This window comes from Streptomyces sp. NPDC093149 (assembly GCF_044754145.1).
Lineage (GTDB): Bacteria > Actinomycetota > Actinomycetes > Streptomycetales > Streptomycetaceae > Streptomyces.
Genome location: NZ_JBIVON010000005.1, coordinates 1 through 112,044, shown reverse-complemented (window position 1 = coordinate 112,044; position 112,044 = coordinate 1). Strand labels below are relative to the sequence as shown.

The window sequence follows — 112,044 nt, the reverse complement described above, 5'->3', positions numbered from 1 at the left end:
GAACGTCGGTCCCGGGCGCAGCACGATGCCGCTGAGCAGGTCCTTCCACGGCAGCCGCGGGCCTGCGGGCTGCGCGGGGGCCTGGCCGGCGCGGTAGGTGTTGGAGTCGCCGTACGGGTCCTCACCGATGCTGAACGCCTGGGTGTGGCCGGGGGAGTTGGCATACGGGTCGCCCTGCTGGGGGGACCCGTGGGGGTGGTGGGGCTGTTGGTACGGGTCGCCGAAGTACTCCGGCTCCCCGTGGCCGCCACCGTGGTAGCCGTTGCCGTTCCCGTAGCCGCCGTTGTGGCCGCCGTGGCGCCCACCGTTGTCGTACGGGGGCGGGGCGGCGTTGCCTCCCGTCGGCGGCCAGGGCTGCTGCCCGTACGGCGGCGGTGCCTGTGTGCCGTACGGCTGCTGCCGCGGTTGCTGTTGCCCTTGCTGCGAGGTGCGGTTGTCCCGGCCGCGTCCGATCCTGAATCCAGCCACGTCATCGAACGTACCTGGTCCGAGTGGGCGCGGTGAGAGGGCCTGGGGAACCTGCCCGCCATTGCGGCCGAGCTGTGACATCCCCTAGGGGAACCCCGGGGGGTTGCCCCACGTGCGACGCGGCACGCAAGGCAGAAGCGGCCGGTCCTGCCCCCGAGGCAGGTCCGGCCGCTTCTGTCGCACGACAGCCCGAGCTACTTCACCGGCTCCGGCTCCGGTGCGTCCGCCGACTCCGTCTCGCCGGCCGGGTCGGCCGGAGTCTTCACGGAGTCCAGCAGCAGCTGCGACACGTCGACCACCTGGACCGACTCCTTCGCCTTGCCGTCGTTCTTCTTGCCGTTGACCGAGTCGGTCAGCATGACCAGGCAGAACGGGCAGGCGGTGGAGACGATGTCGGGGTTCAGGGACAGGGCCTCGTCGACGCGCTCGTTGTTGATGCGCTTGCCGATCCGCTCCTCCATCCACATTCGGGCGCCACCGGCACCGCAGCAGAAGCCGCGCTCCTTGTGGCGGTGCATCTCCTCGTTCCTGAGGCCCGGGACCTTCGCGATGATCTCGCGCGGCGGGGTGTAGATCTTGTTGTGACGGCCCAGGTAGCACGGGTCGTGGTACGTGATCAGGCCCTCGACCGGGGTCACCGGGATCAGCCTGCCCTCGTCGATGAGGTGCTGGAGCAGCTGGGTGTGGTGGATGACCTCGTACTCGCCGCCGAGCTGCGGGTACTCGTTGGCGATGGTGTTGAAGCAGTGCGGGCAGGTCGCGACGATCTTCTTGAGCGACTTCGCCTTCTTCGTCGAGTCGTCCACGCCCCCGTCCTCGTCGAGGGACTCGCCGAACGCCATGTTCAGCATGGCCACGTTCTCCTGGCCGAGCTGCTGGAACAGCGGCTCGTTGCCCAGGCGGCGGGCCGAGTCACCGGTGCACTTCTCGTCGCCGCCCATGATCGCGAACTTGACGCCCGCGATGTGGAGGAGCTCCGCGAAGGCCTTCGTGGTCTTCTTGGCCCGGTCCTCGAGCGCGCCCGCGCAGCCGACCCAGTACAGATAGTCGACCTCGGACAGGTCCTCGACGTCCTTGCCGACGATCGGCACCTCGAAGTCGACCTCCTTGGTCCACTCGACGCGCTGCTTCTTGGCCAGCCCCCAGGGGTTGCCCTTCTTCTCCAGGTTCTTGAGCATGGTGCCCGCCTCGGACGGGAACGCGGACTCGATCATCACCTGGTAGCGGCGCATGTCGACGATGTGGTCGATGTGCTCGATGTCGACCGGGCACTGCTCCACACACGCACCGCAGGTGGTGCAGGACCACAGCACGTCCGGGTCGATGACGCCGTTCTCCTCGACCGTGCCGATCAGCGGGCGCTCGGCCTCGGCCAGGGCGGCGGCCGGTACGTCCTTCAGCTGCTCCTCGGACGCCTTCTCGTTGCCCTCCATGTCCTTGCCGCCGCCGGCCAGCAGATACGGGGCCTTGGCGTGCGCGTGGTCGCGCAGCGACATGATCAGGAGCTTCGGGGAGAGCGGCTTGCCCGTGTTCCAGGCCGGGCACTGCGACTGGCAGCGACCGCACTCCGTGCACGTGGAGAAGTCGAGGATGCCCTTCCAGGAGAACTGCTCGACCTGGGAGACACCGAAGACGTCGTCCTCGCCCGGGTCCTCGAAGTCGATCTCCTTGCCGCCGGAGGTCATGGGCTGGAGCGCGCCGAGCGCGACCGCGCCGTCCGCGTTCCGCTTGAACCAGATGTTCGGGAAGCCGAGGAAGCGGTGCCAGGCGACACCCATGTTGGTGTTGAGCGAGACGGTGATCATCCAGATCAGCGAGGTGCCGATCTTGATCATCGCGACGAAGTAGATGAGGTTCTGCAGCGTGCCGAGCGCGAGGCCCTTGAAGGCGAGGACCAGCGGGTACGAGATGAAGTACGCGGCCTCGTAGCTCCCGACGTGGTGGATCGCGCCCTCGAGGCCGCGCAGGGTCAGGATCGCCAGGCCGATGATGAGGATGACGTACTCGACGAAGTACGCCTGCCACGCCTTGGAACCCGTGAAGCGGGACTTGCGGCCGGCCCGGGAGGGCAGGTTCAGCAGCCGGATGGCGATCAGCACGAGGATGCCGACCGTCGTCATCAGGCCGATGAACTCGGTGTACATCTCGAACGGCAGCCAGTTGCCGATGATCGGCAGGACCCAGTCGGCCTTGAAGAGCTGCCCATACGCCTGCAGCAGCGTCGGCGGCAGCGTCAGGAAGCCGATGGCGACGAACCAGTGCGCGAAGCCGACGATCCCCCACCGGTTCATCCGGGTGTGGCCGAGGAACTCCTTGACCAGGGTGATCGTGCGCTGCTTCGGGTTGTCGGTGCGGCTGCCCGCCGGGACCGGCTGTCCGAGCGTGACGAACCGGTAGATCTGCGCGACGGCTCGGGCGATGAGCGCAACGCCGACCACAGTCAGCACCAGCGACACGATGATCGCGGCGAGTTGCATTTGGGGGCTCCTCGGGCCTGCGAGGGTGGGATCCAGCGTCTGCGGACACTGGGACTACTAAGCAGTAACTTAATCAGTCTGTGCTGACACTATCCACTTATTCCGCCGCGCTGTAGCCGGACCGGCGGTGATCTGTGTCGCTCAGGTGTGCCTTGCCGCGTCGGGTGAGTCCGCGGACCGCCCGGTGCAGCGGAGTGTGTACGGCTCTCGCCAGGATGGCGAGGTCGAGTCCCACCCAGTGGTGCTCGGCGTAGTGCTGGTCGAGCAGGGCGGGTTCGTCCCACGGCATGCCGGAGCGGGAGCGTACCTGCGCGAGGCCGGTGAGGCCCGGTCTCAGTTCCTGCCGCCAGTCTCTCGCGGCGGGGACGGTGGCGGTTCCCGGGGGCTTCGTGGTGGCGGTGGCGGTGGCGGTGGCGGTGGCTGTGGGGTCGGAGGGGTCGGCGGAGTCGGCGGCCTCGGGGGGTCCGGCCGTCCCGGCTCGGGCCTCGTCCGGCGTCAGGGGTTCCGGGCCGACCAGTGACAGCTCCCCCCTTACGACGTGCGGCAGCCGGGAGAGCAGGTCCAGCCGCAGCCGGCGGGTGCGCAGCGAGCGCAGTACGAAGAGGTGACCGCCCAGGCCGATCCGGGTCGAGCGGGTCAGGACGCCGCCGGGAGGACGTCGTGCGGCGAGGGTGAGGGCGCCCGCGGCGAGCAGGGGGGCGGCGAGGGTCAGCAGGATCGAGCCGAGGGTCAGATCCAGTACGCGCTTGGCCGACGGCCACTCCCACTGTCGCACGCGCGTACGGGCCGACGAGAGGGCCGACAGGAGGCCCGGCGGGAGAACCGGCGTGCCCGCCGAGGTGCAGGCGGTCGCGTGGGCCCGCAGGTACGCCGACATGCGGCCCGGCCCGCGGTCGGACAGGTCGCCCGGCAGGCGTGCCGCGGCGCGCGCCGGGACGCGGCCCATGGAACGGTCCATCGGCCGGCCCTGTCTCTGTCTCTGCATCGTTCGCACCTGCCTGAGGTGGGGTGGATCGACTGCCGGTTTTGTGTGGCTCACGGCAATTTGTGACAGAACGATCCCACGACGCGATGATGGGGGCGGGTTGCCCGGCCCGCGAGGGGTCGGTGTCGTCCGGGATCATCTGCCGCGCGTCAGGTGCATGCACGATAGTTGAGTCGGCCCGACTCAAGTCTGTTGACACTGGGACCGGCGTCATGCATCCTTGAGTCAGTTCCACTCAAGTAGTCAAGCTGGAGGAATTGAAATGGCACGTGCGGTCGGCATCGACCTGGGCACGACTAACTCCGTCGTCAGCGTTCTCGAAGGCGGCGAGCCCACCGTCATCACCAACGCAGAGGGCGCCAGGACCACGCCGTCCGTCGTCGCCTTCGCGAAGAACGGCGAGGTGCTGGTCGGCGAGGTCGCCAAGCGCCAGGCGGTGACCAACGTCGACAGGACCATCCGCTCCGTCAAGCGCCACATGGGCACTGACTGGAAGATCGACCTGGACGGCAAGAGCTTCAACCCGCAGCAGATGAGCGCCTTCATCCTGCAGAAGCTGAAGCGGGACGCCGAGTCCTACCTGGGCGAGAAGGTGACCGACGCGGTCATCACCGTTCCCGCGTACTTCAACGACTCCGAGCGTCAGGCGACGAAGGAGGCCGGCGAGATCGCGGGCCTGAACGTCCTGCGTATCGTCAACGAGCCGACCGCCGCCGCGCTGGCGTACGGGCTCGACAAGGACGACCAGACGATCCTCGTCTTCGACCTCGGCGGTGGCACCTTCGACGTGTCGCTGCTGGAGATCGGCGACGGCGTCGTCGAGGTGAAGGCCACCAACGGTGACAACCACCTCGGTGGTGACGACTGGGACCAGCGCGTCGTCGACTACCTGGTGAAGCAGTTCGCCAACGGCCACGGCGTGGACCTGTCCAAGGACAAGATGGCTCTCCAGCGTCTGCGCGAGGCCGCGGAGAAGGCGAAGATCGAGCTCTCGTCCTCGACCGAGACCACGATCAACCTGCCCTACATCACGGCGTCCGCCGAGGGCCCGCTGCACCTGGATGAGAAGCTCACGCGCTCGCAGTTCCAGCAGCTGACCGCCGACCTGCTGGAGCGGTGCAAGACCCCGTTCCACAACGTCGTCAAGGACGCGGGCATCCAGCTCTCCGAGATCGACCACGTCGTGCTCGTCGGTGGTTCGACCCGCATGCCGGCCGTCGCCGAGCTCGTCAAGGAGCTGACCGGTGGCCAGGAGGCCAACAAGGGTGTGAACCCGGACGAGGTCGTCGCCATCGGTGCCTCGCTCCAGGCCGGTGTCCTCAAGGGCGAGGTCAAGGACGTCCTGCTGCTCGACGTCACCCCGCTGTCCCTCGGTATCGAGACCAAGGGCGGCATCATGACGAAGCTCATCGAGCGCAACACCACGATCCCGACCAAGCGCTCCGAGATCTTCACGACGGCCGAGGACAACCAGCCGTCCGTGCAGATCCAGGTCTACCAGGGCGAGCGCGAGATCGCGGCGTACAACAAGAAGCTCGGCATGTTCGAGCTGACCGGCCTGCCGCCCGCCCCGCGCGGTGTCCCGCAGATCGAGGTCGCCTTCGACATCGACGCGAACGGCATCATGCACGTCGCCGCCAAGGACCTCGGCACCGGCAAGGAGCAGAAGATGACCGTCACCGGCGGCTCCTCGCTGCCGAAGGACGAGGTCAACCGGATGCGCGAAGAGGCCGAGAAGTACGCCGAGGAGGACCACGCCCGCCGCGAGGCCGCCGAGTCGCGCAACCAGGGCGAGCAGCTCGTCTACCAGACGGAGAAGTTCCTCAAGGACAACGAGGACAAGGTCCCCGGTGACGTGAAGACGGAGGTGGAGACCGCGCTCACCGAGCTGAAGGAGAAGCTCAAGGGCGACGACACCGCCGAGATCCGCACGGCCACCGAGAAGGTCGCGGCCGTCTCCCAGAAGCTGGGCCAGGCGATGTACGCCAACGCCCAGGCCGAGGGCGGCCCGCAGGGCGACCAGCAGCCGGGCGCCCAGCAGGCCAAGGCCGACGACGATGTCGTCGACGCCGAGATCGTGGACGACGAGAAGGACGCGAAGGGCGGTGCGGTGTGACCGAGGAGACTCCGGGCTTCGAGGAGAAGCCCGACGTCCCCTCCGGCGCCACCCCCGGCGGAGCCGAGCCGAAGGACGCCGCTTCCTCTCCGGAGGAGGAGGCGTCCCCGGACGGGGACGCAGCACAGACAGCCGGCCTGACGGCCCAGCTGGACCAGGTCCGCACCGCGCTCAGTGAGCGCACGGGCGACCTCCAGCGGCTCCAGGCTGAGTACCAGAACTACCGCCGCCGTGTCGAGCGGGACCGGGCCACGGTCAAGGAGATCGCCGTAGCGGGTCTCCTGTCCGAGCTCCTGCCCGTGCTCGACGACGTCGGCCGGGCCCGCGATCACGGCGAGCTCGTGGGCGGGTTCAAGTCGGTGGCCGAATCCCTGGAGACGGTCGTCGCCAAGCTGGGCCTGCAGCAGTTCGGCAAGGAGGGCGAGCCCTTCGACCCGACGATCCATGAAGCCCTGATGCACTCGTACGCGCCGGATGTCACCGAGACGACCTGCGTGGCGATCCTGCAGCCGGGGTATCGGATCGGCGAACGCACCATCCGCCCCGCGCGGGTGGCGGTGGCCGAACCCCAGCCGGGTGCGGCAGCCAAGGAAGAGAAGGCAACCGACGAGGAGAGCGGTGGCACCGAGGAGGTCTGACATCCCGTCTGACCACCTCGCGGCCCACCGCCCGGCCATGCGACCGCCCACCGGGCCGGTCGCATGGCCGATCGTCCGGAAGGAGGGACGTCGATGAGCACGAAGGACTTCGTCGAGAAGGACTACTACAAGGTCCTCGGCGTCCCCAAGGACGCCACCGACGCCGAGATCAAGAAGGCGTACCGGAAGCTCGCCCGCGAGTTCCACCCGGACGCCAACAAGGGCGACGACAAGGCGGAGGAGCGCTTCAAGGAGATCTCCGAGGCGAACGACATCCTCGGTGACACCAAGAAGCGCAAGGAGTACGACGAGGCGCGCGCCCTCTTCGGCAACGGCGGCTTCAGGGCCGGACCCGGAGGCGCCGGCGGCAACTTCAACTTCGACCTGGGCGACCTCTTCGGAGGGACCCAGGGCGGGGGCTCGGGAGGCGGCGCCGGTGGCTTCGGCGGCGGCGGTCTGGGCGATGTCTTCGGCGGCCTGTTCAACCGGGGCGGCACGGGGACGCGGGTGCAGCCGCGCCGCGGCCAGGACATCGAGTCCGAGGTGACGCTCAGCTTCACCGAGGCGGTCGACGGGGCCACGGTCCCGTTGCGGATGTCCAGCCAGGCGCCCTGCAAGGCGTGCTCCGGCACCGGTGACAAGAACGGCACCCCCAGGGTCTGCCCGACCTGTCTCGGTACCGGCCAGGTGTCGCGCGGCACCGGCGGCGGTTTCTCGCTCACCGATCCCTGTGTGGACTGCAAGGGCCGGGGCCTCATCGCCCAGGACCCCTGCGACGTCTGCAAGGGCAGCGGACGGGCGAAGTCTTCCCGGACCATGCAGGTCAGGATTCCGGCGGGCGTCTCGGACGGCCAGCGGATCCGGCTGCGCGGAAAGGGCGGTCCGGGCGAGCGCGGTGGACCGGCCGGCGATCTGTACGTCGTGGTCCATGTCGACGCCCACCCGGTCTTCGGCCGCAAGGGCGACAACCTCACGGTCACCGTGCCCGTCGACTTCACGGAGGCGGCGCTCGGCGGCGAGGTGAAGGTGCCCACGCTCGGCGGTCCGCCGGTCACTCTGAAACTGCCGGCCGGCACCCCCAACGGGCGCACGATGCGCGCCCGCGGCAAGGGCGCCGTACGCAAGGACGGCACCAGGGGCGACCTGCTGGTCACTGTCGAGGTGACGGTGCCCAGGGACCTCAGCACCGAGGCCAGGGACGCACTGGAGGCCTACCGCAAGGCGACCGCGGGCCACGACCCGCGGGCGGAGCTGTTCCAGGCAGCGAAGGGAGCTTGAGGTGGACGGCCGACGACGCAATCCGTACGAACTGACCGATGAATCACCGGTGTACGTGATCTCGATCGCGGCCCAGCTCTCGGGCCTCCATCCGCAGACACTGCGCCAGTACGACCGTCTCGGTCTGGTCTCCCCCGACCGCACGGCCGGGCGTGGCAGGCGCTACTCGGCCCGGGACATCGAGCTGTTGCGCACCGTGCAGCAGCTGTCGCAGGACGAGGGCATCAACCTCGCCGGCATCAAGCGCATCATCGAACTGGAGAACCAGGTCGCGGCCCTCCAGCAGCGCGTCGCCGAACTCTCGGCGGCCGTGGACGGGGCGGCGGTGGCCATGCAGCAGCGCGAGGCCCAGGTGCACGCCTCCTACCGCCGTGACCTGGTGCCGTATCAGGACGTGCAGCAGACCAGCGCGTTGGTGGTCTGGCGGCCGAAGCGGCCGAAGGACTGAGCGGGTTCGACGCGCCCGCACGACGGGCGAGGCCCGCCACCCGGTGGAGAACGGGTGGCGGGCCTCGCCCGTGTCCGCGGGCGGCCGCACACCGCGTACGTGGTCCTGGACCGGGGGGACGACACCCGTCCGTCGGCGTGAACGGCCGCTGCGACCGGGCACCGTCACCGGACCGGTGTTCCGTGGTTCCCCTCCCGGTCGGGCCCACCAGTGAGAAGGCACGTTTGTGCGGCCCCCGGGGCGCGGCCGCCCGCGTGCCGGGCACGGCTGCCCCGACGCGCGGAGGGCGTCAGAGTGCGTCGCGACCGGTGTCCTGGTCCAGGATTCCCGACTGCGCGATGAGGTAACCGAGTTGGGTGCGGCTGCCGCTGCCGAGTGCGGCATTCAGTTTGGCGATGTGCGCGCGGCAGGTGCGTACGTTCATCCCGAGGCGACGGGCGATGGAGTCGTCGACGTTTCCCTCGACGAGGAGCTGGGCGATGGAGCGCTGGACTCCGCTGATGCCCTTGGGCGCCTGTTCGTACTTGATCTCTTCGAGGAGTGGCTGCGCGCGGGTCCACAACTGCTCGAACACCTTCACCAGATACTCGACCAGTCCGGGGTGGCGCAGTTCCAGGGCGACTTGGCGGTCGTCCTGAGCCGGGATGAAGGCGACCGTCCGGTCGAAGATGATGAGGCGCTCTATGAGTTCTTCGAGGGTCCTGATCTCGACCTTGCCTTCGGCCAGACGTTCCGCGTAGGCAAGGGTTCCAGGGCTGTGCCGGGCCGTGTGCTGGTAGAGCGTGCGGATGCTGACACCGCGGTCCACCACCGAGAGGCCTCGCTCCAGGGCCTCGCTGAGGCGGTCCTCGCTCCGCCCGCCCCCGGGCTGGACGGTGAGGACTTCGGTGCGGCACTCGGCAGTGGCGAGATCCAGTGCCGCGTTGATCCGGTTGACCCCCTCCAGCACCGTGATGGCGTGGGTCGTCGTCGGGTCCTGGGCGCTGATGTCCATGAACGGTTCGAAGGCTTCGGCCAGTTCGACGGAGTGCCGTCGGCGTTCCTGGATCTCGCGCTCTATGGGGTGAAGGCGCTGCGCCAGGGCGGCGGACGGCGGGACCGGACGGAGCCAGTCGGAGTCGTCGGGGTCCGGGTGCAGGAGAGTGAAGTCCATCAGGCAGGGCGCGGAGTCCACTTCGCTGCGAGCGATGCGACCGGAGCGAAGTGCGCTGGCATAGAGGTGTTTTCCGGCGTCGCACAGTTCGGTGATCGCATGAGGATGTGCCTGTTTTGTGTCTCTTGTGGTCATACCTTCACCCCCCAGGTTCCTGAACATGCAAGAACATGATGCATTGACTCGGTGGTGTTAGCGCGCCCAGGTGAGACATCGTCTTAGGTGCGGGGGAGAAGAATCCACAAGTGAGGACGAAGCTGACTATGTATAAGCGAGTGCTTCGCTCGGTGCTTGCCGCCTCGTTCGTCGCGGCTTTGGGCCTTGGAGCAGTGGGTGCCGGCGACATTGCGTGGAACGCCGAGGCGGCAGCCGTGCCGGGTGACATCGCGTGGAGCGTCCAGGCGGCGCCCGCGCCGGGTGACATCGCCTGGGGCGCACCGGCCTCCGTGTCGGGTGACATCGCCTGGGGCACGCCGGCCTCTGCGCCGGACGACATCGCCTGGATCGCCCCGGGTGACATCGCGTGGAACGTCGAGGCGGCGGCCGCGCCCGGTGACATCGCCTGGTCCGAACCGACTCAATCGGGCGCATGACCATCCCGCCGGACGACCGAACCTTCCGGCGCGAGATGGCCACGGCCTACCGATCAGGCTGGCATTTCATCGATCTCGTCACGGCCATCCCCCGCTGTGGCGACTCGCTGATGGTCACTCTGTTCGGCGACCCCATCGTTGTCGCACGTGAAGAAGACGACGAAGTACGCGCCTACCGGTGCCTCCGCAAGCCGCGGGGAGCCCCGCAGCCCGTCCGCTGCGCGATCCGGTACGACATGATCTTCGTCAACCTCGACCGGCGGGACCACCAGCTGTTCGAGCCAGAGACCATCTCCGCCACCCCCCGCAGTGCCTGAGCGATCCCCCGTCGTTACACGTCGCTCAGTCACTCCCCCACACAACGGCGCCATCGTGACCTGAACACGGTGGCGCCGTTGTGCTGCCCGGAGCCCGGAGCCCGGAGCCCGGAGCCCGGAGCCGTGTGCTGCCGGGGGCTCTCGCGGCCTCCCTCACGCCCTGCCGAGCGCCCGGTCCAGGGCGATCTCTATGACGACGCGGTCCGGGTTGGGCGACGGCGTGCGCCCGTAGCGTTCCGCGTAGCGGCGTACCGCGTCGGCGACCACCTCCGGCTCCGTGCGGACCGTCGCGCGGCCCTCCAGCGTCGCCCAGCGGCGCCGGTCGACCTGGCAGACCGCGACCCGGGCGCCGTCCGGACCCGCCGCCAGGACGTTGGCGACCTTCCGCCTGCCCTTGCCGGTGATGATCCGTGCCAGCCCGGCCTCGGGGTCGTACGTCACGCCCACCGGCGCCACGTGCGGCGTGCCGTCGGGACGGAGTGTGGTCAGGGTGCACAGGTGGTGCTCGCGCCAGAACGCGAGGTACTCGGGATCGGGGTTCGTCACGTCGACTGCCATGGCGACAGCGTAGGCAGCGCGAGCCCGCTGCGGTGGCGCGGGCCCGATCCGGCCGGTTGACTCGGGGCGGAAGCGGACTCGGAGGGCCGAGGGCCGGGCGGGGACAGGTGGGAACAGGGACGCCGGACAGGTGTGATGTGAGGTTGAGTGGAATAGACTCAACTTTATACACGTTGACTTAGTCAGTGTTGTGGAGAGACCGGTCGACGCAAGGAGGAGAAAGCGCACGTGGACGCCGAGCTGACCAACAAGAGCCGTGACGCCATCAACGTGGCCACCAGCAGGGCCGTGAAGGACGGGCACCCCGATCTGACCCCCGGGCATCTGCTGCTCGCGCTGCTCGCGGGCGAGGACAACGAGAACATCGTCGATCTGCTCGCCTCCGTCGAGGCCGACCAGCTCGTCGTACGCAGCGAGACCGAGCGGCTGCTGGGTGCGCAGCCCAGCGTCACCGGGTCGACCGTCGCCCCGCCGCAGCCCAACCGCGAGCTGCTCGCCGTCATCGCGGACGCCGCGCAGCGCGCGAAGGAGCTCGGCGACGACTACATCTCCACCGAGCACCTGCTGATCGGCATCGCCGCCGTGGGCGGCCGGGTCGGTGAGATCCTGAGCGATCAGGGGGCCAGTGCGAAGAGGCTGCTGGACGCGTTCGAGAAGAACAGGGGAGGGCGCCGGGTGACCACACCCGACCCGGAGGGCCAGTACAAGGCCCTGGAGAAATTCGGTACGGACTTCACGGCGGCCGCGCGCGAGGGCCGGCTCGACCCGGTCGTCGGACGCGACCAGGAGATCCGCCGCGTCGTCCAGGTCCTGTCCCGCCGCACCAAGAACAACCCCGTGCTCATCGGTGAGCCCGGCGTCGGCAAGACGGCCGTCGTGGAAGGGCTCGCCCAGCGCATCGTCAAGGGCGACGTCCCCGAGTCGCTGCGCAACAAGCGCCTCGTCTCGCTCGACCTCGGCGCGATGGTCGCGGGCGCGAAGTACCGCGGCGAGTTCGAGGAACGGCTCAAGACCGTCCTCTCCGAGATCAAGGAGAGCGACGGGCAGATCATCACCTTCATCGACGAGCTGCACACCGTCGTCGGCGCGGGCGCCGGCGGCGACTCCGCCATGGACGCCGGCAACATGCTCAAGCCGATGCTGGCCCGCGGCGAGCTCCGCATGGTCGGCGCGACGACGCTCGACGAGTACCGCGAGCGGATCGAGAAGGACCCCGCCCTGGAGCGCCGCTTCCAGCAGGTGCTGGTGGCGGAGCCGAGCGTCGAGGACACCATCGCGATCCTGCGTGGTCTCAAGGGCCGTTACGAGGCCCACCACAAGGTTTCCATCGCGGACTCCGCCCTGGTGGCCGCCGCGACCCTGTCCGACCGCTACATCACCTCCCGCTTCCTCCCCGACAAGGCCATCGACCTGGTCGACGAGGCGGCGTCCCGGCTGCGCATGGAGATCGACTCCTCGCCCGTCGAGATCGATGAGCTCCAGCGCGCCGTCGACCGCCTCCACATGGAGGAGCTGGCCCTCAAGAACGAGACCGACCCCGGCTCCAGGCAGCGCCTGGAGAAGCTCCGCCGCGACCTCGCCGACAAGGAGGAGGAGCTGCGCGGCCTCACCGCCCGCTGGGAGAAGGAGAAGCAGGGCCTCAACCGCGTCGGTGAGCTGAAGGAACGCCTCGACGAACTGCACGGCCAGGCCGAACGCGCCCAGCGCGACGGCGACTTCGACACCGCCTCCAAGCTGCTGTACGGGGAGATCCCCGGCCTGGAGCGGGAGCTGGCGGAGGCGTCCGAGGCCGAGCAGGAGGCCGCCAAGGACACGATGGTGAAGGAGGAGGTCGGCCCGGACGACATCGCCGATGTCGTCGGCTCCTGGACCGGCATCCCGGCCGGACGTCTGCTGGAGGGCGAGACCCAGAAGCTGCTCCGCATGGAGGACGAGCTGGGCAAGCGCCTCATCGGGCAGACCGAGGCCGTGCGCGCCGTGTCGGACGCGGTGCGTCGTACCCGCGCCGGAATCGCCGACCCCGACCGGCCCACCGGGTCGTTCCTCTTCCTCGGTCCGACCGGTGTCGGCAAGACGGAGCTCGCGAAGGCGCTCGCCGACTTCCTGTTCGACGACGAGCGGGCCATGGTCCGCATCGACATGAGTGAGTACGGCGAGAAGCACAGCGTGGCGCGGCTCGTCGGCGCTCCGCCCGGATACATCGGCTACGAGGAGGGCGGCCAGCTCACGGAGGCGGTCCGCCGCCGCCCGTACAGCGTGGTGCTGCTGGACGAGGTCGAGAAGGCCCACCCCGAGGTCTTCGACATCCTGCTCCAGGTCCTGGACGACGGCCGGCTCACCGACGGACAGGGCCGGACGGTCGACTTCCGTAACACCATCCTGATCCTGACCTCCAACCTCGGCAGCCAGTTCCTGATGGATCCCCTGGCCGAGCCCGAGGTGAAGAAGGAGCAGGTCCTGGAGGTCGTACGGGCCTCGTTCAAGCCGGAGTTCCTCAACCGGCTCGACGACCTGGTGGTCTTCTCCGCGCTGTCCGGCGACGAGCTCTCGCACATCGCGAAGCTCCAGATCGACCGGCTCGCCGGTCGCCTGGCCGAACGTCGGCTCACCCTCGACGTCACCCCGGCCGCCCTGGCCTGGCTGGCCGAGGAGGGCAACGACCCGGCGTACGGTGCCCGGCCGCTGCGCCGGCTCATCCAGACGTCGATCGGTGACCGGCTCGCGAAGGAGATCCTCGCGGGCGAGGTCAAGGACGGGGACACCGTCCGGGTGGACCGGGTCGGCGACGGCCTGCTCGTCGGGCCCGCGGCCTCGGGGAAGACCTTGTAGACGGCGCACGGCCTAAGGGCTGTCCCGTAACCCCTGGCGGGCGCGCGACGACAGCTACGGCACCTCGCCGCGTTGTCGGAACATCCGCATACATCCAGTATGCGGACGTCCCTCCGCCTTGCGATGCACCGCATCCGACGCCGCGGGCTGATCCGCCAGGGGTTACGGGACAGCCCTTGGTTCGACGTCGTGTCCCCGGCCGGAAGACCACGTGTTCCGGCCGGGGGCAGGGGCTGTTCCGTAGTCGTCTTCGCCGTAGTGCGGTCGACGAAGAATTGCGGCGATTTCGGGAGAACGGAATACCGTCCGCCGTCATCGGTGATCCAGTGTTCAACATCGATATTGAGCCAAACGCTTCGCCTCGCCTCGGGGGATGGGATCGCGTTTCCCTGTTCCGTCCCGGGCCGTATCGCCCGCCTCTGACAAGGGGCGTCCGCTCGGGCTCCCGAAGCGCCCGCCCAGGGGCATGCGAGTAATCAGGACACCTCAGATGGCCCGTCGTGACCTGCCCACAAGGAGGATTAGAGGCCGAATTCGGCAGCCGGTAGCGTGCCCGCATGAACGAGCAGATAGGCGATGAGATAAAACCGGGGCCCAAAAAGCCCAGATCTGACAATCTCTTTCACCTTGGCGAATTCCGTACCCTTTGGACTGCTTATGCTCAGTCGATCCTGGGCGACCAGTTGGCACGCGTGGCCCTGTCGTTGCTCGTGTTCGAACGCACCGACTCGCCAGGATGGACAGCGGCGACATATGCGCTGACCACCCTGCCCGCTCTGCTGTCCGGGGTGCTCCTGTCCGGCCTGGCGGACCGTTTCCCCCGGCGTACGGTCATGATCGGATGCGACCTGGTGCGGATGGTGCTGGTCGGTCTGATGGCCCTGCCCGGGACGCCGTTGCCGCTGCTGGCCGGACTGCTGGTGCTGGCGCAGCTGGCCGAGGCACCCTTCGGCGCCGCGCAGGGCGCACTGCTGCCGACCGTGCTCGGCGAGCAGAGATACGAACGTGGCCAGCGGGTCATGCAGATCACTCACCAGGTCGGACAGCTGGTCGGGTTCGCCGGCGGCGGCGTGCTGGCCGCGTGGCTGGGCAGTCACCTCTCGCTGGGCGTGAACGCGGTGACGTTCCTGCTCTCGGCGATCCTGGTCAGATTCGGCGTAAAGGCCCGCCCCGCGGCGAGTGCCGACGACCGGAAGACGCGGCTCGGTGCCCAGGTCGGCGACGCGGCCGTGCTGATCTGGTCGGACCGCAGGCTGCGGTCGCTGCTCGCGCTGGGCTGGCTGGCGGGGTTCGTCGTCCTCCCGGAAGGGCTGGCCGCCCCCTTCGCGGACGAGGCCGGCGGCGGGGCCTCCTCGGTGGGACTCCTGCTTGCCGCGCATCCGGCGGGAATGGTGCTGGGGGCAGCCCTTCTGGGGCGGGCCCAGGTCGGGGACGAGCGGCGGCGCCGCCTGCTCGGGCCGTTGGCGATCGGCGCGAATCTTCCGCTGCTCGTCTACTGGCTCGGCCCCGGCATAGGGGTGGCCGTACTCCTGTTGCTGGTGTCGGGGGTGTGCTCCGCCTATCAGATCACCGCCGGGGCCACCTTCGTGCTCCTGACCCCGGCCGGCCGGCGTGGCCAGGCGCTGGGGCTCGCACGGTCGGGGCTCATCGCGATGCAGGGGATCGGTGTCGCCCTGGGGGGCCTGGCGGCAGAGCTGTCCGGGTCGTCGGCGAACACCATCGGCGCGTCCGGACTCCTCGGGGTGCTGTGCGCGATCCCGGTCGCCGTCGCCTGGTCACGGGTGCGGGAAGCCGATGCGGGGACGATTCCCCGGAGGGCGTAGACCCTCTGGCGGCGAAACGCGGCTAGGGTCGTCGGCAGGAAACCACGTGCGATCCACAGGAGTACCCAGCGATGTCTATCGATCCGTCCTCGATTCCGAATTTCGGGGGCCAGCCCGAACCGCAGGCGGCAGGACCCGAGGGCCCCGTTGTCCCTGACCAGGACCTCGTCAAGCAGCTCCTCGAACAGATGGAGCTGAAGTACGTCGTCGACGACGAGGGCGACCTCGCGGCGCCGTGGGAGGACTTCCGCACGTACTTCATGTTCCGCGGCGAGGACGAGCAGCAGGTCTTCTCCGTCCGTACGTTCTACGACCGCCCGCACGCCGCGGACCAGCGCCCGGTCCTCCTCGACGCGATCGACGACTGGAACCGCCGCACGCTGTGGCCCAAGGTCTACACGCACACCCACGAGCCCGAGGAGGGATCCGAGGAGACCGAGGTCTCGGTCCGTCTCATCGGTGAGGCGCAGATGCTCATCGGTACGGGCGTCAGCCTGGAGCACTTCGTCTCGTCGACGGTCAGCTGGGTCCGCGCCTCGATCGAGTTCGACAAGTGGCTGCAGGAGCGTCTGGGCCTGACGCCCGCCGAGGAGAAGACGGACGGCGACGAGCCGGCCGCTCCGGACGCCTGAGTCCCGTACGGCAACGACACCCCGGCCCGGGGCGGCGGTCTCCACGACCGCCGCCCCGGGCCGGGCCGCGTTCCGCCCGGGTCCCGGCCCGACCGCCGGCCGCGACGAGGAAGGCCGGCGCGGCGTCGCGAGCCCGCCGGGAACGACGGGACAGGCCCGGGACCGGCAACCGACCTCATCGCAGCCCGTCGCCGAGCAGATCGCGCCTGCGTCGCAGGTCGGCGCGGAAGCCGTCGAAGTACGCGTCCGGCAGACGCAGCGGCCCGCCACTTTCGTCACTGTTCCGCAACAGGCATGAACCGCCCCGCCGGGTGCCCCGTACAGCCCGGTGTGCGCGGCTCAGCGGCCGCGGCGACCCGAGACGAGAGAAGGAACCGACATGGCCGGCGGCAACATCAAGATCAGCCCGGAAGAGATGCGGGAGGCGTCGATCTGGCTGCAGAACCAGAAGGAACTGATGCAGCAGAGCCTCCACGAGGCCAACACCAAGATGGACGAGATGGTCGAGGCGGCCTACGCGACGCCGGGCTCCGAGAGCAAGTTCCGTCCGTTCTGGGAGGAGTACAAGAACGGCACCGAGAAGGCGATCGAGGGCCTGCAGGGCGTCAGCGAGTTCATCAAGCAGGTCGCCGACGCGTTCGTCGACACCGACGACCAGACGTCCGGCGCCATCGGCTGACATGCCCTTGTGTCCGGTCCCGCCCTTCTGCGGCGGGACCGGGCGGCGGCCGGAGAGGAGGAACCGATGACCCGCATCAACGTCCCCATCGAGGACCTGAACGAGACGGTCAAGTCACTTGAGGACATCGGGGAGCGGATCAACAACACCGCGCGGCTCAGCGACGTCGGATCGAAGAGCGACGTGGGCGATTCGAAGCTCGCCGACTCCCTCGCCGACTTCGACCACGCATGGGGCAGGGGCCACGAGAAGGTGCAGGACAACGTGAAGGTCTTCTCCGAGAACACGAAGAAGATCTCCGACGCCTTCACGCAGACGGACGACGAGACCGTCAAGGCGCTGGACGACTCCAAGAAGACCTGACAAGAGCCTGCTGGCAGAAGGGACATGCGTCATGACGCATCCGGTCACGGACCGGGCTACGGGGGCGCCCGCGCACTACAAGATGCGCTACCCCGGCTCCTGGTGGTACCTGGACCTCGACCCGAGCACCCGGGACGCGTCCATCCGCCGCCGTATCGAGCACCAGGCGAAGGGGGTTCCGCAGCTCTCCCGCGAGCGGCTCGACAGCCTGATCCGCGACACCCGCCGGACCGCCCGCGAAGCCTACGCCCGCGGGGCGCTCCAGGCAGCGGGGATGGTCAGATTCCCCGGCGGGGACGCGATGCTCAGCGCCACGTCCGTCGTGCTGCGGATGCCGGTGCCGGACGACCAGTCGGCGGATCTGGCCGAGGTGCTGTTCGGGGCGAGCATGCAGGCCGGGGACCCGCAGAGCAGCGGGTACCCGCCGCGCGAGGTGGATCTGCTGGAGCTTCCGGACGTCGGACCGGTCGGGCGGATCGCCTCGATCGAGGACATCGACTACAAGGGCACGCCGGTGCGTACGGCGCTGCTGCACACGCTGTTCCCGATCCCGAACCGCCGGGAATACCTGCTGGTCTCCAGCTCCACGCCCAATGTGGAGCTCAAGGACCAGTTCTTCGAGGTGTTCGACGCCATCGCGGGGACGGTGCGCTTCGTGGAGGTCAAGAGCAAGGGCACGGCTGTGCCGGCCGCACAGAGCCCGCAGGGCACGGACGAGAACGGAAAGTGAGGGCGCGGCAATGGCGCGGCCAGCGGTGTCCGACTGGGAGACGGTCTTCGGGTTCTCGGACGACCCGACGCCGGGCGATGGGGAGATGCTCGCGAAGCTCGCGGGCCAGTACCGGTCCGTCGCCGACGACGCGGACCAGGCGCTCCCCATCGTCAGCGGCCTGAAGAACAGCCAGCTCGGCGAGGGCAAGGCCATGGACAAACTCCGGAACAAGCTCGGGGACCTGGCCAATCAGGTGGAGAAGCTGCACAGTTCGTACGACAAGGCGGCCCGCGCGCTGGACACGTACTCCGAGCAGCTGGGGGACCATCAGCGCAAGGCGGACAACGCCCTGGTCGAAGGGCGGGACGCCAAGGAGCGGCTGCAGCGGGCCACCGATGCCGCCGCCGCGGCGGGGTCCGTGATCAGTGGCCTGGACGCGGCGGAGCCGCCCCCGCCGGACGACGAGGCGGCCCGGCGCAGTGCGCGGCTGGCCATGGAGGACGCCCGGAACGACCAGGCCGCGGCGCAGGGGGACGCCGACAGCGCCCAACGGGATCTCGACGCCGCCCGCATGCTCGCCGAGGACGCGCGGGAGCTGCGCGAGATGGACGCCTCGACGGCGGCCCGCGCCCTGGACGAAGCGACGAGCGAGGCGGTCCCGGGCAAGAGCCTGTGGGAGAAGATCAAGGACATCTTCAAGAAGGTGCTCGGCTTCATCAGCGCCGCCCTGGGCATCATCGCCATGCTCATCCCCGGACTGCAGGGCCTGGGGCTCATCCTGACGATCGCCAGCCTGGTCACCGCTGCCATCCCCTTCATCATGAATATCGTCGACAGTATTCAGTCGGGCGAGTGGGATGTGCTCGACATGGTCCTCAGCGGTCTGGGGCTGGTGCTCGGCGGCATCGGCCTGATCAAGATCGCCAATCTGGGCGGGATCGCGAACACCCTCAAATCCGTCACGAACGACCTCAAGGCGATCCAGCTCAACATCAAGAGCGTGGTCCCCACCATCAAGGCGTTCACCGGGTTCAAGAACCCGGGCGACCTGGTCGCGAACCTGCTGAAGAACATCCCCGGTGGCGTGTGGAAGACACCGGACATCCTGAAGCAGCTGCCGGACATCACCAACATCTGGACGAAGACGGCGGGGTGGATCGACCAGAGCTCGAACCTCATCGGACTGGGCGGCCTCGCCTGGGCGATCAACGGCGCCATCCCCAACGGGTCGACGAGCACGATCAAGCACGACCCCAGCTATGTGGAGGGATCGACCTGATCCGGGCCGCGTCCTGTCATGCGTGAGGGCTCCCGCCCCGGCCGTCGCCGGGGCGGGAGCCCTCCGGGCCCGCCGGGTGACCTCCGATCAGAGGTCGTCCGGCAGGCTCTCGGCCGGGGGCCTCACAGCCGGTGCCAAAACCCCCGCACGGGCGCTCAGCTCGCGGCCGGCGGAAGCACCGTCTCCGGGACCTGGACGGTGCGCAGCACGCCGTCGCCCAGGTGCAGGATCGCCCGCCCCGGGCGGGTCGCCCCCAGGCGGCTGCGGGGCACCTTGACGCCGATCAGTTCGCCGTCGCTCATGTTCTGCGGCTTCAGCAGCAGACCGCACCGGTTGCGGCGGGCCTCGGCGTGCCAGCCGGAGAAGCCGGAGGAGAGCCGCTCGGTCTGCCCGGAGATCACCAGGCCCCGGCCGTTCTCGGCACCGGACTTGGCGATCCGGGTGAGGACGGACTCGGCCTTCGTCTTCAGCAGCAGGTCGGCGTCGTCCAGGATCACCACGGCCCCCTGCGGCGAGGACGCCAGCGCCTCCTCCAGCGCGGTCGGGTCGATGTCGGACTCGTCGAAGACCGCGAGCACCCCGGGCCGTCCGACGAGTTGGCGCAGCTGCGACCTGGCGGGCGCGCCGACGACGATCGGCGTCCCGGTCGACAGCAGCGACAGTGCCAGCGTCGCCAGGACGGTGCTGCGGCCGGAGCGGGCGGGCCCGGCGACGAGGAAGGTCGACGTGATGGCGAAGTCCGGCCCGGACGCGATGAGTTCGTCGCCGCCGACACCGGACAGGGCCCACCGTGCGGACGGCAGCGGCTGCGGCAGGTAGCGGATCGCCTCCTCCCAGGTGAGCCGGTCCGGCAGGGTGTCGACGCGGAACGGCCGGGTGGAGTCCGGCAGCTGGGCCGCCCGCTCGCGACAGTACTCGGCGATCTGCTGGAGCGCGGCGGCCTGCGCCTGGCCCTCCGGGTTGTCTGTGAGGAGTGCGATCTGCACCTCCGCCTTGTCGGCGGCACGGAACGCGCGGCCCGGCGGGATCTCGTCGGGCACGTTGCGCTGGGTGATGCCGATCATCCCGTACTCGGACTTCTCGTTCAGCTTCAGCACGAGCTTGTCCTCGGTGGAGCCGTTGACCCGGCTGGAGAACAGCGCCCGGTCACCGGTCATCACCAGGTGGATGCCGACGCTCGCGCCGTCCCGGAGCAGGGTCAGCACGGAGCTCAGCAGGTTCCCGGAGTCGTACTCGCCGAGCTGCTTGTCGAAGACCTCCCACCGGTCGATGAACAGCACGATGTGCGGCGGCCGTTCGGCCTCCGGCAGGGCGCGGCGGAGCTCCGGCAGGTCGGCGCTGCCGCGGGAGGCGAGCATCTCCTGGCGCCTGGTCAGTTCCCCGGACAGCCGGGCGAGCAGCCGGGCCACCCGGTCGGGCTGGGTGCGCTGGGTGATGGCCCCGCAGTGCGGCAGCCTCTCGATGGGCAGCAGCGCGCCGTTGCCGCAGTCGATGCCGTACATGTGCAGCCGGTCCGCGGAATGGGCGGAGGCCAGGGTGCCTGCGATGGTGCGTAGTGTCTGCGACCTGCCCTGCCGGGGCGAGCCGATGATGTGCAGGTGCCCGAGCGTCGCCGGGTCGATCACCAGGGGCAGCCGGGCCTGTTGTGCGGGCAGGTCCACCACGCCGTACGCGACGGGCGCGAGGTCGTAGTCCGAGGGCGGCGGCGCCGGCAGTTCACCGGTGACCAGGACCTCGGGCAGCGGCGGGAGCCAGGGGCTGTGCTGTGCGGGGATGCCCATCTCCCGGTCCGCTTCACGGATCGCCGTGACGAGCCCGGTGAGGTCGGTCTCCACCTCGGCGGGTACGGCCGCGGCGCGGGGCCGCGCCGGGAGCGGCTCGCCGAGCCGTTCCCAGCCGACCGTCACCGCCCAGGGTGCCGGCAGCGAGGTCGCCGCGGCACCGGGCCGACGGCCGCCGACCCGTCCGGACTGGAACGGCACGAGGGAGTTCTGGCCCAGGCGCACATAGGCGCGACCGGGAGTGCTCTGTGAGATCCCGGCGGCCTCGGGAGAGTTGAGGACGTCCGTGCTCTCGCCGGCGTCCGTCACCCGCAGCGCGATGCGCAGGTTGGTGTTGGCGCGGATCTCCGAGGAGACGACGCCGCTGGGGCGCTGCGTCGCCAGGATCAGGTGGATGCCGAGGCTGCGGCCCCGCTGGGCGATGTTGACCAGACCCTTCACGAAGTCCGGCAGGTCGCGCACCATCGAGGCGAACTCGTCGATGACGATGAGCAGCCGGGGCATCGGCGCGCGGCCCGCCGGGTTGCGCTCCAGCAGCTCGACGTAGTCCTCGATGTCCTTGGCGCCGGCCGCGGCGAGGATGTGCTCGCGCCGGGTGAGTTCCGCCGTCAGCGACACCAGGGCCCGCTCGACGAGGTGGGCGTCGAGGTCGGTGACCATGCCGACGGTGTGCGGCAGGTCGACGCAGTCCTTGAACGCGGAGCCGCCCTTGTAGTCGACCAGGACGAACGTCATCGCGTCCGGACGGTTCGCCACCGCGAGCGAGGCGACCAGCGTCTGGAGGAGTTCGGACTTGCCGGAGCCGGTGGTGCCGGCGACCAGCCCGTGCGGGCCGTCGCGCCGCAGGTCCAGGTGGAACGGGCCGTCCAGGGAGACGCCGACGGCCGCCCGGGTCGAGCGGCCCCCGGCCGCCCAGCGCGCCCGGATGCCGGCGGCCTGCGGCGGGTCGAGGGCGAGGACGTCGAGCAGCCGCGCGGAGCCGGGAAGCACCGCGGCCTCCTCGTCGGCCCCGCCCGGGTCCCGCAGCGGGCCCATCGCGCGGGCCAGCGAACGGCACCAGTCCACGGACACCGCGTCGGGCCGGATGCCCCCGACGGTGCCCCTCCCGGAGCGTCCCACCCGTACGGTTCCGCCGGGCTCCTCGGCGACGACGGCGTGGCACTCCTCGGGCAGCAGCCGCTCCTCGGCGTCCAGGCAGATCGCGCGGACGCCGACGGCCGGTCCGTCGCGCAGGATCTGCGCCACGCCGGGCAGCGAACGCAGCCTGCGGGCTCCGTCGAGGATGACGAGCACGTCGGGCCCGGCGGGCCGGCTCCGCCGGTCCTGCCGCCCGGCGCGCTCGACGATCAGTGCGGTGAGTTCGGCGACCCGCCGGGCGCAGGTCTCCGTGCCGTAGCCGATGTTGGCCGGGGTGTCGCCGGACTTCTTGCGCACATGAGGCAGCCAGCGCAGCCAGGACCAGCCGTCCCGGCCCTGTTCGCCGGTCGTCAGCAGATGGATCTGGAGGTCACGGGGGCTGTGCAGGACGGCGGCCTGCGCGATCGCCCAGCGCGCCACGGCGCGCGCGGTCGGGCCCTCGCCGGCGATGCCCAGGACGTCGTGCTCCCGCAGCGGAACGGTCACCGGGACGTCGTACGCGGTCCGCGGGTCCTCGCGGCGGTGTTCGTCCTTCGTCGGGTCCTGGAGCACCACGTCGGAGGCCAGATCGGCGGTTCCGATGCGCAGTTCGAGGAAGTCGGCGTCGGAGGTGCGGCGTTCCCACAGGCGGCGCCGGGGGCCGACGGCGGTCAGGACGACCTCGGCCGGGTCCGGGAAACCGCGGCGCCGGGCGGTGCGTTCGGCCGCCAGGGCCTTCGCCGCGTCACCCTCGATGCGTGCCTTCTTCTCCTCGTAGGCGGCGACACTGTCGGAGTGGGTCTGGCGCCCGCTGCGCCGGTTCATCAGATAGTTGCCGAGGATCGCGACCGGGGACAGCAGCCCGAACAGCAGCATCGACATACGGCCGAACACCAGCGCCCCGGCCCCCGCCATCACCAGCGGGGCCGCCGCGGTGATCCACGGGAGCGGCCGGGCGGCGGGCTGGGCGGGCGGGGAGGGCAGGGTGAAGCGGGTGGCGTTCTCGGCCGGCCGCAGCCGCGGCGGCCGGTTGTAGTCCCAGCCGGTGCCGTCCTCCGACGGCTGCACGGCCGCGTCCGGCTTCTGCGGGAGGGCGAGTTCGAGCAGGCTGTCCCCGACGAGGAGCTGTGCGCCGGCCGGCCAGGTGGTCGCCTCGGCGAGATCCTCGCGGTCCAGTTGCAGGGTGCCGCCGTCCGGCGCGGAGGCGTCGGGCGTGATACGGCAGCGTCCTTGGGGCCCCACCGCCAGGACGGCGAACGGACGGTCCGGTACGGCGCGCAGCACCTGGGCGGTCCCGTCGTGGGCCAGCCCGATCCGGTACTCGCCCATGTCGAGCCGGTGCACGGCGCCCGCGCCGGTCCCGCCGACCGCACGGACCTCCACCAGCCCGTCCGGTTCGGCCGACTCGGTGCCCGCCGGGCGGCCCAGGCCCACGATGGCCGCGTGGTGCAGCGGCGCGTCCCGCAGCCGCATATCGGCGGGCAGCAGCCGGTTGCCGGCATACAGGCCGAGGCCCTCCGGGGGCGGGTGGATGCCTCCAGCCCCGGCCAGCGCCTCCGCGACAGCGCGCACAGGCGTGTCGGGATCGGCGTCGAGGTGGACGTCGAACGCGTCACCGCCCTCCTCGACCACGGTCAACATCAACGACACGAGAACGTCCTCCAGCCGGCGTGAATGGGGGGCCTCGGCAGCCGCGCTCGGCGGCTGCCGTGCCACTGACGGGACTTACGGCGCACGTCGGCGGATGGTTCACCGGTGCGCCGGGTGAACCATCCGCCGACGTGCGCCGTAGTGGCCATCGGGTGCACGGCACAGCGACTGTGCCGCCCTCGTTCTCGACCGTCCCGGCTCCGCCGCCGGGGCGTCCCGACAAGGAGTCAGAAGATGATCTGGTACGTCCTGGCCGTGGTGCTGGGGCTGGCACTGATCGGGGCGGTGGCCGCGCTGATCGTCACCGAGCGACGGCCCCGCCCGCCGAAGCCCGAGCGACGGCCCCGCCGGCCGAAGCCCGTCGCCGCCTCGGCGGCCGTCCGGGGCCGGGAGGCGCTGGACGTGGTCAACGCGGGCCTGCGCCGGCTGACGGGCGAATGCCTGCGCTCCGGCCGGTCGCTGCCCGACCTGTACGCCGTCGCCTACTCCGAGGAGCGGCTCGCACTGCTGCTGTCCGGGGCCGAGGAGGTCGCCCCCGCCCCCTGGACCGTCGAGGCGGACGGCGAGCGCTGGACGATCTCGCCCGACGATCTGCACCGTCCCGGACCGGAGGGCGAACCGGCCCTGTCGTACGCGCTGACGGTGACGGTGGGCCTGGACGGCCCCGACCGTGTACTGGTCGACCTCTCCCGGGCGGCGGGGCCCGTCTCGGTGGCGGGTCCGGACAAGGAGGTGCGCAGCCTGGTGCGGGCCGTCGTCAACGAGGCGCTCGTCGGCCCGGTGGGGGCGCTCGCCGAGGTCACCCTGGTGGGATCCCTGGCCGACGGCGGGCTCCTTTCCGGCGACGAGCCGCGGACCTCGCGTCTGCACAGCGCGGCCAGCCTGGAGGAGGCGTTCGCCACGGTGGCGGCGTCGGCGGGTACGGGGGCGCCGGAGCCCGGCTCGCCCGACGTCACGCAGATCTACCGGCTGATCGAGGGCAGCAGCCGGATCGCCGTCCAGGGCGAGGCGCCGCATCTGTTCGTCGTGGACGCCTCGCAGCTCCCGCGACGGGAGGGGGCACTGACCGGTCTGCGGCGCGGGGACGCGCTGCTGGTGGTCGGCGAGGCACCCACGGGGTGGCGCTGGCGTGTCGGTGCGGGCGGATCGCTCGACACCGGGCCGCTCGGCCTGGAGATCAACCGGCACGCGGGACGGCTGGCATGAGTGTCATCCGGCCTCGCGGTCCAGGCCGTCCGCGTACAGCCCGCGGCTGTGCAGCGCCTCGCGCAGGGCGCGGGCGGCGTAGTACGTCCGTGACTTGACCGTGCCCGGCGGCACGCCGAGGACCTCGGCCGTCTGGTTGACGCTGCGTCCCAGGTAGTGCACGTGCAGCAGGACCTCGCGCTGTGCCGGCCGCAGGTCCCGCAACGCGTCGATGAGCACCTCGGAGGTGAGCATGTGGTCCACGCCGTCGGACACCGGCAGATGGGCGAGTTCGGGTTCACCGATCTCCGTCGGTCTGGCCTGGCGGGCCCGGTGGCCGTCGATGACGAGATTGCGCAGCACGGTGAACAGCCAGGGCCGCACCGAATCCGCGGTCGGGTCGAGTTCCCCGGCGTGCCGCCAGGCGCGTATCGCGACTTCCTGGAGGGCGTCCTCGGCGCGGTGCCAGTCGCCCTCCAGCCGCCGTGCGGCGAACTGCAGCAAGGCGTTGCCGTGGAAGTGGTAGAGCGCTCTGAGGAACTCGTCGGGGGAGGGTTCCGTGATGCGGGGGCAGGGTGGTCGGTCTTCGGTCGAAGTGCTGGCCGACAAGGGCCTTTTCCTCTCCGGTCGTCTGTGGGGAAGATGGGTTCGGCCGGCTGCGGGACAACCGGCAGACGCCGCCGCGAGCCGCGGTGCGCCCGTGCGGCGCCCGTCAGCCTGCGGCGGCGGTGAACTTGCCCCCGTCAGCGCCGGTCAGCCCGGTTCGCGTGAGGAGAGCGAGCTCACCTCACGGGAAGTCAACTCCCGGTCGTAGAGATGTACGTCGGCGATGGCACCGTTCCAGTAGTCGACGGGCTTCCCGTCGAACTTGGCGCGCCCGATCACCACGGTGCCGGTGGGGTACACGTTGTTGGAGGCCACCTTGGTCCCCGCGAGCCGGCCGTCCACGTAGGTCCGCATCAGGTGGTCCTTCTGGCTGTACGTGCCGGTCAGGTGGTACCAGCGCCCGGGCTGCGGCTTCTCGGACGTCGCGACGGCACGGTTACCGGAGAAACTGAAGGCGAAGTTCCCGTCCTGGGCGGAGTACTGGAGGAAGAACGCGCTGACCCGGTCGCCGTCCTCGGACAAGGCGGTGTGGAAGCCGGTCATGTCCTTGGGTGCGAGGCGCACCCGTGCGGCGACCGAGTAGTCCTTGCCCGCGGTGTCGAGCAGGGTGCCGGTGTCCGCGTATCCGCTGGTGCCGTCCAGCTGCAGGGCGCCGCCCTCGGGGCCGTCGGTCCACTGCGTGCCGCCTCTGACCACGGCGTCGTTGGCGCCGGCCTTCGCGGTGCCGGACTGGTGCAGGGGCCACCAGCTGAGGCCCTGCAGCGACTCGGCGTCGCCAGTCGGCTTCGGCGCGGGCGGGTTCGGCGCGGGTGGGTTCGGTGCGGGTGGGTTCGGTGCGGCCAGGTTCGACGCGGACGGTTTCGGCTTGGCAGGTTTCGACGCGGACGGTTTCGGCGTGGCAGGTTTCGACGCGGCCGGGCTCGACGCGGCCGGTTTTGCCTCGGTCTGTTCCTTTCCGGGGTTCTGGCCGCGCACCAGTTGGACGACGACGAAGGCCAGCGCGAGGGCCAATGCGGTGATCGTGGTGATAAGCGCCCATCTGCGCGTCATGAATGTCCTCAGGAGGTGCGGCATAAATATGTCACTGGTGATCACGCTTCCGATCCGTAAGTGGTTCTGTGCGCAACCAAGTTGTAACAGGCCTGCGAGCAGCAAACCTGTCCGCTATGGATGTGCGTCCGTGCGTCGGGGAATGCGGCGACGTCTTGGTCGCAGCGCTTGGTCAGCCGTGGATGCCGGGCGACCACCTGCGGCGGGTGCTCCCGCACCGTGCGGGCGGCACGCACGATCTGCTCGGCCACCCGGCACACTCCCTCCTGCTCGGAGACCAGATCACCGGCGACGAACAGGACACGCTGCAACTCGCGCTCGGTGGCCTCGTGGATGAGCACCTGGCGATCTGGCCGGTTGCGGTAGAGGAGTTGGCGATCGGTTTCGGCGATGCGTGCCGCGAGGGCCATGTTCATCTTGCGGGGCCCGTGCTCGGCCATGCTCTGCACCACGGCGGAGTAGATCAGGCTCTGTGATGGTGGTGCCTTGTACGAAGAACGTGGACGCATGGGGCGAGCCTGGCGCAGAAACCGGCCCTGGTCGGGCGGCTCCGCTCCGCTGCCACTCATAGGGGTTGTTGCACAACGTGACAGGTGTGGGGGTGAGTGTCACGTTGTACGGAGAGGTAGCCGACGCGGCCGCCTGTATGAGGCCACGACGTTGGTGACTGCGGGCGGGCAGGCCGGAGACCGGGCGAGCGCACCGGTCGACGTCACGCCGGGTTCTTGCGTCCTGCGCCAGCGTTGGCAGGACCGGAGTACGCCCGATCCCGCACGACTGTCAGTCCGCCCAGTGCCGTGCGCGTGGACGGTGACGAAGGGCGGCGGCTCGCTCTCCTGATGGAGGCGATCACGGGTGGTGAGCCGGGGCCTGTCGTCACCGAGGCGAGCGGGCGGTGGGCGGTGTACTTCCTGGTCCCGTCGGGGAGCACGGTGGGCAGGCCTTGGCCCGAGGGGGTGACCACGCTGAACGCGACGGCGGGCCGTATCGGTTGTGTGCCGATTCCTGCTCTGGCCGGCCGCACTTGGCCGTTGGCCTGGTATTTCCCGCCGGCGGCGTCCGGCAGGTTCGTCCGTGCCCTGTTGTTGCTGAACGCGGCGTGGGCGCTGCTGGGTTGTTCAGTCGGCTTTGGTGTACGTCAGCTGTTCGCCGGTCTCCGCGTTCCCGCGGCTCAGGGTGCCGTCCGGGAGGAGGGTGAGCGTGGTGGGTTTGCCCGCGGTGCAGGATGACATGGGTTCGCCGACGGTGACGGTGGAGGGGCCGATCTCGACGGGGCCGCTCGGGGTCGGTTCCGAGGCCAGGTCTGCCTTGAAGACGCAGTGGTAGGAGCCGCCGTTGTCGAGCGGGCCGTCCGCGGTGAGGGTGAGGACGGACTGGCCCACCGCGCCCTGCCTGACGACGAGTTGGCGGGTGGAGTGGCCCGAGGGGTTGTCGATGGAGCCCGACCAGGTGCCGAGGTAGCCGGCCGGGACGGGGCCGTCGCTGTTCCTCTTCTCGTCGGCCGGCCTCGACGCGGCCGGTTTCGCCCCTGCCGGTTTCGCCCCGGCCTGTTCCTTCTCGGAGTCCTGGCCGCGCACCAGTTGGACGACGACGAAGGCCAGCGCGACGGTCAATGCGATGATCGTGGTGATAAGCGTCCATCTGCGCGTCATGAATGTCCTCAGGATGTGCGGCATAAATGTGTCACTGGTGATTACGCGTCCGTTCCGGAAGTGGTTCGCCGTGCCGCTGAGTTGTGACAGGGCCGTGGGACAGCGGACCTGTCCGCCCCCGGATGTGTTCCCGTGAGCCGGGAGATGCGGCGACGCCCGCCCCGGCGCGTCCGGATAACGACGCCGCGCCATTCGCCACCGGTCCCTCTTCCCTGGGGGACCGGTACCGAACGGCGCAGGCGGCTCTGGACCGCGCCGGGTCGGATGAAGGGGGCGCGGGTTCAGGACGCCAGGCGTCGCAGGCGGCCGACCGCCTCCTGGAGGACGTCGTCACGCTTGCAGAAGGTGAAGCGGACCTGGCTGCGGCCCGCGTCGGGTGTGTCGTAGAAGACGGAGTTGGGGACGGCGACGACGCCGCAGCGTTCGGGGAGGGCCCGGCAGAAGGCGTAGGCGTCCTTCTCGCCGAAGGGGGCGATGTCGGTGGTGATGAAGTACGTGCCCTGGGGTTCGTGGACCTCGAACCCGGCCGCGCGCAGCCCGTCGCCGAGCAGATCGCGCTTGCGTCGCAGGTCGGCGCGGAAGCCGTCGAAGTACGTGTCCGGCAGGCGCAGCGCTTCGGCGATCGCGTACTGGAAGGGGCCCGCGCTGACGTAGGTCAGGTACTGCTTGGCCGTCCGGACGGCGGCGACGAGCGAGGCGTCCGCCGTGACCCAGCCGACCTTCCATCCCGTGTACGAGAAGGTCTTGCCGGCGGACGAGATGGAGACGGTGCGTTCCCGCATGCCGGGCAGGGCCGCGATGGGGCGGTGCGTGCCCTCATAGACCAGGTGTTCGTACACCTCGTCGGTGACGACGAGCAGGTCGTGTTCGACGGCGAGTGCGGCGATGGCGCTCTGTTCTTCGGCGGTGAGGACCATCCCCGTCGGGTTGTGGGGGGTGTTGAGGAGCAGGAGGCGGGTCCGCGGCGTGATCCTGGACCGCAGTTCGTCCAGGTCCGGGCGGAAGGACGGGGCACGCAGAGTGAGCGGTACCCGCTCTGCTCCGGCCATCGCGATGCAGGCGGCGTAGGAGTCGTAGAAGGGCTCGAAGGCGATCACCTCGTCGCCCGGTTCGAGGAGGGCGAGCATGGTCGCGGCGATCGCCTCCGTCGCCCCTGCGGTGACCAGCACATCCGTGTCGGGGTCGACGTCCAGGTCGTAGAAGCGCCGCTGGTGGTCGGCGATCGCGGAGCGCAGTTCGGGGACGCCGGGACCCGGCGGGTACTGGTTGCCGTGTCCGGCGCGCAGGGCCCGGACCGCGGCCTCGCGGATCTCTTCGGGGCCGTCGGTGTCGGGGAAGCCCTGGCCGAGGTTGATGGAGCCGGTCCGTACGGCAAGCGCCGACATCTCCGCGAAGATCGTCGTGCCGAACTCGGCGAGGCGGGGGTTGAGCAGCGGTCGTCCCTGGGTCATGGCCGCCATCCTGCGCGGAAGCTCTGGAGTTGCTCAAGTCTGCTTTGGCCGAACGGGGCCGGGGGCATCCCCCAGTCACGCGGGAAGCGCACGGAAGCGGGGGGACCTCGCTTCGGGGGATCGGAGGGCATGAGGTCGTGAGGACTTTTGTCGTAGTGGTGATCGCGGTGGCCGTGATCGGACTGATCGTCTCGCTCATGGCGAGGGCCGGGAACAAGAAGAAGGCGCGCGCACGGAGTGCGCGCCGGGGTGCCGGCGGCGGCAGCGCCGCGGGTGGCAGCTGGTGGGCCGGTGGCGGTGACGGCGGCGGTGGTGGCTCGTCCTGCGCAAGTGTCGGCGACAACTCGGGCAGCCACTCCGGCGGTCACTCCGGCGGTCATTCGGGCAGCCACTCCGGCGGTCACTCGTGCGGCGGTCACTCCGGGGGGCACTCGTGCGGCGGCGGTCACTCCTCGTGCGGTGGCGGCTCCTCGTGCGGCGGGGGCGGATGCGGCGGAGGCAGCTGACACGGGGCAGCTGATCCGTGACCGGGCAGGGCCACATGCCCGGTGCCGGACCCGAGCGGTCCGGTGTCCGACAGGTGCCCGGCGGGTGAACTCCCGCCGGGCACCTTTTTGTTGGGGCTTTCCGCGAGATCCCGGTGAACAGATGAACCGAGGGGCCCCCGAGGGGATGGAAACCACGTCAAGTTGGGTAAAAACACTGTGGACGCGGCTTACTTCGTGATTCCCTCGGTGGAGAGAACTTCCAGCCCTCGGACCTGAGTTGGACCTGATCGGGCGCCTCACCACCTCCCACGTGCAGCACGTCGGAGGCGTCCCCTGTCCATGCGTCCACGCTTGTTTGCGGAGCCGACCCATGCTCACGACCCTCCAGACGGCCTATTCCGACACCCGTGCTGCCGATTTGGCCTGGGCACTGGGGCGCGAACCGCTCCCCGCCCTGGCCGTGCTCGACCTCGATCTCGCGGGTGCCCGACTTCAGATGCGCCTGCTCGGCGCCTCCCATCAGGTGCTGCTCGAGGAGGACCGCGGCACCTGTTCCGAAACCGTGGCGTGCATCCCCGGCAGCAGCACACCGCTGCCGCTGGGGGTCGCCAAGCGGATCGGGGAGTGGGAGTACGAATTCGCGGCGCGCGTCGAGACACTCTCGGCGGGCTCGTTCGCGGGGCGTGCCCAGGAGCTCCTCGCGCTCGTGACCGACCATCCCCACGGCCTCGCCGGGACGTTTCCCGGCAGCCCGCACGCCTTCACCGCCATGCTCGCCCAGCGGACGGAGGGTCAGGTGCGGTGGCGCACCTGGCACGCGTATCCGCAGGAGGGGCAGTTGGTGGTGACGCGCACCCGGGTGGGCGTGCGGATGCCGGCGGCAGCACTCTGACGCGGGCCCAACTCCGTTGTGAGCACGCCACTTGCACCCTTGTGGGTGACAGGCGGCAACTGCTTCGTGACGTAGCGTTCGCCTCATGATCGACCAGCAGGTGTCGCTGCGAGGGGGCGCGGCATGCCTTCCCGTACGACCGAGGACCGGTCGGTGTCTCGTGCTGGCCGCGGTCTTCGTCTGTGCAGCCTGCGGTCTGGTGTACGAGCTCGAACTGGTGGCGCTCGCCTCCTACTTGATCGGTGATTCGGTCACTCAGGCGTCCGTCGTGCTCTCCGTGATGGTGTTCGCGATGGGCGTCGGCTCGCTCCTCGCGAAACGTTTACGCGGCCGTGCCGCGGTCGGGTTCGGGCTGATCGAGGCGGTGCTCGCACTCGTCGGCGGCTCCTCGGCGCTCGTGCTGTACGCGACGTTCGCGTGGATCGGGGAGTCGCGGTACGCCCTGGTGGGGTTCTCGCTCGCGATCGGCGTCCTGATCGGAGCGGAGATCCCGTTGCTGATGACGCTGATCCAGCGTGTCGACCGGCAGGACGCGGGCGGGGCCGTCGCGGACCTCTTCGCCGCCGACTACGTGGGCGCGCTGGTGGGCGGACTGGCGTTCCCCTTTCTGCTGCTGCCGGTGCTCGGACAGCTCACCGGGGCGCTGTTCACCGGCGCGGTCAACGCGGCGGCGGGCGGGGCTCTGGTGCTGTGGGTGTTCCGGCGGGACCTCACCCCGCGCTCCCGGTGGCTGCTGGTCCTCGTCAACGTGGCCGTGATCGCCGTGCTCGCCGTCGCCACCGCACTGGTCGACGACTTCGAGCGGGCGGCGCGGCGCGCGGTGTACGGGGACGGGGTGCGGGTCGCGCTCCAGACCGGGGTCCAGGAGGTCGTGCTGACGGGGGCGGGCCGCAGCTCCCTGGATCTGTATCTGGACGGGCGGCTGCGGGTCAGCGCGCGCGACGAGTACCGCTACCACGAGGCGCTGGTGCACCCGGCGATGAACGGACCGCGCGCCCGCGTCCTGATCCTGGGCGGCGGCGACGGCCTCGCCGCCCGGGAGGTGCTGCGCTACCGGGACGTACGCCGCGTCACCCTCGTCGAGCTGGATCCCGGCGTCACCCGGTTGGCCCGTACCGACCGCGCGCTCTCGGCGCTGAACGCCCATGCGTTCCGCGACCCCCGGCTGACCGTCGTCAACACGGACGCCTTCAACTGGCTGCGGGCGGCGCACCGCGGCTACGACGTGGTGATCTCCGATCTGCCCGACCCCGGGATCTCCACCAGCACGAAGCTCTATTCGGCTGAGTTCTACGGCCTGGTCGCCGAGGCCCTCGCCCCGGGCGGCCGACTGGTCGTGCACGGGGGCCCGCCGGTCACCCGGCCGCATACGTACTGGACGGTGGAGGCGTCGATGAGGGCGGCGGGCCTGCACACCCGTCCGTACCGGATCAGTGGCCGGCTCTCCGACTTCGCGGCCGGTCCCGACCGGGCCACGCACCGGGCGCAGGCCCAGGACGGCTGGGGTTTCGTCCTCGCGGGTACGGCCGCCAGGCCCGCGCTCCGGCTCTCCCCGCAGGCGCCGGCGCTCCGGTCGCTGACACGGTCCTCGCTGGTGCGCGCGGGCCGGGACGCGGAGAGCACGCGGCCGGGCGGGCTGCTGCCGTCGACGCTGGTGCATCCGCGGTACTGGGAGGACCGGTGAACCCGCCGCCCGGCGGCGCTGACGAGCCGAACGGCTGACGGGCCCGGGAACCGCCGACGTGACGCGGAAGCGCAGACGTGACGCGGAACCGCCGAGGGGCCTCGGCCCCCCGGCATGACGTGGAACCGCTGACGGGATGGCCGGGGCTGAGTAGGCTCGGTTTCCATGGAGCATGAGGTGTTCGTTCCGGTTCCGGCCCCGTCCCTGCGGCGGACGCTGGGCGATCCCGCCCGCGTCGCGCGCTGCGTACCGGGGCTTCAGCGGGACGCCGACGAGTCCGCCGGTCCGCTGTCCGGCCGGCTCAGGATCCGGGTCGACGGCCACACGATCACGTACCGGGGCGTGCTGCGGCTCACCGCCTCTGCGCAGGGCGGCCCGGACGGGGGCGGGATCCTGGTGGCGGGCGAGGGCGTCGAGGCCAGGGGAACCGGCTCGGCGAAGCTGACGCTGACGGTCAGCCTGACGGAGAAGGACGGCGGCACGGCGATCGGTTTCACGGGTACGGCGAGCGGTGACGGCCGCCTGCTGGAGCTGGACCGGGCGGCGGTGCTCGCGGCGGCCCACCGGCTGCTGGACCGCTTCGCGCAGCAACTGGTGACGGAGACGCTGGCGGGCGGCGGCGCCGCGGGTGAGGTACTCGGCGAGGCCGAGCGGTCCGTCGGGGAAGCGGTGGAGCAGGCGATCGAGGAGGGGGCCGAGGAGGCCGACGCGACCGGCGCGGCCACCGCCCGGAGCTCCGGGCCGGAGGTCACCGACGACACGGACGACACGGGCGACACCCCGCCCACGCACGACGCCGCCGCGGACGGGACACCCTCCGCCGAGAAGCCTCCGGGCACGGGCTCCGTCTTCGAGGCCCCCGTGCCTCCGTCGTCGCTCGACCCCATGGCGGATGCGGAGTTCACCGTCCCCGACGGCCCCCCGGCCGAGGCGGCGCACGCCCGCCGCACCATGATCGGCCGCAGCGCCGAGGAGGTCGACCACGCGCCGCCGCGCGGCAGGTACGCGCCGGTTCCGTCACCCGATTCGACCACCGCGGGCGTCACGCTGCGCTGGGTCGCCCCCGCCGCCGCGCTCGCGCTGGCGTCAGCCGTCGTGGTGAGCCGGGCGTTGCGGCGGCGCAGGTAGCGTCGCCAGTAATGTCGTTCCGGTGAGTAGCAGCGAGAAGGACGTCCGGCTGTCCGTCGGCGACGCAGAGTTGACCGTGAACCCCGCCAACGGCTGTCGCATCAGCAGTCTGCGGATCGGTGGTACCGAACTGCTGCGGCAGGGGGAGCGGTACGGCTGCTTCCCGATGGTCCCGTGGTGCGGGCGCACCGAGAACGGGCTCTTCCACAACGGCGACGTCCAGCACCGGTTGCCGCTGAACTCCCCGCCGCACGCCATCCACGGCACCGGCAGGGACACCGCCTGGCGCACCGCCCGGGTGGGAGAGCGGGAGGCCTCGTTCTACTACGACCTCGCCGACCCGTGGCCCTATCCGGGCCGGGTGACCCAGACCTTCGAGCTGGCGGAGGACTCGCTCACGCTCGCGTTCGGCATCGAGACGTACGGGGACTCGTTCCCGGCTCAGGCCGGCTGGCACCCCTGGTTCCTGCGGGACATCGGCGGCGGCAAGAACGTGGAGATCGCCTTCGACGCGGCCTGGCAGGAGGAGCGGGGCGAGAACCATCTGCCGACCGGCCGCCGCATCCCGCCGCTGCCCGGTCCGTGGGACGACTGCTTCGGGATGCCGGACGGCGTCGATGTGACGCTCATCTGGCCCGAGCAGCTGGAGCTGACCGTGAAGAGCCGGGCCGAATGGGTCGTGATCTACGACGAGCAGGCCGAGGCGGTCTGCGTGGAGCCGCAGTCCGGCCCGCCGAACGGGCTGAACACCGACCCCCGGTACGTCACCCCGATCGAACCGCTGGAGATCGCGTCGACCTGGAGCTGGCGCAGGCTCTGACCCGGCACGAGCCCTGGCGCGGGTATCGGCTCCGGCGCGGGCTCCGGGGCGCGCGCCTTAAGCTCGTAGCCATGACTGACGTACGTGCTGAGCTGCTCCAGCAGATCAAGGACAAGGCCGTGGTGCACGGCAAGGTGACCCTCTCCTCGGGTCTTGAGGCCGACTGGTACATCGATCTGCGCCGCATCACGCTGGACGGCAAGGCCGCTCCGATGGTCGGTCAGGTCATGCTCGACATCACCGCCGAACTGGACTACGACTGCGTGGGCGGGCTGACGCTGGGCGCCGACCCGGTCGCCACTTCGATGCTGCACGCCTCCGCCGCGCGCGGGCAGGAGCTGGACGCGTTCGTCGTCCGCAAGGCGCAGAAGGCGCACGGGATGCAGCGCCGCATCGAGGGCACGGATGTGAAGGGCCGCCGCTGCCTGGTCGTCGAGGACACGTCGACGACCGGCGGTTCGCCGCTGACGGCGGTCGAGGCGGTGCGCGAGGCCGGTGGCGAGGTCGTCGCCGTCGCCACGATCGTGGAGCGGGGCGCGGCTCCGGCCATCGCCGAGGCCGGGCTCCCGTACCTCCACGCGTACACGGTGGCGGACCTCGATCTGGCCTGACGTAGGGGTTGACCTGCGGTTTCTTTCGAGGGTGGGCTGTTTCACGTGAAACGGTCCGCCCTCGACGCATGCCCGCCGACCACTCGTCCGTGTACCGGGGGAAGGGCCGGGTGGAGCCGGAGCAAGAGTCTGGGAAGATGGGGGCGACGATGACGTCGCCCCCAGGTCAGGGAACCAGCACGCACACCCGCACATCCCAAGGAGCGGTCAGATGCCCATCGCAACCCCCGAGGTCTACGCCGAGATGCTCGACCGGGCGAAGGCAGGCAAGTTCGCCTACCCGGCCATCAATGTGACGTCGACCCAGACCCTGCACGCTGCACTGCGCGGCTTCGCGGAGGCGGAGAGCGACGGCATCGTCCAGATCTCCACCGGTGGGGCGGAGTTCCTGGGCGGCCAGTACAACAAGGACATGGTCACGGGCGCCGTCGCCCTCGCCGAGTTCGCGCACATCGTCGCCGCCAAGTACGGCATCTCGGTCGCGCTGCACACCGACCACTGCCCCAAGGACAAGCTGGACGGTTACGTGCGTCCGCTGCTCGACATCTCCGCCGAGCGTGTCGCCAAGGGCCAGAACCCGCTGTTCCAGTCGCACATGTGGGACGGTTCGGCCGAGACCCTCGCCGACAACCTGGCCATCGGCCAGGAGCTGCTCGCCAAGGCCGCCGCCGCCAAGATCATTCTTGAGGTCGAGATCACCCCGACCGGTGGCGAGGAGGACGGCGTCACGCACGAGATCAACGACGAGCTGTACACGACCGTCGACGACGCGCTGCGCACCGCCGAGGCGCTCGGTCTGGGCGAGAAGGGCCGCTACCTGCTGGCCGCCTCCTTCGGCAACGTCCACGGCGTCTACAAGCCGGGCAACGTCGTGCTCCGTCCCGAGCTGCTGAAGGACCTCCAGGAGGGCGTCGCCGCCAAGTACGGCAAGGCGGCCGGCAGCCAGCCCTTCGACTTCGTCTTCCACGGCGGCTCCGGCTCCACCGAGCAGGAGATCATCACCGCGCTGGAGAACGGCGTCGTGAAGATGAACCTCGACACCGACACCCAGTACGCCTTCACCCGCCCGATCGTGGACCACGTGTTCCGCAACTACGACGGTGTGCTGAAGGTCGACGGCGAGGTCGGCAACAAGAAGGTCTACGACCCGCGCAGCTGGGGCAAGTCCGCCGAGGCGGGTATGGCCAAGCGCGTCACGGAGGCCTGCGCCAACCTGCGGTCCACCGGCACCCGGCTGAAGTAGCCGCCGGTACGAAGCGCGACCGTGGGCCCGGTACCCCTTGGGGTGCCGGGCCCACGGCATGTCCGAGAGAAGAAGTGAGGGATTCCTGTGAGTTCCAGCGCCCGCTATGACTTCGACACCGTCGTCGACCGCCGGGGCACCTGGTGCGTCCAGTGGGACGGGGTCGCGGACCGGTTCGGGGTGGACGGACTGCTGCCGTTCACCATTTCCGACATGGACTTCGAGACCGCACCGGAGGTGCTGAGCGCGCTGCGGGCCAGGCTCGACCACGGGGTGTTCGGCTACACGACCTGGCAGCAGGACGATTTCCGCTCGGCGATAGCCCACTGGTACGCGACCCGGTACGGGACAGGGATCGACACGGGGCAGTTGGTGTACGGGCCGTCCGTGCTCAACCAGCTCTCGCAACTGCTGCAGATGTGGACGGCCGAGGGCGAGGGCGTGGTCGTCCACACCCCGACGTACGACGGTTTCCGCAAGGCGATCACCGGGCTCGGGCGCGAGCTGCGGGGCGTGCCGGTGGGGGACACGGCCGCGCTGGAACGCGAGCTCGCCCGCCCCGACAGCAAGGTCCTTCTCGTGTGCTCGCCGCACAACCCGACGGGCCGGGTGTGGACGGAGGCCGAACTGGGCGAGATGTCGGCGCTCGCCGCGCAGTACGGGGTCCCGGTGATCAGTGACGAGATCCATGCGGACTTCGTGCACGAGGGGCGGGTGCATGTGCCGTGGACGCGGGTCGGCGGCGAGGGGCGCTGGGCACTGATCACCTCCGCGTCGAAGGCGTTCAACTTCCCGGCGCTGACCGGCTCGTACGGGCTGATCGGAGATCCGGTCGACCGGGCGGAGTTCCTGCGCCGGATGGAGACGGCAGAGGGGCTCGCCTCCCCGGCGGTGCTGTCACTGACCGCGCACATCGCCGCGTACCGGGAGGCCGCCTCGTGGCTGGACGAGGCCCGCACGTACATCACCGGAAACCTGGCGCTGGTCGCGGAACGGCTGAACGGGGCTTTCCCGGAGCTGGGCTGGGAGCCGCCGCAGGCCGGCTACCTGGCCTGGATCGATCTGCGTCCGGCCGGGGTCGACGACGACGAGGCGTTGCAGCGGGTGCTGATCGAGCGCGAGAAGGTCGCGGTGATGCCGGGGGCGGTGTACGGGGCGGAGGGCTTCGTGCGACTGAATGTCGGGTGTCCGCGGTCCAAGGCGGAGGCGGGCGTGGAGGCGCTGATCAGGGGCGTGCGGGCTGTGACGGGAAGGGCGTCGTAGGGCCGGGGACCGACCGGCGGATTCCAGCGGTCGCGGCAACCCCCGGTACTCCTCCCGGCACCGGAACGGTGACGGGAGGCAGTCGTCCGTCGCCCCGACCGGCCGACCGCACCTCCGTGGGCATCCCCGTCCCGGTGGCCCGTGCGATGGCCTTCCTGGCGTGGAACGGGGATGCTGCTCGTATGCCTGACGCAGAGACGGGAGCCATCCGCGTCGCTTCTCCGACCGGACGGTGGGTCATCCTCACCACCGTTCTCGGCTCCAGCATGGCCCTGCTCGACTCCACCGTCATCAACGTCGCCCTGCCCCGCATCGGCAAGGATTTCGGCACCGACCTGGCCGCCCTCCAGTGGACCGTCAACGCCTACATGCTGACCCTGGCCGGGCTGATCCTTCTCGGGGGTGCCCTCGGTGACCGGTACGGGCGGCGGCGGGTCTTCGTGGTCGGAGTCGTCTGGTTCGCCACCGCGTCCGTGATGTGCGGCATCGCGCCGAACGCCGTCGTGCTGATCGCCGCCCGCGCTCTCCAGGGCATCGGCGGGGCGCTCCTCACACCCGGTTCGCTGGCACTGATCCAGGCGAGCTTCCATCCGGACGACCGGGCCCGCGCGGTCGGACTGTGGTCGGGGCTCGGCGGGGTCGGTGCCGCCATCGGGCCGTTCGTCGGCGGCTGGCTCGTCGACGGGCCCGGCTGGCGATGGGTCTTCCTGCTCAATGTGCCGGTCGCCGCGGTCTGCCTGCCGGTGGCGCTGCGCCATGTACCGGAATCGCGTGACCCCGATGCACACGGGCGCTTCGACGTGCTGGGCGCCGTGCTCGGCGCGATCGCCCTCGCGCTGGTGACCTACGCGCTGATCGAGGCGCCGGGACAGGGCGCGTCCGGCGTGGTGATCGGGGCGGCCGTCGCCGGGATCGTCCTCGGGGCGGTGTTCGTGCAGGTGGAGCGGCGGCGGGCGGACCCGATGCTGCCGCCCTCGGTGTTCGCGTCCCGGCAGTTCACCGTCGTCAACATCATCACGCTCTGTGTGTACGCGGCGCTCGGCGGCTACTTCTTCCTCTCCGCGATCCAGCTCCAGGTCGTGGCCGGGTACTCGGCCCTCGGCGCAGGCACGGCCCTGCTGCCCACGACCGTGCTGATGCTCCTCTTCTCCGCCTCCTCGGGCGAACTGGGGCAGCGCATCGGGCCTCGTATCCCGCTCACCGTCGGCCCGCTGGTCGCCGCCGCCGGAATGCTGCTGATGCTGCGGGTCGGGCCGGGGTCGAACTCCGTCTCCGGCTACTTCACCGACGTGCTCCCCGCCGTCGGTGTGATCGGCGTCGGACTCGTCACCGTGGTGGCACCGCTCACCGCGACCGTCCTGGCCTCGGTGGACACGGCACGGGCCGGCCTCGCCAGCGGGATCAACAACGCGGCCGCCCGCGCCGCCGGGCTGATCGCGGTGGCCGCGCTGCCGCTGCTAGCCGGAATGGGCCCGGAGGCCTACCGGAACGCCGACGAGTTCGCCGTGACATTCCGGCGGGCCATGCCGATGTGTGCCGGGCTGCTCGTGCTGGGCGCGTTGATCGCCTGGGCGACCGTACGGAAGCCTGCCGCGGCGCCGGACGAGAAACGGAAGGCGCGACCCGAGTGCACGGTGCACTGCGGCGTCGTCGCCCCACCCCTGGAGCCCGAGCACGAGGACGTGGAGACGCCGGGCGCGAACCGGCCCTCCGAGCGGCGGCCCGGTACCGCCGGCGCGGACTGAGCCTCATGGAGCGTGCGACCGCCCCGGCGCGAACTGTCTTCCCGAGTGGCGGCCGGGTACCCCGGCGCGCATGTGCCAGGCACACTTGAACCCATGTCGATCCACGAGAACCTGCTCGGGGGGCCTCCCCCGACCCACCTGCCCGACGACCCGGAGCCGCGCGAGCTGCTCGCCAACGGCACGGCCCCCGCCGATGTCGCGGCGAAGTACCCGACCTCCTCCCTGGCCTGGGCGCAGCTCGCCGACGAGGCGTTCGAGGGCGGCCGTGTCGTCGAGTCGTACGCCTACGCCCGCACCGGCTACCACCGCGGCCTCGACGCGCTGCGCAGGGCCGGCTGGAAGGGCCACGGCCCCGTACCGTTCGAGCACGAGCCGAACCGCGGCTTCCTGCGCGCCCTGCACGCCCTCGCGCGGGCCGCCCAGGCGATCGGCGAGCAGGAGGAGTACGAGCGCTGCTCGACGTTCCTGCGCGACTCCTCGCCGACCGCCGCCGAGACCCTCGGCTGACGGCCCGGTGCACGAGGGCTCCCGGCGTCAGGCGACTCTGCCTGCGGCGTCGTCGTCGGTCGACGACGCTCCGCGGCGCCTCCCTGCTCCGCCCTGGATTCGAAGCCGCGTGATGCCGCTCGCCGATCCACTCCCCGTCGTGCACCGGGCCGTAAGGGCTGTCCCGTACCTCAGGGTCCCCCATTCGGATCAGGCCGGATCAACGGGCCGGGACCGGTGCCGGGACACGCGGGCCCGGCATGATCCGGACGGGCGGCCCCTGCCGTACACGTACACCTTGTGACGTTCCGGACCCCGCAGATGTACCGGTATCTGCGGGGTCTGCGCGCTTGTGCGGGCTCCGTCTAGGATGCCGACAGGGGACCGGAGCTCCACCACCTCACGGAAGGGGCGGACCGCTACCCGGAAGCTCGTGTCGAGGAGACAGCAATGTCGACGATCCACCCCGACCCCGAAGCCACCGGTGCGCAGACCCCGCACCTCGACTTCGCGGGAACGACTCCGTACGAGGACTATGTCCAGGCCGATGTCCTGACCCACCTCCAGCACCCTCGCTCCGACGACCCGGGCGAAATGGTCTTCCTGGTCACCACCCAGGTCATGGAACTCTGGTTCACCGTCATCGTCCACGAGTGGGAGACCGCCGCGCACGCCCTGCGCGAGGACCGGACGGTCGTGGCGCGCGACGCGCTCAAGCGGTCGGTGCGGGAGCTGGAGGCGCTCAACGCCTCCTGGACGCCGCTCGCCCAGCTCACTCCCGCCCAGTTCAACTCCTACCGCGCCGCCCTCGGCGAGGGCTCCGGCTTCCAGTCGGCGATGTACCGGCGGATGGAGTTCCTGCTCGGCGACAAGTCGGCGTCGATGCTCGTGCCGCACCGGGGCGCGCCCCGCGTCCACGCCGAGCTGGAGAAGGCGCTCGGCGAACCGGGCCTGTACGACGAGACGCTCGCGCTGCTCGCCCGGCGCGGGTACGCCGTACCGCAGGCCGTGCTCGGCCGGGACCTCACGCAGAAGTACGAGCCGTCCCCCGAGGTCGAGGCCGTCTGGACGGAGATCTACGCCAACCCCGACCAGAACGACGAGCTGGTCCGGCTCGGCGAGGCGCTGACCGACGTCGGTGAACTGGTGTGGCGCTGGCGCAACGACCATCTCGTCGCCACCCGGCGCGCGATGGGCTCGAAGACCGGGACCGGCGGTTCCGCCGGGGTCTCGTGGCTGGAGAAGCGGGCTACGAAGAACGTGTTCCCCGAGCTCTGGACGGCGCGCAGCCATGTCTGAGACCTTCGCCGCGCGTGCCGCGGCACTCGACGCGGCCGACCGGCTCGCCGATCTGCGTAAGCTGTTCACCCTCGACGACACCGTCTACCTCGACGGCAACTCGCTGGGCGCGTTGCCCGCCCATGTACCCGCCCGGGTGCAGGAGGTCCTCACCCGCGAATGGGGCGAGCTGCGCATCCGGTCCTGGGGCGAGAGCGGCTGGTGGACCGCGCCCGAGCGGATCGGCGACCGGATCGCCCCGCTCGTCGGGGCCGCCGCCGGGCAGATCGTCGTCGGCGACTCGACGAGCGTGAACGTCTTCAAGGCCGTCGTCGCCGCGAGCCGGCTGGCGCCGGAAGGACGCGACGAGATCCTCGTCGACGCGACGACCTTTCCCACGGACGGGTACATCGCCGCGTCGGCGGCCCGGATGACCGGCCACCGGCTCGTCCCGGTCGCGCCCGCCGAGGTGCCGGACGCTCTCGGACCGCGTACCGCGGCCGTCCTGCTCAACCATGTCGACTTCCGCACCGGCAGGCTCCACGACCTGCCCGCACTCACCGCCGCCGTGCACGCGGCGGGCGGGCTCGCCGTCTGGGACCTGTGCCACAGCGCGGGCGCCCTGCCCGTCGGGCTCGACGCGCACGGCGTGGACCTCGCGGTCGGCTGCACGTACAAGTACCTGAACGGCGGCCCCGGTTCGCCCGCCTACCTCTACGTCGCCGAACGCCACCAGGCGGCCTTCGACTCGCCCCTGCCGGGGTGGACGTCGCACGCCGATCCGTTCGGCATGACACCGGGGTACGTCCCGGCGGACGGTGCGGTGCGCGGCCGGGTCGGTACGCCGGACATCCTCTCCATGCTGGCGCTCGAAGCGTCGCTGGACGTGTGGAACGGGGTGTCGATCGAGGCGGTACGCGCCAAGTCCCTGGCACTGACGGACTTCTTCCTGGAGTGCGTCGACGCGTACGCGCCCGAGGGCCGGGTCACCTCCGTCACCCCGGACGCGCACGCGGAGCGGGGCAGTCAGGTCGCGCTGCGGTGCGCGGACGCGGAACCGGTGATGGGCGCGCTCATCGGGCGCGGCGTCGTCGGTGACCTGCGACGGCCGGACGTGCTGCGATTCGGGTTCACGCCGCTGTACGTGGGGTTCGCGGACGTGGAGCGGGCGGCGCGGGTGCTGGGCGAGGTGCTGGCGGACGCGGCCTGAGGCGGCGGCCGGGTCGGCGGGCCGGGGTCCGTCCCCGCCGGCCTCCGGCCCGCCGCGTCGTCGGCGGCCGGGTCGGCGGCGACGGTCCGGGTCGCCGTGGCGGGTTCGTTCGGCGGGTCCGCGTCGTGGGTTCGCGGGGCGGGTCCGCGGGGCCGGTGCGCGGGGCCGGTGCGCGGGCCGGTTCCGATAGTCCGCCGCCGGTACCGGCGGCCTTCCGTACTGGTACCGTCCCCGCAGGTCAGCCCAGTTGGGCTCAGAGACAGGACGGTTGGAGCAGCATGTCGGATTCTGCCGCGCGTGATCGTGACGCAGCCGAGACCGAGTCGGCCCTCTCGCATCCACCGGTCGCCCCCGATGCGTCCGCCGCCTACGGCACCCACCCCGACCAGCTGATCGACTTCTACGCCCCGCGCGACGGCCGGAGCGGTGCGCCGGTCGTGGTCGTCGTGCACGGCGGGTCCTGGCGGGCGCCGTACGACCGTCAGCACGTGTCGCCGTTCGCGGACTTTCTGGCCCGGCGCGGTTTCGCCGTCGCCAGCGTCGAGTACCGGCGCGGCGGCGAGATCCCGCAGCAACGGGGTTTCGGTCCGGTCGCGGGCCGCTGGCCGGAGACCCTCGACGACGTCGCTGCGGCGATGGACGCGCTGCCGGACCTGCTGGCACGGGAGCTTCCGGAGGCCGACGCCCGGCGGATCGTGGTCACCGGGCACTCCGCCGGCGGGCAGCTCGCCCTGTGGGCAGCGGCCCGGCACGTGCTGCCCGAGGACTCGCCGTGGCGGCTGCCCGCACCGCCGCCGCTGCGGGGTGTCGTCGCCCTCGCACCGATCGCCGACTTCGCCACGGCCGTCGAGCTGAATGTGTGCTCGGGCGCGGTCGTCCAGTTCCTCGGTGGAGAAGGGGACGTCGAGGAACGCTCCGCGCACGCCGACCCGGCCGCGCTGCTGCCCACCGGGATCGCGACGACGGTGGTGCAGGGCACCACCGACCTCGATGTGCCGCAGGCGGTCTCGGAGGCGTTCGTCGACGCGGCGGCGAAGGCGGGGGAGACGGTGGGGCTGACCCTGCTGCCCGACGTCGGCCACTTCCCGTTGATCGACCCCGCGACCGACGCGTGCGCGGTGGTGGCGGAGGAGCTGGCCCAGCTGGCCTGGTGAGGGGGGCCCGTCGGCGGTTGGGCCCGTAGTACTTGCGACGGACGGCGCAGGATCCGTATCACTGCTGACGACCCGGGCGGGGCTCGGCCCCTACCTTGGGAACGTGACCGAGACCAAGAGCAGAAGTCCTGAGTACCGAATGGCCGCGGGAACGCTGGGCGGCCTGCGGCAGGACCTTTTCCGTGACGCCTTCGCATACCGTCCGCTGGAGCGGATGCGGACCGACGGGCCGCTGCTCCGGCAACTGCCGGAGCGGATGCGCGAGCGTATCGCGTGGACGCCCCACGCACTGGTCGGCACGGCAGCCCTGTTCGTGGTCCTCATCGGCCTGCTCTCGGCGGACTCCGGCGCTCTGCGTATGGCGGTCGGCACCGTCATGCTCATGCTGCTCCCGGCGATCACCGTACTGATGACGCTGGTCAGGCCGGTCGGCGCGTTCTGGATATCGATGGCGCTCACCCCGTTCGCGGCGGCGGTCGGCGGTCACTACTGGCCCTGGGTGCCCAGTACCTTTCTCTCGCATCTGACGGTGCTGGTCGTGGTCGCGGCCCGGACCCGGCCTCGTACGGCCGCCTGGATGTGGGGGCTGACCTTGGCGTTCGGCAGCATGCTGGAGAACGTGGGCGGCTGGCACATCTCCACCACCACCTCCCCCTTCGCCGTGGTCTCCGCGTTCGCACTGCTGGTGGTGGCCGTGGTCCAGATCCGGCGCGACGCGGAGCGCGAGGTGACCGTGCAGCGCACCGTGACCGCCGTCGAACGCGACCGGCGCACACTGCTTGAAGAGCGCACCACGATCGCCCGGGAGCTGCACGACGTGGTCGCCCACCACATGTCGGTCGTCGCGATCCAGGCCGAGGCCGCTCCGTACCGGGTGGAGAATCCGCCGCCCGAGCTGGAGCAGGCCTTCGCCACGATCCGGGAGAACGCGGTCGCCGCCCTCACCGAACTGCGCCGGGTCCTCGGTGTCGTACGGGCCGAGGACCAGCAGGCGCCGGATGCCCCGCAACCCACCCTCGCTCAGCTCGACGGGCTCCTCGCCAATGTGCGCGAGGCGGGTCTGGAGACGGAGAAGACGGTCACCGGCGCGGTACGTGAACTGCCGCAGGGCGTCGAGCTGTCGGCGTACCGGATCATTCAGGAAGCCCTCAGCAACACGCTGCGGCACGCACCGGGTGCCACGGCCAAGGTGGAGATCGGCTACGTGCTGGGCGGGCTCGGTCTGCGCGTCGTCAACGGGCCGCCGACCGGTCCGGTGAAGCCCTCGCCGGGTGCCGGTCACGGGATCACCGGGATGCGGGAGCGGGTCGCGATGCTGGACGGCGACATGACGGCCGTGGCGACGGCGGAGGGCGGCTACGAGATCACGGCCTTCATCCCGGTCCGGCTCGCCGAAGAGCCGCACGAATCGCACGAGACACAGGGGACGCACGGGACACAGGGGACGGACGGGACGGACGGGACGCACGGCAGGAGCGATGAGCCGACGGGTGAGAGGCTCGGGGCTCGGCTGGAGAAGCGGGAGATCCGGCCGGCGAAGGCGGAAGAGGCGGTAACGGCGGAAACGGCGGAAAGAGCATGACCGGCATGACCACCTCCACTTCCACCACTCCGCCGATCCGTGTGCTGATCGTCGACGACCAGATGATGGTCCGCGAGGGCTTCTCGGTGCTGCTCAACGCCATGCCGGGGATCGAGGTCGTCGGCGAGGCCGTCGACGGCCGACAGGCCATCGCGCAGGTCGCGGCGCTGCGCCCCGATGTGGTGCTGATGGACATCCGGATGCCGGAGCTCAACGGCATCGAGGCCACCCGCGAGATCGTCGCCGCCGACGCGGACGCCAAGGTGCTGGTGCTGACCACCTTCGACCTCGACGAGTACGTGTACCAGGCGTTGCGTGCCGGGGCGTCGGGCTTCCTCCTCAAGGACGCCTCCGCCCGCCAGCTCGCCGACGGGGTACGAGTGGTCGCCTCCGGCGAGGCGTTGCTCGCCCCGACCGTCACGAAGCGGCTGATCAACGAGTTCTCGAAACTCGCCGAGGCCCCGCGCGCGCCCGCCCTCGCCCGGATCGGCGACCTCACGGAGCGCGAGACGGAGGTGCTCGTCCTCATCGCACAGGGGCGGTCCAACTCGGAGATCGCCTCGCGTCTGGTGGTCGCCGAGTCCACCATCAAGACGCATGTGAGCCGCATCCTGGTGAAGCTGGGGCTGCGGGACCGCACCCAGGCGGCCGTCTTCGCGTACGAGGCCCGGCTGGTCACGCCTTCCTGAGGGGCCCGGGGAACCGGGGGGACCGGGCGGGGGTGGTCGGCGGGCGGTGGGTCCGGTTAGCGTCCGCATATGCACCCGTCTCCCCGTTCCGCGGCCGATGCCCCCTTCGGTTCGTTCGACCCCTGGTCCCCGGCGTTCGTCGCCGACCCGTACCCCGCCTACGCCACCCTGCGCGCCACCGGCCGGGTGCACTACTTCGAGCCGACCGATCAGTGGCTCGTCCCGCACCACGCCGATGTGTCCGCGCTGCTGCGCGACCGCCGCCTGGGCCGTACGTACCTGCACCGTTTCACCCACGAGGAGTTCGGCCGTACACCGCCGCCCGCCGAGCACGAGCCCTTCCACACCCTGAACGGACAGGGGCTCCTCGACCTGGAGGCGCCCGACCACACCCGGATCCGGCGCCTGGTCTCGAAGGCGTTCACCCCGCGTACGGTCGAGCAGCTCGTCCCGACCGTGCAGCGGCTGGCCGCCGGGCTGGTGGACTCCTTCGTGGAGGCGGGCGGCGGCGATCTGCTCAAGGCGGTCGCCGAACCGCTGCCCGTGGCCGTCATCGCCGAGATGCTCGGCATCCCGGAGTCCGAGCGCGCCCCGCTGCGGCCCTGGTCGGCGGCGATCTGCGGAATGTTTGAACTGAACCCGTCCGACGACACCGCCCGTGCCGCCGTGCGCGCCTCGCTCGAATTCTCCGCGTATCTGCGCGAGCTGATCGAGGAGCGGCGGAAGAACCCCGGAACGGATCTGATCTCCGCGCTCATCGCCGCCCATGACGAGGGGGAGCGGCTGAGCGAGCAGGAGATGGTCTCCACCTGCGTACTGCTGCTCAACGCGGGCCACGAGGCGACCGTCAACACCACGGTGAACGGCTGGTGGACCCTGCTGCGTCACCCCGAGCAGCTGGCCGCCCTGCGCGCCGATCACGGGCTGCTGCCGACCGCGGTCGAGGAGCTGATGCGGTACGACACTCCGCTGCAGATGTTCGAGCGCTGGGTGCTCGACGACATCGAGATCGACGGCACGGTCATTCCGCGTGGTTCCGAGGTGGCCCTGCTCTTCGGTTCCGCCAACCGCGACCCGGCCCGCTTCCCGGCCCCGGACACCCTGGACCTCTCCCGCCGGGAGAACCCGCACATCACCTTCGGCGCGGGCATCCACTTCTGCCTGGGCGCCCCGCTGGCCCGGGTCGAACTGGCCGCTTCCTTCGGCGAGCTGCTGCGCCGCGCCCCGAACCTGCGACTGGCGGCCGAGCCCGAGTGGAACCCGGGCTATGTGATCAGGGGCCTGAAGGAACTCCGCGTCGAGCTGTGACGGGGGCGGCCGGGGCTCAGCACTTCGGCCCACAGTTCATCGGCGGCCCGTCCAGGACGTCGAACGCCACTTTGCAGCCGGCCAGGGCCGTGAGGAGCACCGCCGCCCGAGGGCCGGCCGCCACTTGCGCTGAACGAGGGCGAAGAGGGTGAGCCCGGCCACGATGCCGCTGAGGATCATGACCGGCAACCCGAGCCGGAGCACATTCCACTCCGACTCGCCCTCGAAGCCGCCGAAGATGCCGCGTCGGCCGTACGGGGCCCAGGCGAGCATCCCGGCGGCCCCGCCGACGGCGGCGATCGCGCATCCGGCGACCCCGCGGATGGCCTCGCGTCGGTTGTCCGTGATCTGGAGGACGCCCGCCCTTCGCCGGAAGGCTGCACCCTCGGGGCCTCGGGGCTTCGAAGTCCCGAGGCCCCGAAGCCCGGACGACCGCCCACGGGCGCCGTCAGGTCAGGACATCGCGTCGCCGCAAGGCCCCCAGCCCGGCCCCCACCAGCACCACCGCAGCCGCGGTGAGCGCCAGCACCGGGCCCCACTCCATCCCCGTGCCTCCCGGCAGTTTCGGCAGGTGCGTGAACGGCGACACGTCCATCACCGGCCGCGGCAGATCGATGGCGGGCCCGATCCACCCCAGTGCCAGGCAGATCCCGGCCACGCCCCACGACGCCACCGCCGCCTTCGGGAGCGCCCCGTACAGCAGGACCGCCGCCCCGCCGAGCAACCAGACCGCCGGCAGCTGCACCAGCGACGCACCCAGCACGGCCGGGAGGTCGTGTCCGTATCCGGCGGCCAGGCCGAGGCCGCCGACCGCCATGATCAGGGCCGCGCCACCGAACGCGATGACCAGATGACCGGCCGCCCACCCGATCCGGCTCACCCCGCCCGCCAGCACCGGTTCGGCACGCCCGGCGGTCTCCTCGCCGTACAGCCGCAGCACCGACGCGACGATGTACAGCGCCGCGACCATCCCGAGCATGGAGACCATCGCCGCGAGGAACGCGTCGGTCAGTCCGGCCTGTCCGCCCATCCGCTCGAAGATCTCCCGCGTCTTCGCGTTGTCGCCGACGAGGTCCGCCGCCCCGCCGGTCAGCCCGCCGAAGACGGCACCGACCGCGGCGAAGGACAACGTCCACCCGGTCAGTGCACCGCGCTGGAGCCGCAACGCGAGACCGAACGCCGTGGAGATCCGCCCCTGCGCGGGTCCGGGCCGGGCCGCCAGGAAGCTCATGCCGACATCACGCCGCCCCGCCAGGGCGTACGCGAGGGCTGCCTGGACCGCGACGGCGCCCGCGATGAGCAGCAGCACCCACCAGCGCTCGTCCCCGTACGCGCGCACGTTCTGCGCCCAGCCGACGGGGGAGAGCCAGGTCAGTACGGACGAGCCGTCGTCCGTCGCCGAGTCGCCCGCCGCCTTCAGCACGAACGCGGCACCGATCGCCGCCGCCGTGATCCCCTTCGCGAGCCGTGCGCTCTCGGTGAACTGAGCGGCGATCGCGGCGGTACAGGCGAACAGCAGGCCTGTACCGGCGACCGCGAGGGCGAGCGCCACGGCTCCGGCGCCGCCCGCACCGGAGCCGGCCGCACCGGCGGCGATCACCAGTGCCAGCGCGGTGTCGGCGATCAGCGCGGCCAGGAGCGCGGAGGTCAGCGGGGCGCGGCGCCCCACCATGGCGGAGGAGAGCATCTCCTGACGGCCGGTCTCCTCTTCCTCCCTGGTGTGCCGGATGACGACGACCAGACTCATCACGGCCGCCAGCGCCCCGCCGAAGCCGGCCATCCGCCAGCTGACGAGCCCGCCGACGGAGTCGTCGAAGACCGGCCCGTACAGCGCCCGGATCGAGCTGTTGCCGTTCATCGACGCGGCGAGCTCGGCGCGCTGGGCGGCGGTGCCGTACAGCGAGGCGAAGGACTTGCCGACGGAGGAGAAGGAGGCGCCGAGCACGAGCACCCAGATCGGCATCATGATCCGGTCGCGCCGCAGCGCGAGCCTCAGCAGGGCCCAGGTGCCGGTGAGCGGCCCGGCCCCGGATCCGTTCCCGGGCCCGGTCCGGCGTCCCGCACCGGCCGGTGCGGTCGTGGTCACGGCAGTCATCGCGCCGCCACCCCCACACCCTCGCCGCTGTCCGGCGTGCCCGCCGTGCCCGTCGCGTCGGACGTGTAGTGACGGAGGAAGAGCTCCTCCAGCGTGGGCGGGGTGCTGGTCAGCGTCCGTACCCCCGATGCGGAGAGCGACTTGAGGACCGCGTCCAGCTTGTCCGTGTCGACCCGGAGCGTGACCCGCAGGCCCTGGACGTCGAGGTCGTGGACGCCGGGCAGCTGCGCGAGCCCGTCCGGAGCAGCGGCCAGCTCGGCGGTGATGTTCGTACGGGTCAGATGGCGCATGTCCGCCAGCGAACCCGTCTCCACCGTCCGCCCCTGGCGGATGATGCTGACCCGGTCGCAGAGCGATTCGACCTCGCTGAGGATGTGGCTGGACAGCAGGATCGTCCGCCCGCGCGCACGCTCCTCGGCGACGCAGCCCTGGAAGACCTCCTCCATCAGCGGATCGAGCCCGCTCGTCGGTTCGTCGAGGATCAGCAGATCCACGTCCGAGGCGAACGCGGCGACGAGGGCGACCTTCTGCCGGTTGCCCTTGGAGTACGTACGCCCCTTCTTCGTCGGGTCCAGCTCGAAGCGCTCGACGAGGTCGGCGCGCCGGGTGCGGTCGAGGCCGCCGCGCAGCCGCCCGTACAGATCGATCACCTCACCGCCGGAGAGGTTGCGCCACAGCGTGACGTCACCCGGGACGTACGCCACCCGCCGGTGGAGCTCGACCGCGTCGTGCCAAGGGTCGCGGCCGAGCAGCTGGGCGGCGCCGGAGTCGGCCCGCAGCAGCCCCAGCAGCACCCGGATGGTGGTGGACTTCCCGGAGCCGTTGGGCCCGAGGAAGCCGTGGACCTCACCGGTCTCGACCGTGAGGTCGAGGCCGTCCAGCGCATGCGTCCGACCGAACGACTTGTGCAGCCCGGCCACCGTGATTGCCTTCGTCATGTTTTTGAAGGTACGCTACGTTCACAAATTTGTGAAGTTAAGGAAGCGTATAAAGTTGGGGCACGGGCGGGGGCCGGGGAACCAGGGGAGACGATCGGGTCATGACCAGCGAATCCGAGCAGAACACGCGTGACGAGCGCGACGAGCAGGCCGTGTCGCGGTTCGTGGAGCGGTTCGCGTCCGAGATGACCGAGGCGGGGATGCAGCGGATGGCCTCCCGCGTCTTCGCCGCGCTCCTCGCGGACGACGACGGGTCGATGACCTCCGCCGAGCTCGCCATGGCGTTGCAGATCAGCCCGGCGGCCGTGTCCGGCGCGATCAATTACCTCACGCAGGTCAGCATGGTCGGCCGCGAACGCGATCCGGGCTCGCGCCGGGATCGCTACCGCCTGCACGACGAGGTCTGGTACACGACCTTCGCCCAGCGCGACCGGGTGCTCACCCGCTGGGAGAACACCCTCAAGGACGGCGCCCGCACCCTGGGCGAGCACACCCCGGCCGGCGCCCGGCTCGTCGAAACAGCGGCGTTCTTCGAGTTCGTGCAGGAGGAACTGGTCGGCATGATGGACCGCTGGCGCGAGCACCGCAAGACACTCGACCTCCCGGCGGCCGACGAGCGCGAGGGACAGCGAACGGGCGCCTGACGAGCGCGGGGACAGCGCGCGGGCGCCTGACGAGGGCGGGGGACAGCGCGCGGGCGCCTGACAGGCCGTGGGACGGAGCCCGTCACACCGGGCCGGGGACCAGGTCCGCCAGGGCATCGATGGTTCCGGGCTCGGAAGGGTCGATGTCCTCGTACAGGTCCTGAGGCCAGTACGGGCGCCCGTCGATCCATGCGACGACCAACGACTGCCCGTCGAACCGGCCGCGCAGCTCCGCGATGCCGGTCGGAGCGGGCAGCCCGGCCCAGGGGGCCTTGCCCGGCCCCGGCGGCAGGATCCGCAACAGGCCCGCCGGGGTCGGGTCGTCGATCTTCTCGACCGACTCTCCCCCCGTCCTTTCGGCCTCCCCTTCGCCCGTGCCTTCGTCCGTGCCTTCGGCCGTGTCGTCGCCCGTGCCTTCGGCCGTCCCTTCCGCCGTCCCTTCGGCCGGGAAGAGCACGAGCACGGGCCCGGAGGCCGCGCTGGACACGTCGCACAGCAGGGCGTACCGCAGCGTCCGGGTTTCGGGAGCGATCACGGCACGGGCCATCCGGCGCGCGAGCGGAATGCCCGAGCTGAACATCCGCCAGGCGGAGCAGAGCCCCAGGGCCCCGCTCAGCACGGCGACCCCCCGGAACAGGTCCGGGACGATGTCGGCACCCAGGACCCAGCACAGTACGGCGATGGCGCCCGCGTACCCCAGCAACCACAGGGTCTCCGCGGTTCCGGCGACGAACCGCAGCATGGGCACCCGCCACCACAGCACCTCCTGACCCAACCGCACATCGCCCACCGCCCGCGGCTCCACCGGGTCCGGGCCCCGCAGCCCGGCCTGCCGTTCCGCCACGGCGGCGAACGCGGTGTAAGTGACGGTTGCGGGCTGCACCGACTCCGTGCCGGGCCGGCCGTCCGGTCCGGCGTCCGGGTCCGGGCGCACCCACGGCCGGTCGGGCAGCGGGTGCGGCGGCAGCCTCCGGCCCCGCGACCCGCGCGCCCGTACGACCAGCCGGACCACGCCGCCGACACCGCCGACCGCGACGAGCGCCAGACCACTGAACCCGACGGTGTCCGTCGCGGCGAAGGCCGGGGTGCCGCGCAGCTCGGTGTCGTACAGGTCGCCCTTGAACGGCGGGTACGAGACGACGTAGCCGGTCTCGTAGCCCTCGACCGAGGCCCGGTGCGGGGCGCAGTGGAACAGCCCCGTGCGTTTCCGCCCTCCGTACGGATCGGTCCACCGCACGACGCAGCGGCCGTCACCGCGCTCGCCGATCACTGTCAGGTCGACCAGTGGGTCGTCATCGGACGCCACCGACCACTAGGCGGCGAGCGCCACCAGGAGGCAGCCGACGAGGAACACCCAGCGGAAGATCCCCCGCCACCAGGGGCGCCGCCTCCGCGTCCCCACCGCCGAGGAGGCCACCACCGGCGCCCCGGTCACGACCGCATCACCCGGCGCGATCCGCGGCCGGCTCGGGGCCGGGCGCGTGTGGAGAGTACTGACCTGCGGGCGGGCCGCGATCGAGCGCGCCCGCCGGCCCCGTACCGGCCTGGCCCGGATCAGTTCCGTGCCGTCAGGGGGCGCCAGCACACCCCCCTTGCGGGGATCGCCGCACCACCACAGCACCCCGCCGGGCCCGTTCAGCAGGTGGAAGCGCCACTGGACGGTGAGCGGCGCCAGCGGAAGCAACTCACCCGGTTCCGGCCCGGCCAGCACCACCACGGCCCCGCTGCTGCCACGCTGCAGGGCGACCGAGGTATGGGCCACCCACGGCCCGGCGCCGAGCACCCGGCGCATCCGCCGGGCCCGGTGCCTCACCACGGCCCCGCCCACCAGCAGTGCCCCGCCGAGTCCGCCGAGCGTGGGAACCGCGGACCACCCGCCGACGAGCACCGCCAGAAACACCGTCGAACACACCCCCGCCGCGCCGCCGCCGAACCAGTGCCAGGCCGAGGCCCGGTACCGCTCCAGAGCGTCCGCCGTCCCCGGCAGATCCAGCGCGACCGGGGTTCGACCCGCCCCCGCCCCCGCGTCCGACCCCGCCCCCGCGTCGGCCCCCGCGTCGGCCCCCGCGTCCGCCCCCGCGTCCGCCCCCGCTCCCGCGTCCGCCCCCGCCCCGGCCGCACCGCCTGAACCGCCCGACATCTCCGGCCCCCTCGCCTCGTCCCGCGCCGGACGCTACCTCTCGTCCGCTGGCAGCATCAGCCCCCAGGCTCCCGCCCGTACCGTCCAGGTCCTCGTCCGGACGGGGCCGGCGACCTGTATGTCCGCCCGGTAGCGGAAGTCCGCGCCCGAGACCGTGACGGCCTTCGCCTCCGCCGTGACCGGTTCGGCCGCCGGAGGGCGGATCACCACCTCCGCGAGGCCCCCGTCGCCGCCCTGCGAGGTCACCGTCACCGACTCGACCGGGCGGTCCAGATCGTTCAGCAGCACACCGTCCGCCTCCACCCGCAGCCGATGCGTCGGGTGCGGTGCGGGCGGCGTCTGCGGGACGGGGCGCACCAGCGTGCGGACCAGGGAGCGGCAGGTGTCCCAGACCGCCGTGACCCCCGTATGGGCGGCCACCGCGCCCGGCAGCGCGCCCAGGGCCGGGATGTGCAGCGCCCCCAGGACCACGCCGTCGCTGTCGTCGACCAGCAGGTCCAGTCTGCGCACCGCACCGTCCAGCGCGGTGCGCGCCGCCGCCACCGCGCCCAGCGGCACACCGAGCGACCGGGCGAGTTCCAGCGCGGCCGAGGTGCCGACCGGGATCAGCGAGAGAGCGGCCTGGGCGGGCTCGCGCTCCCGGTGGAGCAGGGCCACCGCCCGTCGCAGGGCCCGGTCGTCGCCGACCACCACCGGGCGCCGACCGCCCCGGCGGGACAAGGCCCGCGCGAACTCCTCGGGACCGTCGGGCAGGCAGATCTTGGCGTGCGAACCGGCGCTCAGTACGTCCTTCGCGATACGGACGGACTCGCCGTCGGTCCGGCGGGCCACCGGGTCGATGACCACCAGCAGCTGGTGCGTACCGTCGCCGGGGGGCTGGGCAGCCGACACCTCGGTCCTTCCTCGGGTAGCATCTTGGTGCAAGAGCCCCTTGCGCTATTGCGCCAGGGGCTTCGTCTATTCCGGGGCACCCGGTTCGACGGTTCAGGCCTTGCCGTACAACGACGTACGGCATGTACGACGTTTACGTACGCCCCCTGACCTTGGACATGCCCCGCCCGGAAGGGGTGTACGCCTGTGCCCGCACTTGTGCTGCTCGGTGCTCAGTGGGGTGACGAGGGCAAGGGAAAGGCCACCGACCTCCTCGGTGGATCCGTGGACTATGTGGTGCGTTACCAAGGCGGCAACAATGCCGGCCACACGGTGGTCGTCGGCGACCAGAAGTACGCACTTCATCTCCTCCCCTCCGGAATCCTTTCGCCGGGGTGCACCCCGGTCATCGGAAACGGTGTCGTCGTCGACCCGGCCGTCCTGCTCTCCGAGCTGAGTGGGCTGAACGAGCGCGGCGTGGACACGTCCAAGCTGCTGATCAGCGGTAATGCCCATTTGATCACCCCGTACAACGTCACCGTCGACAAGGTGACGGAACGGTTCCTCGGGAAGCGCAAGATCGGCACGACCGGTCGCGGCATCGGCCCGACGTACGCCGACAAGATCAACCGTGTGGGCATCCGCGTCCAGGACCTCTACGACGAGTCGATCCTGGAGCAGAAGGTCGAGGCGGCCCTGGAGCAGAAGAACCAGCTCCTCGCCAAGGTCTTCAACCGGCGCGCCATCGAGTCCGGCAAGATCGTCGAGGAGATGCTCCAGTACGCGGAGCAGATCAAGCCCTACATCGCCGACACGACGCTCGTCCTGAACAACGCCATCGACGAGGGCAAGGTCGTCCTCTTCGAGGGCGGTCAGGGCACGCTGCTCGACGTCGACCACGGCACGTACCCCTTCGTCACCTCGTCGAACCCGACCGCGGGCGGCGCCTGCACCGGTTCCGGCGTGGGCCCGACGAAGATCAGCCGGGTCATCGGCATCCTCAAGGCATACACCACGCGCGTCGGTGCGGGCCCGTTCCCGACGGAGCTGCTCGACGAGGACGGCGAGGCGCTGCGCCGGATCGGCGGCGAGCGGGGTGTCACCACCGGCCGTGACCGTCGCTGCGGCTGGTTCGACGCGGTGATCGCGCGGTACGCGACCCGGGTCAACGGTCTCACCGACTTCTTCCTCACCAAGCTGGACGTGCTGACCGGCTGGGAGCAGATCCCGGTGTGCGTCGCGTACGAGATCGACGGCCGGCGCGTCGAGGAACTCCCGTACAGCCAGACCGACTTCCACCACGCGAAGCCGGTCTACGAGATGCTGCCGGGCTGGTCCGAGGACATCACGAAGGCCAAGACCTTCGCCGATCTGCCGAAGAACGCGCAGGCGTACGTGAAGGCGCTGGAGGAGATGTCCGGCGCCCCGATCTCCGCGATCGGCGTCGGCCCCGGCCGCACCGAGACGATCGAGATCAACTCCTTCCTGTAGGGGTTTCTGCGGGAGCGGTGAACATGCCAGGAGGGCCGGGACGGCGAGTCCCGGCCCTCCTGGCGTCCGGTCGGCCGTTGCTCGCGTACGGGGCGCCCGACAGCTCGACGTGCGGGGCCCCGCCCGCTCTCCGGAGCCCCGGAGCCCCGGAGCCCCGGACTCTGATGGTCTAGACCTTGACAGGTCCAGACCATCAGGGCTTGAGTGGCGGGATGTCCGGACGGCCCGCCGAGGTGTTCGGCGTGCCCCGTCGAAGGAGTGAGCTGCGCTGAACCGCATCAAGAGCCTTCTGACCGTGCTGAGCGCCGTCGTCGCGACGGCCGCGTTCCTCCCCGCCTCGTCCGCCTCCGCCGCCACGACGGCCGCCGCATCCGCGCAGTGCGCGCCCGTATGGGATTCCTCGACCGCGTACTCGGCGGGCGGCACCGTCTCGCACCACGGCCGCAACTGGGCGGCCAAGTGGTGGACGCGGAACGAGAATCCGGGCGCCACGACCGTCTGGGCCGACCAGGGGGCCTGCACCGGCGGCGTCCCGGACTTCGTCATCAGCGAGGCGCAGTTCGACGCGATCTTCCCGGACCGGAACCCCTTCTACACGTACCAGGGACTGATCGACGCCCTCCACGCCTATCCGCGTTTCGCGAACACCGGGACGCCGGCCACGCGGGCCCGGGAAGCCGCGGCGTTCCTGACCCACGCCGACTTCGAATCGGTCGGCCTGCGGTACGTGAAGGAGATCAACGAGGCCAACTACTGGCGCAAGTGCGACTACAGCCGGCCGTACGGCTGCCCGGCGGGGCGGACGGCCTACTACGGCCGCGGCCCGATCATGTTCAGCTGGAACTTCAACTACAAGGCCGCGGGCGACGCGCTCGGCCTCGACCTCCTGAACACCCCTTGGCTGGTCGAGCAGGATCCGGCCATCGCCTGGCAGACGGCCCTGTGGTACTGGAACACCCAGAACGGCCCCGGCACCATGACCTCGCACGACGCCATGGTCGGCGGCGCGGGCTTCGGTGAGACGATCCGCTCGCTCAACGGCGCCCTGGAGTGCGACGGCGGCAACCCCGCCTCCGTCGCGGCGCGGGTCGCCGCGTACGAGCGGATCACCGCCGTCCTCGGTACGCCGCCGGGCTCCCGGCTGTCCTGCTGACAGGCCGGACCGCGCGGCGCCGCGGCCGGCCCGGGACGTTCGGCGGCGGCCTCGGCCGGAGTGCGCCGGCGTCGGCCGGAGTGCTCAGCGGAAGGCCGCGGCAGCGCGTGCGGCCCAGGCGGCGAAGGTGCCCGGCGCCCGGCCCAGGACACGCTCGACATCGGGGCTCACCCGCTGCTCGTCGTGGGTGGGTTCGCCCAGGATGGCCAGCGTTCCCTCGACCACGGGAAGCGGCATGAACCGTGCCATCAGCGCATGGGCCTCCTCGCGGGTCTGCTCGGTGAACCGCACCGGTTCGCCCAGCGCGGCGGCGATCGCCGCCGCCCGCTCGCGCGGGGAGGTCGCGGCCGGACCGGTCAGGGTGTACGTCGCGCCCGGGTGAGTGTCCTCGCGCAGGACGACGGCGGCGACCGCCGCCACATCCGCCGGGTCGACGAAGGGCAGACCGATATCGGCGAAGGGCGCCGCGGCCTCCCGCCGCCCGCGGATCGACTCGGCCCACGCGAGGGCGTTGGTGGCCATCCCGCCCGACCGCAGGACCGTCCAGTCGAGCCCGGACTCCCGCAGCGCCGCTTCGAACAGCAGTGGATGCCGGTACGCCCGGGGGCGGGTCCCCGCTCCCTGCGAGGACAACAGCACCACCTTGCGCACCCCGGCGGTCTTCGCCACGTGCAGGATGCCGTGCGGATCGTCGCCCGCCACCAGCAGGAACAGCGCCTCGGCCCCGTCGAACGCGCCCTGCAGACCGGCCGGTTCGGCCAGGTCGGCGGCCACCGCCCGTACCCCCGGCGATACGTCGGCGCCGGTGATGTGCCGGGCCACGGCGGTCACCGGCACCCGGGCATCGGTGAGGATCCGCACCAGCTCCCGTCCGACGTTCCCCGTCGCACCTGTCACCACGATCATGCCGGTCTCCTTCGTCGAGAACGACTCGTCGGAAACGAGTCGGTGAAGCGAGTTAGTAAGTTGACTGACTCACTTGGATGGCTGGACGCTAGCACGACCGGGCCGGGCGCTGTCTATAGTCAGTCGGGTGACTGACTCAATGGATTCCCGGCGTCCTCGGGCCAAGGCCGCCGACAAGCGGCAGCGGTTGACGGCCGCCGCCGCGCGGGTTCTGCACGAGCAGGGCGTGGAGCGCACGACCATCGCCGACATCGCCCAGGCCGCCGATGTCCCGGCGGGCAACGTGTACTACTACTTCAAGACCAAGGGGGAACTGGTCGAGGCCGCCCTCCTTGAACACACCAGGCACCTGGAGGAGCTCACCGGCGCCCTCGACCGGCTTCCCGACCCGCGCGAGCGTCTCAAGGGGCTGGTCGGCGCGTGGGTGGACCGGCGTGAGGTCGCGGCCCGTTACGGCTGTCCCACCGGCACCCTCGCCATGGAGCTCGACAAGCGCGCCGAGGGGGGCCTCGATCTCGCGGCGGGCCGCGTCGTACGGCAGTTGCTGGACTGGGTGGAGCGGCAGTTCCGCGAGATGCGGGCGGCCGACCCCGAGGGTCTCTCGCTGGCGCTCGTCGGCGCTTATCAGGGCATGTCGCTGCTCTCCAGCGCGCTGCGCGATCCGGAGATCATGACCCGCGAGGGAGCGCGTCTCGTCGGCTGGCTCGACGCGCTGGACGCGCCCGCGGGCAGCGGTGGTGGCTGACCGGCCGGCCGGTCCGATGTTCCGCATGCTGGACGGGCCCGAAGGTTTTACCTTCGGGCCGCCCCGTGTTCCGGACCATGATCCGGATTAATCCCTTCCGGAATTACTCCTGTTGGGGGCGGGTCCGGCGGTGCGAGGGTGTCGCGCCCATGCTCCCGGATGCTCCCCCGGGAAGCTTTCCCTGTCTTGGTCTAGACCTTGACAGGTTCAGACCAGCGGCGCTTGAGTGACCGTCAACCCCCCCCATGGCGGCGCACCGTCCAGCCGGTGCGCCGCGCCGAAGGAGTGATCACGTGATCAGACGCATCATGGGCCTGCTCGCCGCGCTGGGCGCGGTCGTCGCGATGCTTGTCGTCGTTCCCGCCACCACCGCAGCGGCTGCCGACTGCGCGGCACCCTGGAACTCCTCGTCCGTCTACACCGGCGGCGGAACGGCCTCCTACAACGGGCACAACTGGACCGCCAAGTGGTGGACCCAGAACGAGACCCCCGGCAGCTCCGACGTCTGGGCGGACCAGGGCAGCTGTGGCGGTGGCGGTACGGACCCGGGCACCCCGTCCGGCTTCGTCGTCAGCGAGGCGCAGTTCAACCAGATGTTCCCGAACCGGAACCCGTTCTACACGTACGGCGGACTGACCGCGGCGCTGAGCGCCTACCCGGGCTTCGCGAACACCGGCAGCGACACCGTCAAGCGCCAGGAGGCGGCGGCGTTCCTCGCCAACGTCAGCCACGAGACGGGCGGTCTGGTGTACGTGGTCGAGCAGAACACGGCCAACTACCCCCACTACTGCGACAGCAGCCAGCCCTACGGCTGCCCGGCCGGCCAGGCCGCCTACTACGGCCGCGGCCCGATCCAGCTCAGCTGGAACTTCAACTACAAGGCCGCCGGTGACGCGCTCGGCATCGACCTGCTGGGCAACCCGTACCTGGTCGAGCAGAACGCCTCGGTCGCCTGGAAGACCGGCCTCTGGTACTGGAACACCCAGAACGGACCCGGCACCATGACCGCCCACAACGCCATGGTGAACGGCGCCGGATTCGGCGAGACCATCCGCTCCATCAACGGTTCACTGGAGTGCAACGGCGGCAACCCCGGCCAGGTCCAGAGCCGTATCGACCGTTACCAGGCATTCGTCCAGATCCTCGGCACCACCCCCGGTTCCAATCTGAGCTGCTGACCCGCGGACCCCCCACCCGACGGGGGCGTGCCCGGCCGCTTCGGCCGGACGCGCCCCCGTTTCGGTTCACCGGACGGCGCCGCCGGCTCGCGCGACGTCCAGCGCCCGGAAGGCCAGCCACAGGTCGTACCGTGCGCTCGGTGCCTGCAGCAGCGAGCGCTGAAGAGTGGATTCGAGACGCGCGAGGCGCTTGCGGACCCCCGGCACCGAAAGGCCCAACGCGGTGGCCGTGGGCCCGAGCCGGGCCTCGCAGTCCAGCCAGGTGCGCAGCGTCGTCCGCGGATCGGCGGTGCTGCGGGCGGCGTCGGACGCGGTGAGCGGGCGCAGTTGCTGGGCCGCCCACTCCTGGACGGCCGGTTCGCGCAGGATGTCGTCGAGCCGATGGGGCGGCCGGGGCGCCGCCTCGTCAGGGGGGACCGCCCGCAGCACGGAGGGTGTGGCGCGCACGCGCAGGGCCAGATCGAGAGTGGCCTGGTCGGCGACCCGGCCCAGGTCGAGGCCGAGCAGCTCGCCGATCAGCCGGAGCCGTGCCGTCAGCGTGTTCCGGTGGATCTTCAGGTGCTGCGTCGCGTGCGAGGAGAACGCGAGCCAGGAGGCCAGCGTCGCCGAGAGTTCCTGGCTGCCCGGGTCATGGCTGCGCCGCGGTACGTGTGTGAGCAGCGGGTTCAGCAGCGCGTCCGCCCACCGCGCGCTGGCCGCACCGACGGCCAGGGCGGCCTCCGGCGCCGAGCCGAAGCGGGCGTGCCGTGCGGGCAGCCGGCGGGCCACGGCCAGGGCATGGAAGGCCTGGCGGTATCCGGTCGCGGTGTCGGACAGCGGTACGTCCTCGCTCGCCCCCACGACGCACTCGTCCACCATGTCGGCGACCCGGAGGCCGAGTTGCCGCTCGGTGGCGTCCGGACCGGCGGGCACGACAAGGATCAGATGACGCGCGTACACCGGGCAGCGCACGATCCAGGACCGGCCGCCGGAGAGCTCCGCGCAGTTCCGCGCCACCTCGTCCCGGCGGCCTGTCGGGCACTCCACGACACACACCTGTACGGGGTCGGGCAACGCGGGCCTCAGCGCGCCCGCCACCTGGTGCGCGATGGACAACTGGCCGGTCATGAGCAGATGCAGCACCGCCTCCCGGTTGCGCGACTCCGCCAGGTCGACGCGCCGGCGCCTGCGTTCCACGGACTCCGCGGCCCAGCACGTGGCGAGCGGCATCGCGACGTCGGAGAGAAGCCCGACGAGGCCGTCCGGCAGCGGGCGCGGGGCGACGACGGCCAGGACCGGGGCAGAGGCGTCGGGCGGGCCGTCCAGGGGGAACAGCAGCACGGTGCGCGAACCCCGGTCGAAGGAGAAGGAGCGCGCGCCGAGCGCTGCCAGTTCCCTGGCGCCCTCGGTGGCCAGCACGGCGGCCTCGGCGGCATCGGTGACCGTGCTGTCCGGGCCCCGGACCACGCCGTGCAGGACGGTGCCGTCCCCGTCGAGCAGCCCGGCCCAGCCCTCCGCCCGGCCGGACACCCAGCGCAGCAGCTCCCGCGATCCGCCGGATCGGGCCAGCCGGTGCATCCGCAGTACGTCGTCGGCCCGTTCCCGCGCGTACACGCGACCTCCGCTCCCCGCGCTTCTGCGCTTTCGTGCCTCCACGCTTCCGCGCTCCCGAAAAAACCGGAGTGCAGCGTACCGGGTCTGGCTGTGCGGACTGATACCTCCGGCGGCTCGCACAGTGCGAACTGATTCTTTCTGTCGCGTACCCGAAGTTCTAGAGTCCGAACACGGTTGCGGGGCCCTTCGGGGGAGGGGCACACGGGGACGACGGCAGCGGCTCACGGGGGTGGCCGCTGTCGTCGGCCGCGGCCGGTTTCTTCTTCTCCCTTTCTCCTTCCTCCCGTTGTCGCTCCCGCTCCTGTTGTCAGTGGTGGCCCCTAGGGTCGGCCCACGATCAGGATCACGATCAGAGACGACCGGGAGAGGCCGCCGCCATGGAGTTCCGCATCGAGCGCAGTGCACTGACCGACGCCGTGGCCTGGGCGGCCCGCGTGCTGCCCACGCGCTCTCCCGTACCGGTGCTGGGCGGGCTGCTGGTGGAGGCGGCCGACGGCCGGCTGCGCATCTCGGGCCTCGACTACGAGGCTTCCGCCTGCATCGAGGTGGAGGCGGAGACCGTACGGGCCGGGAAGGTGCTGGTGATGGGCCGGCGGCTGCTCGATGTCTGCCGGGTGCTGCCCGAGGGGGCGGTGGAATGCGCGGTCGAGGGCTCACGTTTCTCGCTGGCCGGTGGCGGTGCCCGATTCGGGCTCTCGGTGCTGCCGTTGGACGACTATCCGTCGCTGCCGTCCCTGCCGGAGGTGCTCGGCGCGGTGGACGCGGAGGAGTTCGCCGCGGCCGTCGCCCATGTGACGGTGGCGGCGGGCCGGGACGACGCGCTGCCGGTCCTGACCGGTATCCGGCTGGCCCTCGACGGCGACACGATGACGCTCGCGGCCACCGACCGCTACCGCTTCGCGGTACGTACGCTCTCGTGGAAGCCCGGCAAGGACGGGGTCTCGGTCGATGTCGTGGTCTCCGCCCGCAGGCTGACGGAGATCGCCCGCTCCTTCGGCGGGTCCGGAACGGTCCGGCTCGCGCTGGACACCGGTTCGGTCGGTTTCGAACTGGCCGGGATGCGCGCCACGGTGCGACTGCTGGACGGCCGACTGCCGCGCCACGACAAGCTGTTCGCGATGAAGGACCCCGTCTCCGCGCTGACGGACCGGGCGCCCCTGGTCGAGGCGGTCAAGCGCGTCGCCGTGGTCGCGGAGGGTGGCACCCCGCTCCAACTGACCTTCTCCGGCGGCTCGGTGCTGCTGCAGGCGGGTTACGAGGACGATGTCGCCTCCCAGCGTCTCCCGGCCGCTCTCGACGGCACCGATGAGCTGACGGTCGCCTTCAACCCCTCGTATCTGATGGACGCACTGGCCTCGTTCCACGCGCCCGTGATCCGGTTCGAGCTGCTGGGCCCCGGCCAGCGCGCGATGGTCACCGGGTGGGCGTCCCGGGAGGACGCCGTGGCGGAGGCGTCGCAGCCGGCGCACCGGCATCTGCTGATGTCGGCCCGGCCGCTGGTGTAGGGCGGCCGGGCACGGGACGGGTCCCGGGTGTCCATGGCTCCTCCAGGGTGCGCAGGAGAATCCAGCCGAGGGCGGGCAGCGCGATCAGCGGCGCGAGTGCGGTCTGCAACGACGTGGCGTCGGCGACGGCGCCGATGAGCGGCCCCGCGATGCCGCCGATGCTGACGGCCAGGCCCAGGGTGATGCCGCTCGCGGTGCCCACACGTTGGGGCAGATAGTCCTGGCCGAGCGTGACGTGCAGCGAGAAGGGCACGTACAGACCGGCCGAGGTGAGGGCGACGAACCCGTAGAACAGCGGGCCGGGGACGAAGACCACACCGGCCACGGCGAGGACGCTCAGCGCGTAGGACCACTGAACGACGGGGATACGGCCGTGGCGGGCGGCGAGCCTCCCACCCGTCACGGTGCCCACCGCACCCCCGAGGTAGAGGACGAACAGCGCGGCCGTACCGGCGACTTCTCCTCCGCCGGTGCGCAGCCGCACGTACAGCGAGATGAAGGCGCTCAGGCCGACGAAGACGATCGATCGGCACACGATGGCCCCCGTCAGCTTCAGGAAGGACGCCCAGTCGTCCCGGCCGGGGGCCCCGCTCACCTCGGTCCCCGCCGCCGTGGCGGCGGGGACGTCGACGCCCCGCAGCGCGGCCACGCACAGCACCACGCCCGCGAGGGCCGGGACGACCAGCAGCGGCGAGGCACCCAGGCCGCCCGTGGCGACGACGGCGGACACCATCAGGGGCGCGGTGGCGAAACCGAGATTGCCCCCGAGGGAGAACCAGCCCATCGCGGTGTGACTGCCATGCGCGGCCTTACGGGCCACGCGAGCGGCTTCCGGGTGATAGGCGGCCACTCCGATCCCCGACACCGCCACGGCCGCCAGGGTCAGGGCGTACGAACCGCCGACACCGGCGAGCGCGACCCCCGCCCCGCACACCAGCGTGCTCACCGGCAGCAGCCAAGGCATCGCCCACCGGTCGGTCAGGGCACCGAACAGCGGCTGCACGACCGAGGACAGCAGGGACGCGGCCAGGACGACACCGGAGGCGGCGGCGTACGTATACGCCCGCTCGGAGACGAAGAACGGCACCAGCGCGGCCACCGCCCCCTGGTAGCTGTCCACACAGGCATGGCCGAGGGACAGCAACGTGAGGGGACGGGTACGGAGGAGGCGGGGTGATCGGGTTGTCGTCACCTGGCCATCGTCGCCACGGCACGACCTGGCGCGCTTCCGATAAAATGCCAAAGTATGCCGGAAATCCGCCACGACCCCGAGGCTCCCACCCGTAGCCGGACGCTCGCACCGGGAGAGAGCATCGACGCGCACAGCCACGACGACCACCAGATCGTCTACGCGGGCTCCGGTGTCCTGGCCGTGACGACCACCGCGGGCACCTGGTTCGCCCCAGGGACCCGGGCCATCTGGGTACCCGCCGGATGCGTCCACGCCCACCGCGCCCACGGCCGCCTCGATCTGCACCTGCTCGGCCTGCCCGCCGACACCAACCCGCTGGGCCTGGACGCACCCACCGTCCTCGCCGTCGGCCCCCTGCTGCGCGAACTGATCCTCGCCTCGACCCGTGGCCCCCGTGACGACACCCCCGAACGGCGCCGCCTGCGCGCGGTCCTTCTCGACCAGCTGCGCGCCTCACCCCAGCAACCCGTCCAGCTGCCCGCCCCCACCGACCCCCGCCTCGCGGCCGTCTGCGAACTCCTGCACCACGACCCCGCGGACCCCCGCACCCTGGCCGCACTGGCAACCGGGGCAGGGGCCGCCGAGCGCACCCTCAGCCGCCTCTTCCGCCGCGAGCTGGGCATGACCTTTCCCCAGTGGCGCACCCAGCTGCGCCTCTACCACGCTCTGCGCATGCTGGCCGAGGACATGCCGGTGACCACGGTCGCTCACCGCTGCGGCTGGTCCTCCACCAGCGCCTTCATCGACGTCTTCCGCCACGCCTTCGGCTACACCCCCGGCACCCACAACCGCCGTCCCTGACCGACGGGGTGCTGTGGCGGGAGGGCGCGGGGCACGGAGTCAGTTCGCCCAGGTGAGGAACGTCGACCAGGCGTCGGGGGCGACCGCGAAGGAACGCGACGGCGGGCCGTATCGGTTGTGTGCCGATTCCCGCTCTGGCCGGCCGCACTTGGCCGTTGGCCTGGTACTTCCCGCCGACGGCGCCCGGCAGGTTCGTCCGTGCCCTGTTGTTGCTGAACGCGGCGTGGGCGCTGCTGGGTTGTTCAGTCGGCCTTGGTGTACGTGAGCCTTTCGCCGGTCTCCGGGATCTCCCGGCTCAGGGTGCCGTCCGGGAGGAGGGTCAGCGTGGTGGCCTTTCCCGCGGTGCAGGACGACATGGGTTCGCCGACGGTGACGGTGGAGGGGCCGATCTCGACGGGGCCGCTCGGGGTCGGTTCCGAGGCCAGGTCTGCCTTGAAGACGCAGTGGTAGGAGCCGCCGTTGTCGAGCGGGCCGTCCGCGGTGAGGGTGAGGACGGACTGGCCCACCGCGCCCTGCCTGACGACGAGTTGGCGGGTGGAGTGGCCCGAGGGGTTGTCGATGGAGCCCGACCAGGTGCCGAGGTAGCCGGCCGGGACGGGGCCGTTGCTGTTCCTCTTCTCGTCGGAGGGGGAGTGGTCCGCGTCCGGGGAGTCCGAGGAGGAAGGGGACGAGGACGAGGTGGGGGACGGCTCGGGCGTCGGGCCCTTGTCGCTCATGAGCGCGTACACGGACCCGCCCGCGCCGATGGCGACGACCACTGCGATCACGATGAGGGCGATCGTGGCCGCCTGTTCGCGCCGGGCGGGTTCGGGGCGGGGCTGCGGGGCCGCGCCGGGGTAGAGGGGGCCGTACGCGGGCGTGGTGCCGAAGCCCGGCTGGTGCGGCGGCCCGGGGGGCTGGGGATGTTGCTGCGGGTATCCGTGACCGGCATGGCTCTGCTGGGCGGGCGGTTGCTGTGGATACCCGTACGAAGGAGAGGGCGGCGGGCCGAGGGGTGGGGTGTGTGAGGGCGTGCCGACCGTCGTGGGGTGCGTGTGGTCGGCGCCGGGCGGCGGCTCGGGGGCGGGGCGGTCTGCGGACGGTGCGGGCGCCGGTGGCGCCTTGTCCGGGACGGGGTCCGGTGCGGCCGTCTCCTCCGGGTCCTCGGAGTCCAGCAGTTCCACGGCGTGGCGCCCGAGCTGGGCTATGAGCGCGCCCGGGAGCCAGGGCTCCGCCGTGTCGTCGTCGGCCAGGCGTTCCAGGACGGCGTCCGTCGTCGGACGGGCGGCCGGGTCCTTGTGCAGGCAGTCCCGGACCAGTTCGACGAGGCCCACCGGGACGCCGGCCAGGTCCGGGTCCTCCTGCGCGATCCGGAACATCTGCGCGTGCACGTTGCTGTCGGACGCCCCGAACGGCAGGCGGCCGGTCGACGCGTACGCCAGGACCGAGCCCAGACAGAACACATCGCACGCCGGGGTCACGCGCTCGCCCCGTACCTGCTCGGGGGCCATGAAGCCGGGTGAACCCAACAGGGCCCCGGTGCGGGTGAGTCCGCCCTCGGTGACGGTGTCGAATGCGCGGGCTATACCGAAGTCGATGACGCGCGGTCCGTCGATGGTCAGCAGGATGTTGGAGGGCTTGAGATCGCGGTGGACGAGCCCGGCGGCGTGGATCGCCCGGAGGGCGTGGGCGAGACCGGCTCCCAGGATGTGGACCGAGCGCTCGGGCAGGGGACCGTACGCCCCGGAGGCCTTCCCCACGAGGGCGCCCGCGCGGCCGGTGACGGTGGCCTGGAGGGAGGGGCCGGCGACGTATCCGGTCGCGACCCAGGGCACGGCCGCCTCGGTGTCGGCGTCCAGCACGGGGGCGGTCCAGGCGGAACCGACCCGGCGGGCCGCCCGCACCTCCTGGCGGAAGCGGTCGCGGAACTCCTGCTGCTCGGCGAGATCGCCGCGTACCAGCTTGATCGCGACGGTCCGGCCGCGGTCGGAACGGGCCAGATAGACCTGACCCATGCCGCCCACGCCGAGCCGGCCCAGCAGACGGTAGGAGCCGATGCGTTGCGGATCGGTGGACCCGAGCTTCTCCATGGTGTGCGTCCTCCCCCGTGCGGCGATACGCCGGAACGCGTCGAGAATAGCGGCGTGCGTCTCGCCCCGGCGGGCCCGGATTGTCAGGGACGTCCAGGGGTACCCGGCGGCTCCTCTCCGGTTCCGTCCGCGGCCCGCGGGACGGGCCGGAAGCGCCCGCCCGCGCCCTTTTCGGTCCGTTCGGCGATTGAGGAGAGAGACGGCCGCCCGGCGGTCCCGGTTCTCACCGCGCCCCACCGCCCGGGCCCGCCGCTCACCCGGGCCGCTCGTCCCCGCCTTCGTTCCCGCCTTCGTTCCCGGTCACCGCCTCCACGGCCGCCGACAACCGCTCCAGAACCCGTGCCGTCTCCGCCAACCCGGCCTCCCCGAGTCCCGCCGCCGGCCGCGCGGCGAACTCCGCGTGGCCGGGGTCGATCCGGGACACCGCTGTCCGGCCCTCCTCCGTGGGGCTCAGCAGCTTCGCCCGCCGGTGGGCCGGATTCGGTACGTACTCGGCGAGCCCCCTTCCGACCAGCAGATCCGCGATCCGCTGCACGCTCTGCCGTGTGATCCCCATCGCGCGGGCGATCCCGGACACGGGGTCGCGCCGACCCGACACCCTGCCCACCTGAAGGCCTCACGCCATACAAGGTGGCCATGTCGGGCCGCTCCCGGCGCGGCCTACGCTCGCCGCATGACCCCTCATGCCCCTCATGCCCCGCATGTCGACCCCGCTGCCGGCGCGGCCGTGAAGGCCGCCGATCGCGCGCACGTGTTCCACTCCTGGTCCGCCCAGGGCCTGATCGACCCGCTCGCCGTCGCCGGCGCCGAGGGGGCGTACTTCTGGGACTACGACGGCAACCGCTACCTGGACTTCACCAGCGGCCTCGTCTACACCAACATCGGCTACCAGCACCCCACCGTCGTCGCCGCGATCCAGGAGCAGGCGGGCAAGCTCGCCACCTTCGCCCCCGCGTTCGCGATCGAGGCGCGCTCCGAGGCCGCACGCCTCATCGCCGAGCGCACCCCGGGCGACCTGGACAAGATCTTCTTCACCAACGGCGGCGCCGAGGCGGTCGAGAACGCCGTCCGGATGGCCCGGCTGCACACCGGCCGTACGAAGGTGCTCTCCGCCTACCGCTCGTACCACGGCGCCACCTCCACCGCGATCAACCTCACCGGTGACCCGCGCCGCTGGCCGTCCGACAACGGCTCGGCGGGTGTCGTCCGCTTCTGGGCCCCGTTCCTCTACCGCTCGCCGTTCCACTCCGCGACGGAGGCCGAGGAGTGCGCCCGCGCGCTCCAGCACCTGGAGGACACCCTCGCGTTCGAGGGCGCCGCCACCATCGCCGCGATCATCCTGGAGACGATCCCCGGCACGGCGGGCATCATGACGCCGCCGCCCGGCTACCTCGCGGGCGTCCGCGAGATCTGCGACCGGTACGGCATCGTCTTCATCCTGGACGAGGTGATGGCCGGCTTCGGGCGCACCGGCAAGTGGTTCGCGGCCGACCACTTCGACGTGGTGCCGGACCTGATGACCTTCGCCAAGGGGGTCAACTCCGGTTACGTGCCGCTCGGCGGTGTCGCCATCTCCGCCGAGATCGCCGCCACCTTCGAGACCCGCGCCTACCCGGGCGGACTGACCTACTCCGGTCACCCGCTGGCCTGCGCGGCCGCCGTCGCGACCATCCAGGTGATGGAGGACGAGAAGGTCATCGAGAACGCCGCCCACATCGGCGAGACGGTGCTCGGGCCCGGTCTGCGCGAGCTCGCCGACCGCCACCCGTCGGTCGGCGAGGTCCGCGGCCTCGGCGCGTTCTGGGCGCTGGACCTGGTCCGCAACAAGGAGACCCGCGAGCCGCTGGTCCCGTACAACGCGTCGGGCGAGGCCAACGCGGCGATGGCGGCCTTCGGCGCGGCGGCGAAGAAGAACGGCCTGTGGCCCTTCATCAACATGAACCGCACCCACGCCGTTCCGGCCTGCAACGTCACCGAGGCCGAGGCCAAGGAGGGCCTCGCGGCTCTCGACGTGGCGCTGTCCGTCGCGGACGAGTACACCGTGTAGCGGCAGGGCCCGCGCGGCCCGGCGGTGCGACGCCCCTCCCCTCTCCCCTGCCCGGATCCGGGCAGGGCGGCCCTGCCTTAAGGTGACCGAAAGCGAAAAAGGGGAGGGGCGCCATGTGCGCGAGCGGAGCTGTGACCCGCAGTACGCTGCGGCAGCAGATCACGGACGCGCTGCGTGACGAGGTACTTGCCGGGCGTCTGCAGCCGGGACGGGAGTTCACCGTCAAGCAGATCGCCGAGCAGTACGGCGTCTCCGCGACACCGGTGCGCGAGGCGCTCTTCGATCTCTCCGCGCAGGGTCTGCTCGAATCGGATCAGCACCGCGGTTTCCGGGTGCGTGAGTTCACCGTCGACGACTACCGGTCGATGGTCGAGGCACGGGCGTTGGTCATCGACGGAGTCATCCGCGCCCTCTTCCGGGAGCCGACGCCGTCGGCCGCACAGGTGGTGACGTACCGGGAGGGCCTGGTCCCCGTACGCCGCAGGGCCCAGGAGGCCGCACGGGCGGCACGCGGCGGCGATCTCGACATCCTCATCGGCTACGACCTGCGCTTCTGGCGAGAGCTGGGCGCGCTCATGAGCAACCCGTACATCAACGACTTCCTGCACCGGCTGCGCGTCCAGGCATGGGTGTTCGCGGTGCCGTATCTGCGCCATGACGCGGGAGCCCGGGACTGGCTCTGGCACGGCCATCCGGAACTCGTCGCGGCGCTCACGCTCGGCGACCACGACGCGGTGCGCGCGGTGATCGACGACTTCAACGCACACGCGTTGAGCTGGGCGGACCGGCTCGCGGCCGGAGATCCCGGACAACCGGACCACAGCCCGCAGCCGGCGGGACAGCCATTAGTGGGGGAGCCCCCGACGGCGGAGCCCTCGGCGGCAGAGACCTCGGCCGGGCGGTCCTCGACGGCGCCGACGGGACCGGCAGGGCCGACGGAAGGGGCCTCGGCCGCCACCGGGCCGGAGTCATGGCGTCCGGCCGGCTGACCGCGCCGGCGGTGCCGGCGGCGCGGACGTGTCCCGGGCGTGCGAACCGGGGGCGCGGGGGCACCCGGCCTCCCACCGCCCCCTAAGGGCTGTCCCACTATTCCCCGGTGGGCGCGCGACGACAGCTACGGCGCCTCGCCGCGTTGTCGGAACGTCCACATATGTCCAGTATGCGGACGCCCCTCCGTCTTGCGATGCACCGCGTCCGACGCCGCGCGCTGATCGACCGCGGATCACGGGACAGCCCTTACCCGTGACCATCGGCCACTGTGCGCGACGGGCCCGCCGCATTACGCTGGCCCGACCGTCTGCAAATTCCGATGCGCACCCGTGGGAGAGCGAGACTTCGTGGCCTGTGACCTGTGGCTGGTCCCCCTCGTCGATGTGCTGTGCCACAGCCCCGACAACCCGTTCGCCGAAGAGATCGCCGTCTACGACAAGGCGTTGAGCGAGGCAGGACTGCCGCCCGTTCCCGTGTACGCCTACATGCCGGGCCTGACCGGAGACGTCGCCCCGGTCGCGGGGTTCGACTACGACGCGCTGCACTTCCTGCGCCGCGCCTATCTGCTCCAGCTCAGCGGCCTCGCCGTGACACCCGTCGACGAACTGGGCGGGGACTACCAGCAGTTGCTGGAGATGTTCGAGGTGACGGCCCAACAGTCCCACCTGGTCTGGCACTACGACCACGCGGGGGCGTACGTCCCGCTGGACTTCGCCTTTCCGCTCTCCGACGACGACCTGCTCGCGGGCGGCGGCCCGCTCGGTTCCGCGCACGGGCTGCTGCGGGAGCTGGAGTTCGTCGCCCCGTCCATCGGCATCGACCCGGCGAATCCGCCGGCCGCCCCGCTGCCGCCCATCGCGCCGACCTCCCTGGAGGAACCGGCGGGCCCGATTCTGTACGACGAGAGTCCGTTCGCGCGTGAGCGGCACGTCTGGCTGAGCCTGCACGCGGCGGCCACTCGCAGCCTCGCCCAGGGCTCAATGATCATCTTCAGCTGAGACGCACAGCGGCCGGAAGGTGCACAGCGGCCGGACGACGACGGCCAGAAGGTGACGGCCAGAAGGTGACGGCCGGACGATGACGGCCGGAGGCGCGGCGGGCCGTGGCACCGGGACGGGCCGCGCACCTCCGCAGTCACCGCGGTGGGATCACCGCGGTGACTCCGGAGGCCGTTGCCTCGGCATGTTCGGCCGGGTCATCGTCTGCATCGGGAACCGTCCCGGCAGCACCCCCTGGTCCGTACGCCCCCCGTTCCCGCTGCCCGAAGACAGCGCCTGCATCCCCATCGGCGCGGGCCCGGCCCGGAACTCCACCATCCAGTCCGCGGTCTCGGTCCGTACGAGTTCCGTGATGTCCTCCGAGAACCGCCGCAGCACCCCCAGACACCGCTCGGCCGCCTCGCTGGCCGTCCCCTCGGTCGGGCCGAGCACCTCCCGTACGCACTCCGACGCCCAGTCGAACTGCAGCACCTGAAGGCGTCGCTGCACGGCCTGGGCGGTCGCGAGGTTCCTTATCCAGCCCGAGGTCAGGCCGAAATACCGGTCGCTCGCCATGCACGCGGCGCCCAGCAGCAGCGACAGATAGCCCCAGCCCGCCGCCCCGCTCAGCGCCCCGGTGAGATCGAGTAACGGCAGCGCGGCACCCGCGACAGCCCCGGCCGCCGTGCCGATCCGCAGCATCCTGGCCCCGCGCCGCTTCCGGATCCGGTCGCCCAGATACCAGTCGGCGGTGCGCAGCGCATCGGCCTCGACCCAGCGGTACAGCTCGTCGAGGCGTTCGGCCGGTTCCCCCCAGTTGCCGAGCGGGAACGGTTTAGCGGTCAGGTCCCCGCCCCGCGCACCCCGGCCGCGTGCGCCGGAGCCAGAACCGGAGGGACCGGCCGAGCCGGCCGGGCCGGGCTCGTTGCGGGGCGCCCCTTCGGGCTGCATCTCCGGCTGACTCACCGGGTACTCCTCTGCATTCTGCGTAGCGACGCCTGATATGTGGTGGTGTGTGTTCGATGGTGGGCCGATCACTGCTCTCCGGCGTGGCCGACCGTTCCGGGTACGTAACCTTGCGTGACGGACGGTGCGCCTGGATGTCCTGATGCGTATGCCCTTCCTACCGCCGAATGGTGGGCTGCGGGGTCGGAATCGCGGCATTCCGGGGTGTACAGGGCCTGTGATCAGGTATAGGAGTCCACCCGACGCTGTTTGAAACTCACTCGAAAGAGTTGCTCGCCAGTGGGTGGGGCGCACCGCGCGGTGACCACGTAGGCTCGGCGTACCGAAACATTTTGTCGTCGAATTGCCAGGAGTGACCGTGATTCCCGGTGGTGGTCAGCCCAATATGCAGCAGTTGCTGCAGCAGGCGCAGAAGATGCAGCAGGACCTCGCCACGGCCCAGGAGGAGTTGGCCAGGACCGAGGTCGACGGCCAGGCGGGTGGCGGTCTGGTGAAGGCGACCGTGACCGGCTCCGGTGAGCTCCGCGCTCTGGTGATCGACCCGAAGGCCGTCGACCCGGAGGACACCGAGACGCTCGCTGACCTCGTCGTCGCCGCGGTCCAGGCGGCGAACGAGAACGCGCAGCAGCTTCAGCAGCAGAAGCTGGGCCCGCTGGCCCAGGGCCTGGGCGGCATGCCCGGCCTCCCCTTCTGACCGCGCGCACACGAACTCGGCGTTCAGCTCATCCCGGACCAGGAGAAGGAAGGCGTTCCCGTTGTACGAAGGCGTTGTTCAGGACCTCATCGACGAGTTGGGCAGGCTGCCCGGCGTCGGTCCCAAGAGCGCGCAGCGGATCGCCTTCCACATCCTGCAGGCCGAGCCGACCGATGTGCGCCGCCTCGCCCATGCCCTCCTGGAGGTCAAGGACAAGGTCCGCTTCTGCTCGGTCTGCGGCAATGTCGCCCAGCAGGAGCAGTGCAACATCTGCCGGGACGCGCGCCGCGACCAGACGGTCATCTGCGTGGTCGAGGAGCCGAAGGACGTCGTCGCGATCGAGCGGACCCGTGAGTTCCGGGGCAGGTACCACGTGCTCGGCGGCGCGATCAGCCCGATCGAGGGCGTCGGCCCCGATGACCTGCGCATCCGTGAGCTGCTGGCCCGTCTCGCCGACGGCTCGGTCACGGAGCTGATCCTCGCGACCGACCCCAATCTGGAGGGCGAGGCCACCGCGACGTACCTGGCGCGGATGATCAAGCCGATGGGCCTGCGGGTCACCAGACTCGCCAGTGGTCTGCCGGTGGGCGGCGACCTGGAGTACGCGGACGAGGTCACCCTGGGCCGCGCCTTCGAGGGGAGGCGCCTGCTCGATGTCTGATGCACTCACGACCACGACGCACGCCGCGCTCGCGACCGCGACATCCGGCGCACTTGTGGCCGCGACATCCGCCGCGTTCACGACCGCGACGCCCGGCGCACTTGCGGCCGCGACGCACGCCGCGTTCACGACCGCGACATCCGGCGCACTTGTGGCCGCGACGCCTGCCACATTCACGACCGCGACGTCCCATGTTCTTGCATCGACTCACGACGGCTTTACGTTCAGCGACGCTATGTTCTACTCACCGTTCGCGACCGTGCCCACGGGAGGTCCCCTCGATGTCTGACGCCACGCTGAACTCCGTCACGCAGGACCCGGACGACTTCGCCGTCCAGATCGCCGATCAGATCAAGACGTTCATCGTCGCGGTCACCGAGGTGTCCAAGGTCGAGGAGCCCGAGGAGGCCGTCCCCGTCCTGCTGCTCCAGGTCTCCCAGCTGCTGCTGGCGGGCGGCAGGCTCGGTGCGTACGAGGACATCGTCCCGGACGAGCGCTACGAGCCGGACCTCGGCGCGGAGCCGGACGCCGACGGCCTGCGCGAGCGGTTCGCCGCCCTGCTGGAGCCGATCGACGTGTACTCCGAGGTCTTCGACCCGTACGAGCCCCGCAAGGCTCCGGTCCCGGCCCGTATCTCCGACGACCTGGCCGACCTGGTCACCGACCTGCGCCACGGCCTGGCCCACTACGAAGAGGACCGCACGACCGAGGCCCTGTGGTGGTGGCAGTTCTCCTACTTCTCCAACTGGGGCTCCACCGCATCCGCCACCCTGCGCGCCCTCCAGTCCCTGATCGCCCACATCCGCCTCAACCAGCCCCTCCAGGAACTGGACGGCCTGGACACCGACTCGGAGACGGTCGACGACGAACTGGCCGAGGAAGCGGGCCGGGTCATGGCCGCGGAGATCGCGGGCCCGTTGGGCCTGCGCCCGGTGCAGTAGGCCGGTGGGCCGGTAGGCAGCAGTGCCCGCCGGCTGTCGGGCACAACGGGCCGGGACGCCCACGGCTGTCGGGTCCGGCAGCGGCGCCCGTCGGCTTCCGGGTGTGCGTACGTCCAAGGGCCTGTGCACCGCCCCGTCCACCGTGATCGATCCGGACGTGACCCGGAGTGCGATGAGTGGAGGCGTCCGCCGCCCTGCGCCGGGACGCCGGCCGCCCCGGTTGCCACCTCGGCCGCGCTAAAAGCCGCATCAGTCTCCGGTGCGCGTGCCGGGGCGAGGCCCCCGCCCCCCCGTCGTATCGCAGGTCACCCGCCCGTGTGGAGGGGAGACGTGGCCAGGGGGAGGGACGGCGACCGGCGCGAGGAGCACGGGGAGTGCGGTGAGCACACGGGGGCGGCTTACGCACGGTGGGGGCCTCCGAGGGGCGGACTGGGGGGTTCCGGTCCACGCTGGAGGGGGCGGCTCCTGAACCGAGGGCCCGGCTCGCCCTATGTGTGGGCTGGACCACATGAGGGAGTGCGCGCCCGATCGGCGGGCAGCAGCCCGTACGAGCAGTTCGGAGCGACACGCCGATGATCACGTGCTGAGCGGGACATCTCACCATGTGATATCAGCGGGGCGTTTCCGGACTGCTCGTTAAACTGAGCCGACCGCAGTAATGGACTGAGCGAGGAGCGCACGTGGGCCTTGTCGTGCAGAAGTACGGAGGCTCCTCCGTAGCCGATGCCGAAGGCATCAAGCGCGTCGCCAAGCGAATCGTCGATGCCAAGAAGAACGGCAACCAGGTGGTTGTCGTGGTGTCCGCGATGGGCGACACGACGGACGAGTTGATCGATCTCGCCGGGCAGGTATCCCCGATCCCTGCCGGGCGTGAGTTCGACATGCTGCTGACCGCCGGAGAGCGGATCTCCATGGCCCTGCTGGCGATGGCGATCAAAAACCTGGGCCACGAGGCCCAGTCGTTCACCGGGAGCCAGGCAGGCGTCATCACCGACTCGGTCCACAACAAAGCGCGCATCATCGATGTGACGCCGGGCCGTATCCGTACGGCGCTGGACGAGGGGAACATCGCGATCGTCGCGGGGTTCCAGGGTGTGTCCCAGGACAAGAAGGACATCACCACCCTCGGCCGCGGCGGGTCCGACACCACCGCGGTCGCGCTGGCCGCCGCGCTGGATGCCGAGGTCTGTGAGATCTACACCGATGTGGACGGTGTCTTCACCGCCGACCCGCGGGTCGTCAAGAAGGCCCGGAAGATCGACTGGATCTCCTTCGAGGACATGCTGGAGCTGGCCGCGTCCGGCTCCAAGGTGCTGCTGCACCGGTGCGTGGAGTACGCACGCCGCTACAACATTCCGATCCACGTCCGCTCGTCCTTCTCCGGACTGCGCGGAACCTGGGTCAGCAACGAGCCGCAAGGGGACCAGAAGGTGGAGCACGCGATCATCTCCGGAGTCGCCCATGACGTCTCCGAGGCCAAGATCACCGTCGTCGGCGTGCCCGACAAGCCGGGCGAGGCCGCCGCGATCTTCCGCGCCATCGCGAATGCCGAGGTCAACATCGACATGGTGGTGCAGAACGTCTCCGCCGCGTCGACCGGTCTGACCGACATCTCGTTCACGCTGCCGAAGGCCGAGGGCCGCAAGGCCATCGACGCCCTGGAGCGCAACCGCGGCACCATCGGCTTCGAGTCGCTGCGCTACGACGACCAGATCGCGAAGATCTCCCTGGTCGGCGCCGGTATGAAGACCAATCCGGGCGTCACGGCGGGCTTCTTCGAGGCGCTGTCGGACGCCGGGGTGAACATCGAGCTGATCTCCACGTCCGAGATCCGTATCTCGGTGGTCACCCGCGCCGACGACGTCATCGAGGCCGTGCGCGCCGTGCACACCGCCTTCGGTCTCGACAGCGACTCCGACGAGGCCGTCGTCTACGGGGGCACCGGCCGATGACTGCCCGCCGCCCTTCGCTCGCGGTCGTCGGAGCGACCGGGGCGATCGGCGGCGTCATGCTCCAGATCCTTTCGCAGCACGCGGATGTCTGGGGCGAGGTGAAGCTGATCGCCTCGCCGCGTTCGGCCGGCCGCAAGCTGGTCGTGCGCGGTGAGGAGAGCGAGGTCCTCGCGCTCACCGAGGACGTGTTCGACGACGTCGACGTGGCGCTGTTCCTGGTGCCCGACGACGTCTCCGCGCAGTGGGCGCCGATCGCCGCCGCCAAGGGCACGGTCGTCATCGACGACTCCGCCGCGTTCCGGCTGGACGCGGACGTTCCGCTGGTCGTGCCCGAGATCAATCCGCATGCCGCACGGATCAGGCCGCGCGGCATCGTCGCGAGCCCGAACTGCACGACGCTCTCGCTGATCGTCGCGGTCGGTGCGCTGCACGCCGAATTCGGGGTGCGGGAACTGGTCGTCTCCTCGTACCAGGCCGTGAGCGGGGAGGGCCGTGACGGCGTCGCGGCGCTGCGCGAACAGCTGTCGATGGTGGCGGGTACGGAGCTGGGAACGAAGCCCGGAGACGTACGCCGGGCCGTGGGGGACACGGAAGGCAGTCCCTTCGCCGCGCCGGTGGCCCTCAACGTGGTGCCCTGGGCCGGGACCGAGGCCGGGGACGGCTGGTCGTCGGAGGAACTGGCGATCCGCCAGGAGTGCCGCAAGATCCTGGACCTGCCGAGCCTGCGGGTGGCGGCGACCTGTGTGTACGTGCCCGTCATCGCGACACACTCGATGTCCGTGCACGCGCGGTTCGAGAGCGAGATCGCGGTCGACCGGGCCCACGAGATCCTGGCGACGGCGCCCGGTGTCGTGCTCTACGACAGCCCGGCGGCAGGGGACTTCCCGACGCCGTCCGACGTCGTCGGTACCGATCCGACCTGGGTCGGACGGGTGCGCAGGTCGCTGGACGATCCCCGGTGTCTGGAACTGTTCGTCTGCGGCGACAACCTCCGTAAGGGCGCGGCCCTGAACGTGGCGCAGATCGCCGAGTCGGTGGCCGCCGAATTCCCCCGGTCCTGATCGAACCTGTTTTGTACTCTCTGTGAATGCCCTGTGAGCAAGTTGAAGGTCTGAACCTCTTGAGCTGGGGTGTTGAGGTGTCCGACGATGACCTTCCGGCCCACTGCAACCGTTGGCCGGAAAGCGCGCGTCTATGCGGTCACCTCTTGCGCGGCGGGGCGCATATTCGGGGCATTTGGGGAAGAGCAGGTACGTATGAGGGCATGTCGCACTGCGTCAAACGCGGTGCCGCGCGCGTACAACCCTGACGGGGGGAAACGTGTCCAACTGGCGTGGCAGAGGTTCTCGATATCACAGTGGTGGGCCCCCTGCGCGGCGCTTCGGTGCGTCCGCTCAGACGGCCCCGCGCACCCGGCGGTATGCCGGTGATCGCGCCCATGCCCGCTGCGCGTCCCGCGCGGCTGCCGTCGCAGCGCGAGGGCGCTGAGGAGAGCGTGGCTGCCGGAACCACGGTCGACCACCTCACCGAGACCTATCGCGCCCATTACCGTTCGCTGCTCGGCCTCGCGGCGCTGCTCCTGGACGACACCGCCTCGTGCGAGGACGTGGTGCAGGAGGCGTTCATCCGCGTGCACTCGGCGCGCAACCGGGTGCGGGACCCCGAGAAGACGCTCGCGTATCTGCGCCAGACCGTCGTCAACCTGTCGCGTTCCGCGTTGCGTCGCCGCATCCTCGGGCTCAAGTTGCTCTCCAAGCCGATGCCGGACATGGCGAGCGCGGAGGAGGGCGCGTACGACCAGTTGGAGCGGGACGCGCTGATCAAGGCGATGCGGGGGCTGCAACGGCGCCAGCGGGAGGTGCTGGTGCTGCGTTACTTCGCGGACATGACGGAAGCTCAGGTGGCCGAGACGCTCGGCATATCCCTGGGCTCGGTCAAGGCCTACGGCTCCCGTGGCATCGCTGCGTTGCGCGTTGTGATGGAGGCGCAGTGATGAGCCGACGCGACCGCAGGGACGACAACGGCCACGAGCGCGAGCCTCGGATTGACCGGACTGGAAACGGAATTGTGAACGACGGGCCGGAGAACACCCCGGACGTGAACGCGGACACGGACGATTCGACCATGGACGATTCGGACATGAGCGGATCAGCCGTGAACGAATCGGACACCGGTGATTCGGGCACAGACGGCACGGTCGTGAATGACTCGGCCGCGGACGGCTTGAACAAGGGCGTTTCGGGCGAAGGTGGCTCGGATAGGGACGTTTCGGACAGGGACGGTTCGGCCGCGGACGCGGATGTGCGCCGTGCGGATGGTGCGGATCGTGGGCGTCAGGGTCTCGTGTCCGTGGGAGGTACGGACGAGGCGACCGGGGCCGCCGGGACGGCTGCGACGGCTGAGCTCGGGGGACTGAGCAGCCTCTTCGGCGCGGGCGCGGGCGCGGGCTCCGGCATGGGTACGGGGTCCGGTACGGACATGGGTTCCGGTGCGGGAGGCGGTGGCGGCACGGACATGGACGAGGTCGCACTGCGCCGCATGCTGCACGGGGCCGTCCAGCACATCGAACCCCGCGACGGCACCCTCGACCACCTGTACCGAGCGGTTCCCGCCCGGCGTGCCAGGCGGCGGCAGGCCGTCGTCGGCATGGCGGCGGCGGCCCTGCTCATCGGCACCGCGATCCCCGCCTTCGTCCATGTCGCGAACTCCGACGGCTCGAACGCCGCCAATCCCGCGATAGCCGGGCACGGCGAGCAGGCACAGGGTGGCAACGGCACCGAGAGCGGCGCGGGAACCGGCGGGAAGAGCAACGGCGGCAGCGGCGACGAGCAGGGCAGCGGCCGGAACCGGCCCACGAGCACGAGCAGCCCGTCCGACAGCCGTGGCCAGGGCTCCGACGGCAGCCTGGCCGGCGGGGTCTCCGACCCGGCCGCCTCCGCGGCGGCCTCGATGCCGACCTGCGACCCGGGCCAACTCGCGGTCGCCTCGGCCGAGACGGGCGCTGCCGGAGCCGACGGCACGGTGTACGGGACCTTCCGGATCGCCAATGTCTCGGGCACGGACTGTTCGGTGAGCAGCAGCGGCAGCGTGGGCTTCCAGGCGATGGGCGCGGCCGACCCGGCGAGGATCACGGTCGTCCAGCACACCGCGGGTGACGCGGCGTCCGGGCTGCCCGACCCTTCGCAGGAGCAGGGAACGGTGCTGCTGAAGCCGTCCATGGCGTACGAGGTGAAGTTCGCCTGGGTGCCGAAGGACACCTGCCCGACCGTCGGAGGCTCACCGAGTCCGACACCGACGGAAGGTGCGGGCGGCTCGGGCGGTGCCGCTGCCGCCGGTACCGGTGCGGGAAGCACCGACGGGGCCACGGAGACGGCTCCGCAGCTCGGCGGCGAGGACGGTGGTGGAACGCTGGACGGCAGCGTCGCCGTGACCCACACGCCGGAGGCGGGGGCGCCGGTCGCGGAGACCAAGATCGCCAACGCCTGCTCGGGCACGATCTACCGGACCGGGGTGCTCGCCCCCGCGACGTGACGCGGGGATGCGGCGTACGACGTACGGCATACGCGTGAGGGGGCCGACCGGTTCAACCGGTCGGCCCCCTCACGCGTATGCCCTCAGCCGGCGTCGGCGCTCACATGAGGATCGGCTGCGTCGGTCGTGTCGGTGGCATCGGTGGCATCGGTGGTGGCGGTGGCGGTGGCGGTGGCGGGCCGGGTGCCCGCTTCGGTGTCCGCGGTCGAGCCCGTGCCCGCATTCGTGTCCGCATCCGTGTCCGAGACGAGGCCGAGTTCCAGGTCGCGGGCCGCTTCGGCCTCGCGGCGGACCAGCCTGAACCACATGAAGAGCACGAACCCGGCGAAGACGAACCACTCGCCGGTGTAGCCGAGGTTCTGGAAGGCCTTCAGGTCGAGCCCGGTGCCCTGCGCCGCGGTGGCCGGTACGGGACGCAGCGAGCCGGTGGCGTCGGTTTCCTGGAGCGTCACCCAGGCGTCGTAGACGTCGTACGGGACGAGGTTGACCAGGGACGCGGCGCTGATCATGCCGAGCTGGCCGGACGGGAGTCCGCCGCTCGAGTCGACGCCGGTGGTCCCGGCGTTCTCGGATGCCTGAAGGTCACCGGTGACCGTGACCTCGCCGGTCGGTGCGGCGGGTACGGCGGTGTGGCCGGGCCGGCCGGGCAGCCAGCCGCGCACCACCGGCAGGGCCTTGCCCCCGTCCGTACGGAGCATGTTCAGGACGTAGAAGCCGCTCTTGTCGTCCAGCTTCCGGCCGGGCACCAGGAACTGGTCGGCGTACCGGCCGGTGGCGGTGGCGGGGCGGCCCGAGGTCACCGTGTCGACGGGCAGGAGGTCGTCGATCGGCTTGGCGGCCCTCGTGCCGGGGGCGGGTTGCTTCTCGGCGGCGTCGTGCGTCTGCACGCGGTCCTCGAAGCGGCCGAGCTGCCAGGTACCCATGAAGACGCAGAACGGGATGGCCAGCACGACGAAGAGGTTGATCCCCCACCATCGCGGGGTCAGCAGGAACCGGTACACCCCTCCACGGTACGGTCCCCGCTCCGGTCGCCCGGCGCGGGGTGCCGACTGGGGCTCGGCATCGCCGCCGACGGAGCCCCGGAGAGAGCCCGGTGACCGTCCCCGCGCGGTGCTTCCACCGGCCGTCCTGCCCACCGCCCAGCTCCCGCCCAGCCCCGCCCGCGGCATCGGCCGTCGCACAGCGCTTGCGCTTCGCTCTCCCTCGCCCGACGGGGTCGAGACGGCCGGTGGTGGCGCCGGGCGGAGGGAAGAGGTGGGCGTCCCTACTCGCCGGCCGGCATCGATGCGCCGGACGGGCCCGAAGGAGCGACGGCAGGGGCGGGGGAGAGGACGGTGGTGGCTGCGGGGACCGCGGAGGCGGCGGAGGTGCCGTCTGCGGCCAGGTGGCGTCGGGCGAAGTCGAGTTCCAGGCGGACCTGCTTGATCCGCTCCTCCACCACGAGCGAACCGTGCCCCGCGTCGTAGCGGTAGACCTCGTGCACCGCGTCACGGCCCTTCAGCCGGTCCACATAGTTCTCGACCTGGCGGATCGGGCATCGCGGGTCGTTGACGCCCGCCGAGATGTAGACCGGCGCACGCACGGCGTCGACGTACGTCAACGGGGACGAGGCCTCGAAGCGCTCGGGAACCTCCTCCGGAGTGCCGCCCAGCAACGTCCGGTCCATCGCCTTCAGGTCCTCCATCTCGTCGTGATACGCCGTGATGTAGTCCGCGACCGGGACCGCCGCCAGGCCCAGGGCCCACTCCTCCGGCTGTGTGCCGAGGCCCAGCAGGGTCAGATAGCCGCCCCAGGAACCACCGGCCAGGACCAGCTTCGCCGGGTCCGCGAGACCGGACTTCACCGCCCACTCCCGTACCGCGGCGATGTCCTCCAGCTCGATCAGACCGACCCGGTGCTTGAGCGCGTCCGTCCAGGCACGGCCGTATCCGGTGGAACCGCGGTAGTTGACCCGGACGACCGCGTAGCCGTGGTCCACCCAGGCGGCGGGGCCGGAGGCGAAGGCGTCGCTGTCGTGCCAGGTCGGGCCGCCGTGGATCTCGAAGACCGTGGGGAACGGCCCCTCGGCCGGGGCGGCCGGCCGCTGGACGAGCGCGTGGACGCGGCCCCCGGGCCCGTCCACCCACACGTCCTCCACGGGCACGGATGCCGGCGCCTTGGGGCCGGGCGGATCGAGCACCACCGCACCCGAGGTGGACCGGATGACGGGCGGCTGCGCGGCCGACGACCACAGGTACTCCACCGTGCCGTCCGGCCGGGCCGTGGCACCCGACACCGAACCCGCGGGGGTCTCCACCCGGACGGGAGCGCTGCCCGCCCCCGGCTCGTACCGCCACAGGTCGCTGCGGGCCTCGAAGCCGTGCACGATCAGCAGAGCGGAGGCGTCCGGATACCACTCGGCGCCCACGTCACCGGGCAGGTCGATCGCGAGGTCCGTCTCCGTCCCCGTCATCGGGTCCCAGATCATCGGCTCCCAACGGCCCCGGCGCTGATGCCCCACCAGCAGCCTCGTGTCCCCGGCGACGGGGGCGAAGCCCAGCACGGAGAGGCCCAGTTCCTTGGTGCCGCCCTCGGTGTCGTCCAGCTCGGCGACCGTCGACCCGTCCGGCCGCACCACACGCAGCGCGGAGTGCATCGCGTCGCCGTGCTCGGTGTGCTCCAGGGCGATCAGCGTGCCGTCATGACTGAGGTCGCCGACGCCGGCCGACTCGCGGTGCCGGTAGATCTCGACGGGCGCGGCCCCGGGCCGTACGACATGGACCGTCGTCCCGTCCTCGTCGGTCGAACGGCCGACCACCGCCGTCCCGTCCCGCCCGATCGCGAGCCCGGCCGGGTACGAGGCGCCGAGACCGGGCGCCGCGGGCTCGTCCACCGCTTCCTCGCCCTCGACGGCGCGGAACGGCTGACGCATCCACACCCCGAACTCGTCCCCGTCGGTGTCGTTGAACCACCAGATCGACTCGCCGTCCGGTGTCAGCACGCCGTCCGTCGTCCCGTTCGGCCGGTCGGTCACCTGACGCTGCTCGCCGGTGCCGCGGTCCCACGCGTACAGCTCGTACGTGCCCGTGGCATTGGAGACGAACAGCGCCCGGTCCGGTGCGTCCTCCGCCCAGTCGGGCAGCGACACCCGCGATGCGCGGAAACGCTGCTCCCACTCCGGGACGGAAGACGACGCCGACACCGATGTCGATGCCGGAGTCGGGGCCGGAGCCGGTGCGGAAGCGGTCGCCGGGACGGAAGGGGCCGTCGAACCAGTGATCTCAGTCATGTCCCCCATTCTGCGCCGGAACGCCGACAATCCGTTCGCATCGTCCGCAGCCTGTGGATAACCTCCCGGACATGCATGCTCCGACCCCCGCCGACTGGCACGAAGCCAACCGCGCCCACTGGGACGAACGGGTCCCCATCCACGCCGTGAGCGACTTCTACGACCTCGAATCCTTCCGGGCGGGCAAGGACGCCCTGCGCGACTTCGAACTCGCCGAGGTCGGGGACGTCACCGGCAAGTCGCTGCTGCACCTGCAGTGCCACATCGGGGTCGACACCCTCTCCTGGGCCCGGCACGGCGCCGCGCACGTCGTCGGTCTGGACTTCTCCGAACCGGCCGTCGAGACCGCGCGCGGCCTGGCCCGCGAGCTCGGGTTCACCCAGGACCGGGCGGCCTTTGTCGCGGCCGACGTCCATGACGCCGCCGAGGCAGTGCCGGACTCGTCGTACGACATCGTCTACACCGGTGTCGGCGCGCTGAACTGGCTGCCCGACACCCGTCGCTGGGCCGAGACCGCCGCATCGCTGGTGGCGCCCGGCGGCTTCCTCTACCTCGCGGAATTCCATCCGATCACGGACTGCCTCGACGACTCGACCGGCACGAAGGTCGTGCACGACTACTTCAGCCGTGACGCGTGGGTGGACGAGTCGCCGGGCACGTACGCGGACTTCGACGCACCGACCGTCCACAACCGCAGCGTCGAATGGCAGCACCCGATCGGTGACGTGGTGTCGGCACTGGCGGCTGCCGGGCTGCGGATCGAGTTCCTGCACGAGCACGACATCTCGTTGTTCGCCCGCTTCCCGTCGTTGGAGCGGCAGGACGACGGCTCCTACCGTTTCTCCGCCGATCGTCCGCGCATCCCGCTGATGTACTCGATCAAGGCGTCGCGCCCGGCCGACTCCTGACCGAAAGCCGACACCGGGGCCCAAGGCCGGAGCCCGGGGCCGGCCCAGAGCTCAAGGCCGATTGTCAGTGGTGGGGTTCAGACTCGAACCATGACCACGACTGCTGATCTGCGCACCGCGGTGGAGACGTACTGGACCGCGGCCGACGCCCGCGACTGGGACACCTTCGCCACGACGCTCGCCGACGAGGTGCTGTACGACCTGCCGCAGACCCGCGAGCGCATCCGTGGGAAGGAGCGGTACGTGCGGTTCAACCGGGAGTACCCGAGGGACTGGCGCGTCCGTGTCGAACGGGTCGTGGCCGACCGGGAGGGGCAGCAGGCCGCTGCCCGGACGCTCTTCACGGTCGGCCTGCAGGAGTTGCACGCCATCCACTTCTTCACGTTCGACGAGGAGGGCCGGATAAGCGGGATCACCGACTTCTGGCCCGAGCCGTACGAGCCCCCGGCGGGCCGGGAGCACCTCGTCGAACGGTACTGAACCGCCCGACGGGGGACAGGAGACGCCGACTGCGCTCCGCTTGGTGTCCGGCCGGTCGTCCGCGACGCCGGAGTCCGCCGCCGTGCTCGCCGCCACTCGCCCTTGCCCCTCACCGACCGGGCACAGCCGCCCGGATCCGGAGAGATTCGCCCGTGGGGCGTGGCGACGTGGCGGGGCTTCGAACAGCGTGGCCGCGCCCGGACACAACAGGAGCGCGGCGGGCCGCCGGAATTGCCCTGGCGACCCGCCGCACCCCTGTACCTCCCTCGCCCGCGTCCTACGCGGCCGAGCGGAAGGCCGGAAGGTAGCCGCCCGACTGCCCGGCGGCCTTGGGGTGGTACGAGTTGTAGATCGGGATCGACACGCTGTGCAGCCAGGCGTCGCCGGAGCACAGCTCATGTCCGGTGAATTCGTCGACCACGCTGGAGAACGTGAATCCGGCATTGGCCGCCTGCTTGGCGATGACGCCGTTCAGGACGTCGGACGCGTTGTTGATGGCCGACCGTTCCTTCTCCGAGAGCCCGGCGATGCAACTGCCGCTCAGCTGGTAGAAGCGCGGGTAGCCGAGCACCACGACATGCGCCTGAGGGGCCCGCGAGCGGATGGAGCCGTAGAGCGAACTCAGGCCGGAGGGAAGGGAGTTCTGGATCTTCGAAACGGCCGTGCTCACGCTGTTCAGGCAAGTGGCCTCGCTGGACAGCACGCAGTCCTGCATGACATCGGCGAAGCCGACGTCATTGCCGCCCGCGGTGACGCTGACCAGGCCGGTGGAGGAGTTCAGCGCGCCCAGTTGGCTGCCGGCCACGGAACTCGTCGTGGCGCCCGAACAGGCGACGAAGGCGAAAGAGGAAGGTGAGTTCGCCGCTGCCCAGAGGTAGGGATAGGCATTGGTGCTGCGGCGGCAGTCACCACTGTCGGAGAGGTAGCTCCCCGCGCCGACACCGGAGGAGTACGAGTCGCCGAGAGCGACGTACCCACCGGCGGCGGCCGAGGAGGATGCCGAGGCCGGCTGGGCGATGCCCAGGGCGGCCACGGCGGCGAGGACCAGAGTGGATGCGGACGCCCAGAATCTCCGTACTGACATGGCTGTCAGCCCTCCGAAGTGTGGGGGGTGGGTGGGGGGTTGATTGAGCGCCACGTTTCTAGCAGCTCTTGGTACTCGCCGGTAATGGCTGAGCAAGAACTGGTCTGATTTGCCCGAATGATCGTTCGGTAGCGGTAGCTCCGCGCGTAGATAAACCTCTCGACGCGCCCGGATCTTCGCGCGACAAGTGCGCATCCGGACAGCGGAGTCGGGCCTGCGGGCGTGGGGGCCTCAGGGCAGGGCGGGTCGGTGATGCCTCGGCTGTTCGCGTCCCCTCAAGCCGCTCGGTCCGTGCTCGACGTGTTCATGCGGCGGGGCGCGGTGGGCCCTCTCGCCTCGAACCGGAGCGTCCGGCAGCAGTGATGGGTTCTCCGTGCGGAGGGGGTGACGCCGACCCCGCTGCCCGGCGTGCGGGACAGCGGGATCGGCGGGGTGGTCGGCGGGGCCGGTGAGGCTGGTGGGTGGCGGGTGGGGTCGCCGGGGTCGTCAGGGAGCCCCTCGTCTCCATGCCCTCATGGATCCGGTCCATGCAGTCATGGATCCGGACGCCGCGCGCCGCGACCGAACCGTAGGCCCACGAGAACGCCCCCTGTGGAGCGGTCGACCCCGGGTTTACGGGGTTGCCGCCACAGAGGGCGTTCTCGTGGATCTACGGGGATCAGTTGTGGCCGAACCTCCGCTGCTTCCGGTGGGAGACCTGTTCTGAGATCGAGTGCACCGTGTCCTGGGGAGCCGTCCGCTGCGGCTGCTCCTTGGTCTCAGGAACAGCGCTGCGTTCGTGGCCGCCGGTGCGGGCGCCCCGGTTCTGGCGACTTTGCTTCTTGCCCACGATCGTGCCTCCTGTAGCGGATCTCGGACGATGGGCCACTACCAGATTCGCATATGAGTACGAACCATGCATATCGGGTAGCTGTTGCAGGGGGTGCTCGCATCGACACAGGTGCGGGAGGAGGGGCCGATGCGCGTACGACGCGGTGCCGCGACGGGCCGGACCGGGCCGGCCCGTGGGAGCGGACCTCCGCGGGCAGGCCCTCAACCCGCAGATCTGTCGGATCGGCCGGTTCGACCGCATCCGGGAATGTCGGATCGGGGTGGGGAGGACCGGGGACGGGGCGGATCGAGGGGGTGATGCGGAGCGGCGGGTTGCGGATCAGGCGGATATTGAGGTGCGGCCAGATCGGGGCGGACTTAGAGTCGGCGCTCGTGGAACCGCTCAGTGAGAAACAGATCCGTTCGTCCTTCGTGAACTGCACCAAGGGCGAAGCGGCGCGGCTGCGACTGCCGCTCGACTTCGCCGAACTGCCGTGGGAAGAGCTGGACTTCCTGGGCTGGGTGGACCCGGGAGCACCGCTGCGGGCGCATCTCGTGCTGCCCCGGGAGCAGGGTCCGTTGGGGATCTCGTTGCGTGTGCCCTCGGTGGGCCGCACCAGCGCGGTGAAGTCCAGCATGTGCCAGATCTGCCTGACGGGCCACGCCTCCTCCGGGGTCGCTCTGCTCGCCGCTCCGTTGGCGGGCGCCCGGGGTCGCGAGGGGAACACGGTCGGTATCTACATGTGCGCGGACCTCGCCTGCCCCCTGTACCTGCGGGGCAAGCGGCAGCCGAAGCTGCGCTCCGGGCGGTACGAGGAGTCCCTGACTCTGGACGAGCGTCGCGCGCGCATGTGGGGCAACCTGGATGCCTTCGTGGCCAAGGTCGCCGTGGCGTGAGTGCTGACGGCATCTCCCGTCACCTCGCGGGGAACCCGGCCGCCCCCGACGGGCTTGCTGCGCGGCGGGAATCGGCTGTGACCGAGGGCGTACGCCCCGACCTTGAATGTCCGATCGGCGCAGAACCCGGTTTGCCGGAACCGGATCACCGAAGGCTCTTCCAGAAGGTGTAGCCGTGGTCGGCCGCGAAGTCCGCGCGCTGCCAGGCTTCGGAGGACAGTGTCTGCACGTATCCGCGCCCACCGAGGAAGGCCGGCCAGCTCGTCCTGCCCGAAGTGGCGAAGTCCACCCATGTGTGGAGCATCCGGTCGCGGAACCCCGTCTGCTCATCCTTGACGTTCTCGAAGAGGGCCAGGTCGAACAGGTACGGCAGTTCGGCCATGTGCTGGGAGCGCGGGTCGAAGCTGGGGGCCGGATATCCCTTGAACCAGGGGGTGTCGCGTTCGCTGAACTCGTACATCCGCGTCGGGGTCCACCTCGACAGCAGGCGTGCGGTGTCGAGTGCCGGGACCGACCACGTCGCGTCGGTGTGGACCGTGGCCAGGGCTTCGCCCGCCGAGGCGAACCTGCTCAGGGGATAGCGCTCCAGCACGGCGTCGGCCCGGTCGCCGAACTGCTTCCGGATGGCGGGCTCGTACTCCTCGGGCTTCATGGGCGAGGCCCCCGGGGCCAGTTCCTGGCCGAGGACACGGCCGCGTTCCTCGTCGTGGTTGACCCCGACGAGCACGGGTACCCGGTGGAACCTTCCGGTACGCAGGGCCTCGGCGGGCGACAGGGGAAGCAGCCTCGTCCCGGCCACCGGACGGGGCTCGTTGAACGCTCCGTACGCCTTCAGCAGCTCGGCCACCGGCGTTCTCCGCAGACAGGCCGCTGTGTTCCGCTCGCAGCCCACCGCGGTGACGACCCGCTCGGCGTCGGCCACCGCCTCGGCCTCGGTCCGGGTGCCGCCGGTGGCGCAGGGCGCACTCTGCACGACGGCCCGGTCGAAGAGCCCTGCCGACAAGGGGGAGGCGAGGTGGTCGCAGACGCTGTAGCCACCGCCGGACTGGCCCATGATCGTGACGTTCTCCGGGTCGCCGCCGAAGGCAGCCGCGTTCGCACGGACCCAGCGCAAGGCGGCCTGCTGATCCTGGATTCCGAGGCCGTCCGCGCCGGGCAGGGAGGGATCGCTGAGGAAGCCCATGACACCGAGCCGGTAGTTCATCGAGACGACGACCGCGCCGCTGGTGGTCAGCCGCTCGGGTCCGTACAGGTCGCCGGTGCCGTACATCAGGCTTCCGCCGTGGATCCACACGATCACCGGGCGCTTGCCGCCCGTCTCGGTCGGGGTGGTGACGTTCAGATAGAGACAGTCCTCGCTCGTGCTGGGAACCCCGACCGGGAGCCCTTGCGGCTGCGCGCAGGCGGCGCCCGGGGCGGTCGCCTCGCGGACTCCGGTCCAGGTCGCGGCGGGCTCGGGCGCTCGCCAGCGCCGTTCGCCGACGGGCGGGGCGGCGTACGGGATGCCCTGGAAGCTGCGTACCTGCCCGTCGACGCTGCCGCGCACCTTGCCATGGGTCGTGCCGACGATCGTACTGCCGGTCGGTCCCGGCTGCGCGGAGGCAGGAGCGGCGGGGACGAGTCCCAGCCCCACTCCGATCCCCAACGACAGGGCGGCGACAGACCACTTGGAGACGTTCTTGGCGCGTGTCATGGCAAGGACCGTAGAAGACTTTGCACGACCGTGCAATACGTATGTATAGATCGATCGCCTGAGGCGTTCGCGCGGGCCCGGTGTTACGGTCCGGAGCATGGGAAACCGCGAAGCCCTGCTCGTCGGCGCCAAGACGTGTCTGCGGGAGAAGGGGTACGACCGCAGCAGCGTCCGTGACATCGCCACCGCGGCCGGCGTCAGCATGGCCGCCATCGGCTACCACTACGGCTCCAGAGAAGCGCTGCTCAATCAGGCCCTGTTCGAGATGCTCGATGAATGGGGGGACGCGATGGGCCGGGCGCTGGTCCCTGATGCCGACGGTTCCACGAAGCGTCACTTCGAGCAGATGTGGGAGGGGCTGATCGCGGACTTCGGGGCCCACCCCGATCTGTGGCTGGCCTCGGTGGAACTGTTCATGCAGGCTCGGCGGCAGCCGGAACTGCGTGCGCCCCTGGCCGATGGCATCGCCCAGGGGCGCCGGGGCATGGCGGCGATACTCAGGGGTGTACCCGAGGACCAGGTCCCCGAGGAATCCGTGAGAACCATCGGCAGCGTCCAAGTCGCCCTGATGTCGGGCATGTTGATCCAGCACCTCAGCGACCCGGCGGCCGCCCCCACCGCTGACGAGGTTCTCGAAGGGCTCCGCGGCCTGGCCGGCCTCGCACGCTGACGCCGCAGCGGAGCGCGTGGAGCCTCGCGATGCCGACGCGCAGCAGCCGGCACCCCGTCACCGTCCACACGGTCGGTCGGGCCGGAGGCGGCCAGGGCCGGGCCCGGTCGCTGTGCCCAGCGCGATCAGAGCTGCAAATCCTGCGACCGCGGCAAGCAGTCCGAACAGGAGCGGGTATCCGCCGAGCGGTGATGCCAGGGCTGCGCCCGCGAACGGGGCGAGCGCGGATGCCGTGGTGGTCGGTGCGGCAAGAATTCCGGACAGGCGGCCGTAGTGGGCGGTGCCCCAGCGGTCGGTGATGGCGGTGGCCTGAAGCAGGGTGAGGTTGCCACGAACCATCCCGGCCGCGACCGACAGGGCGACCAGCAGGGCATAGGGGCCGGGCGTGAAGGCGAGGGCCGCGGTGGTGACGCCACCGAGTGCGATCAGGGTGGTGGTACGCGCGGTGACCCCGGTGTGGCGGGCGAGTGTCGCGTACAGGGTGCGGCCGAGGGTCTGTCCGGCGCCGCCGAGGCCGAGCGCCCAGGCAGCCCGGCTGGCGGAATATCCGCGCTCGAGGAGAAGCGGGACCAAGGCGACGACGACGGCGTAGACGGTGAACGCTGAGAGGGTCAGTGCGATGGCCAGCATCCGGAAAGGCCGGCTGCGCGCCACCGCGGTCGCGGAATCGCCGGCGTGAGCCGGTGCGGGTGGTGCTTCGGGCCAGGGAGCTTTCAGCGCCAGCGCGTGAGCGGGCACGGTCACCGTGGCGAGCACGAGGGCCAGGACGGTATAGGTGGCGCGCCAGGTCAGGTGGTCGGCGAGCAGGGCGGTCAGGGGTGCGAAGACGGTGGAGGCCAGCCCGCCGGCCAGGGTGACGAGGGTGAGAGCACGGACGTGGTCGGGCGCCCACCAGCGTGTGAGTGCGGCGAAGGCGGGCTGGTAGAAGGTGGCCGCCATGGCCGGTCCTGCCAGCAGCCAACCGGCGAAGAACACCGGTAGGTCGGGCGCGGCGGCCATGATGAGGAGGCTTGCCGCGCCGAGGGCGGAGCCTGTGGTCATGACGGTGCGTGGGCCCCGGTGGTCGATGATCCGGCCGACCCGGATCCCGGCAAAGGCAGAGATGAGCAGAGCGACGGAGAACGCGGCCGTCGTGGCCCCGGTGGGCCAGCCGGTGTCGGCGGTGATGGCCGGGTTGAGCACGGGGAAGGCGTAGTAGACGATGCCCCAGCTGGTGATCTGTGTGATGCACAGCGCCGGGAGCACGGCGCGGGGTCGAGATCGGTCTCCTGTTCCGGTCGGGCCCCCGCGCGTATTGAGCTCGGTCACGGGCAGCGGCCACCGGCCTCGACCGGTGCGGCCGGGCCTGCTCCGGTGACGGCAGGGTCCGCGCAGCGGGTGCTGCCCTTCTGCTCGGTCATGGAGTCGGCGTCGGCCTTGACGACATTCACCTCCCACGGTTGCCGGCCGGGCCCGTGGATCCAGGCCTTGTCCTGGAGGGCGTGGCAACAGGCTGTGTCGTTCTCGACGTCTGTTGCCAGGCCCTGGCCCGCGAGGCGGGTGGTGGCCGTACGGACGGCTTCGCCGGTGTCGACTTCGACGCCGAGGTGGTCGATGCGCGTGTCCTCGTCCGGCGCGCCCTGGACGAGGACGAGTTCGAGCGGGGGGTCGGCGATGGCGAAGTCGGCATAACCGTCGCGCAGTTCGGCCCGCTCGGCGCAGAAGAGCGTGCTGCGGGAGGCGATCGGGGCGGGAAGGTCGGGGACGCGCAGGGCGAGTTGCACTCGGGACATGACGATCCTCCTGACGCACGGTGGAAGCGCCCCGGCCGTCAGCCGGCCGGGGCGCGCTGTTCAGGCTCCGCAGCAGCCGCCGGACGACGACGATTCCTCGGTGGCCGCGACCGGCAGAGAGGCACCGACGCCGGTCTGTACGCGTGCGGGTGCCGGAGCGGCGCAGCATCCTCCGCCGTCGGTCCGGTCGGCTGCCGGATCGTCGAAGAGTCCCGCGCCGCCGCAGACTCCGGTTTCGGGAAGGGTGAGTTCGACCCGGTCGGCGGACTCGATGTCACCGGCGATGGCGGCGGTGACGGAGCGGACCTGCTCGTAGCCGGTCATGGCCAGGAAGGTCGGGGCGCGGCCGTAGGACTTCATGCCGACCAGGTAGATGCCGGAGTCGGGGTGGGAGAGCTCGCGGTGGCCGTGGGGGTAGACGGTGCCGCAGGAGTGCTGGTTGGGGTCGATGAGCGGGGCCAGCCCGGTGGGAGCTTGGAGGCGCTCGTCGAGGCCGAGGCGGACCTCGGAGAGGAAGGACAGGTCGGGGCGGAAGCCGGTCAGGACGATGACCTCGTCGACCGGGTCGAGCCGGCGCCCGTCCTCGCCGATCAGGATCAGGCGGCCGTCGCCGTCGCGCTCGACGGCCTCGGTACGGAAGGCGGTGACCGCGTCGGCGTGGCCGTTGTCGACGGCGGCCTTCGCGGCCAGGCCGAGAGCGCCGCGGGCGGGCAGTTGGTCGGCGGCGCCGCCACCGAAGGTGGAGCCGCTGATGCCGCGGCGCAGGATCCACACCGCGTGCGTGCCGGGCTCGTCCTTCGAGACGTCGGCCAGGGTGGCCAGGGCGGTGAACGCGGAGGCGCCGGAACCGATGACGGCGGTGCGCTTGCCGGCGTAACGGGCGCGTACGGCGGGGTCCGCGAGGTCGGGGACACGGTAGGTGATGCGGTCGGACGCCGTCTTCTCGCCCAGGGCGGGCAGGCCGCCGGCCCCGGCCGGACTCGGGGTGGTCCAGGTGCCGGAGGCGTCGATGACCGCGCGGGCGAGGACACGCTCCTCACCGCCGTCGGCAGTGGTGAAGTGGACGACGAAGGGCTGGGCTTCGCGGTCGGCGTCGACGACGCGGTCGCGGCCGGTGCGCGACACCCCGGTGACCGTGGCGCCCAGGCGGACGCGCTCGCCCAGCACATCGGCCAGGGGCTGGAGGTACTGCTCGGCCCAGTCACCACCGGACGGGTAGGTGGCAGCGTCGGGCTTGGCCCAGCCGGTCGGTGCCAGGAGCTTCTCGGCGGCCGGGTCGGTGACCTCGCCCCAGGTGGAGAACAGCCGCACATGCGACCAGTCACGTACTGCGGAAGCGGCGGCCGGACCGGCTTCCAGGACCAGCGGTTCGATGCCGCGCTCGACCAGGTGGGCGGCGGCGGCCAGCCCGGCGGGGCCGGCGCCGATGACGACGACCGGGAGGTCTGCAGTGGTGGTCATGACGGTGATCTCCTCCGAGACGGGCGGCCGCTCCGACCGCTGTTTCGATTGCTGTCGATGTCCGGAGCTTGCCACCCGGTATCGATGAGTGTCAACATAGACACATGTCGAAGTCAGAGGTTGTGGAGCTGCCGGTCCTGGACGCGGGGACTGTGGTGCCGTGCTGCCCGCCGATCACCGCCGGGGAGCTGTCGCAGGACGACGCGGAGAAGATGGCCGCGATGTTCAAGGCACTGTCGGACCCGGTGAGGCTGCGTCTGTTCTCCAAGATCGCCTCGCATCCGGGCGGCGAGGCGTGCGTGTGCGACATCTCCGACGTCGGTGTCTCCCAGCCGACCGTCTCCCACCATCTGAAGAAGCTGCGCGAGGCCGGGCTCCTGACCTCCGAGCGGCGCGGGACCTGGGTCTATTACCAGGTCGCCCCGTCCGTCGTGGCGGGCATGTCCGCCATGCTCGACCTGCGGAGCTGATCCTCCGGACCGCGCTTGCGGGTCAGCCGGTGCGGTCGGGTGGACAGCAGAGCGCCAGATAGGCCTGGAATGCGGAGAGGCGCTCGGCCGTGGTGGCTCCGTCGGCTCTGTGGAAGACCTGCTTGCCTTCCTTGCGAGAGATCACCAGGCCGCAGCGGCGCAGCAGGCTCAGGTGTTCCGAAGCGGTCGACGGCTTCGGCGCGCGCCGCTCCGCGATCTCGTCGACCGTCAGTTCGATGCCGCCGGAGGGCTGCCGCATCACCTTCTGCCGTGTCTCACCGGCCAGGGCCTTGAGGGAGTCGGCCGTCGCCGGATCCACCGCGGTTTTCTCGTCGCTGTTCTCCGTCACCACTGCGTTCTCTGTCACCACTTCGCGCCCGACATCGCGTTCGGCCTCGGCCCGGTCGGTGACCACCCGTGTGACGACATCGGCCGCCTGCACCCGGCCGCCTCCAGCACCTGCCGAAACCGGCCGGCAGTCAGCTGTTCGTTCGGCAGTCCTGTACGACCACGACCTCCAGTCGGTCAGGTACTCCACCGCGTGCCCGGCGCCCGGGTACTCCTGGCCCGGTGGGGCGGGCCTGATGCGGCCGGGCAGGGCGGAGAACGCGGCCGGGGGGAACAGGCAGTGCGTCAGCTGTCCCTTCCCGGGGTGGTGAGTGCCGCGGGCGTGAACTTCTTGCGCCAGGCGAGCGCGACGTACACGAGTCCGATCAGGACGGGCACCTCGATGAGCGGGCCGACGACTCCGGACAGCGCCTGACCGGACGTGACGCCGAAGGTGGCGATGGCGACGGCGATGGCCAGCTCGAAGTTGTTGCCCGCCGCAGTGAACGCCAGCGTCGCCGTGCGGTCGTACGCCAGCCCCAGACCCTTGCCGAGCAGGAAGGTGCCGAAGAACATGATCGCGAAGTAGACGAGCAGCGGCAGCGCGATCCGGGCCACGTCCAGGGGCTGCGAGGTGATCGTCTTCCCCTGCAGCGCGAACAGAATGACGATCGTGAACAGCAGCCCGTACAGCGCCCAGGGCCCGATCTTCGGCAGGATGCGCTGCTCGTAGCCTTCGCGGCCCATCTTCTGTTCGCCGATGCGGCGGGTGAGGAAGCCGGCCAGCAGCGGGATGCCGAGGAACACGATGACGTTGAGGGCGATGTGCCACACGGAGACGTCCAGGCCCTGGCCGTCGCCGAGGTTCAGCCACCGGGGCAGCAGATCGAGATAGAACCAGCCCAGCAGGCCGAACGCGATCACCTGGAACACAGAGTTCAGCGCCACGAGGACGGCGGCGGCTTCGCGGTCGCCGCACGCGAGGTCGTTCCAGATGATGACCATGGCGATGCACCGGGCGAGGCCGACGACGATCAGGCCGGTGCGGTACTCGGGCAGGTCCGGCAGGAAGATCCACGCCAGCGCGAACATGACCGCCGGGCCGACGAGCCAGTTGATGACCAGCGAGGACACCATCAGCTTGCGGTCGCCGGTGACGGTATCCAGCTTGTCGTAGCGGACCTTGGCCAGCACCGGGTACATCATCACCAGCAGACCGAGCGCGATCGGCAGCGAGATCCCGCCGACCTCGATCTTCGCCAGCGCGTCGTTCATCCCCGGGATCAGCCGCCCCAGCCCCAGGCCGACGGCCATGGCGAGCAGGATCCACACCGCGAGAAACCGGTCGAGAGTGGAGAGCTTCCTGACGATCGAATCATCCCCGGCCGTCGCGGCGGCGGTGGACTCGGTGGAGGTCACGGGCAGGCCCTCTTGTTCGCGGCCGCGCTGCGGGCGGACTCGGCCAGCGCCGCGAACTGCTCGGAGAGGCCGGCCAGGACCTCGGGCCGCAGCCTGTAGTAGGTGAAGCGGCCGCACGGCTCGGTCTCCACCACGCCGGCCTCGCGCAGCACCTTCAGGTGGTTGGAGAGGTTGGTCTGCTTCGCGCCGGTCTCCTCGACCAGGTGCGTCGTGCAGAGCGTCTCGCGGGCCAGCAGGGTCACGATCCGGAGGCGGAGCGGATCGCCCAGCACCCGGATCAGATCAGGATCGACTGAAGTCAGCATGTACTGATACTTTCACATCATCACCCACTGATACCAGCGGGGACTGAAGTCATTGGCGGCTGGTCCCGCCGTGCGACGAGAGAGAACGATCAACATGGCCGAGTCCTCCGGCAAGCCGTCCGTCCTGTTCGTCTGCGTCCACAACGCCGGCCGCTCCCAGATGGCCGCCGCCTGGCTGACCCACCTGGCCGGGGACCGCGTCGAGGTCCGCTCCGCAGGTTCCAACCCCGGCAACGCCGTGAACCCGGCAGCCGTCGAGGCCATGGCCGAGGTCGGCATCGACATCTCCGCCGAGACCCCGAAGATCCTCACGATCGACGCCGTCCGCGAGTCCGACGTGTGCATCACCATGGGCTGCGGCGACACCTGCCCCGTCTTCCCCGGGAAGCGCTACCTCGACTGGAAGCTCGACGACCCCGCCGGCCAGGGCGTCGAAGCCGTCCGCCCCATTCGCGACGAGATCAAGACCCTGGTCGAGGGCCTGATCGCCGAGATCGCCCCGGAGACCAGGGCGTGAGCGGCCTGTGCGACGTCGTCATGATCGGTTCCGGCCCCGCCGGCTGCACCGCCGCCCTCCACGCTGCCCGTGCCCGGCCGGGGCCGTGCTGTTCGGCAGCAGCATCTTCTTCGGCGGCAGCCTGACCACCACCACCGAGGTCGAGAACTTCCCCGGCTTTCCCGAAGGCGTCGACGGCCCCGATCTCATGGACAAGATGTGGGCTGAGGCCGAGAAGTTCGGTGCCGAGTCGATCGACGACGGCATCACCGCCGTCGACCTCACCGGCCCCGTCACACTGCTCACCGACTCGACCGGCACGTCCCCGGTGCGAAGGCCGTGATCGTCGCGACCGGCTCCGGCTGCCGCAAACTCGGCATCCCCGGCGAGCAAGAGCTCTCCGGACGCGGAGTGTCCTGATGCGCCACCTGCGACTGATAACGCGGGATGGGGGCTGCGGATGTCAGTCCACGCCGATGCTGTGCAGGATCGCCGCCGCGACATGATCGGCGGCGCTGCGGTGGCCACGGGCGTTTAGCGCTGACTTGTGCGATGCGCAGCAGGCCCGTATCAGCGCCCACGGCCCCGGCCCGTTGCGCGGTTCTTGGCGGCTGTCCTGTTTGTGATCACGGATGCGCTCGCCCACCGCCGGGGGCGCTGCTCGGACGGCTGCTGCCGATGGAGGCCGGGGTGCCGCCGCTGCTCACGAACATCGAACATCGGCCGGTTGGCTCTGTTCTCGGGTCGTCGCGACGGTCGACGGCCCCGCTCTGCCGGAGACGTCACCGTGATCCATCTGTGGTTCCGACGGATGGGTGATCCTGCTTCGCTCCAACGGGGGGTGCCTGGAGATATCCGCTGCCGGCGACCGAAAGCGGCATCCAGGATGCATGGGCGCCGACTGCCGGTCTCGTGGCGGTGCTGTCGGTTCCCCTCCAACGATTGGGATTGTGCTCATGGCTTCGTTCCTTTCTCCTCGCTGCCTCGGCTCCGTCACCGGCGCAGCGCTCGTGCTCACCCTCGGCGCGGGGGTGCCGTCCTCCGTGGCGGCTCCGGCGTCCCGGGCTGCCAATCAGATGTGCCTGGACGTCGGCGACAGCCGCAACAACGGAGATCACGCACGCATCTGGCAGTGCGTCGACCACACGAACCAGCGGTTCGTGATCGCCAATGGACAGATCAAGTTTGAAGACACGATCGGCACCGGCAAGGAGATGTGCCTGGATGCCGGCGACAGCCGCAACAACGGTGATCGTGTGCGCATCTGGCAGTGCGTCAACCACACGAACCAGAAGTGGATCATCCGCAACGCGCAGATTGTGCTCGCCGACACGGTGGGACGGCCCAAGGAGATGTGCCTGGACGCCGGCAACAGCCGCAACAACGGTGATCGTGTACGCATCTGGCAGTGCGTCGACCACACCAACCAGAAGTGGGTCATCCAGCGGGGTTACATCAAGGTCGCGGACACGATCTGATCGGTCCTTGACCGCGCCTCGGCCCTGGCCTCCCAGGGCCGGGGCGCGGTGGCGGTTCGGTGCTCCATGACTCCGCCCCAGGAGCGGACGGACCCCGGACGCCGGTGCGTGGAGGGCCGGACGAAGTGGGAGCGGCCATTGGTGTTCTGGGCGGGACGATCGGTCTGGGCGGCGCGACTGAGCCGGAGCCGGCCGAAGCCGGGCGGCAAGCGGGGGAGACCCCGATCAAGATCTTCTCCCGGATTTCTCCCAAACGATCTCCAGGAACCACTCAGGGGCCTGATCCACTGAGTGGATCAGGCCCCTGACCTGGTGTTTCAGCTGTCGGGGTGGCGGGATTTGAACCCACGACCTCTTCGTCCCGAACGAAGCGCGCTGCCAAGCTGCGCTACACCCCGATCGCCGTCGATGTCCCGGCGACATCGATTACTTTAGCCCACCCGCGCCCGCAGACGAAATCCGGTTTACGTGCCGCTGAGGGCGGGGGAGGGGCGAGGAGGCCGTGGCTGATCAGCCACGGGGGGTCAGGGTCAGCAGGGTCGCCTCCGGGGGGCAGGCGAAGCGGACCGGGGTGTAGCGGTTGGTGCCGCAGCCCGCGGAGACGTGGAGGTAGGCGCGGCGGTCCTCGACGGAGTGGGTGGACAGGCCCTTGACCCGGTCCGTGTCCAGGTCGCAGTTGGTGACCAGGGCCCCGTAGAAGGGGATGCAGAGCTGGCCGCCGTGGGTGTGACCGGCCAGGATCAAGGGGTAACCGTCCCTCGTGAAGGCGTCGAGGGAGCGCAGATAGGGGGCGTGGACGACGCCTACGGAGAGGTCGGCACCCTTCTCGGGGCCGCCGGACACCTCCGCGTAGCGGTCGCGCTTGATGTGCGGGTCGTCCAGGCCGGTGAAGGCGATCTCCAGGCCGTCGATCCCGAGGCGGCCACGGGTGTTGGACAGCCCCAGCCAGCCCGCCTTGTCGAAGGCGTCGCGCATCGGCTCCCACGGGTTGTGGACGACGCCGACCGCCGGGGTGTTCCCGTTGAGGCCGTGCCGGCCCTGGGCCTTCTCGAAGAGGTAGCGGGCCGGGTTGCGGAGCTTGGGGCCGTAGTAGTCGTTGGAGCCGAAGACGTACACGCCCGGGAACTCCATCAGGGGACCGAGCGCGTCGAGCAGCTCGGGCACGGCCTCGGGGTCCGAGAGATTGTCGCCGGTGTTCACGACGAAGTCAGGGCGCAGTCCGGCCAGCGACTGCAGCCAGGCGCGCTTCTTGCGCTGACCGCTCACCATATGGATGTCGGAGACCTGGAGCACGCGCAACGGGCGTGCCCCGTCGGGGAGTACGGGGATGGTGACCCGCCGCAGGCGGAACGAGCGGGCCTCGAACCCGGCGGCGTAGGCGAGGCCGGCCATGCCGACCGCTGCGCCGACTGCCGTGATTTTCAGGGGTACTCCGTAGCGTGCGCGCATGCGCCCATCGTCGCAGACACTGTGCGGCGCGAAGAAAACCGGCGGGCGCCCGCCGCCCCGTACCTGCCACAATCAGTACATGACCACGCTCAAGTCCAAGCTCAAGGAAGACCTCACCACGGCCATGAAGGCGCGTGACGAGCTGACCTCGTCCACGCTCCGGCTGACCCTCACCGCCATCGCGAAGGAGGAGGTCAGCGGCAAGACGGCGCGTGAGCTCTCCGACGACGAGGTGCAGAAGGTGATCGCCAAGGAGGCCAAGAAGCGCCGCGAGGCGGCCGAGGCCTTTGCCAAGGGCGGCCGGGCCGAGCAGGCCGAGCGCGAGAGGGCCGAGGGCGAGCTGCTCGACGCGTACCTGCCGAAGCAGCTGAGCGACGACGAGCTGGGCGCGATCGTGGCGTCCGCCGTCGAAGAGGCGAGGGCCGCCGGGGCCGAGGGGCCGCGGGCCATGGGCGCCGTGATGAAGATCGTGAACCCGAAGGTCGCGGGGCTAGCGGACGGCGGCCGGGTGGCCGCCGCGGTGAAGAAGCTCCTGGCGGGCTGAGACGACGCGCCGTACGGACCACGGACAGGGCTGTACGCGAAAAGGTGGGGCGCCCGGATCGGGATCGATCCGGGCGCCCCACCTTCATGCGCGCGTGCCGTACGGGTCAGGGGCCCTGCGTGCCGCCGTTGGTCTGACCGCGGTGGCCGCCCTGGTTCCCGCCGGTCAGGTCCGGCGGGATGCTGATGCCGGGGAACGGGTTCTTGTTGCCGGGCTTCTTGCCGGGCTTGCTGCCCCCGGCGCCCCACCGGCCCCCCTCCCTGTCGTCGCGGTCGTCGCCCCTCGGCGGGTCCGGGATGTTGACGGTGTTGAACGCGGGTGCGGCCACTCCGTTGAGGGCGCCCGTCATCGCGTCCCGCCAGATGGGTCCGGGGACCTGTCCGCCGTACACCTTGTCCTGGTACACACCACCGATGGTGACGTGCTCCATCTCGACGCTCTGGGACGGGCTGCCGACCCAGACCGCGCCGGACATGTTCGGCGTGTAGCCGACGAACCAGGCGTTCTTACGGGAGTCGGTCGTACCGGTCTTGCCCGCGTTGTCGCGGCTCTGGAGGCCGGCTTCCTGGCCCGTACCGGAGTCGACCACGCCGCGCAGCAGGGTGTTGATGGTGTCCGCCGTCGTCTGCGACATCGCCTGTGAGCAGGTGGTCTTCGGCACGGGCAGCGAGGTGCCGTCCGCCTTGTTGACCGATTCGATGGCGATCGGCGTGCAGTACGTGCCGCGGTTGGCGAAGGCGGCGTACGCGCTGGCCATCGTCAGCGGCGACAGGCCGTTGGACCCGAGCGTCAGCGTGGACGGGTTCTGCGGCAGCTTGGTGCCGTCGCCCTGCACCACGCCCAGCTTGTCGGTCATCTGCGAGACCGGGCACATGCCGATGTCCTGGAGCATCTGCACGAAGTAGGTGTTGACGGACTTCTCCATCGCCTCCCTCAGCGCGTACGGCCCCCTCTCGGACTCGTTCTCGTTCTCCAGGTGATACCTCGGCACGCCGTCGTTGACCCATGGCTTTCCGCAGGACTGCACCGTGTCCGGGTAGTCCATCTCGTACGGGGACGGATAGACCTGGGTGGCCGGCTTGCCGCCCTCTATGGCCGCAGCGGCGAGGAAGGGCTTGAACGTCGAACCGGTCGGGAAGCCGTAGTTCGAGCCGCCCATGCTCTTGTTGACCGAGTAGTTGTACTGCGTCTCGTCGGGCCCGAAGCCGTACGGCTTCGACTGGCCCATTCCCATGATCTTGCCGGTGCCCGGCTGGACCAGCGTCACGGCCGTCGCGACCTTGTCCGACTTGTAGACGTGGCTCTTGATCGAGGCCTGCACCGACTCCTGGGACTGAGGGTCGAGCGTCGTCCGGACCGTCAGACCGCCCCGGTTCCAGATCTTGGCCCGGTCCTCCTTGGTCTTGCCGAAGGCCGGGTCGGTGAGGAAGACGTTGCGTACGTAGTCGCAGAAGAAGCCCGCGCCGCTGACGGCCGTGATGCAGCCGTTCTTCGGCTTCTTGACCTGCAGCTTGATCGGGGTGGCCTTCGCCTTGTCGGCCTGGGCCTGCGTGATGTCACCGACGTCGGCCATGCGCTGGAGCACGGTGTTGCGTCGTTTGGTCGCCTCCGCCGGGTCATTGACCGGGTCGTAACGGCTCGGCGACTGCACGATGCCGGCCAGCAGCGCGGCCTCCTCCAGCGTCAGGTCCTTCGCCGACTTGGAGAAGTAGCGCTGGGAGGCGGCTTCGACGCCGTACGCCTGCTGCCCGAAGAAGGTGATGTTCAGGTAGTTCGCCAGGATCCGCTTCTTGCCGAGCTTCTCCTCGACCTGGATCGCGTACTTCAGCTCCTGGATCTTGCGGCCCATGGTCTGCTGAGTGGCCTGCGCGACCTTGTCCGGGTCGTCACCGGCCTCCTCGATGAAGACGTTCTTCACGTACTGCTGCGTGAGGGTCGAGGCGCCCTCCGCGGTCCCGCCCGTCTGCACATTGCGGTTCAGTGCGCGCAGGATGCCCTTGAGGTCGATCGCCCCGTGCTCGTAGAAGCGGGCGTCCTCGATCGCCACGATCGCCTTCTGCATGTACGGCGAGATGTCCTTCAGCTTGACCACCGTGCGGTCGCGCGAGTACACCGTGGCGATCATTCCGCCCTTGCTGTCCAGGATCGTGGTGCGCTGGCTCAGCGGCGGAGTCTGAAGATTGGCCGGGATCTCGTCGAATCCCTGGACCGTTCCCTTGGTGGCAAGCCCCAGGGCTCCGGCGGCCGGCAGCGCGATGCCCGCGAGCACAACTCCGGAAAGTGCGGCGACACCGAGGAACTTGGCGGCCTGCTGGGTCGTCGTGAGACCCCCGCCCGAGCGCTTCTTTGGCATGGGGGCAGCCTACGTTCTCATTCGCCGGACACACGTATATGCCTTGGCCTAAGCTGCTCTCAACTGTCACAACAGTCCCGTTGCGCATCAACCCCCATGCGCGATTCGGCCACACGTTCAGGTGCTCCCGAATTCACCCCCTGTGTCATCGAACGTCCTTTGTGATCCAGGGAATCTGTCCCGAATTCAGGGGGGTAGTCACGTATGTCCTCACCTCACTCCCCTGGGTGATCTGCCGCATACGCATAGTCCGTTCGGGCCATCCAAGATTGGGCCCGAAGGGGGTGTTGTGCTGTCGCCGCCTTCCGTAACGTCCTCAACTGGCAGCGGTGAATATGCCGCTACCGCCGTGGGGGAGCCTCGATTCGGGAGAGGACGGCGCCGTGATGGGCTGGGTAACCGACTGGAGTGCGCAGGCAGCCTGCCGCACTACTGATCCGGATGAACTGTTCGTACAAGGGGCAGCGCAGAACAGGGCCAAGGCGGTGTGCACCGGATGTCCGGTGCGGACCGAGTGCCTGGCCGACGCGCTGGACAATCGCGTCGAGTTCGGCGTGTGGGGCGGAATGACGGAGCGGGAGCGCCGCGCACTGCTGCGCAGACGGCCCACCGTCACGTCCTGGCGCCGGCTGCTGGAGACCGCGCGCAGCGAGTACGAGCAGTCCACGGGCATCCTGCCCGTGGCGATCGGACTGGACGACGACGAACTCCACGAGAGGTACGCCGCGGTGGGATAGGGCGAACGGACGGTTACGCAGCTCCGGCCGGGGCGGAACCGGTCGCGAGCCGGTCCCCGATGGTCCGGAGTCCTGCGAGGTCATGTACATCACCGGGCAGCGCGGCCACTTCGGTCACGGCGACCTCGGGATGCAGCGCGGTGAAGCGGTCGCGAGTGTGCCGCTCGCGCGCGACCACCTGCATACGTTCCGCGTGCAGCCGCAACAGGCCTGCGGTCAGCTGCTCGACGGAAGCGGTATCGGGACCGGGAGCAGTCCCGGAAGCCGGTTCCGGATCCGTTTCCGGATCCCCTTCGGAGTCTCGGGTCGTTTCGGGGTCCAACTCGCGGTCTTCGATGTCCTTCTCGGTGGCAACGAGGGCGGTGACGGCTTCGGGAGAGGCTACCGACCAGTCGGCCGGGTCACGAAGTCCAGCCTTCCCGGCCGTCTGATCCACAATGCCGACCCCGTCAAGATTTTCTGCGGCTGCCAGGGCGCGCTCGGCGGAGAGCCGGGCGGCGTCGCTGCCGTGGACACGGTTGAGCACCAGACCGGCCAGCGGCATCTCCTCCGCGGCCAGCCGTTCCACGAAGTACGCCGCCTCGCGCAGCGCGTCCCGCTCCGGTGTCGCGACGACGAGGAACGCCGTACCGGGCGCCTGGAGCAGTTTGTACGTGGCGTCGGCCCGGGTCCGGAAGCCGCCGAACATGGTGTCCATCGCCGCCACGAAGGTCTGCACGTCGCGCAGGAACTGACCGCCGAGCAGCTTGCCGAGGGTGCCGGTCATCATCGACATGCCCACGTTGAGGAACTTCATCCCGGCCCGGCCGCCCATCTTCGCCGGGGCCATCAGCAGCTTGATGAACTTTCCGTCCAGGAACGAACCGAGTCGCTTGGGCGCGTCCAGGAAGTCCAGTGCGGAGCGCGACGGCGGGGTGTCGACGATGATCAGGTCCCACTCGTTGCGCGCGCGCAACTGGCCGAGCTTCTCCATCGCCATGTACTCCTGCGTGCCCGCGAAACCGGCCGACAGGGACTGGTAGAAGGGGTTCTCCAGGATCGCGCGGGCCCGCTCGCCGTCCGCGTGCGCCTCGACGATCTCGTCGAAGGTCCGCTTCATGTCGAGCATCATGGCGTGCAGTTCCCCGGCACCCTCGCCCGTGATGCCCGGCACCTGGCGCGGGATGTTGTCCAGCGAGTCGATGCCCATGGACTGGGCGAGCCTGCGGGCCGGGTCGATGGTGAGGACGACTGCCTTGCGGCCCCGCTCGGCCGCCCGTACGCCCAGCGCCGCGGCGGTCGTGGTCTTGCCCACTCCACCGGAACCGCAGCACACGACGATCCGGATCCCGGGGTCGCCCAGCAGCGCGTCGATGTCCAGCACGGGGGCGAGCGAGGGTGCGGGGTCCTGGGTCGTGGACGTGGCTGCTGCGGCCTTGTCCATGGTGGCGGTTGCGTCGGTGTCCGTTCCGGCGGATTTGTTCGCGGAGGTGGACATGGACGTGGGCGTGGACGTGGGCGTGGACGCGGATGTGGACGGGACGGCGTTCTTGCCCCTGCCCGTGTCCGTGACCCAGGCCGCGAGCACGGACGTGCCTGTGCCCGTGGCCGTGGTGGAGACCTCGGCGGCGGCCGAGTCCGGGGCTGTGTCTATGCCTGTGGCAGTGGTTGCGGCCGATTCGGTGCCGGTGCTGGTGCCGGTACCCGTGGTTGTGCCGGTGCTGGCACCCGTACTCGTGCCCTGTGTCACGTACCCACCCCTTGTCCCGGCCCTTCGCCCGCCCCGTCCCCCACGCCCTGCTTGCGCAGTTCGGTCGCCAGGTCGTAGAGCCCGGCGGGGTCCATTCCCTCGCCGATCAGCGGGAGTTCGTACCCCGGGAGCTCCAGACCGGCGAGCACCGCACGCTGCTCGCGCTCCAGCTCGACCCGCTGGGCGTGCTCGGCGGCCTGCTCGACCAGAGGGCGCACGAGCGCCGCGGAACCGGTCACGCCCGCCCGCGTCAGCGCCTTGGCGATCTCCTTGCGGCGGCCTCCGGCCGCGGCGCGCAGCGCGTCCTCGTCCAGCAGATGCGGTCGCACCATGTTCACGATGACCCGGCCGACCGGGAGTTCGGCGGCGCGGAGCTCCGCGATGCCGTCCGCGGTCTCCTGGACGGGCATCTCCTCCAGCAGTGTCACCAGATGGACCGCGGTCTCGGGGGACTTCAGCACCCGCATCACGGCCTGTGCCTGATTGTGTATCGGGCCGATCCGGGCCAGCCCCGCCACCTCGTCATTGACATTGAGGAAGCGTGTGATGCGCCCGGTGGGCGGGGCGTCCATGATCACGTAGTCGTAGACGTACCGGTTCTGCTTGTCCTTGCGGCGTACGGCCTCGCAGGCCTTGCCGGTCAGCAGTACATCGCGTACGCCGGGCGCGATGGTCGTGGCGAAGTCGATCGCGCCGAGCTTCTTGAGCGCCCGGCCCGCGCTGCCGAGCTTGTAGAACATCTGGAGGTAGTCGAGAAGGGCGCGCTCCGCGTCGATCGCGAGGGCGTACACCTCGCCGCCCCCCGGCGCGACGGCGATCTTGCGCTCCTCGTACGGAAGGGACTCCGTCTCGAAGAGCTGGGCGATGCCCTGCCTGCCCTCGACCTCCACGAGGAGGGTGCGCCTGCCCTCGGTCGCGAGGGCGAGCGCGAGGGCGGCGGCGACCGTGGTCTTACCGGTACCACCCTTGCCGCTGACGACCTGGAACCTGCTCACGTATTCGAGCCTAACCAGTCGGGCCACGGGCTACGCACGAGGCTGTGCGTGCCAGGCATTACAGTCGGGCCATGACCAAGTGGGAATACGCGACCGTGCCCCTTCTCGTGCACGCGACGAAGCAGATTCTGGACACCTGGGGCGAGGACGGCTGGGAGCTGGTCCAGGTCGTTCCCGGCCCGAACAACCCCGAGCAGCTCGTGGCCTACCTGAAGCGGGAGAAGGCGTAGTGGCGGGCTCCGTCGAGGCGAAGCTCGCCGAGCTCGGGCTGACGCTGCCGGACGTCGTACCGCCGCTGGCCTCGTATCAGCCGGCCGTTCGGTCCGGGGCGTACGTGTACACCTCCGGCCAGCTGCCGATGGTGGACGGCAAGCTCGCGGTCACCGGCAAGGTCGGTGCGGAGGTCACACCCGACGAGGCCAAGGAGCTGGCGAAGACCTGCGCGCTCAACGCGCTGGCCGCCGTGAAGTCCGTCGCGGGCGACCTGGACCGGATCGCACGCGTGGTGAAGGTCGTGGGCTTCGTCGCCTCGGCCGCCGACTTCACCGGCCAGCCGGCCGTGATCAACGGTGCCAGCGAGCTGCTGGGCGCGGTCCTCGGTGACAAGGGCGTGCACGCGCGCAGCGCGGTGGGTGTCGCGGTGCTGCCGCTGGACGCACCGGTGGAGGTCGAGGTCCAGGTCGAGCTGGTCGGGGCCTGAAGCAGCGGAGGGACTTGAGCCCTATGTCCCGCCGCGGGCCCTCGGCGGGAGGCTGCCCGCCCGCCGCCCGCTGATCCGTCCGCTGTCTGCTCTCCGATCCCGTCCGGTCGTCACGACCGGGCGGGATCATGTGTGTACGAGGCATGTACAGATCAACGTGCCTCTCGAACATCGTCGCGGTTCCGGATAGCCTCCGGCCATGTCCAAGTCCAATGGTCAGTGGTACCCACCGGAATGGCCCGACCGGATCCGGGCACTCGCCGCCGGTGAGCTGACGGCCGCGACCCCGAGGCGTGCCGCGACCGTGATGCTGCTCCGGGATCCTGCCGTCGGCACCGAGGGCGGCCCCGCGGTCCACATGCTGCGCCGCCGCTCCTCCATGGCCTTTGCCGGCGGGGCTTACGCCTACCCGGGTGGCGGAGTCGATCCGCGCGACGACGACCGGCTCGTCGACTGGGCCGGACCCGCGCTGGAGAGCTGGGCCGAGCGGCTCGGTGTCGACACGGGGGCCGAGGCCCAGGCCGTCGTCTGCGCGGCGGTCCGCGAGACGTACGAGGAGGCGGGCGTCCTTCTCGCCGGCCCGACCGCCGACACGGTCGTCAGCGACACCACCGGCGCCGACTGGGAGGCCGACCGAGAGGCGCTGGTCGCCCGGGAGCTGTCCTTCGCGGAGTTCCTGGACCGACGCGGCCTGGTGCTGCGCTCCGATCTGCTGGGCGCCTGGGCGCGTTGGATCACCCCCGAGTTCGAGCCGCGCCGCTACGACACCTGGTTCTTCGTCGCCGCGCTCCCCGAAGGCCAGCGCACCCGCAACGCCTCCACGGAGGCCGACCGCACCGTGTGGATCCGGCCCGGCGAGGCGGCCGACGGGTACGACAGGGGCGAACTGCTGATGATGCCGCCGACCGTTTCGACGCTGCGGGCGCTCAGGCCGTACGGGACGGCTGCCGAGGCCCTGAAGGCGGCGGATTCCCAGGACCTCACCCCCGTGCTGGCACAGGCGCGGCTGGAGGGTGACGAGCTGGTGCTGAGCTGGCCTGGGCACGACGAGTTCACCAAGCACATCCCGCGCGGGCCGGCCGGCGGCGGGGGAGGTGAAGCCGTATGAGCGACGCGGCCGCGCTGCCCGGACAGCCACGCGGCGGCGTTCTGTCCGGCCCGGCCACCACTCGTACCGTCAATGTCCTGGCGCCCAACGCCTCGGCGATGACGCTGGACGGCACCAACACCTGGATCGTCGCCGAGCCGGATTCCGACCTCGCCGTCGTCATCGACCCGGGGCCGCTGGACGACGTGCATCTGCGGGCAGTCATGGACACCGCGGAGCGGGCGGGCCGCCGGATCGCGCTCACTCTGCTCACTCACGGACATCCCGATCACGCGGAGGGCGCGGCACGCTTCGCCGAGCTGACCCGTACGAAGGTACGTGCCCTGGACCCGGCGCTGCGCCTGGGCGACGAGGGCCTGACGGCGGGGGACGTGATCACCACCGGAGGGCTGGAACTGCGTGTCGTGCCGACCCCCGGGCACACCGCGGACTCGCTCTCGTTCCATCTGCCCGCAGACGGGGCGGTGCTGACGGGGGACACGATCCTCGGACGCGGCACCACGGTCGTCGCGCATCCGGACGGGCGACTCGGCGACTACCTCGACTCGCTGCGGAGGCTGCGGTCGCTGACCATCGACGACGGCGTGCACACGGTGCTGCCGGGCCACGGTCCGGTCCTGGAAGACGCGCAGGGCGCGGTCGAGTTCTACCTCGCACATCGCGCACACCGGCTCGCCCAGGTGGAGACGGCGGTCGAGGCCGGGCACCGGACGACGTCGGAGGTGGTGGCGCAGGTGTACGCGGACGTGGACCGGTCCCTGTGGCCCGCGGCGGAGCTCTCGGTGCTGGCGCAGCTGGAGTACCTGGGCGAGCACGGGCTGATCCAGGGCTTCTAGGGCGTGTTTCGAAAGTAGCGTCGTCCGCCCGCAGGGCGGGCCGGACGCCGCCTGGCAGGCGGGACTTTCGAAACCGCCCTAGCTAGGCATCCGTCCTGGGACGGACATGCGCCAGGCCCCACCGGGAGGCAGGGCCTGGCGCAGGCAGCCGGGACGCCACCCGTCCGTGAGTCCCGACCGGACGGACGGGGCGTGTCCTGTGGACCAGGGACGGACGAGGGGTTAGCGGGACCTCTTCGCCAGGCGCTCCACGTCCAGCAGGATCACGGCGCGCGCCTCCAGGCGCAGCCAGCCGCGGCCGGCGAAGTCGGCGAGCGCCTTGTTGACCGTCTCGCGGGAGGCGCCGACCAGCTGGGCCAGCTCTTCCTGGGTCAGGTCGTGGACGACGTGGATGCCTTCCTCCGACTGGACACCGAAGCGGCGTGACAGGTCGAGGAGGGCGCGGGCGACGCGGCCCGGGACGTCCGAGAAGACCAGGTCGGACATCTGGTCGTTGGTCTTGCGCAGTCGGCGGGCGACGGCGCGCAGCAGCGCGGTGGCCACCTCGGGGCGGGCGTTCAGCCAGGGCTGGAGATCACCGTGGCCGAGGCCGAGGAGCTTGACCTCGGTCAGCGCGGTCGCGGTGGCCGTACGCGGGCCCGGGTCGAAGAGCGACAACTCGCCGATCAGCTCGCCGGGGCCGAGGACCGCCAGCATGTTCTCGCGCCCGTCGGGGGAGGTGCGGTGGAGCTTCACCTTGCCCTCCGTGACCACATAGAGGCGGTCGCCCGGGTCGCCCTCGTGGAAGAGCGCGTCGCCGCGTGCGAGGGTCACCTCACTCATCGAGGCGCGGAGCTCCGCGGCCTGCTCATCATCGAGCGCCGCGAAAAGCGGGGCGCGCCGCAGAACGTCGTCCACGAGTTCTCTCCTTGTCGGCCTGTTCCGGGAACCGTGGTCCCCATCATGCCGGACGGTAAAACAGTGCGATCAATCACAAACCAGTTTGACGCACGGACGTGCCGAACCGTGCGGCAGGGGGCCGATCGGGGGTGGATACATTGCGGCCGGGGCGGATGGCGGTGCGTGGCTCTAGGCTGGCCGGGTGTCCAGATCGCCGGTGAGAGCGCAGGCCAAGGGGGCTGGTGGGGTGTCGGAAGGCCGTGATTCCGCTGTGGGCGAACAGGCTGGGAGCAATCCGGAAAAAGTGACAAAACGCGCTGCGGTCGGGCGTGCCCCGAAGGCCGGAGCGCAGGCGGCGGAGAAGCCCGTGACCAAGCCTGCGGCCGAGCGGACGGCGAAGTCCGCGGTGAAGTCCTCGGCGGAGCGAGCCGCGAAGCCCGCATCGAAAGGTGCCGGGAAATCCGTCGGGAAAACCGCCGGGAAAACCGCCGCGAAGGCCGCGTCCGAGTCCACCGCGAAGTCCACCCCGAAGACCACCGTGAAAGCCGCGCAGGCAGGAAAGAAGCCCGGAGCGAAGCCCGGAACGAAGGCCGGAGCGAAGGCCGGAACGAAACCGGAATCGCATCTGGCGATGGTCCGCCGGGCCCGCAGGATCAACCGTGAGCTCGCCGAGCTCTACCCGTACGCCCACCCCGAGCTGGACTTCAGGAACCCCTTCGAGCTTCTCGTCGCCACGGTGCTCTCCGCCCAGACCACCGACCTGAGGGTCAACCAGACCACCCCCGCGCTCTTCGCCGCCTACCCCACTCCCGAGGACATGGCCGCGGCCGTCCCGGAGGAACTGGAAGAGCTCATTCGGCCGACCGGCTTCTTCCGGGCCAAGACCAAGTCCCTGATAGGCCTCTCCGTGGCGATCAGAGACAATTTCGGCGGTGAGGTGCCGGGGCGCCTTGCTGATCTCGTCACGCTTCCCGGGGTCGGCCGCAAGACCGCCAATGTCGTTCTCGGGAATGCCTTCGGCGTTCCGGGCATCACGGTCGACACCCACTTCGGGCGCCTGGTCCGCCGCTGGAAGTGGACGGAGCAGGAGGACCCGGAGAAGGTCGAGGCCGAGGTCGGCGCGATCTTCCCCAAGAGTGAGTGGACGATGCTTTCCCACCGCGTCGTCTTCCACGGCCGCCGCATCTGTCACGCCCGCAAGCCCGCCTGCGGCGCCTGTCCGATCGCCCCGCTCTGCCCGGCGTACGGGGAGGGCGAGACGGACCCGGAGAAGGCCAGGAAGCTGCTGAAGTACGAGATGGGCGGTCAGCCCGGCCAGCGGTTGAGCCCGCCGCCGGACTACCCGGGCAAGCCCGCGCCGGCCCTGGGAGCCGGCTGACGTACTGCGCTCGCTCCGGAACGAAATGCGTGACGACAGGCGTTGTGAGACGAGGGGTGCCTATGAAGACGCACGAACAGAGCACGCAAGAGCAGAGCACGCAAGAGCAGGACTCGCACAAACAGAGCGCGCACGAGCAGGCGCGGCGTGATCGCGTCGCGGAGGCTTCGACGGCGCCTGCGGCGGTCAGCCCGGCGGCGGCCGTTGCGGCGGCCGCCGCCGCAACGGCGGATGCGGCACACGACTCCGCCGTCACCGTCACGGCCGAGGGCCTGCCCGACTGGCTCGACCCCGTGGCCAGTGCCTCACGGACCATCGAGCCCGACCAGCTCAGCCGCTTTCTGCCGCCCGAGAGCGGCGCCGGGCGGCAGTCCGCCGTACTCGTACTGTTCGGCGAGGGCGAGCGAGGGCCCGAGCTGCTCCTCATGGAGCGAGCCGGAAGCCTGCGTTCCCATGCTGGGCAGCCTTCCTTCCCCGGTGGCGCCCTGGACCCGGAGGACGGCGACCAGGCGACGACAGGGCCGCTCAGGGCCGCGCTGCGGGAGGCCCGGGAGGAGACCGGCCTCGATCCGCGCGGGGTCCAGCTCTTCGGCGTGCTGCCCCGGCTCTACATCCCCGTGAGCGGCTTCGTCGTGACGCCGGTTCTCGGCTGGTGGCGGTCGCCGAGCCCGGTCGGCGTGGTCGATCCGGGTGAGACGGCCCGGGTCTTCACCGTTCCCGTGGCGGATCTCACGGATCCGGCCAATCGCGCGACCGCGGTCCATCCGAGTGGCCATCGGGGCCCGGCATTTCTGGTCGAATCCGCCCTGGTCTGGGGTTTCACGGCCGGAGTGATCGACCGCATTCTCCACTTCGCGGGCTGGGAGCGCCCGTGGGACACCGCCAGGCAGGTGCCGCTCGACTGGCGCGCATGACAGGCTGACCCCCGTGCTGCGCCGTCCGGCCCCGCCCGGACCCAGCCGAACGAACGGGCCCGGTGACGAATCTGCGAGGCTATAGACGGTGAACGTGCTGGACATCCTGCTGCTGGTCGCCGCCGTGTGGTTCGCGGTCATCGGCTATCGCCAGGGGTTCGTCGTCGGCATCTTGTCGGTGATCGGGTTCCTGGGAGGCGGTCTCGTCGCCGTCTATCTGCTGCCGGTCCTGTGGGACCAGCTGACGAACGGCTCCGAGGTCTCGTCGACCGCAGCCGTCGTGGCCGTCGTCATCGTGATCGTCTGCGCCTCGGTGGGGCAGGCATTCACCACCCACTTGGGAAACAAGCTCCGCCGCTACATCACGTGGTCACCCGCGCGCGCCCTCGATGCCACCGGCGGCGCCCTGGTCAACGTCGTTGCGATGCTGCTGGTCGCCTGGCTCATCGGTTCGGCGCTGGCGGGCACATCACTGCCGACTCTGGGCAAGGAGGTCCGCAGCTCCTCGGTTCTGCTCGGCATCTCCCGCGTGATGCCCAACCAGGCCTCCACCTGGTTCACGGACTTCTCCTCCGTCCTCGCGCAGAACGGCTTCCCGCAGGTCTTCAGTCCCTTCGCCAACGAGCCGATCACCGAGGTCCGCGCCCCGGACCCGGCGCTGGTCGGCAGCCCCGTGGCGGCCCGCGCCAAGGAGTCCATCGTCAAGGTCGTCGGTACGGCCCCGAGCTGCGGCAAGGTTCTCGAAGGCACCGGTTTCGTCTTCTCCGACCGCCGGGTGATGACCAACGCCCACGTCGTCGGCGGCGTCGACGAACCGACCGTCCAGATCGGCGGCCAGGGGCGGCTGTACGACGCGAAGGTCGTCCTCTACGACTGGCGGCGCGACATCGCCGTACTCGACGTACCGGATCTTCGCGCGAAGCCGCTGAAGTTCACCGACACCGACCACGACGCCCGGACCGGGAACAGCGCCATCGTCGCGGGCTTCCCGGAGAACGGCTCGTACGACGTGCGTGCCGCGCGCGTCCGGGGCCGCATCGACGCCGATGGCCCGGACATCTACCGCCGGGGCACCGTTCGCCGCGACGTGTACTCGCTCTACGCGACGGTCCGGCAGGGCAACTCCGGCGGACCACTGCTGACCCCCGACGGAAAGGTCTACGGGGTCGTGTTCGCGAAATCGCTCGACGACCCCGAGACCGGCTACGCCCTGACAGCCGACGAGATCCGCCAGGACATCGCGCACGGCCGCTCCGCCAACCAGCAGGTCGACAGCCAGTCGTGCGCGCTCTAGGGTCTGTTTCTTGGATCATGTTCGGAGCCAGATCGCGAGGGCCGCGAGGGTGACGGTGCCGAGGTAGATGTAGGCGCGTTTCTCGTAGCGG

General features: G+C 70.7%; 101 protein-coding genes, 1 tRNA gene and 3 pseudogenes (1 of these 105 only partly in view). 65 read left to right on the top strand and 40 right to left on the bottom strand.

Annotation, left to right across the window (positions count from 1 at the left end):
- From ACIQCZ_RS17030 to ACIQCZ_RS17020, 3 genes are all read right to left on the bottom strand, one after another.
- On the bottom strand, window positions 1-468 hold the start of the coding sequence (locus ACIQCZ_RS17030; RefSeq protein ID WP_402283047.1) for a Yip1 family protein. 480 nt of this gene lie to the left of the window's left edge; 468 of the gene's 948 nt are visible here — the first part of the coding sequence; it begins with the start codon at window positions 466-468; its stop codon lies beyond the left edge, outside the window.
- A gap of 194 nt (window positions 469-662) precedes the next feature.
- Complete coding sequence (locus ACIQCZ_RS17025) at window positions 663-2,945, bottom strand: (Fe-S)-binding protein (RefSeq protein ID WP_402283046.1); 2,283 nt, start codon at window positions 2,943-2,945, stop codon at window positions 663-665.
- A gap of 97 nt (window positions 2,946-3,042) precedes the next feature.
- Entirely contained in the window at window positions 3,043-3,750 is a 708-nt protein-coding gene (locus tag ACIQCZ_RS17020) for a sugar transferase (protein ID WP_402283545.1), read from the bottom strand.
- Between the two features lie 442 nt (window positions 3,751-4,192).
- Between ACIQCZ_RS17020 and dnaK the strand changes: the two genes are divergently transcribed.
- The 4 genes from dnaK (at window position 4,193) to ACIQCZ_RS17000 (ending at window position 8,410) form a co-directional block, all read left to right on the top strand.
- Window positions 4,193-6,046, top strand: coding sequence for a molecular chaperone DnaK (gene dnaK, locus ACIQCZ_RS17015; RefSeq protein ID WP_376277769.1), 1,854 nt, complete (start codon window positions 4,193-4,195; stop codon window positions 6,044-6,046).
- Window positions 6,043-6,684, top strand: coding sequence for a nucleotide exchange factor GrpE (gene grpE / locus ACIQCZ_RS17010; RefSeq protein WP_402283045.1), 642 nt, complete (start codon window positions 6,043-6,045; stop codon window positions 6,682-6,684). The genes dnaK and grpE overlap by 4 nt, the downstream gene beginning before the upstream one ends.
- 93 nt (window positions 6,685-6,777) lie before the next feature.
- Window positions 6,778-7,962 (top strand): molecular chaperone DnaJ, encoded by a 1,185-nt coding sequence (gene dnaJ, locus ACIQCZ_RS17005; protein WP_376222426.1) that lies wholly within the window; start codon window positions 6,778-6,780, stop codon window positions 7,960-7,962.
- 1 nt (window position 7,963) lies between these two features.
- Window positions 7,964-8,410, top strand: coding sequence for a heat shock protein transcriptional repressor HspR (locus ACIQCZ_RS17000; RefSeq protein ID WP_093899393.1), 447 nt, complete (start codon window positions 7,964-7,966; stop codon window positions 8,408-8,410).
- Between the two features lie 289 nt (window positions 8,411-8,699).
- Here ACIQCZ_RS17000 and ACIQCZ_RS16995 read toward each other — a convergent pair whose 3' ends face one another.
- A complete protein-coding gene (locus ACIQCZ_RS16995; RefSeq protein WP_402283043.1) occupies window positions 8,700-9,725 on the bottom strand; it encodes a helix-turn-helix transcriptional regulator in 1,026 nt (341 codons plus the stop codon).
- Window positions 9,726-9,808: 83 nt separating this feature from the next.
- Between ACIQCZ_RS16995 and ACIQCZ_RS16990 the strand changes: the two genes are divergently transcribed.
- Window positions 9,809-10,156 carry a 5'-nucleotidase gene (locus ACIQCZ_RS16990; protein WP_402283042.1) on the top strand — a complete coding sequence of 116 codons (348 nt, stop codon included), beginning with the start codon at window positions 9,809-9,811 and terminating at the stop codon, window positions 10,154-10,156.
- Window positions 10,153-10,473, top strand: coding sequence for a (2Fe-2S)-binding protein (locus tag ACIQCZ_RS16985; protein WP_093899390.1), 321 nt, complete (start codon window positions 10,153-10,155; stop codon window positions 10,471-10,473). The genes ACIQCZ_RS16990 and ACIQCZ_RS16985 overlap by 4 nt, the downstream gene beginning before the upstream one ends.
- Window positions 10,474-10,626: 153 nt before the next feature.
- Here ACIQCZ_RS16985 and ACIQCZ_RS16980 read toward each other — a convergent pair whose 3' ends face one another.
- On the bottom strand, window positions 10,627-11,031 hold the full coding sequence (locus tag ACIQCZ_RS16980) for a pyridoxamine 5'-phosphate oxidase family protein (protein WP_402283040.1): 405 nt from the start codon (window positions 11,029-11,031) through the stop codon (window positions 10,627-10,629).
- Between the two features lie 228 nt (window positions 11,032-11,259).
- Between ACIQCZ_RS16980 and clpB the strand changes: the two genes are divergently transcribed.
- The 7 genes from clpB (at window position 11,260) to ACIQCZ_RS16945 (ending at window position 19,348) form a co-directional block, all read left to right on the top strand.
- Window positions 11,260-13,860: an ATP-dependent chaperone ClpB gene (gene clpB, locus ACIQCZ_RS16975; protein WP_402283038.1), complete on the top strand. Its 2,601-nt coding sequence runs from the start codon at window positions 11,260-11,262 to the stop codon at window positions 13,858-13,860.
- 557 nt (window positions 13,861-14,417) lie between these two features.
- Window positions 14,418-15,683, top strand: a complete 1,266-nt coding sequence (locus ACIQCZ_RS16970; protein ID WP_402283037.1) for an MFS transporter — start codon at window positions 14,418-14,420, stop codon at window positions 15,681-15,683.
- Between the two features lie 71 nt (window positions 15,684-15,754).
- Entirely contained in the window at window positions 15,755-16,315 is a 561-nt protein-coding gene (locus ACIQCZ_RS16965; RefSeq protein ID WP_402283035.1) for a YbjN domain-containing protein, read from the top strand.
- Between the two features lie 379 nt (window positions 16,316-16,694).
- Window positions 16,695-16,994 (top strand): WXG100 family type VII secretion target, encoded by a 300-nt coding sequence (locus ACIQCZ_RS16960; protein ID WP_376222438.1) that lies wholly within the window; start codon window positions 16,695-16,697, stop codon window positions 16,992-16,994.
- 66 nt (window positions 16,995-17,060) lie between these two features.
- Window positions 17,061-17,357: a hypothetical protein gene (locus tag ACIQCZ_RS16955; protein ID WP_376222440.1), complete on the top strand. Its 297-nt coding sequence runs from the start codon at window positions 17,061-17,063 to the stop codon at window positions 17,355-17,357.
- A gap of 31 nt (window positions 17,358-17,388) precedes the next feature.
- Complete coding sequence (locus ACIQCZ_RS16950; RefSeq protein ID WP_402283033.1) at window positions 17,389-18,087, top strand: hypothetical protein; 699 nt, start codon at window positions 17,389-17,391, stop codon at window positions 18,085-18,087.
- A 10-nt stretch (window positions 18,088-18,097) separates the two neighbouring features.
- Window positions 18,098-19,348, top strand: coding sequence for a hypothetical protein (locus ACIQCZ_RS16945; protein WP_402283031.1), 1,251 nt, complete (start codon window positions 18,098-18,100; stop codon window positions 19,346-19,348).
- Window positions 19,349-19,503: 155 nt separating this feature from the next.
- Here ACIQCZ_RS16945 and ACIQCZ_RS16940 read toward each other — a convergent pair whose 3' ends face one another.
- Window positions 19,504-23,886: an FtsK/SpoIIIE domain-containing protein gene (locus tag ACIQCZ_RS16940; RefSeq protein ID WP_402283543.1), complete on the bottom strand. Its 4,383-nt coding sequence runs from the start codon at window positions 23,884-23,886 to the stop codon at window positions 19,504-19,506.
- A 243-nt stretch (window positions 23,887-24,129) separates the two neighbouring features.
- Here ACIQCZ_RS16940 and ACIQCZ_RS16935 point away from each other — a divergent pair, with 243 nt between their 5' ends.
- On the top strand, window positions 24,130-25,101 hold the full coding sequence (locus tag ACIQCZ_RS16935) for a hypothetical protein (protein WP_402283029.1): 972 nt from the start codon (window positions 24,130-24,132) through the stop codon (window positions 25,099-25,101).
- Between the two features lie 3 nt (window positions 25,102-25,104).
- Here the strand turns inward: ACIQCZ_RS16935 and ACIQCZ_RS16930 are convergent, their stop codons facing one another.
- From ACIQCZ_RS16930 to ACIQCZ_RS16920, 3 genes are all read right to left on the bottom strand, one after another.
- On the bottom strand, window positions 25,105-25,689 hold the full coding sequence (locus ACIQCZ_RS16930; RefSeq protein WP_402283027.1) for a sigma-70 family RNA polymerase sigma factor: 585 nt from the start codon (window positions 25,687-25,689) through the stop codon (window positions 25,105-25,107).
- 144 nt (window positions 25,690-25,833) lie between these two features.
- Window positions 25,834-26,736, bottom strand: a complete 903-nt coding sequence (locus ACIQCZ_RS16925) for a LamG domain-containing protein (RefSeq protein ID WP_402283025.1) — start codon at window positions 26,734-26,736, stop codon at window positions 25,834-25,836.
- 41 nt (window positions 26,737-26,777) lie between these two features.
- A complete protein-coding gene (locus tag ACIQCZ_RS16920) occupies window positions 26,778-27,176 on the bottom strand; it encodes a hypothetical protein (RefSeq protein ID WP_402283023.1) in 399 nt (132 codons plus the stop codon).
- Between the two features lie 399 nt (window positions 27,177-27,575).
- Between ACIQCZ_RS16920 and ACIQCZ_RS16915 the strand changes: the two are divergent.
- Window positions 27,576-27,848 (top strand): annotated as a pseudogene (locus tag ACIQCZ_RS16915) (hypothetical protein); the annotation flags it as partial.
- A gap of 6 nt (window positions 27,849-27,854) precedes the next feature.
- On the opposite strand, the gene ACIQCZ_RS16910 reads toward ACIQCZ_RS16915, so the two are convergent.
- The gene (locus ACIQCZ_RS16910; protein ID WP_402283021.1) at window positions 27,855-28,388 is read right to left on the bottom strand and encodes a hypothetical protein; all 534 of its coding nucleotides are present in this window, start codon (window positions 28,386-28,388) and stop codon (window positions 27,855-27,857) included.
- 281 nt (window positions 28,389-28,669) lie between these two features.
- Window positions 28,670-29,839 (bottom strand): pyridoxal phosphate-dependent aminotransferase, encoded by a 1,170-nt coding sequence (locus ACIQCZ_RS16905; protein ID WP_402283019.1) that lies wholly within the window; start codon window positions 29,837-29,839, stop codon window positions 28,670-28,672.
- Window positions 29,840-30,697: 858 nt separating this feature from the next.
- Here ACIQCZ_RS16905 and ACIQCZ_RS16900 point away from each other — a divergent pair.
- The 15 genes from ACIQCZ_RS16900 to ACIQCZ_RS16830 all read left to right on the top strand — a co-directional run bounded on the left by ACIQCZ_RS16900 (window position 30,698) and on the right by ACIQCZ_RS16830 (window position 47,420).
- Window positions 30,698-31,219, top strand: coding sequence for a DUF2617 family protein (locus ACIQCZ_RS16900; RefSeq protein ID WP_376277530.1), 522 nt, complete (start codon window positions 30,698-30,700; stop codon window positions 31,217-31,219).
- An 85-nt stretch (window positions 31,220-31,304) separates the two neighbouring features.
- Window positions 31,305-32,903, top strand: a complete 1,599-nt coding sequence (locus ACIQCZ_RS16895; RefSeq protein ID WP_402283018.1) for a polyamine aminopropyltransferase — start codon at window positions 31,305-31,307, stop codon at window positions 32,901-32,903.
- A 165-nt stretch (window positions 32,904-33,068) separates the two neighbouring features.
- Window positions 33,069-34,031, top strand: coding sequence for a carbon monoxide dehydrogenase (locus tag ACIQCZ_RS16890; RefSeq protein ID WP_402283017.1), 963 nt, complete (start codon window positions 33,069-33,071; stop codon window positions 34,029-34,031).
- Between the two features lie 22 nt (window positions 34,032-34,053).
- Window positions 34,054-34,851 (top strand): aldose 1-epimerase, encoded by a 798-nt coding sequence (locus tag ACIQCZ_RS16885; protein ID WP_376219908.1) that lies wholly within the window; start codon window positions 34,054-34,056, stop codon window positions 34,849-34,851.
- Between the two features lie 71 nt (window positions 34,852-34,922).
- Window positions 34,923-35,462: an orotate phosphoribosyltransferase gene (gene pyrE, locus ACIQCZ_RS16880; RefSeq protein WP_351084159.1), complete on the top strand. Its 540-nt coding sequence runs from the start codon at window positions 34,923-34,925 to the stop codon at window positions 35,460-35,462.
- Between the two features lie 211 nt (window positions 35,463-35,673).
- Complete coding sequence (gene fbaA, locus ACIQCZ_RS16875) at window positions 35,674-36,705, top strand: class II fructose-bisphosphate aldolase (protein ID WP_402283015.1); 1,032 nt, start codon at window positions 35,674-35,676, stop codon at window positions 36,703-36,705.
- 87 nt (window positions 36,706-36,792) lie between these two features.
- Complete coding sequence (locus ACIQCZ_RS16870) at window positions 36,793-37,968, top strand: MalY/PatB family protein (protein WP_402283014.1); 1,176 nt, start codon at window positions 36,793-36,795, stop codon at window positions 37,966-37,968.
- Window positions 37,969-38,150: 182 nt separating this feature from the next.
- The gene (locus ACIQCZ_RS16865) at window positions 38,151-39,713 is read left to right on the top strand and encodes a DHA2 family efflux MFS transporter permease subunit (RefSeq protein ID WP_402283012.1); all 1,563 of its coding nucleotides are present in this window, start codon (window positions 38,151-38,153) and stop codon (window positions 39,711-39,713) included.
- 93 nt (window positions 39,714-39,806) lie between these two features.
- Window positions 39,807-40,220, top strand: a complete 414-nt coding sequence (locus ACIQCZ_RS16860) for a DUF3151 domain-containing protein (protein WP_351084151.1) — start codon at window positions 39,807-39,809, stop codon at window positions 40,218-40,220.
- Window positions 40,221-40,649: 429 nt separating this feature from the next.
- Entirely contained in the window at window positions 40,650-41,498 is an 849-nt protein-coding gene (locus ACIQCZ_RS16855; RefSeq protein ID WP_365693574.1) for a tryptophan 2,3-dioxygenase family protein, read from the top strand.
- Window positions 41,491-42,687: a kynureninase gene (gene kynU / locus ACIQCZ_RS16850; RefSeq protein WP_402283010.1), complete on the top strand. Its 1,197-nt coding sequence runs from the start codon at window positions 41,491-41,493 to the stop codon at window positions 42,685-42,687. Before ACIQCZ_RS16855 ends, kynU begins: the two co-directional genes overlap by 8 nt.
- Window positions 42,688-42,965: 278 nt before the next feature.
- The gene (locus ACIQCZ_RS16845; RefSeq protein ID WP_402283009.1) at window positions 42,966-43,841 is read left to right on the top strand and encodes an alpha/beta hydrolase family protein; all 876 of its coding nucleotides are present in this window, start codon (window positions 42,966-42,968) and stop codon (window positions 43,839-43,841) included.
- A 139-nt stretch (window positions 43,842-43,980) separates the two neighbouring features.
- Entirely contained in the window at window positions 43,981-45,423 is a 1,443-nt protein-coding gene (locus ACIQCZ_RS16840) for a histidine kinase (protein WP_402283542.1), read from the top strand.
- 5 nt (window positions 45,424-45,428) lie between these two features.
- Window positions 45,429-46,112: a response regulator gene (locus ACIQCZ_RS16835; RefSeq protein ID WP_402283007.1), complete on the top strand. Its 684-nt coding sequence runs from the start codon at window positions 45,429-45,431 to the stop codon at window positions 46,110-46,112.
- 69 nt (window positions 46,113-46,181) lie between these two features.
- The gene (locus ACIQCZ_RS16830; RefSeq protein WP_402283005.1) at window positions 46,182-47,420 is read left to right on the top strand and encodes a cytochrome P450; all 1,239 of its coding nucleotides are present in this window, start codon (window positions 46,182-46,184) and stop codon (window positions 47,418-47,420) included.
- Window positions 47,421-47,456: 36 nt separating this feature from the next.
- On the opposite strand, the gene ACIQCZ_RS16825 is transcribed toward ACIQCZ_RS16830, so the two are convergent.
- The 3 genes from ACIQCZ_RS16825 to ACIQCZ_RS16815 form a co-directional block, all read right to left on the bottom strand.
- On the bottom strand, window positions 47,457-47,693 hold the full coding sequence (locus ACIQCZ_RS16825; protein ID WP_402283004.1) for a hypothetical protein: 237 nt from the start codon (window positions 47,691-47,693) through the stop codon (window positions 47,457-47,459).
- 175 nt (window positions 47,694-47,868) lie between these two features.
- Entirely contained in the window at window positions 47,869-49,515 is a 1,647-nt protein-coding gene (locus ACIQCZ_RS16820) for an ABC transporter permease (RefSeq protein ID WP_402283003.1), read from the bottom strand.
- Window positions 49,512-50,453, bottom strand: coding sequence for an ATP-binding cassette domain-containing protein (locus ACIQCZ_RS16815; RefSeq protein WP_402283001.1), 942 nt, complete (start codon window positions 50,451-50,453; stop codon window positions 49,512-49,514). The genes ACIQCZ_RS16820 and ACIQCZ_RS16815 overlap by 4 nt, the downstream gene beginning before the upstream one ends.
- 101 nt (window positions 50,454-50,554) lie before the next feature.
- Here ACIQCZ_RS16815 and ACIQCZ_RS16810 point away from each other — a divergent pair, with 101 nt between their 5' ends.
- A complete protein-coding gene (locus ACIQCZ_RS16810; protein ID WP_402283000.1) occupies window positions 50,555-51,097 on the top strand; it encodes a GbsR/MarR family transcriptional regulator in 543 nt (180 codons plus the stop codon).
- Between the two features lie 82 nt (window positions 51,098-51,179).
- On the opposite strand, the gene ACIQCZ_RS16805 is transcribed toward ACIQCZ_RS16810, so the two are convergent.
- From ACIQCZ_RS16805 to ACIQCZ_RS16795, 3 genes are read right to left on the bottom strand one after another with little or no spacing between them, the layout of a single operon-like run.
- The gene (locus tag ACIQCZ_RS16805; protein ID WP_402282998.1) at window positions 51,180-52,403 is read right to left on the bottom strand and encodes a hypothetical protein; all 1,224 of its coding nucleotides are present in this window, start codon (window positions 52,401-52,403) and stop codon (window positions 51,180-51,182) included.
- Window positions 52,404-52,409: 6 nt separating this feature from the next.
- Window positions 52,410-53,237, bottom strand: coding sequence for a hypothetical protein (locus ACIQCZ_RS16800; RefSeq protein WP_402282996.1), 828 nt, complete (start codon window positions 53,235-53,237; stop codon window positions 52,410-52,412).
- A gap of 33 nt (window positions 53,238-53,270) precedes the next feature.
- Window positions 53,271-54,128: a diacylglycerol kinase family protein gene (locus tag ACIQCZ_RS16795; RefSeq protein WP_402282994.1), complete on the bottom strand. Its 858-nt coding sequence runs from the start codon at window positions 54,126-54,128 to the stop codon at window positions 53,271-53,273.
- A gap of 186 nt (window positions 54,129-54,314) precedes the next feature.
- Between ACIQCZ_RS16795 and ACIQCZ_RS16790 the strand changes: the two genes are divergently transcribed.
- A complete protein-coding gene (locus tag ACIQCZ_RS16790) occupies window positions 54,315-55,598 on the top strand; it encodes an adenylosuccinate synthase (protein WP_376277491.1) in 1,284 nt (427 codons plus the stop codon).
- A gap of 295 nt (window positions 55,599-55,893) precedes the next feature.
- Window positions 55,894-56,751 carry a glycoside hydrolase family 19 protein gene (locus ACIQCZ_RS16785; protein ID WP_402282992.1) on the top strand — a complete coding sequence of 286 codons (858 nt, stop codon included), beginning with the start codon at window positions 55,894-55,896 and terminating at the stop codon, window positions 56,749-56,751.
- Window positions 56,752-56,835: 84 nt separating this feature from the next.
- Here the strand turns inward: ACIQCZ_RS16785 and ACIQCZ_RS16780 are convergent, their stop codons facing one another.
- On the bottom strand, window positions 56,836-57,657 hold the full coding sequence (locus tag ACIQCZ_RS16780) for an SDR family oxidoreductase (RefSeq protein ID WP_402282990.1): 822 nt from the start codon (window positions 57,655-57,657) through the stop codon (window positions 56,836-56,838).
- 127 nt (window positions 57,658-57,784) lie between these two features.
- Between ACIQCZ_RS16780 and ACIQCZ_RS16775 the strand changes: the two genes are divergently transcribed.
- Both ACIQCZ_RS16775 and ACIQCZ_RS16770 read left to right on the top strand, forming a co-directional pair.
- Window positions 57,785-58,402: a TetR/AcrR family transcriptional regulator gene (locus tag ACIQCZ_RS16775; RefSeq protein WP_402282989.1), complete on the top strand. Its 618-nt coding sequence runs from the start codon at window positions 57,785-57,787 to the stop codon at window positions 58,400-58,402.
- A gap of 293 nt (window positions 58,403-58,695) precedes the next feature.
- On the top strand, window positions 58,696-59,580 hold the full coding sequence (locus tag ACIQCZ_RS16770) for a glycoside hydrolase family 19 protein (RefSeq protein ID WP_402282987.1): 885 nt from the start codon (window positions 58,696-58,698) through the stop codon (window positions 59,578-59,580).
- Between the two features lie 66 nt (window positions 59,581-59,646).
- On the opposite strand, the gene ACIQCZ_RS16765 is transcribed toward ACIQCZ_RS16770, so the two are convergent.
- Window positions 59,647-61,137, bottom strand: coding sequence for a helix-turn-helix domain-containing protein (locus ACIQCZ_RS16765; RefSeq protein WP_402283540.1), 1,491 nt, complete (start codon window positions 61,135-61,137; stop codon window positions 59,647-59,649).
- A 413-nt stretch (window positions 61,138-61,550) separates the two neighbouring features.
- Here ACIQCZ_RS16765 and dnaN point away from each other — a divergent pair, with 413 nt between their 5' ends.
- Window positions 61,551-62,678, top strand: a complete 1,128-nt coding sequence (gene dnaN / locus ACIQCZ_RS16760) for a DNA polymerase III subunit beta (protein ID WP_402282986.1) — start codon at window positions 61,551-61,553, stop codon at window positions 62,676-62,678.
- Here dnaN and ACIQCZ_RS16755 read toward each other — a convergent pair.
- Window positions 62,587-63,870 (bottom strand): MFS transporter, encoded by a 1,284-nt coding sequence (locus ACIQCZ_RS16755; RefSeq protein WP_402282984.1) that lies wholly within the window; start codon window positions 63,868-63,870, stop codon window positions 62,587-62,589. The two genes, dnaN and ACIQCZ_RS16755, sit on opposite strands and share 92 nt — an antisense overlap.
- A 54-nt stretch (window positions 63,871-63,924) precedes the next feature.
- On the opposite strand from ACIQCZ_RS16755, the gene ACIQCZ_RS16750 reads away from it, so the two are divergent.
- Window positions 63,925-64,671 (top strand): AraC family transcriptional regulator, encoded by a 747-nt coding sequence (locus tag ACIQCZ_RS16750; RefSeq protein WP_402282982.1) that lies wholly within the window; start codon window positions 63,925-63,927, stop codon window positions 64,669-64,671.
- Window positions 64,672-64,913: 242 nt separating this feature from the next.
- On the opposite strand, the gene ACIQCZ_RS16745 is transcribed toward ACIQCZ_RS16750, so the two are convergent.
- Both ACIQCZ_RS16745 and ACIQCZ_RS16740 read right to left on the bottom strand, forming a co-directional pair.
- Entirely contained in the window at window positions 64,914-66,740 is a 1,827-nt protein-coding gene (locus ACIQCZ_RS16745; protein ID WP_402282980.1) for a serine/threonine-protein kinase, read from the bottom strand.
- A gap of 253 nt (window positions 66,741-66,993) precedes the next feature.
- Window positions 66,994-67,347 (bottom strand): annotated as a pseudogene (locus tag ACIQCZ_RS16740) (MarR family winged helix-turn-helix transcriptional regulator); the annotation flags it as partial.
- 66 nt (window positions 67,348-67,413) lie between these two features.
- On the opposite strand from ACIQCZ_RS16740, the gene ACIQCZ_RS16735 reads away from it, so the two are divergent.
- The 3 genes from ACIQCZ_RS16735 (at window position 67,414) to ACIQCZ_RS16725 (ending at window position 70,775) form a co-directional block, all read left to right on the top strand.
- Window positions 67,414-68,787: an aspartate aminotransferase family protein gene (locus tag ACIQCZ_RS16735; protein WP_376323648.1), complete on the top strand. Its 1,374-nt coding sequence runs from the start codon at window positions 67,414-67,416 to the stop codon at window positions 68,785-68,787.
- Between the two features lie 113 nt (window positions 68,788-68,900).
- On the top strand, window positions 68,901-69,776 hold the full coding sequence (locus ACIQCZ_RS16730) for a GntR family transcriptional regulator (protein ID WP_402282978.1): 876 nt from the start codon (window positions 68,901-68,903) through the stop codon (window positions 69,774-69,776).
- A gap of 348 nt (window positions 69,777-70,124) precedes the next feature.
- Complete coding sequence (locus ACIQCZ_RS16725; protein WP_402283539.1) at window positions 70,125-70,775, top strand: hypothetical protein; 651 nt, start codon at window positions 70,125-70,127, stop codon at window positions 70,773-70,775.
- Between the two features lie 150 nt (window positions 70,776-70,925).
- On the opposite strand, the gene ACIQCZ_RS16720 is transcribed toward ACIQCZ_RS16725, so the two are convergent.
- Window positions 70,926-71,705, bottom strand: coding sequence for an SLATT domain-containing protein (locus ACIQCZ_RS16720; RefSeq protein WP_402283538.1), 780 nt, complete (start codon window positions 71,703-71,705; stop codon window positions 70,926-70,928).
- 373 nt (window positions 71,706-72,078) lie between these two features.
- On the opposite strand from ACIQCZ_RS16720, the gene ACIQCZ_RS16715 reads away from it, so the two are divergent.
- From ACIQCZ_RS16715 to ACIQCZ_RS16680, 8 genes are all read left to right on the top strand, one after another.
- Window positions 72,079-72,414: a YbaB/EbfC family nucleoid-associated protein gene (locus ACIQCZ_RS16715; RefSeq protein WP_376277536.1), complete on the top strand. Its 336-nt coding sequence runs from the start codon at window positions 72,079-72,081 to the stop codon at window positions 72,412-72,414.
- A 61-nt stretch (window positions 72,415-72,475) separates the two neighbouring features.
- Window positions 72,476-73,075: a recombination mediator RecR gene (recR, locus tag ACIQCZ_RS16710; RefSeq protein ID WP_376277462.1), complete on the top strand. Its 600-nt coding sequence runs from the start codon at window positions 72,476-72,478 to the stop codon at window positions 73,073-73,075.
- On the top strand, window positions 73,068-73,364 hold the full coding sequence (locus ACIQCZ_RS16705; RefSeq protein WP_402282976.1) for a hypothetical protein: 297 nt from the start codon (window positions 73,068-73,070) through the stop codon (window positions 73,362-73,364). The genes recR and ACIQCZ_RS16705 overlap by 8 nt, the downstream gene beginning before the upstream one ends.
- Entirely contained in the window at window positions 73,357-74,016 is a 660-nt protein-coding gene (locus ACIQCZ_RS16700) for a DUF5063 domain-containing protein (RefSeq protein ID WP_391744528.1), read from the top strand. Before ACIQCZ_RS16705 ends, ACIQCZ_RS16700 begins: the two co-directional genes overlap by 8 nt.
- Window positions 74,017-74,696: 680 nt before the next feature.
- Window positions 74,697-75,968, top strand: coding sequence for an aspartate kinase (locus ACIQCZ_RS16695; protein WP_351086044.1), 1,272 nt, complete (start codon window positions 74,697-74,699; stop codon window positions 75,966-75,968).
- On the top strand, window positions 75,965-77,029 hold the full coding sequence (locus ACIQCZ_RS16690) for an aspartate-semialdehyde dehydrogenase (protein WP_402282974.1): 1,065 nt from the start codon (window positions 75,965-75,967) through the stop codon (window positions 77,027-77,029). The genes ACIQCZ_RS16695 and ACIQCZ_RS16690 overlap by 4 nt, the downstream gene beginning before the upstream one ends.
- 359 nt (window positions 77,030-77,388) lie before the next feature.
- Window positions 77,389-77,961, top strand: coding sequence for a SigE family RNA polymerase sigma factor (locus tag ACIQCZ_RS16685; protein WP_351086048.1), 573 nt, complete (start codon window positions 77,389-77,391; stop codon window positions 77,959-77,961).
- The gene (locus tag ACIQCZ_RS16680; RefSeq protein WP_402282973.1) at window positions 77,961-79,499 is read left to right on the top strand and encodes a hypothetical protein; all 1,539 of its coding nucleotides are present in this window, start codon (window positions 77,961-77,963) and stop codon (window positions 79,497-79,499) included. The genes ACIQCZ_RS16685 and ACIQCZ_RS16680 overlap by 1 nt, the downstream gene beginning before the upstream one ends.
- An 83-nt stretch (window positions 79,500-79,582) precedes the next feature.
- Here the strand turns inward: ACIQCZ_RS16680 and ACIQCZ_RS16675 are convergent, their stop codons facing one another.
- Entirely contained in the window at window positions 79,583-80,500 is a 918-nt protein-coding gene (locus ACIQCZ_RS16675) for an SURF1 family protein (RefSeq protein WP_402282971.1), read from the bottom strand.
- 263 nt (window positions 80,501-80,763) lie between these two features.
- Complete coding sequence (locus ACIQCZ_RS16670) at window positions 80,764-82,767, bottom strand: S9 family peptidase (protein WP_402282969.1); 2,004 nt, start codon at window positions 82,765-82,767, stop codon at window positions 80,764-80,766.
- A gap of 71 nt (window positions 82,768-82,838) precedes the next feature.
- Here ACIQCZ_RS16670 and ACIQCZ_RS16665 point away from each other — a divergent pair, with 71 nt between their 5' ends.
- Both ACIQCZ_RS16665 and ACIQCZ_RS16660 read left to right on the top strand, forming a co-directional pair.
- Complete coding sequence (locus ACIQCZ_RS16665) at window positions 82,839-83,675, top strand: class I SAM-dependent methyltransferase (RefSeq protein ID WP_376284812.1); 837 nt, start codon at window positions 82,839-82,841, stop codon at window positions 83,673-83,675.
- Window positions 83,676-83,765: 90 nt separating this feature from the next.
- Entirely contained in the window at window positions 83,766-84,155 is a 390-nt protein-coding gene (locus ACIQCZ_RS16660; protein ID WP_402282968.1) for a nuclear transport factor 2 family protein, read from the top strand.
- A gap of 277 nt (window positions 84,156-84,432) precedes the next feature.
- On the opposite strand, the gene ACIQCZ_RS16655 is transcribed toward ACIQCZ_RS16660, so the two are convergent.
- Together ACIQCZ_RS16655 and ACIQCZ_RS16650 are read right to left on the bottom strand one after the other, a co-directional pair.
- The gene (locus tag ACIQCZ_RS16655) at window positions 84,433-85,239 is read right to left on the bottom strand and encodes an SGNH/GDSL hydrolase family protein (RefSeq protein ID WP_402282967.1); all 807 of its coding nucleotides are present in this window, start codon (window positions 85,237-85,239) and stop codon (window positions 84,433-84,435) included.
- 658 nt (window positions 85,240-85,897) lie between these two features.
- The gene (locus ACIQCZ_RS16650) at window positions 85,898-86,068 is read right to left on the bottom strand and encodes a hypothetical protein (RefSeq protein ID WP_402282966.1); all 171 of its coding nucleotides are present in this window, start codon (window positions 86,066-86,068) and stop codon (window positions 85,898-85,900) included.
- Between the two features lie 374 nt (window positions 86,069-86,442).
- Between ACIQCZ_RS16650 and ACIQCZ_RS16645 the strand changes: the two genes are divergently transcribed.
- Complete coding sequence (locus tag ACIQCZ_RS16645) at window positions 86,443-86,946, top strand: FBP domain-containing protein (RefSeq protein ID WP_402282965.1); 504 nt, start codon at window positions 86,443-86,445, stop codon at window positions 86,944-86,946.
- Window positions 86,947-87,091: 145 nt separating this feature from the next.
- On the opposite strand, the gene ACIQCZ_RS16640 is transcribed toward ACIQCZ_RS16645, so the two are convergent.
- The gene (locus ACIQCZ_RS16640) at window positions 87,092-88,639 is read right to left on the bottom strand and encodes a carboxylesterase/lipase family protein (RefSeq protein WP_402282964.1); all 1,548 of its coding nucleotides are present in this window, start codon (window positions 88,637-88,639) and stop codon (window positions 87,092-87,094) included.
- A 97-nt stretch (window positions 88,640-88,736) separates the two neighbouring features.
- Here ACIQCZ_RS16640 and ACIQCZ_RS16635 point away from each other — a divergent pair, with 97 nt between their 5' ends.
- Window positions 88,737-89,309: a TetR/AcrR family transcriptional regulator gene (locus ACIQCZ_RS16635; RefSeq protein ID WP_402282963.1), complete on the top strand. Its 573-nt coding sequence runs from the start codon at window positions 88,737-88,739 to the stop codon at window positions 89,307-89,309.
- A 57-nt stretch (window positions 89,310-89,366) separates the two neighbouring features.
- On the opposite strand, the gene ACIQCZ_RS16630 is transcribed toward ACIQCZ_RS16635, so the two are convergent.
- The 3 genes from ACIQCZ_RS16630 to ACIQCZ_RS16620 are packed head-to-tail and all read right to left on the bottom strand — an operon-like array spanning window position 89,367 to window position 92,542.
- Window positions 89,367-90,617: an MFS transporter gene (locus tag ACIQCZ_RS16630; protein WP_402282962.1), complete on the bottom strand. Its 1,251-nt coding sequence runs from the start codon at window positions 90,615-90,617 to the stop codon at window positions 89,367-89,369.
- Window positions 90,614-91,081 carry an ArsI/CadI family heavy metal resistance metalloenzyme gene (locus ACIQCZ_RS16625; protein ID WP_402282961.1) on the bottom strand — a complete coding sequence of 156 codons (468 nt, stop codon included), beginning with the start codon at window positions 91,079-91,081 and terminating at the stop codon, window positions 90,614-90,616. Before ACIQCZ_RS16625 ends, ACIQCZ_RS16630 begins: the two co-directional genes overlap by 4 nt.
- 60 nt (window positions 91,082-91,141) lie before the next feature.
- Entirely contained in the window at window positions 91,142-92,542 is a 1,401-nt protein-coding gene (locus ACIQCZ_RS16620) for an NAD(P)-binding domain-containing protein (RefSeq protein WP_402282960.1), read from the bottom strand.
- A 104-nt stretch (window positions 92,543-92,646) separates the two neighbouring features.
- Here ACIQCZ_RS16620 and ACIQCZ_RS16615 point away from each other — a divergent pair, with 104 nt between their 5' ends.
- Entirely contained in the window at window positions 92,647-93,012 is a 366-nt protein-coding gene (locus ACIQCZ_RS16615) for an ArsR/SmtB family transcription factor (RefSeq protein ID WP_402282959.1), read from the top strand.
- Between the two features lie 22 nt (window positions 93,013-93,034).
- On the opposite strand, the gene ACIQCZ_RS16610 is transcribed toward ACIQCZ_RS16615, so the two are convergent.
- The 3 genes from ACIQCZ_RS16610 to ACIQCZ_RS16600 all read right to left on the bottom strand — a co-directional run bounded on the left by ACIQCZ_RS16610 (window position 93,035) and on the right by ACIQCZ_RS16600 (window position 95,063).
- Window positions 93,035-93,454, bottom strand: a complete 420-nt coding sequence (locus tag ACIQCZ_RS16610; RefSeq protein ID WP_402282957.1) for an ArsR/SmtB family transcription factor — start codon at window positions 93,452-93,454, stop codon at window positions 93,035-93,037.
- Window positions 93,455-93,645: 191 nt separating this feature from the next.
- Window positions 93,646-94,758, bottom strand: a complete 1,113-nt coding sequence (arsB, locus tag ACIQCZ_RS16605; RefSeq protein WP_402282956.1) for an ACR3 family arsenite efflux transporter — start codon at window positions 94,756-94,758, stop codon at window positions 93,646-93,648.
- On the bottom strand, window positions 94,755-95,063 hold the full coding sequence (locus ACIQCZ_RS16600) for an ArsR/SmtB family transcription factor (RefSeq protein ID WP_402282955.1): 309 nt from the start codon (window positions 95,061-95,063) through the stop codon (window positions 94,755-94,757). The genes arsB and ACIQCZ_RS16600 overlap by 4 nt, the downstream gene beginning before the upstream one ends.
- A gap of 94 nt (window positions 95,064-95,157) precedes the next feature.
- On the opposite strand from ACIQCZ_RS16600, the gene ACIQCZ_RS16595 reads away from it, so the two are divergent.
- The 3 genes and pseudogenes from ACIQCZ_RS16595 (at window position 95,158) to ACIQCZ_RS16585 (ending at window position 97,037) form a co-directional block, all read left to right on the top strand.
- The gene (locus tag ACIQCZ_RS16595; protein ID WP_402282954.1) at window positions 95,158-95,580 is read left to right on the top strand and encodes an arsenate reductase ArsC; all 423 of its coding nucleotides are present in this window, start codon (window positions 95,158-95,160) and stop codon (window positions 95,578-95,580) included.
- Between the two features lie 20 nt (window positions 95,581-95,600).
- Window positions 95,601-95,976: pseudogene (locus ACIQCZ_RS16590) on the top strand (NAD(P)/FAD-dependent oxidoreductase); the annotation flags it as partial.
- A gap of 539 nt (window positions 95,977-96,515) precedes the next feature.
- A complete protein-coding gene (locus ACIQCZ_RS16585; RefSeq protein WP_402282953.1) occupies window positions 96,516-97,037 on the top strand; it encodes an RICIN domain-containing protein in 522 nt (173 codons plus the stop codon).
- A 324-nt stretch (window positions 97,038-97,361) separates the two neighbouring features.
- On the opposite strand, the gene ACIQCZ_RS16580 is transcribed toward ACIQCZ_RS16585, so the two are convergent.
- Together ACIQCZ_RS16580 and ACIQCZ_RS16575 are read right to left on the bottom strand one after the other, a co-directional pair.
- Window positions 97,362-97,435, bottom strand: a tRNA-Pro gene (locus tag ACIQCZ_RS16580).
- Window positions 97,436-97,547: 112 nt separating this feature from the next.
- Complete coding sequence (locus ACIQCZ_RS16575) at window positions 97,548-98,486, bottom strand: metallophosphoesterase (RefSeq protein WP_402282951.1); 939 nt, start codon at window positions 98,484-98,486, stop codon at window positions 97,548-97,550.
- 79 nt (window positions 98,487-98,565) lie between these two features.
- Between ACIQCZ_RS16575 and ACIQCZ_RS16570 the strand changes: the two genes are divergently transcribed.
- On the top strand, window positions 98,566-99,030 hold the full coding sequence (locus ACIQCZ_RS16570; RefSeq protein ID WP_351086259.1) for a GatB/YqeY domain-containing protein: 465 nt from the start codon (window positions 98,566-98,568) through the stop codon (window positions 99,028-99,030).
- Window positions 99,031-99,136: 106 nt separating this feature from the next.
- On the opposite strand, the gene ACIQCZ_RS16565 is transcribed toward ACIQCZ_RS16570, so the two are convergent.
- Window positions 99,137-101,383, bottom strand: a complete 2,247-nt coding sequence (locus tag ACIQCZ_RS16565; protein WP_402282950.1) for a transglycosylase domain-containing protein — start codon at window positions 101,381-101,383, stop codon at window positions 99,137-99,139.
- A 386-nt stretch (window positions 101,384-101,769) separates the two neighbouring features.
- On the opposite strand from ACIQCZ_RS16565, the gene ACIQCZ_RS16560 reads away from it, so the two are divergent.
- On the top strand, window positions 101,770-102,120 hold the full coding sequence (locus ACIQCZ_RS16560) for a WhiB family transcriptional regulator (protein ID WP_176740522.1): 351 nt from the start codon (window positions 101,770-101,772) through the stop codon (window positions 102,118-102,120).
- Window positions 102,121-102,133: 13 nt separating this feature from the next.
- Here ACIQCZ_RS16560 and ACIQCZ_RS16555 read toward each other — a convergent pair whose 3' ends face one another.
- Together ACIQCZ_RS16555 and ACIQCZ_RS16550 are read right to left on the bottom strand one after the other, a co-directional pair.
- Window positions 102,134-103,543, bottom strand: coding sequence for an ArsA family ATPase (locus ACIQCZ_RS16555; protein WP_402283537.1), 1,410 nt, complete (start codon window positions 103,541-103,543; stop codon window positions 102,134-102,136).
- Window positions 103,544-103,845: 302 nt separating this feature from the next.
- Window positions 103,846-104,844 carry an ArsA family ATPase gene (locus tag ACIQCZ_RS16550; protein ID WP_402282949.1) on the bottom strand — a complete coding sequence of 333 codons (999 nt, stop codon included), beginning with the start codon at window positions 104,842-104,844 and terminating at the stop codon, window positions 103,846-103,848.
- Between the two features lie 71 nt (window positions 104,845-104,915).
- Between ACIQCZ_RS16550 and ACIQCZ_RS16545 the strand changes: the two genes are divergently transcribed.
- The 4 genes from ACIQCZ_RS16545 (at window position 104,916) to ACIQCZ_RS16530 (ending at window position 107,488) form a co-directional block, all read left to right on the top strand.
- Window positions 104,916-105,074 (top strand): DUF4177 domain-containing protein, encoded by a 159-nt coding sequence (locus ACIQCZ_RS16545; RefSeq protein ID WP_003967454.1) that lies wholly within the window; start codon window positions 104,916-104,918, stop codon window positions 105,072-105,074.
- Window positions 105,074-105,544, top strand: coding sequence for a RidA family protein (locus ACIQCZ_RS16540; protein WP_402282947.1), 471 nt, complete (start codon window positions 105,074-105,076; stop codon window positions 105,542-105,544). Before ACIQCZ_RS16545 ends, ACIQCZ_RS16540 begins: the two co-directional genes overlap by 1 nt.
- A gap of 199 nt (window positions 105,545-105,743) precedes the next feature.
- Window positions 105,744-106,652, top strand: a complete 909-nt coding sequence (locus ACIQCZ_RS16535) for an NUDIX hydrolase (RefSeq protein WP_402282946.1) — start codon at window positions 105,744-105,746, stop codon at window positions 106,650-106,652.
- Entirely contained in the window at window positions 106,649-107,488 is an 840-nt protein-coding gene (locus ACIQCZ_RS16530) for an MBL fold metallo-hydrolase (protein WP_402282945.1), read from the top strand. Before ACIQCZ_RS16535 ends, ACIQCZ_RS16530 begins: the two co-directional genes overlap by 4 nt.
- Window positions 107,489-107,710: 222 nt before the next feature.
- On the opposite strand, the gene ACIQCZ_RS16525 is transcribed toward ACIQCZ_RS16530, so the two are convergent.
- Window positions 107,711-108,385: a Crp/Fnr family transcriptional regulator gene (locus ACIQCZ_RS16525; protein WP_014046869.1), complete on the bottom strand. Its 675-nt coding sequence runs from the start codon at window positions 108,383-108,385 to the stop codon at window positions 107,711-107,713.
- 520 nt (window positions 108,386-108,905) lie between these two features.
- On the opposite strand from ACIQCZ_RS16525, the gene nth reads away from it, so the two are divergent.
- The 3 genes from nth to ACIQCZ_RS16510 all read left to right on the top strand — a co-directional run bounded on the left by nth (window position 108,906) and on the right by ACIQCZ_RS16510 (window position 111,953).
- Window positions 108,906-109,745: an endonuclease III gene (gene nth / locus ACIQCZ_RS16520; protein WP_402283535.1), complete on the top strand. Its 840-nt coding sequence runs from the start codon at window positions 108,906-108,908 to the stop codon at window positions 109,743-109,745.
- Between the two features lie 62 nt (window positions 109,746-109,807).
- A complete protein-coding gene (locus tag ACIQCZ_RS16515; RefSeq protein ID WP_402282943.1) occupies window positions 109,808-110,659 on the top strand; it encodes an NUDIX hydrolase in 852 nt (283 codons plus the stop codon).
- An 88-nt stretch (window positions 110,660-110,747) separates the two neighbouring features.
- The gene (locus tag ACIQCZ_RS16510; RefSeq protein ID WP_376273592.1) at window positions 110,748-111,953 is read left to right on the top strand and encodes a MarP family serine protease; all 1,206 of its coding nucleotides are present in this window, start codon (window positions 110,748-110,750) and stop codon (window positions 111,951-111,953) included.
- Window positions 111,954-112,044 lie beyond the last annotated feature (91 nt).

Coding starts and splice junctions, on each gene's coding strand:
- ACIQCZ_RS17025 (WP_402283046.1), bottom strand. CDS start 2,945: ATGCAACTCGCCGCGATCATCGTGTCGCTGGTGCTGACTGTGGTCGGC.
- dnaK (WP_376277769.1), top strand. CDS start 4,193: ATGGCACGTGCGGTCGGCATCGACCTGGGCACGACTAACTCCGTCGTC.
- dnaJ (WP_376222426.1), top strand. CDS start 6,778: ATGAGCACGAAGGACTTCGTCGAGAAGGACTACTACAAGGTCCTCGGC.
- ACIQCZ_RS16995 (WP_402283043.1), bottom strand. CDS start 9,725: ATGTTCAGGAACCTGGGGGGTGAAGGTATGACCACAAGAGACACAAAA.
- ACIQCZ_RS16985 (WP_093899390.1), top strand. CDS start 10,153: ATGACCATCCCGCCGGACGACCGAACCTTCCGGCGCGAGATGGCCACG.
- ACIQCZ_RS16980 (WP_402283040.1), bottom strand. CDS start 11,031: ATGGCAGTCGACGTGACGAACCCCGATCCCGAGTACCTCGCGTTCTGG.
- ACIQCZ_RS16970 (WP_402283037.1), top strand. CDS start 14,418: ATGAACGAGCAGATAGGCGATGAGATAAAACCGGGGCCCAAAAAGCCC.
- ACIQCZ_RS16965 (WP_402283035.1), top strand. CDS start 15,755: ATGTCTATCGATCCGTCCTCGATTCCGAATTTCGGGGGCCAGCCCGAA.
- ACIQCZ_RS16960 (WP_376222438.1), top strand. CDS start 16,695: ATGGCCGGCGGCAACATCAAGATCAGCCCGGAAGAGATGCGGGAGGCG.
- ACIQCZ_RS16955 (WP_376222440.1), top strand. CDS start 17,061: ATGACCCGCATCAACGTCCCCATCGAGGACCTGAACGAGACGGTCAAG.
- ACIQCZ_RS16950 (WP_402283033.1), top strand. CDS start 17,389: ATGACGCATCCGGTCACGGACCGGGCTACGGGGGCGCCCGCGCACTAC.
- ACIQCZ_RS16945 (WP_402283031.1), top strand. CDS start 18,098: ATGGCGCGGCCAGCGGTGTCCGACTGGGAGACGGTCTTCGGGTTCTCG.
- ACIQCZ_RS16940 (WP_402283543.1), bottom strand. CDS start 23,886: ATGTTGACCGTGGTCGAGGAGGGCGGTGACGCGTTCGACGTCCACCTC.
- ACIQCZ_RS16935 (WP_402283029.1), top strand. CDS start 24,130: ATGATCTGGTACGTCCTGGCCGTGGTGCTGGGGCTGGCACTGATCGGG.
- ACIQCZ_RS16925 (WP_402283025.1), bottom strand. CDS start 26,736: ATGACGCGCAGATGGGCGCTTATCACCACGATCACCGCATTGGCCCTC.
- ACIQCZ_RS16920 (WP_402283023.1), bottom strand. CDS start 27,176: ATGGCCGAGCACGGGCCCCGCAAGATGAACATGGCCCTCGCGGCACGC.
- ACIQCZ_RS16910 (WP_402283021.1), bottom strand. CDS start 28,388: ATGACGCGCAGATGGACGCTTATCACCACGATCATCGCATTGACCGTC.
- ACIQCZ_RS16905 (WP_402283019.1), bottom strand. CDS start 29,839: ATGACCCAGGGACGACCGCTGCTCAACCCCCGCCTCGCCGAGTTCGGC.
- ACIQCZ_RS16900 (WP_376277530.1), top strand. CDS start 30,698: ATGCTCACGACCCTCCAGACGGCCTATTCCGACACCCGTGCTGCCGAT.
- ACIQCZ_RS16895 (WP_402283018.1), top strand. CDS start 31,305: ATGATCGACCAGCAGGTGTCGCTGCGAGGGGGCGCGGCATGCCTTCCC.
- ACIQCZ_RS16890 (WP_402283017.1), top strand. CDS start 33,069: ATGGAGCATGAGGTGTTCGTTCCGGTTCCGGCCCCGTCCCTGCGGCGG.
- pyrE (WP_351084159.1), top strand. CDS start 34,923: ATGACTGACGTACGTGCTGAGCTGCTCCAGCAGATCAAGGACAAGGCC.
- fbaA (WP_402283015.1), top strand. CDS start 35,674: ATGCCCATCGCAACCCCCGAGGTCTACGCCGAGATGCTCGACCGGGCG.
- ACIQCZ_RS16865 (WP_402283012.1), top strand. CDS start 38,151: ATGCCTGACGCAGAGACGGGAGCCATCCGCGTCGCTTCTCCGACCGGA.
- ACIQCZ_RS16860 (WP_351084151.1), top strand. CDS start 39,807: ATGTCGATCCACGAGAACCTGCTCGGGGGGCCTCCCCCGACCCACCTG.
- ACIQCZ_RS16855 (WP_365693574.1), top strand. CDS start 40,650: ATGTCGACGATCCACCCCGACCCCGAAGCCACCGGTGCGCAGACCCCG.
- kynU (WP_402283010.1), top strand. CDS start 41,491: ATGTCTGAGACCTTCGCCGCGCGTGCCGCGGCACTCGACGCGGCCGAC.
- ACIQCZ_RS16845 (WP_402283009.1), top strand. CDS start 42,966: ATGTCGGATTCTGCCGCGCGTGATCGTGACGCAGCCGAGACCGAGTCG.
- ACIQCZ_RS16840 (WP_402283542.1), top strand. CDS start 43,981: ATGGCCGCGGGAACGCTGGGCGGCCTGCGGCAGGACCTTTTCCGTGAC.
- ACIQCZ_RS16835 (WP_402283007.1), top strand. CDS start 45,429: ATGACCACCTCCACTTCCACCACTCCGCCGATCCGTGTGCTGATCGTC.
- ACIQCZ_RS16830 (WP_402283005.1), top strand. CDS start 46,182: ATGCACCCGTCTCCCCGTTCCGCGGCCGATGCCCCCTTCGGTTCGTTC.
- ACIQCZ_RS16825 (WP_402283004.1), bottom strand. CDS start 47,693: ATGCTCGCCTGGGCCCCGTACGGCCGACGCGGCATCTTCGGCGGCTTC.
- ACIQCZ_RS16820 (WP_402283003.1), bottom strand. CDS start 49,515: ATGACTGCCGTGACCACGACCGCACCGGCCGGTGCGGGACGCCGGACC.
- ACIQCZ_RS16815 (WP_402283001.1), bottom strand. CDS start 50,453: ATGACGAAGGCAATCACGGTGGCCGGGCTGCACAAGTCGTTCGGTCGG.
- ACIQCZ_RS16810 (WP_402283000.1), top strand. CDS start 50,555: ATGACCAGCGAATCCGAGCAGAACACGCGTGACGAGCGCGACGAGCAG.
- ACIQCZ_RS16800 (WP_402282996.1), bottom strand. CDS start 53,237: ATGTCGGGCGGTTCAGGCGGTGCGGCCGGGGCGGGGGCGGACGCGGGA.
- ACIQCZ_RS16780 (WP_402282990.1), bottom strand. CDS start 57,657: ATGATCGTGGTGACAGGTGCGACGGGGAACGTCGGACGGGAGCTGGTG.
- ACIQCZ_RS16765 (WP_402283540.1), bottom strand. CDS start 61,137: ATGCACCGGCTGGCCCGATCCGGCGGATCGCGGGAGCTGCTGCGCTGG.
- dnaN (WP_402282986.1), top strand. CDS start 61,551: ATGGAGTTCCGCATCGAGCGCAGTGCACTGACCGACGCCGTGGCCTGG.
- ACIQCZ_RS16750 (WP_402282982.1), top strand. CDS start 63,925: ATGCCGGAAATCCGCCACGACCCCGAGGCTCCCACCCGTAGCCGGACG.
- ACIQCZ_RS16745 (WP_402282980.1), bottom strand. CDS start 66,740: ATGGAGAAGCTCGGGTCCACCGATCCGCAACGCATCGGCTCCTACCGT.
- ACIQCZ_RS16735 (WP_376323648.1), top strand. CDS start 67,414: ATGACCCCTCATGCCCCTCATGCCCCGCATGTCGACCCCGCTGCCGGC.
- ACIQCZ_RS16730 (WP_402282978.1), top strand. CDS start 68,901: ATGTGCGCGAGCGGAGCTGTGACCCGCAGTACGCTGCGGCAGCAGATC.
- ACIQCZ_RS16720 (WP_402283538.1), bottom strand. CDS start 71,705: ATGCAGCCCGAAGGGGCGCCCCGCAACGAGCCCGGCCCGGCCGGCTCG.
- ACIQCZ_RS16705 (WP_402282976.1), top strand. CDS start 73,068: ATGTCTGATGCACTCACGACCACGACGCACGCCGCGCTCGCGACCGCG.
- ACIQCZ_RS16700 (WP_391744528.1), top strand. CDS start 73,357: ATGTCTGACGCCACGCTGAACTCCGTCACGCAGGACCCGGACGACTTC.
- ACIQCZ_RS16690 (WP_402282974.1), top strand. CDS start 75,965: ATGACTGCCCGCCGCCCTTCGCTCGCGGTCGTCGGAGCGACCGGGGCG.
- ACIQCZ_RS16685 (WP_351086048.1), top strand. CDS start 77,389: ATGCCGGTGATCGCGCCCATGCCCGCTGCGCGTCCCGCGCGGCTGCCG.
- ACIQCZ_RS16680 (WP_402282973.1), top strand. CDS start 77,961: ATGAGCCGACGCGACCGCAGGGACGACAACGGCCACGAGCGCGAGCCT.
- ACIQCZ_RS16670 (WP_402282969.1), bottom strand. CDS start 82,767: ATGACTGAGATCACTGGTTCGACGGCCCCTTCCGTCCCGGCGACCGCT.
- ACIQCZ_RS16665 (WP_376284812.1), top strand. CDS start 82,839: ATGCATGCTCCGACCCCCGCCGACTGGCACGAAGCCAACCGCGCCCAC.
- ACIQCZ_RS16660 (WP_402282968.1), top strand. CDS start 83,766: ATGACCACGACTGCTGATCTGCGCACCGCGGTGGAGACGTACTGGACC.
- ACIQCZ_RS16655 (WP_402282967.1), bottom strand. CDS start 85,239: ATGTCAGTACGGAGATTCTGGGCGTCCGCATCCACTCTGGTCCTCGCC.
- ACIQCZ_RS16640 (WP_402282964.1), bottom strand. CDS start 88,639: ATGACACGCGCCAAGAACGTCTCCAAGTGGTCTGTCGCCGCCCTGTCG.
- ACIQCZ_RS16635 (WP_402282963.1), top strand. CDS start 88,737: ATGGGAAACCGCGAAGCCCTGCTCGTCGGCGCCAAGACGTGTCTGCGG.
- ACIQCZ_RS16625 (WP_402282961.1), bottom strand. CDS start 91,081: ATGTCCCGAGTGCAACTCGCCCTGCGCGTCCCCGACCTTCCCGCCCCG.
- ACIQCZ_RS16620 (WP_402282960.1), bottom strand. CDS start 92,542: ATGACCACCACTGCAGACCTCCCGGTCGTCGTCATCGGCGCCGGCCCC.
- ACIQCZ_RS16615 (WP_402282959.1), top strand. CDS start 92,647: ATGTCGAAGTCAGAGGTTGTGGAGCTGCCGGTCCTGGACGCGGGGACT.
- ACIQCZ_RS16600 (WP_402282955.1), bottom strand. CDS start 95,063: ATGCTGACTTCAGTCGATCCTGATCTGATCCGGGTGCTGGGCGATCCG.
- ACIQCZ_RS16595 (WP_402282954.1), top strand. CDS start 95,158: ATGGCCGAGTCCTCCGGCAAGCCGTCCGTCCTGTTCGTCTGCGTCCAC.
- ACIQCZ_RS16585 (WP_402282953.1), top strand. CDS start 96,516: ATGGCTTCGTTCCTTTCTCCTCGCTGCCTCGGCTCCGTCACCGGCGCA.
- ACIQCZ_RS16575 (WP_402282951.1), bottom strand. CDS start 98,486: ATGCGCGCACGCTACGGAGTACCCCTGAAAATCACGGCAGTCGGCGCA.
- ACIQCZ_RS16570 (WP_351086259.1), top strand. CDS start 98,566: ATGACCACGCTCAAGTCCAAGCTCAAGGAAGACCTCACCACGGCCATG.
- ACIQCZ_RS16565 (WP_402282950.1), bottom strand. CDS start 101,383: ATGCCAAAGAAGCGCTCGGGCGGGGGTCTCACGACGACCCAGCAGGCC.
- ACIQCZ_RS16560 (WP_176740522.1), top strand. CDS start 101,770: ATGGGCTGGGTAACCGACTGGAGTGCGCAGGCAGCCTGCCGCACTACT.
- ACIQCZ_RS16555 (WP_402283537.1), bottom strand. CDS start 103,543: ATGGACAAGGCCGCAGCAGCCACGTCCACGACCCAGGACCCCGCACCC.
- ACIQCZ_RS16545 (WP_003967454.1), top strand. CDS start 104,916: ATGACCAAGTGGGAATACGCGACCGTGCCCCTTCTCGTGCACGCGACG.
- ACIQCZ_RS16535 (WP_402282946.1), top strand. CDS start 105,744: ATGTCCAAGTCCAATGGTCAGTGGTACCCACCGGAATGGCCCGACCGG.
- ACIQCZ_RS16530 (WP_402282945.1), top strand. CDS start 106,649: ATGAGCGACGCGGCCGCGCTGCCCGGACAGCCACGCGGCGGCGTTCTG.
- ACIQCZ_RS16515 (WP_402282943.1), top strand. CDS start 109,808: ATGAAGACGCACGAACAGAGCACGCAAGAGCAGAGCACGCAAGAGCAG.